The 115,343-nt window shown below is 56.4% G+C and carries 106 protein-coding genes (2 of these 106 cut by a window edge); 55 read left to right on the top strand and 51 right to left on the bottom strand.

The features are described from left to right. Positions 1 to 128 carry the 3' end of an OmpA family protein gene (locus FFI90_RS08690; RefSeq protein ID WP_144777643.1) on the top strand. 313 nt of this gene lie to the left of the window's left edge, so 128 of the gene's 441 nt are visible here — the last part of the coding sequence; its start codon lies beyond the left edge, outside the window; the stop codon is at positions 126 to 128. Between the two features lie 56 nt (positions 129 to 184). Here FFI90_RS08690 and FFI90_RS08685 read toward each other — a convergent pair whose 3' ends face one another. The 5 genes from FFI90_RS08685 to FFI90_RS08665 form a co-directional block, all read right to left on the bottom strand. Next, positions 185 to 586, bottom strand: coding sequence for an MAPEG family protein (locus FFI90_RS08685; protein WP_144777642.1), 402 nt, complete (start codon positions 584 to 586; stop codon positions 185 to 187). A gap of 2 nt (positions 587 to 588) precedes the next feature. After that, entirely contained in the window at positions 589 to 831 is a 243-nt protein-coding gene (locus FFI90_RS08680) for a GlsB/YeaQ/YmgE family stress response membrane protein (protein WP_144777641.1), read from the bottom strand. Positions 832 to 899: 68 nt separating this feature from the next. Further along, positions 900 to 1,598 carry a lysophospholipid acyltransferase family protein gene (locus FFI90_RS08675; RefSeq protein WP_144777640.1) on the bottom strand — a complete coding sequence of 233 codons (699 nt, stop codon included), beginning with the start codon at positions 1,596 to 1,598 and terminating at the stop codon, positions 900 to 902. Positions 1,599 to 1,645: 47 nt separating this feature from the next. Further along, entirely contained in the window at positions 1,646 to 2,263 is a 618-nt protein-coding gene (locus FFI90_RS08670; RefSeq protein WP_144777639.1) for a class GN sortase, read from the bottom strand. Further along, entirely contained in the window at positions 2,260 to 4,302 is a 2,043-nt protein-coding gene (locus tag FFI90_RS08665) for a marine proteobacterial sortase target protein (protein ID WP_246123449.1), read from the bottom strand. The genes FFI90_RS08670 and FFI90_RS08665 overlap by 4 nt, the downstream gene beginning before the upstream one ends. A gap of 423 nt (positions 4,303 to 4,725) precedes the next feature. Here FFI90_RS08665 and pdsR point away from each other — a divergent pair, with 423 nt between their 5' ends. Genes pdsR through FFI90_RS08650 form a run of 3 tightly spaced genes read left to right on the top strand, consistent with a single transcriptional unit; the run spans position 4,726 to position 8,818 of the window. Next, positions 4,726 to 5,427 (top strand): proteobacterial dedicated sortase system response regulator, encoded by a 702-nt coding sequence (pdsR, locus tag FFI90_RS08660; protein ID WP_144777638.1) that lies wholly within the window; start codon positions 4,726 to 4,728, stop codon positions 5,425 to 5,427. Positions 5,428 to 5,430: 3 nt separating this feature from the next. Beyond that, positions 5,431 to 7,491, top strand: a complete 2,061-nt coding sequence (locus FFI90_RS08655) for an ATP-binding protein (RefSeq protein WP_144777637.1) — start codon at positions 5,431 to 5,433, stop codon at positions 7,489 to 7,491. A 19-nt stretch (positions 7,492 to 7,510) separates the two neighbouring features. After that, the gene (locus FFI90_RS08650) at positions 7,511 to 8,818 is read left to right on the top strand and encodes a DUF3422 family protein (RefSeq protein ID WP_144777636.1); all 1,308 of its coding nucleotides are present in this window, start codon (positions 7,511 to 7,513) and stop codon (positions 8,816 to 8,818) included. Positions 8,819 to 8,826: 8 nt separating this feature from the next. Here the strand turns inward: FFI90_RS08650 and FFI90_RS08645 are convergent, their stop codons facing one another. From FFI90_RS08645 to FFI90_RS08630, 4 genes are all read right to left on the bottom strand, one after another. Then, positions 8,827 to 9,609: an ATP-binding protein gene (locus tag FFI90_RS08645; protein ID WP_144777635.1), complete on the bottom strand. Its 783-nt coding sequence runs from the start codon at positions 9,607 to 9,609 to the stop codon at positions 8,827 to 8,829. Positions 9,610 to 9,782: 173 nt separating this feature from the next. Beyond that, positions 9,783 to 10,361 carry a porin family protein gene (locus tag FFI90_RS08640; protein WP_144777634.1) on the bottom strand — a complete coding sequence of 193 codons (579 nt, stop codon included), beginning with the start codon at positions 10,359 to 10,361 and terminating at the stop codon, positions 9,783 to 9,785. Positions 10,362 to 10,661: 300 nt separating this feature from the next. After that, positions 10,662 to 11,174: a hypothetical protein gene (locus tag FFI90_RS08635; protein ID WP_144777633.1), complete on the bottom strand. Its 513-nt coding sequence runs from the start codon at positions 11,172 to 11,174 to the stop codon at positions 10,662 to 10,664. Continuing rightward, positions 11,174 to 11,497, bottom strand: a complete 324-nt coding sequence (locus FFI90_RS08630; RefSeq protein WP_144777632.1) for a hypothetical protein — start codon at positions 11,495 to 11,497, stop codon at positions 11,174 to 11,176. Before FFI90_RS08630 ends, FFI90_RS08635 begins: the two co-directional genes overlap by 1 nt. A gap of 269 nt (positions 11,498 to 11,766) precedes the next feature. On the opposite strand from FFI90_RS08630, the gene FFI90_RS08625 reads away from it, so the two are divergent. Further along, a complete protein-coding gene (locus tag FFI90_RS08625) occupies positions 11,767 to 12,552 on the top strand; it encodes a substrate-binding periplasmic protein (protein WP_144777631.1) in 786 nt (261 codons plus the stop codon). A gap of 19 nt (positions 12,553 to 12,571) precedes the next feature. On the opposite strand, the gene FFI90_RS08620 is transcribed toward FFI90_RS08625, so the two are convergent. The 15 genes from FFI90_RS08620 to tssB all read right to left on the bottom strand — a co-directional run bounded on the left by FFI90_RS08620 (position 12,572) and on the right by tssB (position 33,229). Next, on the bottom strand, positions 12,572 to 13,450 hold the full coding sequence (locus tag FFI90_RS08620; RefSeq protein WP_222120502.1) for a DNA ligase: 879 nt from the start codon (positions 13,448 to 13,450) through the stop codon (positions 12,572 to 12,574). A gap of 71 nt (positions 13,451 to 13,521) precedes the next feature. Beyond that, entirely contained in the window at positions 13,522 to 17,151 is a 3,630-nt protein-coding gene (tssM, locus tag FFI90_RS08615; RefSeq protein ID WP_144777630.1) for a type VI secretion system membrane subunit TssM, read from the bottom strand. Between the two features lie 47 nt (positions 17,152 to 17,198). Then, the gene (gene tssA / locus FFI90_RS08610) at positions 17,199 to 18,653 is read right to left on the bottom strand and encodes a type VI secretion system protein TssA (protein ID WP_144777629.1); all 1,455 of its coding nucleotides are present in this window, start codon (positions 18,651 to 18,653) and stop codon (positions 17,199 to 17,201) included. 45 nt (positions 18,654 to 18,698) lie between these two features. After that, the gene (vasI, locus tag FFI90_RS08605) at positions 18,699 to 19,388 is read right to left on the bottom strand and encodes a type VI secretion system-associated protein VasI (RefSeq protein WP_246123447.1); all 690 of its coding nucleotides are present in this window, start codon (positions 19,386 to 19,388) and stop codon (positions 18,699 to 18,701) included. Further along, entirely contained in the window at positions 19,385 to 20,956 is a 1,572-nt protein-coding gene (locus tag FFI90_RS08600; RefSeq protein ID WP_144778286.1) for a sigma-54-dependent Fis family transcriptional regulator, read from the bottom strand. Before FFI90_RS08600 ends, vasI begins: the two co-directional genes overlap by 4 nt. Before the next feature lie 176 nt (positions 20,957 to 21,132). Beyond that, positions 21,133 to 23,832 carry a type VI secretion system ATPase TssH gene (gene tssH / locus FFI90_RS08595; RefSeq protein WP_144777628.1) on the bottom strand — a complete coding sequence of 900 codons (2,700 nt, stop codon included), beginning with the start codon at positions 23,830 to 23,832 and terminating at the stop codon, positions 21,133 to 21,135. After that, entirely contained in the window at positions 23,798 to 24,622 is an 825-nt protein-coding gene (icmH, locus tag FFI90_RS08590; protein WP_144777627.1) for a type IVB secretion system protein IcmH/DotU, read from the bottom strand. The genes tssH and icmH overlap by 35 nt, the downstream gene beginning before the upstream one ends. Before the next feature lie 3 nt (positions 24,623 to 24,625). Further along, positions 24,626 to 25,960 (bottom strand): type VI secretion system baseplate subunit TssK, encoded by a 1,335-nt coding sequence (tssK, locus tag FFI90_RS08585; RefSeq protein ID WP_144777626.1) that lies wholly within the window; start codon positions 25,958 to 25,960, stop codon positions 24,626 to 24,628. Beyond that, complete coding sequence (gene tssJ / locus FFI90_RS08580) at positions 25,960 to 26,499, bottom strand: type VI secretion system lipoprotein TssJ (RefSeq protein WP_144777624.1); 540 nt, start codon at positions 26,497 to 26,499, stop codon at positions 25,960 to 25,962. The genes tssK and tssJ overlap by 1 nt, the downstream gene beginning before the upstream one ends. Beyond that, positions 26,496 to 27,848 (bottom strand): type VI secretion system-associated FHA domain protein TagH, encoded by a 1,353-nt coding sequence (gene tagH / locus FFI90_RS08575; protein ID WP_144777622.1) that lies wholly within the window; start codon positions 27,846 to 27,848, stop codon positions 26,496 to 26,498. Before tagH ends, tssJ begins: the two co-directional genes overlap by 4 nt. A gap of 19 nt (positions 27,849 to 27,867) precedes the next feature. After that, a complete protein-coding gene (tssG, locus tag FFI90_RS08570) occupies positions 27,868 to 28,884 on the bottom strand; it encodes a type VI secretion system baseplate subunit TssG (RefSeq protein WP_144777620.1) in 1,017 nt (338 codons plus the stop codon). After that, positions 28,848 to 30,620, bottom strand: a complete 1,773-nt coding sequence (tssF, locus tag FFI90_RS08565) for a type VI secretion system baseplate subunit TssF (RefSeq protein ID WP_144777618.1) — start codon at positions 30,618 to 30,620, stop codon at positions 28,848 to 28,850. Before tssF ends, tssG begins: the two co-directional genes overlap by 37 nt. Positions 30,621 to 30,755: 135 nt before the next feature. Beyond that, positions 30,756 to 31,160 (bottom strand): type VI secretion system baseplate subunit TssE, encoded by a 405-nt coding sequence (gene tssE, locus FFI90_RS08560; protein ID WP_144778285.1) that lies wholly within the window; start codon positions 31,158 to 31,160, stop codon positions 30,756 to 30,758. 27 nt (positions 31,161 to 31,187) lie between these two features. Next, the gene (tssC, locus tag FFI90_RS08555) at positions 31,188 to 32,669 is read right to left on the bottom strand and encodes a type VI secretion system contractile sheath large subunit (protein WP_144777616.1); all 1,482 of its coding nucleotides are present in this window, start codon (positions 32,667 to 32,669) and stop codon (positions 31,188 to 31,190) included. Positions 32,670 to 32,734: 65 nt separating this feature from the next. Further along, positions 32,735 to 33,229, bottom strand: coding sequence for a type VI secretion system contractile sheath small subunit (gene tssB, locus FFI90_RS08550; RefSeq protein WP_144777613.1), 495 nt, complete (start codon positions 33,227 to 33,229; stop codon positions 32,735 to 32,737). A gap of 291 nt (positions 33,230 to 33,520) precedes the next feature. On the opposite strand from tssB, the gene FFI90_RS08545 reads away from it, so the two are divergent. Beyond that, positions 33,521 to 33,781, top strand: a complete 261-nt coding sequence (locus FFI90_RS08545) for an acyl-CoA-binding protein (RefSeq protein WP_144777612.1) — start codon at positions 33,521 to 33,523, stop codon at positions 33,779 to 33,781. Positions 33,782 to 33,865: 84 nt separating this feature from the next. Here the strand turns inward: FFI90_RS08545 and FFI90_RS08540 are convergent, their stop codons facing one another. Then, on the bottom strand, positions 33,866 to 34,324 hold the full coding sequence (locus FFI90_RS08540; RefSeq protein ID WP_342779359.1) for a hypothetical protein: 459 nt from the start codon (positions 34,322 to 34,324) through the stop codon (positions 33,866 to 33,868). A gap of 168 nt (positions 34,325 to 34,492) precedes the next feature. Between FFI90_RS08540 and greB the strand changes: the two genes are divergently transcribed. Both greB and FFI90_RS08530 read left to right on the top strand, forming a co-directional pair. Next, positions 34,493 to 34,966 (top strand): transcription elongation factor GreB, encoded by a 474-nt coding sequence (greB, locus tag FFI90_RS08535; RefSeq protein WP_144777598.1) that lies wholly within the window; start codon positions 34,493 to 34,495, stop codon positions 34,964 to 34,966. Between the two features lie 249 nt (positions 34,967 to 35,215). Further along, positions 35,216 to 35,497, top strand: a complete 282-nt coding sequence (locus FFI90_RS08530; protein ID WP_144777596.1) for a hypothetical protein — start codon at positions 35,216 to 35,218, stop codon at positions 35,495 to 35,497. Positions 35,498 to 35,501: 4 nt separating this feature from the next. On the opposite strand, the gene FFI90_RS08525 is transcribed toward FFI90_RS08530, so the two are convergent. From FFI90_RS08525 to ftsY, 8 genes are all read right to left on the bottom strand, one after another. Continuing rightward, positions 35,502 to 36,983, bottom strand: coding sequence for a HAMP domain-containing sensor histidine kinase (locus tag FFI90_RS08525; protein ID WP_144777595.1), 1,482 nt, complete (start codon positions 36,981 to 36,983; stop codon positions 35,502 to 35,504). After that, a complete protein-coding gene (locus FFI90_RS08520; RefSeq protein ID WP_113816488.1) occupies positions 36,970 to 37,650 on the bottom strand; it encodes a winged helix-turn-helix domain-containing protein in 681 nt (226 codons plus the stop codon). Before FFI90_RS08520 ends, FFI90_RS08525 begins: the two co-directional genes overlap by 14 nt. A 108-nt stretch (positions 37,651 to 37,758) precedes the next feature. Further along, complete coding sequence (gene hyi / locus FFI90_RS08515; protein WP_144777593.1) at positions 37,759 to 38,532, bottom strand: hydroxypyruvate isomerase; 774 nt, start codon at positions 38,530 to 38,532, stop codon at positions 37,759 to 37,761. Positions 38,533 to 38,538: 6 nt separating this feature from the next. Further along, a complete protein-coding gene (locus FFI90_RS08510) occupies positions 38,539 to 39,450 on the bottom strand; it encodes an NAD(P)-dependent oxidoreductase (protein ID WP_144777591.1) in 912 nt (303 codons plus the stop codon). Positions 39,451 to 39,685: 235 nt separating this feature from the next. After that, positions 39,686 to 40,546, bottom strand: coding sequence for an RNA polymerase sigma factor RpoH (rpoH, locus tag FFI90_RS08505; protein WP_144777589.1), 861 nt, complete (start codon positions 40,544 to 40,546; stop codon positions 39,686 to 39,688). Between the two features lie 197 nt (positions 40,547 to 40,743). Further along, positions 40,744 to 41,757 carry a permease-like cell division protein FtsX gene (gene ftsX / locus FFI90_RS08500; protein ID WP_144777587.1) on the bottom strand — a complete coding sequence of 338 codons (1,014 nt, stop codon included), beginning with the start codon at positions 41,755 to 41,757 and terminating at the stop codon, positions 40,744 to 40,746. Next, a complete protein-coding gene (ftsE, locus tag FFI90_RS08495) occupies positions 41,747 to 42,436 on the bottom strand; it encodes a cell division ATP-binding protein FtsE (RefSeq protein WP_144777585.1) in 690 nt (229 codons plus the stop codon). Before ftsE ends, ftsX begins: the two co-directional genes overlap by 11 nt. Positions 42,437 to 42,463: 27 nt before the next feature. After that, positions 42,464 to 43,657 carry a signal recognition particle-docking protein FtsY gene (ftsY, locus tag FFI90_RS08490; protein WP_144777583.1) on the bottom strand — a complete coding sequence of 398 codons (1,194 nt, stop codon included), beginning with the start codon at positions 43,655 to 43,657 and terminating at the stop codon, positions 42,464 to 42,466. A gap of 160 nt (positions 43,658 to 43,817) precedes the next feature. Here ftsY and rsmD point away from each other — a divergent pair, with 160 nt between their 5' ends. Next, positions 43,818 to 44,477, top strand: coding sequence for a 16S rRNA (guanine(966)-N(2))-methyltransferase RsmD (gene rsmD, locus FFI90_RS08485; RefSeq protein ID WP_144777581.1), 660 nt, complete (start codon positions 43,818 to 43,820; stop codon positions 44,475 to 44,477). Here rsmD and FFI90_RS08480 read toward each other — a convergent pair. Continuing rightward, the gene (locus FFI90_RS08480; RefSeq protein WP_144777579.1) at positions 44,453 to 45,631 is read right to left on the bottom strand and encodes a DesA family fatty acid desaturase; all 1,179 of its coding nucleotides are present in this window, start codon (positions 45,629 to 45,631) and stop codon (positions 44,453 to 44,455) included. The two genes, rsmD and FFI90_RS08480, sit on opposite strands and share 25 nt — an antisense overlap. Positions 45,632 to 45,792: 161 nt before the next feature. On the opposite strand from FFI90_RS08480, the gene mutM reads away from it, so the two are divergent. From mutM to FFI90_RS08445, 7 genes are all read left to right on the top strand, one after another. Then, on the top strand, positions 45,793 to 46,605 hold the full coding sequence (mutM, locus tag FFI90_RS08475) for a bifunctional DNA-formamidopyrimidine glycosylase/DNA-(apurinic or apyrimidinic site) lyase (protein WP_144777577.1): 813 nt from the start codon (positions 45,793 to 45,795) through the stop codon (positions 46,603 to 46,605). A gap of 202 nt (positions 46,606 to 46,807) precedes the next feature. Then, a complete protein-coding gene (locus FFI90_RS08470; RefSeq protein ID WP_144777575.1) occupies positions 46,808 to 47,140 on the top strand; it encodes a hypothetical protein in 333 nt (110 codons plus the stop codon). 105 nt (positions 47,141 to 47,245) lie between these two features. Further along, positions 47,246 to 47,935, top strand: a complete 690-nt coding sequence (gene yrfG / locus FFI90_RS08465; RefSeq protein ID WP_144777573.1) for a GMP/IMP nucleotidase — start codon at positions 47,246 to 47,248, stop codon at positions 47,933 to 47,935. A 41-nt stretch (positions 47,936 to 47,976) separates the two neighbouring features. Next, positions 47,977 to 48,384, top strand: coding sequence for a ribosome-associated heat shock protein Hsp15 (hslR, locus tag FFI90_RS08460; RefSeq protein WP_144777571.1), 408 nt, complete (start codon positions 47,977 to 47,979; stop codon positions 48,382 to 48,384). A gap of 80 nt (positions 48,385 to 48,464) precedes the next feature. After that, positions 48,465 to 49,319 carry an Hsp33 family molecular chaperone HslO gene (gene hslO, locus FFI90_RS08455; protein WP_144777570.1) on the top strand — a complete coding sequence of 285 codons (855 nt, stop codon included), beginning with the start codon at positions 48,465 to 48,467 and terminating at the stop codon, positions 49,317 to 49,319. Between the two features lie 174 nt (positions 49,320 to 49,493). Further along, the gene (locus FFI90_RS08450; protein WP_144777568.1) at positions 49,494 to 51,026 is read left to right on the top strand and encodes a phosphoenolpyruvate carboxykinase; all 1,533 of its coding nucleotides are present in this window, start codon (positions 49,494 to 49,496) and stop codon (positions 51,024 to 51,026) included. Positions 51,027 to 51,239: 213 nt separating this feature from the next. Beyond that, positions 51,240 to 52,337 (top strand): histone deacetylase family protein, encoded by a 1,098-nt coding sequence (locus FFI90_RS08445; protein ID WP_144777566.1) that lies wholly within the window; start codon positions 51,240 to 51,242, stop codon positions 52,335 to 52,337. Between the two features lie 6 nt (positions 52,338 to 52,343). Here the strand turns inward: FFI90_RS08445 and FFI90_RS08440 are convergent, their stop codons facing one another. Both FFI90_RS08440 and FFI90_RS08435 read right to left on the bottom strand, forming a co-directional pair. Next, a complete protein-coding gene (locus FFI90_RS08440) occupies positions 52,344 to 54,407 on the bottom strand; it encodes a TRAP transporter large permease subunit (protein WP_144777564.1) in 2,064 nt (687 codons plus the stop codon). A 40-nt stretch (positions 54,408 to 54,447) separates the two neighbouring features. Beyond that, a complete protein-coding gene (locus FFI90_RS08435; protein WP_246123444.1) occupies positions 54,448 to 55,479 on the bottom strand; it encodes a hypothetical protein in 1,032 nt (343 codons plus the stop codon). Between the two features lie 350 nt (positions 55,480 to 55,829). On the opposite strand from FFI90_RS08435, the gene FFI90_RS08430 reads away from it, so the two are divergent. Then, positions 55,830 to 56,102: an HU family DNA-binding protein gene (locus FFI90_RS08430; protein WP_144777562.1), complete on the top strand. Its 273-nt coding sequence runs from the start codon at positions 55,830 to 55,832 to the stop codon at positions 56,100 to 56,102. Between the two features lie 53 nt (positions 56,103 to 56,155). On the opposite strand, the gene FFI90_RS08425 is transcribed toward FFI90_RS08430, so the two are convergent. From FFI90_RS08425 to gshB, 8 genes are all read right to left on the bottom strand, one after another. Continuing rightward, positions 56,156 to 57,205 (bottom strand): putative solute-binding protein, encoded by a 1,050-nt coding sequence (locus FFI90_RS08425; protein WP_144777560.1) that lies wholly within the window; start codon positions 57,203 to 57,205, stop codon positions 56,156 to 56,158. A 213-nt stretch (positions 57,206 to 57,418) separates the two neighbouring features. Then, the gene (locus FFI90_RS08420) at positions 57,419 to 58,720 is read right to left on the bottom strand and encodes a dihydroorotase (protein ID WP_144777558.1); all 1,302 of its coding nucleotides are present in this window, start codon (positions 58,718 to 58,720) and stop codon (positions 57,419 to 57,421) included. Continuing rightward, positions 58,717 to 59,739: an aspartate carbamoyltransferase catalytic subunit gene (locus tag FFI90_RS08415; RefSeq protein WP_144777556.1), complete on the bottom strand. Its 1,023-nt coding sequence runs from the start codon at positions 59,737 to 59,739 to the stop codon at positions 58,717 to 58,719. The genes FFI90_RS08420 and FFI90_RS08415 overlap by 4 nt, the downstream gene beginning before the upstream one ends. A gap of 27 nt (positions 59,740 to 59,766) precedes the next feature. Further along, a complete protein-coding gene (gene pyrR, locus FFI90_RS08410; protein ID WP_144777555.1) occupies positions 59,767 to 60,276 on the bottom strand; it encodes a bifunctional pyr operon transcriptional regulator/uracil phosphoribosyltransferase PyrR in 510 nt (169 codons plus the stop codon). Continuing rightward, positions 60,276 to 60,722 (bottom strand): Holliday junction resolvase RuvX, encoded by a 447-nt coding sequence (gene ruvX / locus FFI90_RS08405; RefSeq protein WP_144777553.1) that lies wholly within the window; start codon positions 60,720 to 60,722, stop codon positions 60,276 to 60,278. Before ruvX ends, pyrR begins: the two co-directional genes overlap by 1 nt. Next, entirely contained in the window at positions 60,715 to 61,281 is a 567-nt protein-coding gene (locus FFI90_RS08400) for a YqgE/AlgH family protein (RefSeq protein ID WP_186317946.1), read from the bottom strand. Before FFI90_RS08400 ends, ruvX begins: the two co-directional genes overlap by 8 nt. Next, complete coding sequence (locus tag FFI90_RS08395) at positions 61,278 to 62,144, bottom strand: energy transducer TonB (protein ID WP_144777551.1); 867 nt, start codon at positions 62,142 to 62,144, stop codon at positions 61,278 to 61,280. The genes FFI90_RS08400 and FFI90_RS08395 overlap by 4 nt, the downstream gene beginning before the upstream one ends. Positions 62,145 to 62,189: 45 nt before the next feature. Beyond that, positions 62,190 to 63,149, bottom strand: coding sequence for a glutathione synthase (gene gshB, locus FFI90_RS08390; RefSeq protein WP_144777549.1), 960 nt, complete (start codon positions 63,147 to 63,149; stop codon positions 62,190 to 62,192). Positions 63,150 to 63,448: 299 nt separating this feature from the next. On the opposite strand from gshB, the gene pilG reads away from it, so the two are divergent. From pilG to znuB, 11 genes are all read left to right on the top strand, one after another. Beyond that, positions 63,449 to 63,841, top strand: coding sequence for a twitching motility response regulator PilG (gene pilG, locus FFI90_RS08385; RefSeq protein WP_100689151.1), 393 nt, complete (start codon positions 63,449 to 63,451; stop codon positions 63,839 to 63,841). A 32-nt stretch (positions 63,842 to 63,873) separates the two neighbouring features. Then, entirely contained in the window at positions 63,874 to 64,236 is a 363-nt protein-coding gene (gene pilH, locus FFI90_RS08380) for a twitching motility response regulator PilH (protein ID WP_144777547.1), read from the top strand. Between the two features lie 20 nt (positions 64,237 to 64,256). Continuing rightward, positions 64,257 to 64,802, top strand: a complete 546-nt coding sequence (locus tag FFI90_RS08375) for a chemotaxis protein CheW (protein ID WP_144777546.1) — start codon at positions 64,257 to 64,259, stop codon at positions 64,800 to 64,802. 91 nt (positions 64,803 to 64,893) lie between these two features. After that, on the top strand, positions 64,894 to 66,969 hold the full coding sequence (locus FFI90_RS08370) for a methyl-accepting chemotaxis protein (RefSeq protein WP_186317945.1): 2,076 nt from the start codon (positions 64,894 to 64,896) through the stop codon (positions 66,967 to 66,969). Positions 66,970 to 66,996: 27 nt separating this feature from the next. Continuing rightward, a complete protein-coding gene (locus FFI90_RS08365) occupies positions 66,997 to 67,896 on the top strand; it encodes a CheR family methyltransferase (RefSeq protein ID WP_144777544.1) in 900 nt (299 codons plus the stop codon). An 11-nt stretch (positions 67,897 to 67,907) separates the two neighbouring features. Next, on the top strand, positions 67,908 to 75,302 hold the full coding sequence (locus FFI90_RS08360) for a hybrid sensor histidine kinase/response regulator (protein WP_144777542.1): 7,395 nt from the start codon (positions 67,908 to 67,910) through the stop codon (positions 75,300 to 75,302). Next, the gene (locus FFI90_RS08355) at positions 75,302 to 76,372 is read left to right on the top strand and encodes a chemotaxis protein CheB (protein ID WP_144777540.1); all 1,071 of its coding nucleotides are present in this window, start codon (positions 75,302 to 75,304) and stop codon (positions 76,370 to 76,372) included. The genes FFI90_RS08360 and FFI90_RS08355 overlap by 1 nt, the downstream gene beginning before the upstream one ends. 11 nt (positions 76,373 to 76,383) lie before the next feature. After that, entirely contained in the window at positions 76,384 to 76,845 is a 462-nt protein-coding gene (locus FFI90_RS08350; protein WP_144777538.1) for a chemotaxis protein CheW, read from the top strand. An 86-nt stretch (positions 76,846 to 76,931) separates the two neighbouring features. Further along, positions 76,932 to 77,423 carry a Fur family transcriptional regulator gene (locus FFI90_RS08345; protein WP_144777536.1) on the top strand — a complete coding sequence of 164 codons (492 nt, stop codon included), beginning with the start codon at positions 76,932 to 76,934 and terminating at the stop codon, positions 77,421 to 77,423. Next, positions 77,416 to 78,228 carry a zinc ABC transporter ATP-binding protein ZnuC gene (znuC, locus tag FFI90_RS08340; RefSeq protein ID WP_144777534.1) on the top strand — a complete coding sequence of 271 codons (813 nt, stop codon included), beginning with the start codon at positions 77,416 to 77,418 and terminating at the stop codon, positions 78,226 to 78,228. The genes FFI90_RS08345 and znuC overlap by 8 nt, the downstream gene beginning before the upstream one ends. Beyond that, positions 78,215 to 79,039 (top strand): zinc ABC transporter permease subunit ZnuB, encoded by an 825-nt coding sequence (znuB, locus tag FFI90_RS08335; protein ID WP_144777532.1) that lies wholly within the window; start codon positions 78,215 to 78,217, stop codon positions 79,037 to 79,039. The genes znuC and znuB overlap by 14 nt, the downstream gene beginning before the upstream one ends. Positions 79,040 to 79,058: 19 nt before the next feature. On the opposite strand, the gene FFI90_RS08330 is transcribed toward znuB, so the two are convergent. Next, positions 79,059 to 80,141, bottom strand: coding sequence for a patatin-like phospholipase family protein (locus FFI90_RS08330; protein WP_144777530.1), 1,083 nt, complete (start codon positions 80,139 to 80,141; stop codon positions 79,059 to 79,061). 201 nt (positions 80,142 to 80,342) lie between these two features. On the opposite strand from FFI90_RS08330, the gene FFI90_RS08325 reads away from it, so the two are divergent. Further along, complete coding sequence (locus FFI90_RS08325; RefSeq protein ID WP_425463099.1) at positions 80,343 to 81,410, top strand: GGDEF domain-containing protein; 1,068 nt, start codon at positions 80,343 to 80,345, stop codon at positions 81,408 to 81,410. Here FFI90_RS08325 and FFI90_RS08320 read toward each other — a convergent pair. Beyond that, positions 81,403 to 82,341, bottom strand: coding sequence for an alpha/beta fold hydrolase (locus FFI90_RS08320; protein ID WP_144777526.1), 939 nt, complete (start codon positions 82,339 to 82,341; stop codon positions 81,403 to 81,405). The genes FFI90_RS08325 and FFI90_RS08320 overlap by 8 nt on opposite strands. Positions 82,342 to 82,538: 197 nt before the next feature. Between FFI90_RS08320 and folE the strand changes: the two genes are divergently transcribed. From folE to FFI90_RS08265, 11 genes are all read left to right on the top strand, one after another. Further along, positions 82,539 to 83,108 (top strand): GTP cyclohydrolase I FolE, encoded by a 570-nt coding sequence (gene folE / locus FFI90_RS08315; RefSeq protein WP_144777524.1) that lies wholly within the window; start codon positions 82,539 to 82,541, stop codon positions 83,106 to 83,108. A 25-nt stretch (positions 83,109 to 83,133) separates the two neighbouring features. Beyond that, entirely contained in the window at positions 83,134 to 83,508 is a 375-nt protein-coding gene (gene folX / locus FFI90_RS08310) for a dihydroneopterin triphosphate 2'-epimerase (RefSeq protein ID WP_144777522.1), read from the top strand. A 51-nt stretch (positions 83,509 to 83,559) separates the two neighbouring features. Then, complete coding sequence (locus tag FFI90_RS08305; RefSeq protein ID WP_144777520.1) at positions 83,560 to 83,997, top strand: CoA-binding protein; 438 nt, start codon at positions 83,560 to 83,562, stop codon at positions 83,995 to 83,997. Between the two features lie 99 nt (positions 83,998 to 84,096). Then, complete coding sequence (locus FFI90_RS08300; protein WP_425463092.1) at positions 84,097 to 86,364, top strand: putative bifunctional diguanylate cyclase/phosphodiesterase; 2,268 nt, start codon at positions 84,097 to 84,099, stop codon at positions 86,362 to 86,364. A 59-nt stretch (positions 86,365 to 86,423) separates the two neighbouring features. After that, a complete protein-coding gene (locus FFI90_RS08295) occupies positions 86,424 to 86,744 on the top strand; it encodes a hypothetical protein (RefSeq protein WP_144777518.1) in 321 nt (106 codons plus the stop codon). Between the two features lie 221 nt (positions 86,745 to 86,965). Continuing rightward, positions 86,966 to 87,397: a MerR family transcriptional regulator gene (locus FFI90_RS08290; protein WP_144777516.1), complete on the top strand. Its 432-nt coding sequence runs from the start codon at positions 86,966 to 86,968 to the stop codon at positions 87,395 to 87,397. A 6-nt stretch (positions 87,398 to 87,403) separates the two neighbouring features. Beyond that, positions 87,404 to 90,061, top strand: a complete 2,658-nt coding sequence (locus FFI90_RS08285) for a heavy metal translocating P-type ATPase (RefSeq protein WP_144777515.1) — start codon at positions 87,404 to 87,406, stop codon at positions 90,059 to 90,061. Positions 90,062 to 90,202: 141 nt separating this feature from the next. After that, entirely contained in the window at positions 90,203 to 90,652 is a 450-nt protein-coding gene (locus tag FFI90_RS08280) for a DUF411 domain-containing protein (RefSeq protein ID WP_144777513.1), read from the top strand. Between the two features lie 181 nt (positions 90,653 to 90,833). Then, positions 90,834 to 92,552, top strand: a complete 1,719-nt coding sequence (locus FFI90_RS08275; protein ID WP_144777511.1) for a diguanylate cyclase domain-containing protein — start codon at positions 90,834 to 90,836, stop codon at positions 92,550 to 92,552. 70 nt (positions 92,553 to 92,622) lie between these two features. Then, positions 92,623 to 94,599 carry a ribonuclease R family protein gene (locus FFI90_RS08270; protein WP_144777509.1) on the top strand — a complete coding sequence of 659 codons (1,977 nt, stop codon included), beginning with the start codon at positions 92,623 to 92,625 and terminating at the stop codon, positions 94,597 to 94,599. Between the two features lie 72 nt (positions 94,600 to 94,671). Then, positions 94,672 to 94,893 carry a hypothetical protein gene (locus FFI90_RS08265; RefSeq protein ID WP_144777507.1) on the top strand — a complete coding sequence of 74 codons (222 nt, stop codon included), beginning with the start codon at positions 94,672 to 94,674 and terminating at the stop codon, positions 94,891 to 94,893. Between the two features lie 33 nt (positions 94,894 to 94,926). On the opposite strand, the gene FFI90_RS08260 is transcribed toward FFI90_RS08265, so the two are convergent. Continuing rightward, positions 94,927 to 95,820 (bottom strand): acyltransferase, encoded by an 894-nt coding sequence (locus FFI90_RS08260; protein ID WP_144777506.1) that lies wholly within the window; start codon positions 95,818 to 95,820, stop codon positions 94,927 to 94,929. A 12-nt stretch (positions 95,821 to 95,832) separates the two neighbouring features. Between FFI90_RS08260 and FFI90_RS20105 the strand changes: the two genes are divergently transcribed. From FFI90_RS20105 to FFI90_RS08240, 5 genes are all read left to right on the top strand, one after another. Next, complete coding sequence (locus tag FFI90_RS20105) at positions 95,833 to 95,979, top strand: hypothetical protein (RefSeq protein WP_186317944.1); 147 nt, start codon at positions 95,833 to 95,835, stop codon at positions 95,977 to 95,979. 81 nt (positions 95,980 to 96,060) lie between these two features. Next, the gene (locus FFI90_RS08255) at positions 96,061 to 96,972 is read left to right on the top strand and encodes a LysR family transcriptional regulator (protein WP_144777504.1); all 912 of its coding nucleotides are present in this window, start codon (positions 96,061 to 96,063) and stop codon (positions 96,970 to 96,972) included. Between the two features lie 224 nt (positions 96,973 to 97,196). Continuing rightward, on the top strand, positions 97,197 to 98,408 hold the full coding sequence (locus FFI90_RS08250) for a Bcr/CflA family multidrug efflux MFS transporter (protein ID WP_144777502.1): 1,212 nt from the start codon (positions 97,197 to 97,199) through the stop codon (positions 98,406 to 98,408). Positions 98,409 to 98,477: 69 nt separating this feature from the next. After that, positions 98,478 to 98,975, top strand: a complete 498-nt coding sequence (gene tpx, locus FFI90_RS08245) for a thiol peroxidase (protein ID WP_144777500.1) — start codon at positions 98,478 to 98,480, stop codon at positions 98,973 to 98,975. Positions 98,976 to 99,253: 278 nt separating this feature from the next. After that, complete coding sequence (locus FFI90_RS08240) at positions 99,254 to 100,546, top strand: MATE family efflux transporter (protein ID WP_144778279.1); 1,293 nt, start codon at positions 99,254 to 99,256, stop codon at positions 100,544 to 100,546. On the opposite strand, the gene FFI90_RS08235 is transcribed toward FFI90_RS08240, so the two are convergent. After that, positions 100,532 to 100,957 carry a thioesterase family protein gene (locus tag FFI90_RS08235; protein ID WP_144777498.1) on the bottom strand — a complete coding sequence of 142 codons (426 nt, stop codon included), beginning with the start codon at positions 100,955 to 100,957 and terminating at the stop codon, positions 100,532 to 100,534. The two genes, FFI90_RS08240 and FFI90_RS08235, sit on opposite strands and share 15 nt — an antisense overlap. Positions 100,958 to 101,131: 174 nt before the next feature. On the opposite strand from FFI90_RS08235, the gene FFI90_RS08230 reads away from it, so the two are divergent. Continuing rightward, positions 101,132 to 102,769 (top strand): MBL fold metallo-hydrolase, encoded by a 1,638-nt coding sequence (locus FFI90_RS08230; protein WP_144777496.1) that lies wholly within the window; start codon positions 101,132 to 101,134, stop codon positions 102,767 to 102,769. Between the two features lie 39 nt (positions 102,770 to 102,808). Here the strand turns inward: FFI90_RS08230 and FFI90_RS08225 are convergent, their stop codons facing one another. Beyond that, positions 102,809 to 102,967, bottom strand: a complete 159-nt coding sequence (locus FFI90_RS08225; RefSeq protein ID WP_144777495.1) for a YqaE/Pmp3 family membrane protein — start codon at positions 102,965 to 102,967, stop codon at positions 102,809 to 102,811. 203 nt (positions 102,968 to 103,170) lie between these two features. Between FFI90_RS08225 and FFI90_RS08220 the strand changes: the two genes are divergently transcribed. Genes FFI90_RS08220 through FFI90_RS08210 form a run of 3 tightly spaced genes read left to right on the top strand, consistent with a single transcriptional unit; the run spans position 103,171 to position 105,966 of the window. Further along, positions 103,171 to 104,607, top strand: coding sequence for a succinylglutamate desuccinylase/aspartoacylase family protein (locus FFI90_RS08220; RefSeq protein WP_144777493.1), 1,437 nt, complete (start codon positions 103,171 to 103,173; stop codon positions 104,605 to 104,607). 46 nt (positions 104,608 to 104,653) lie between these two features. Then, positions 104,654 to 105,592: a DMT family transporter gene (locus tag FFI90_RS08215; RefSeq protein WP_144777491.1), complete on the top strand. Its 939-nt coding sequence runs from the start codon at positions 104,654 to 104,656 to the stop codon at positions 105,590 to 105,592. A gap of 20 nt (positions 105,593 to 105,612) precedes the next feature. Next, positions 105,613 to 105,966: a hypothetical protein gene (locus FFI90_RS08210; protein ID WP_144777489.1), complete on the top strand. Its 354-nt coding sequence runs from the start codon at positions 105,613 to 105,615 to the stop codon at positions 105,964 to 105,966. Here the strand turns inward: FFI90_RS08210 and FFI90_RS08205 are convergent. After that, on the bottom strand, positions 105,950 to 107,152 hold the full coding sequence (locus FFI90_RS08205) for a MalY/PatB family protein (protein ID WP_246123440.1): 1,203 nt from the start codon (positions 107,150 to 107,152) through the stop codon (positions 105,950 to 105,952). The two genes, FFI90_RS08210 and FFI90_RS08205, sit on opposite strands and share 17 nt — an antisense overlap. 202 nt (positions 107,153 to 107,354) lie before the next feature. On the opposite strand from FFI90_RS08205, the gene FFI90_RS08200 reads away from it, so the two are divergent. From FFI90_RS08200 to FFI90_RS08175, 6 genes are all read left to right on the top strand, one after another. After that, on the top strand, positions 107,355 to 108,242 hold the full coding sequence (locus tag FFI90_RS08200; protein WP_144777486.1) for an AEC family transporter: 888 nt from the start codon (positions 107,355 to 107,357) through the stop codon (positions 108,240 to 108,242). Between the two features lie 11 nt (positions 108,243 to 108,253). Then, positions 108,254 to 109,144 carry a prenyltransferase gene (locus FFI90_RS08195; protein ID WP_144777484.1) on the top strand — a complete coding sequence of 297 codons (891 nt, stop codon included), beginning with the start codon at positions 108,254 to 108,256 and terminating at the stop codon, positions 109,142 to 109,144. Positions 109,145 to 109,288: 144 nt separating this feature from the next. Continuing rightward, a complete protein-coding gene (locus tag FFI90_RS08190; RefSeq protein ID WP_144777482.1) occupies positions 109,289 to 111,790 on the top strand; it encodes an acyl-CoA dehydrogenase in 2,502 nt (833 codons plus the stop codon). Positions 111,791 to 112,053: 263 nt separating this feature from the next. Then, entirely contained in the window at positions 112,054 to 112,827 is a 774-nt protein-coding gene (locus FFI90_RS08185) for an ABC transporter ATP-binding protein (protein ID WP_144777481.1), read from the top strand. After that, entirely contained in the window at positions 112,824 to 113,804 is a 981-nt protein-coding gene (locus tag FFI90_RS08180; RefSeq protein ID WP_144777479.1) for an ABC transporter substrate-binding protein, read from the top strand. Before FFI90_RS08185 ends, FFI90_RS08180 begins: the two co-directional genes overlap by 4 nt. A gap of 2 nt (positions 113,805 to 113,806) precedes the next feature. Next, entirely contained in the window at positions 113,807 to 114,577 is a 771-nt protein-coding gene (locus tag FFI90_RS08175; RefSeq protein ID WP_144777478.1) for an ABC transporter permease, read from the top strand. A gap of 30 nt (positions 114,578 to 114,607) precedes the next feature. Here FFI90_RS08175 and FFI90_RS08170 read toward each other — a convergent pair whose 3' ends face one another. Then, positions 114,608 to 115,343: the 3' portion of a LysR family transcriptional regulator gene (locus FFI90_RS08170; RefSeq protein WP_144777476.1), read on the bottom strand. 212 nt of this gene lie beyond the right edge of the window; the window shows 736 of its 948 coding nt (coding positions 213–948); the start codon falls outside the window, past its right edge; the stop codon is at positions 114,608 to 114,610.

The following is a 115,343-nucleotide window of genomic DNA, read 5'->3' as shown; positions in this document are numbered from 1 at the left end:
TCGCCGAATCGCGAATTCTGGTTGCCAGCTGGGGCTCTGCCCGCCCTTTCACAAATCCAGACGATCGAGCCGCCAACCGCAGGGTCGAGATAGAGTATCTGACCAGCGATATGGCAAAAGCACTTTAAAAAGGAAAAAAGCCCGGGGCCAGAGCAAATGGCCCCAGACGCTATGACTGGCGCAATCAGCCGTAGACTTGCCAGACATTCCACAACAGCAGAATCGCAGCGGCCAAAATCGCCAGCCAGGTCAGAACAATGCCAATCGCCCGGGCTTTATGCTCGCCACCGTGACCATTGATCATGCCCCAGGCATGCAGGAGACGACCGACCACCAGGGTCATGCCCGTCCAGTAAACCAGGCCGCTTGCTACACCGTTGAGTTCTGCAATGCCCAACATGATCAGGCATAGGGGTGCGTACTCGACAAGGTTGCCGTGAGCGCGGACGGCGGCTTCAAAGTCAGGATTGTCAGTAACCCCCATGCCTTTACTGTACTTGATGCGAAATCTCACTACGTGGGCTGAAAGTACCAACAGCAAAATACCGAGGACGGCCGCAAACACTCCGGTAACAGGTACAATCATGATCAGCGCTTCCTGATCTGGCTGACAATAGCCAACAGCAGCACTGCACCCACAGTTGCGGTTACCAGCTCACCAATGGCGCCTTGGGCGGCCAGGCCCAGCAAGCGAAAAACAAAACCGCCGATAAATGACCCGACGATACCAATACCAATATTCGCCAGCACGCCAAAACCACGGCCTTTCATGATCAGGCCAGCGAGCCAGCCCGCAACACCACCAATAATCAGAAACAGAATCAGGTTCATCGTTTTCCTCTCTCCGCGGGACGTCTTTCAGGAGGTTCTTTATACAGAGTAATCAGGCCGGGCGCACCTCAGAGACCCGAGATGGTCTCTGCCATCTCTTTATGACAGCGGGCGATCAGGGCAGGGACATCTTCAGTAGTAAGCCCGGTTGTTTCCACCAGGGGCAAAATCCGGATGGGCACCGGTTCACGCCGGCCAGACCAGCCAAGCGTTTTGTTCCGGTACTCGGCAGTACACACCATCACAATCGGTGCTCCAGCAGACACAGCCGCGTAGAAAGCGCCTTTTTTGAACTTCTGCAGCCCACGCCCCTTGCTCCTCGTGCCCTCCACAAACACCCACAGGCTCTTGTTATCACGGGTGATCGCGTCGCTGGTAGCCTGCATGGCGGCAATGGCTTTGCGCGAATGCGCACGGTTTAACATCACATTGCCACCCAACCAGAATACCCAGCCAAAGAACGGGAGCCAGATCAATGATGACTTCCCCACGGTTACGGTACGAGGCGCAACGAGATCACCCACCACAAAAAGATCATCGTTGTACTGATGGTTGGCGATCGCAACCACAGGCCGATCCTGGGGCATATGTTCCGCACCTTCCAAAGGCCGCTTCATGCCCAGTATCAAACGGCCAGTCCGCGCCAATGCTATGGCCAACAACCGGTTGTTATCAGGGTTGAATGGCCTGAGAATGTAGAGTGGCAAGGCGAGCATACAAAGCACGGGAACGCTCATCCAAGCCAGAAAATTTCTGATAAAGCCCATACGGCAAACTCTGCAACAGGATTTTGGCGCACAAGTGTACGCCAAGTTTATAGCCCTGCGACAGTATCAATTTGCCCTGAGGAACCCTGACTGAGCAGGCGCGTGTTGGCATCACCCTCTGCGCGGGCTTCCACCACATACCGGAGCGGACCGCCTGCGTCCATGCTCTCGAACGGATAGCAGGTAACCAGCAAAAGGGTACCTACAGGCAAATTTTGAGTGTCGATGAACTCCGAACGGCTGTCCACAATTCTCGTTTCTTGTACCCGATAACCTTGCCAGCGCCCGTCACGGTTTTGCAACCGCAGTTCATTGCCGGGTTCCAAATACTGCAGAGGCCGAAAATGAGTGTCTCTGTGGCCGGCAATGATGACCGTACCCCGTTGACTTTCCGCGCCCATCATCTGACCCGGCCCAAAGGCCAGACTCTCGCCATGGACACCCGCCAGCACAATCATTGAGTCTCCCAACTCTGGCATGGACAGCTTCGCAACAGGCCATGTGTCGGCCCAAGGCCAGGGCCGGGATTCAGTCTGCCGAGCCTGGCTCTCGGCCCAGGCCATTTCCAGCAGCTCCTGAGCCACGACCGCCTTCAGAGGGATCCACAATCCGAATACCAGCAGGGTGGCAGAACTTGTGATCAGCAACAGCAGCAAGCGGCTCATGGGTACGCCCGCCTTTGCAGGAGCACGATGGCGGCAGAAAACATCAAACCAAGCAGCCCCAGAGCAACAAGCAGAGGCGCAACGGTGGCCGTTTGCGGGTAACGCGTCATGCCAGGCTGGCTTCCAGCGGGCAGCAGCGTTGGCAGCTTGTCTTTTACCAAAATGCTTTCGGGCCCCCTGGCCGGCGTTGCATCCACCGCCACAAAGCTGGTGTAGGGGGACATCAACCTATGCTCAACCGCCAGACGGGTAATTCTCGTTTTATCCGGTTCCTGGCCCTCTACCCGTGCTTCATCGAGAAGACTATCGATTTTCTCCCGCGCCCAGTAACGGTTCAGGCCCGATCCAGAGGCGGACTGCTGCAAATCCAGACTGCGCTGCCATGTCGCACCACCCGGCAACCGGCCAGACACATTCAATTCACCGTTTGCTGGCACACCACGCACCACCTGCAATAGGGGTTCACCCTGAAAAAGATCACCTGGGCGACGCGGAAAGCTGTCTTCCTGCGCCGAAGCGGACTGGCCCGGCCAGCGCACTTCGATATCCGTCAGTACCGGCGCCTCCATAGCCGCGAACAACCGGGCCAAAGGGCCGCGGATATCCGCCGGATCCTGCACAGCGGTGTAACTGCCACGTCCCCAACGCGCAGCCTCACGCATAAAGTGCCTGTTAGGCGCAGAACCTATAGCAACCGTGAACAGCCTTTGATCACCCAACTGACGGCGGATCTGGCTGAACAGTGCTGACTCATTGCCAACCGCCCCATCGGTCATGAACACCACCTGGCGCACTCGTGATGAATCCTCCGGTGATGCATCTTCCGACAACTCACCCTGGCTCTGCAGAGCCATGGTCAATGCCGGCGCCATCTCCGTGCCCCCATCGGCCTTCAACCGACCAACATACTTGCGCGCACGAGCCAGATTGTTCGCTGTTGCCACCTCCGGCTGCATAAACAAAGCGTGTGGTTGAGAATTGAACTGAATCACATTGAACCGGTCACCGGGTGCCAGTGTCTCCAGCCCCAGTTGCAAAGCGTCCCTTGCCTGCTGAATAGACTCTCCCGCCATGGAACCGGAGGTATCAATCACAAATGTCAGCTCACGCGGCAAGCGGGTTTTACCGGCCCGCCCGGGCACCACCATCGCCAGCAGATAGTCTTCCCCTTCCCACTGTTGATGAAAAACAGCGGCGCCCGGTTCCTGGCCCGCAAGAGGCTGCCAGCGCAACACGAAATCCCGGTTCATCACAATCTCTCCGGCTTGAGGCTGAACCATCATCACCTGCCCGTCCTGCCGGGACGCCAGCTCATGGCTGGGACTGGACACTCGCGCCAGCGGAAGACCCGCATCAATACTGAACCGAACCGACGCCCGATGATTGTCCGCAGCTACATCTGCCACATCCACCGTAAACGGACTGATGGCATCAGCATCCGGCACTTCCGTGGTAGGCACAGCCCAGCCACCCTGCCACTTTTGCGGAGTCGCCGCCAAAGGTTCACCCGGCATGTATCTCGGTGTCAGAGTCGTCGGCACACTCAACTCAAAAACCCCATCCCGATAACTCACCAACTGCTGATAATTCAGCTCCACACTCACCGTCGCCCCTGGGGGAATATTCGCCACCCGGGTGGTGAACAGATTCGGCCGCTGCTGCTCAACCGTAGCCGCATGACGCCCGGAGTCACGAGCTTTCTCATAGGTCTTCTTTGCCTCCTCTCGCGGCTGAACCTCCCCCACAATCGTGCGCTCCCCCACCTTCATCGTCAGCCCGTAAACACTGGCCTTCTCTGGCAGCGGAAACACGAATACCCCTTCACGCCACTGATCACTGGTGTTCCGAAACGTTCGCACCAGCGTGCTGTCTGCTATCAGCCCACTGACCCGAACATCAAAATCACTCCCCAGCACCAACGCCGGTTCCTGCCATTGGCCTTTACCGCCCACAAAATGCAGCACACCTGCAGTGTCTTCGCTGCCGGTGCTGGCTTCTGCATAAAGAGGCTGAACAAACAGAACCAGTAACATGGCCATCCACAAACTGACCCCTTCCATAAAGCGCCGAACACGTATCGAGCGTCCTGCACTTAGCCCTCCCGGGCGGCTGGGGTCTCTCACGAAACCGTGCGGAGCCATGGATGGCGGAGCCGAGCGTACATGGACGTATTCACAGCGTGTTTCGGGAGAGACCCCAGCCGCTTGGGAGGGCGGGCTCAGACAAAGCAGGAAAGCACTGTGTTTAGACGATAAGGCAGAAAACATCATGGCAAGATCCTTTAGCTACACGATTCAATAAGACCTCGCCATTTCAGCAATCCGAAAAGGAACTCCCGTGGCAGAATCAAACATTCCGCGAACAAAAAATGATGAATTATGACAACACCGCAAGCTAACCTTGTTCTCAAGGCAGGCCGTGTTTAAATAGAGCCTCATAACCCACGGATAACAGCCAGAACCATGAAAAAACACCTTGTCCTGATAGAGGACGAACCCGCCATCCGCGACAACTACCGCGCCGCCTTCGAGCGCCGCGGCTATCGCGTGTCCACCTACGGCGATCGCGCATCTGCGTGGCAGGTGCTACGCCAGGCGCTGCCAGACCTCGCCATAATTGACGTTGGCCTGGGCGACGAACCCGAAGGTGGCTTCACCCTTTGTCAGGACCTGCGCTCGCTGTCCGGAACGCTGCCCATCATTTTCCTCACCGCCCGCGACAGCGATATTGATTCCGTACATGGCCTGCGCCTCGGTGCGGACGACTACGTCACCAAAGACATGAGTATGGAACACCTGCTGGCACGGGTAACCGCCCTGCTACGCCGGGCCGATGCCTGGGCAGAGGCTCTGCAAAAACCCGATGAAGTCGTAAGACGTGGCCGCCTCGACATCAACGTTGATCGAATGACCGTCGCTTGGGATCAGGCGGCAATAGACCTTACAGTCACCGAGTTCTGGATGCTGCACGCACTGGCACAGCACCCCGGCCACGTGCGCAGCCGCGACCAATTGATGGAAGCTGCCAGCACGTATCTGGATGACAACACTGTGACCTCCCACATCAAACGCATCCGAAGCAAATTCCTGCAGCTCGACAGCACCTTCGACGGCATCCAGACCGCCTACGGCATGGGCTATCGCTGGAATGCCCGTGAGTGCTGATTCGTGACGCTCAAGCGTCAGCTTTTTATTGCCAGCCTGTTGATGCTGCTGATCCCCTGGGCCGGCCTGCAGTTTGTGCTGGAGCTGGACCAGGCTCTGCGGCAACAGGCATTCCAGCAGCTGAAAGATCAGGCTGAGCGGCTGGCAAAAACCGCCGGAGATCTGAGCCTCGGCCTGCCCGCGATTTCACCTCAAACACCCGCCATCTATGTCGAACATCTGAGTAGCCCTCTCAATCTGGATGGCTACGGTGACGACTGGCCCGGTTACGATGAAGAGGATCAGTTCCAGCCCTGGCAATCTGATGAACATTCACATCAGTCAGAAGCAACGACAGGCCAACCCACTTTGCAATGGCAAGCAGCGACCGACCTGCGCCACCTGTACCTGTTGATACGCATCAGTAACCGCCACCCCGTGTTCTTCAACCCTGGCGCGCCTGATCAGACCCATGATCGGCTTCAGATCTGGCTGGAGCCCCCGAACAAAAATCTGGACGCGGATATCCAGCCTGCCTCCTGGCTCATCCGCACCCCCGCACCCGGCAAGGTCTACGCGACGATTGACACCACTAACGGAAACGAACAAAAACCCGATTACCGGGTCAGTGGCTATTGGCACAGTGTGGGGAGCGGCTGGCAGCTGGAACTGAAACTGCCCAAGCCGCCACAAGGCAGCCGCCTGGGTTTTGCCGCCCGGTGGCAGGACAGCCCGGATTCAGCGCAAACATCCACCTCTACAGACCCATTACCCATTCTGGTCGAACGCAAACCCGAGCTTGAGCGACAACTGGTCCAGGGAATGAGCAAAGGGCAAATTGCCCGGCTGATTGAGTCGGCCGGGTGGGTGGTCGCTCAACAGTCAACACCTTCCCGGCAAGAACAACCAGAGTTCGAAGCGCTTAGCCCTTTGCAGATAGTTGAGCACATCAGCCTCAATGCGCTGAGGTCGCTGGTACAGTTCTACCAACCCAGGCCTGCAATCCTGGCCGCCAGTAGCACCCGGCTCGATATGAGCATCCTGCCTCGCGAAGGTCTTGTCCGTCATGAAGATGACAGTGTCTGGCTCATGACCACCCAGCCGGTGTTCGGCAGCCGAACTCTGGTGCTGGAACAATCATTGGATCAGCTGCTGACGCTGTCAGGCTCAACTCTCGGCTCGGTTATTACCCGTAGCATTCTTATCATCGTAGGCCTGACCTTGGTACTGCTGGGCTACGCAAGCTGGCTGTCCTGGCGTATCGCCCGTTTACAGCGGGCCGTCAGCGTCAGCATCGATCAGGACGGTCGGATTATTGGCACGCTGCCTGTCTCAAAGGCCCGGGACGAACTGGGGCAACTACAAAACCACTTTGCCCAGATGGCCGACCGGCTGCACGGCTATAACCGGTATCTCGAGAGCTTTTCACAGCGTCTGTCCCACGAGCTCAAAACCCCGGTTGCAGTAGTGCGTTCATCCCTGGAAAATCTGTCACACAGCGACACCGAAGAAGAGCGCTCGCAATACATCGGGCGCGCGACTGCGGCTACCGGCCGTTTGCGGAAAATTCTCAATGGCATGAGCGAGGCGACCCGGCTGGAGCAAAGCTTTGATCATGCCGACAAGGAAGCATTCGATCTGGCGGACGTTATCAGCCAGGCGACCGCGGCCTACCGGACCCTCGATGCACATCACCAATTTGACTATACCGGGCCGGAGTCGGGCATCAACCTGACTGGCTCCCCGGAGTTGATCGTGCAACTGCTTGATAAACTCGTGGATAACGCACGGGATTTTACACCACAAGACGGTCAGATCCATATCGGTGTGGAACAGATCGGGAATCATGTCTGCCTGTCCGTTTTCAACCAGGGCTCGGCTCTGCCGGATAACCCGGACACCAGTATTTTCAGTCCCTTCGTATCGGTTCGAAAAGGCCACGAAGAAGGCCACCTCGGGCAAGGGTTGTTGATTGTCCAACTGATCGCCGATTTTCACGGCGGGCGCGTTGAAGCCTCAAATGAGACTCGCAACGATGTTGTCGGTGTCTGTTTCCGGGTTATTATTCCGACCGTCCATTTTTAACCACAGGATCCGTCCCATCGTGAACGCGTTAACAGACTCCCTGAAGATTCACCCTCTCAGGGACGATCTCTACAACGAGCTGCATTCCCGGCCTTTCCAGGTTCTCCCCTCTTCTGCCCGGGTCACCCACATTGCAGTGCTCACCACGCCAGAGCAGCGCCAACAACAGTTCGAGCACCTGCAGGCCCTTTCCTGCCAGTTGGGCTACCCGGTTCCGGAGCAGGAAGCAGGTTGTTTTGAGCAGACCTTCGGCACTCTGCGAGTACGCAGGGAAATGCATCTGGAGTTCGCCTCTTACACGTTCATCAATCTCGGCGCCAGTGACTCCGAACCCTTTGCCGAAACCGGTATCACCCCTCTGCCAAAAGGCTGGTTGGAACAGCTGCCCGGCACAGTAGTTGCCGCCTTCCACCTCGACATACTACCCGCGCAATCCGGCGGGGATGGCGATCCCGACGATGTGCGCAAACACTTCGAGGGGTTGCGACTGGTTGGCAGCAGCCCTAAGGAGGGCGCGGCAAAGGTATGGGGGACGTTCCGGCTGCACTCTGATGGTTTCGGGCGCTTTATGGTGGTGAACCACGAGATGTCAGACAGCCAGCTCGGCCGTCTTACCCAGCGCCTGATGGAGATTGAAACATACCGACTGATGTCACTTCTGGCACTGCCTGTTGCCCGGGAGATCACTCCATCGCTCAACGATATGGATCAGAAGCTGGCCATCATTACCCGGACACTGGCAGACCATCATGATGTGGACGAAAAAAATCTGCTGGCGCAGTTAACCAACATAGCCGCTCGTATTGAGGCTTTCCGGGCCAGCACCACCTTCCGGTTTTCAGCGACCCGTGCTTACCACCGCCTGGTGCTGACACGCCTGGAAGAACTCAGGGAAGATGAACTTTCGGGGCACCTGACTCTTACCGAATTCATGACCCGGCGCCTGACTCCGGCAGTAAAGACCTGCGAAGCGGTCAGCGAGCGAATGGAAGATCTTTCAAAACGGGTGGATCGTGCCTCGGACATGATGCGCACCCGGGTCGAGCTGGCGATTCAGAGCCAGAACCAGCAGTTGCTGAGCTCCATGGACCAGCGTTCGAAAATCCAGCTGATGATGCAGCACACCGTTGAAGGCTTCTCGGTTGTTGCCATCACCTATTACCTGATCGGCCTGCTTAAATTGATCATGGACTCGATTTATGAAGCCGGAATTATCTTCAATAAATCCCTGGCCCTGGGTGTTGCCATTCCAGCCACCCTGGCTCTGGTGTATCTGGGCATACGATTTGTCCATCACCACTTTATGCGCCTGGCAAAGCAGCAGTAAAAACGGCTTCAACAGATATTTTCATCTCCGGCAAACTGTCGATAAAACTGCTGCGCCGTGCGGCCATTACGCACGCCTTTTTGGGTTGCAAACCGGATGGCTTCACGGTGCAGGTTTTCCCGGTCAGTAACCTGCGGGAACAACGCATCCACCGCCTGCAAATAGACCTCCTGAGGAAACGCGTAGAAGGACAACTGCAAGCCAAAACGATCGGCCAGAGAAACCTGCTCTTCTATTGCCTCGGCAGGGTGAATTTCACCATCCTGAGTGTGGCCTTTCAGGTTGTCGGACATGAATTCAGGCATCAGATGGCGTCGGTTCGACGTAGCGTATACGCGAACATTCTCAGGCGGCAGCTCCAGCGAACCTTCAAGCACGCTTTTCAGCGCCTTGTAACCGGACTCTCCCGCATCAAAAGACAGGTCGTCACAGAAAATGATGAAGCGATAGGGCAGATCGCAGATATCATCCACAATTTCTGGCAGATTCACCAAGTCGTCTTTATCCACTTCGATAACTCTCAGGCCCTGCTCTTTATAACGATTCAGAAGTGCTTTTATCAGAGAAGACTTGCCGGTGCCCCTGGCCCCCCAGAGCAAAGCATTGTTTGACGGCTCCCCGACAAGAAAGCGCTCGGTGTTGCGTGCCAGCGCACTCTGCTGACGGTCAATTCCTGTAAGGGAGCTCCACTGAACCGGATCCAGCCTGCGCACAGCACGCAGGCCTGCGCGATGGCGGCGCCACACCGCAGCGGGTGTCGATGACCAATCAAACACTTCATTTCCAGACATGTGCTCTATTCCTGTACAGCTGTTTACAGACTCGTGCTAAGGCTCATTGCCGACCGACCGGACAGCAGTATATCTGTTAGGGCTACAGGTGGGCTATCGTGAAGGGTATAAGCAAAAAAAGTGCAGAGGCTTGGCCTCTGCACTTTTTTTGGGGGGGGTCACATCACAACTGATCAGAACTGGAACTTCAGACCAACTTGAGCAGTATCGAAGTCCGGACCGTCGTTATTCAGCTGACCATTGAAATCGTCCTCATCAACGTCAACGTTGTAACGGTTGTATTCCAGAAACGTGGTCAGATGCTCTGTGATACGGAAGTCCACACCGGCACCCACGACGGGGCTTACATCGTCATAGGTCTCGTCCTCGTCGAACGCATCTACATCCAGTGCAGCCGCGAACGCACCCGCTTTGGCGTAGACACCAAAGCTATCCGTGACCGGCAAGCGACCAATCGCCACGAGGGAACCACCTTTAAGTTTGCCGTCAACGTCGTCATCGCCAAAGTTGCCAAAATCTATATAGGCCGCTTCAAGCGCAAAGAACTGGTTAAACTGATAACCGAGGCCCGCACCATAGAGATCGTTTGAATCGTCGAAATCTCCACCGTGGGATTTATAGCCACCGTAACTACCTTTGATGTAAGGGCCGGAGGCATCACGATCAGAAGAGCCTTGGGCGAACACTACCGGAGCAGCAAATACACTGGCAGACAAAACTGTGGCAACGGCAATACGAGCTTTAGAGTTCATAATGCTTCATCCTCGCTAATAAAGAATTCCATTCGTCAAAGCGTTCTTCGGGTGACTGCGTCAAGTCATTCACCGCCCCCGAAACACGTGCTTCTACCTTAGTACCTCTAAATACAGATTTGGGTTACATCCAGACTAAAATCTCTTCATGTTATCTTAATTTTCCCAAAGGATAAATTCAATAAAACCCTTTAAAATCAGAAATTTATAAATTAATAATTTGAACGCCCGTCGGTACGGAAGCGCAGATTCACGCTCCCAGATGAGAAAATTCGCTTGTTGCCGGAGGGAACGAAATTGTTATTCGGAGGAAGTGTTGTCTGCGGAAGGCGCGGGCGCACCCTCTGAATCGCCGGTTACCGTGGAGCCTGAACCAGCAGACTGACGCATCAGAACCATGCCGCCCTGAAGCAGCAGGTTTTTCAACCTCGGATCGCCCTGCTCTGCAACGCCAACTGCGAAGGCCAGCGCTGCTGCCTCTAACGGATGGCTGGCAATCAGAGAACGTAATACATCGATAGGTGAGGAAGTACCCGAGCCGGACGAGTTGCCCTCAGTTTCCCGGAGTGCCCTGGCTGGGCGGGTCAAGCGGTAAAAGAACAGAGCCAGCAAGCACAGGCACGCAAGTCCGGTGATCGCCATGGCCCCTGGCTCGCCCACGAGGGGAGCCAGGGCCAGTGCCGCAGCGTTAACCAGCAGATAAAAACCGGTGATCAATAACGCCGTAAGCAGCACCAAAGCCAACACGATCCCGGTAATAGCCGCGACCGCTTTGCGAAGGCTGCTCTGGATAGTTGCAGAATCAGGTAGCATCAGCGATCAAGCATTTTGCCCACAATGATACCCGCCAGGAACATGAGAATAATACTGAGAAAGGGCCGCTCCTCGATTTTGTGCTCCACACTCTCTACAGTTTGCGAGCCAGCTTCTGTCGCACGGGCAATCGCTGCGTCGCCCCGTTTGCGAAGCTGATCAAGAACCGCCCGGGTCTCCCGGCTGATTTCATCTTTCAGATTATTGGCGCTGGATTTCTGACCTTCCGCAACCGCCTTTGTCAGTGATGCAAGATCGTCACGCAGCACCTGCAGATCATCTTTAACGCGATCATAATCATCTTTCGCTGTTTGCTTTTCCATGAGCTGTCTCCTGATTCGGTTCTGATGTTCAATCGACAACGGCCTGGAACAGACCTGTTTGACTCAAACCCAATGGGCTGTCCCGAAATACTCTAGCACACGTCCGGGAATCCGTAACTGTACACAGATCCCGCAGAAGACAAAGTCGGTATATGTGGAAGGCTGCTACGATTTGTCACTGACTTTCAGAAACGAACCGGCGATGATTAAACCTCTAACAACCTATAGCCCTCTTTCTGCGCGTCAGACTCACCTATAAGGACATTCGAATGCCCAAGACTTCGGCTGCAATTACTCTGAAGATTGTGAACGATGTAAGGACCTGTTTACTGTCGTTAATGCTGGCCGGGTTTGCGGCCTCAGCAACCGCTGCAGACCAGCTGTACATTTTTACCGAGAAGTACCCACCCTATAACGATTCGGTTTCCGGCGCGGGCTTCGCACACGACGAAGATGACATTGCAGGCATTTGCACTGACATGGTCAAAGCCGCCCTCGCGCGAGTTGACTACGATTACGTTATGAAAATGCGGGCATGGAGTTACGCCTACAACTGGGTTCAGGATCGCGAAAATCACGGCCTGTTCTGTACCGCCAGAACGGATGAACGTGAGGGTCAATTCCAGTGGGTGGGGCCTTTAGCATCCATTAAATGGACGCTTTTCGCCGCTCCGGACTCAAATATCCGCCTGGACTCCCTTGAAGAGGCAAAAAGTCTGAAAATTGCCGGCTATAAGGGCGATGTCATGTCTGACTACCTCATCGCCAACGGATTCAACGTCATCACAGCGGTCTCTGGTGACGTAAATACGCGGCGCCTGATGCTTGGACAGGCAGACTTGTGGGTTACGGACGGCCTGGTTGGCCCGCTGGTTGCCAAAGATGAGCATGGTATAACCGGCCTCAAGCCAGTGCTGGTATTCCGTGAAACGCCCATGTATCTGGCGTTCAGCACAAACACCGATCCCGCTATTATTGCCGACCTTCAAAAAGCCCTGGATGAGGCTCGTAAAGCCGGCGAGCTGGATAAAATCGAAGACAGTTACAAACAATAGCGAACGCATTTAAAAGCCATCAGGGCGAAGGCTCTGGTGGTTCGTCGTCGCGCACTCGCAGAAAGCTTGCAAAGCGCGGCAGGCCCGTTGCCGTGAGGCCATAGTACTTGAAGGTTATGCGAGTTCCACGAGCGGGTGGCCGGGCACGCAGCTGGTCACTGAAACCGGTTCCGATACGGAAGCGGCGACCGTTTGGAAGCTCTACTTTCAAGGCCCCCATCATGCCTTTCAATCGACCCTTGCCGCCTAGGTGTGCGACCACCACGGCCTCCGCGTCTTCATAGGTTTTTACCTTCAGAAGATCCTCAGAGCGCCCCGCCGTATACCGACTGTCGCGTCGTTTCAGCATCAAGCCTTCACCACCTTTAGCGACGACCCTGTCCAGATCAGCCATCAGCGCAGGATGAGTAGAGGCTGGTTTTTGCCCCACCAGTTTCAGGTACCGGGAATCCGCTTTTTCTACCAGTGCCTGGAGCTGCTTGTATCGCTCATAAAACGGCCCCGGGCCTGGCATATCAAAAACATGAAACCGGATGTCCCGCCATTCGCCGTGTACCGGAACGCGTTTACGTACAGCCCCGGAAAGTTCTGCAAAACGTTGTCGCCCCATCCACAGCTCGCCATCCAGAGGCACATCGGGAAAACCTGCAGTAAACCAGTTTGGCGCCTGGTAGAGGTTGCCATTGCGAGACAGAAACACCTGTCCATTCCAGTATGCTCTTACTCCATCCAGCTTCTCACTGATCCAGTATGGCTCCAGCGCAACCCCTTGCTGATAGGTGCTGGCGAGGGGCACAGGTGGCGGGCTGGCTTCGCCGGCCCGCGCAGAAAACGCCATAATCAGCAACAAGGCAGGCAGTAACCCGGTGAAAGCAACTCGCATTTGGCAGCTCAGCATGCTCTGCGCCCCGTCTTTTTCTGCAACTTCATCAGAGCTTTCTCCGTGTCTCTTTATAAAGCGTGAGTTGCTTAGTACAGGCTGCGCGGAATCCGGTACCCAGATAGCAGCTGCTGAGTGAACGGGTTGATATTGCTCGCCGCGTGCAGACGGTAACGCATCTCGCCGTCGTCAACCTGAAAACGGACATCCACTGCGCTGCTGCTAACGCCCGTTATATCGGCTTTGTCGAGAAGCCGGAACAGCGCCCAGGGGCCGCTCTCCGAGATGCTGCGCGGAGACCGATTAACACGCACTGGCACCAACGTAACCCGGCTCTCCACAGAGTCTCTGAGGGTGTTGGGCCAAACCAGAGGAATACTCTGCCGCGGGCCATGGCTGAACTCCACTAACTGGCCATCAAGGTTCACAACACTGCGTCGCTTGTTGGAAGACAGGTTCAGGGGTTCCAGGGAAAATTCCACATCCAGCGTGCCGCCGCGAGTGAAGTAGGCGCTGCGAATCTTATCCGCGTTGCCCAAAGACGCCAGCACGTCTCGTCGCACCAGCCCGGCACGGCGGGCATCTCCTACTTGCTCCGGATGATCCTCCAGAAACAGCTTCAGGTTGTCCTTGTAGAAGGTATCCAGCACGCCGCCCGGGGCAAAAAACCGTTCAAAATCCTGCAAGGCAACGTCGCGACCGGCGCCGGCATTAAACGGGTAATGCCTGGCGAGATTTTGCTGAAAAGGCTGGTAGACCTCCCGATACCATTCCCGCTCCAGCTGCGCCACAGCCTGGTCCAGCAGCACACGCCAGCTTTCCGTCGCCAACCGGTTCAATATCCTGTTCAGCGGTTCAGGCTGATGCCCCGCCATTCGCTGCAACGTGAAAATCGGATCCGCACCCTGCAGTCCCATTCTGGCCCGGGCTGCATTGAGGGCGGCTTTGCCCTTGTCTGGAGCCTCCTGGACATTGCGCATGTATTCGTGCAGATCGCTGACCACCAGCATGATCTGCTCAAGCCCACTGGGCTGATCCCCGTTCTTGTGGGTGAGCTGGTTCAGGTCGCTAAACTGGCGCTCGATGTTCTGTAACATCCGGAAGTGGGTCGACTGCTCCAGCAGCTCCCGCGCCATGGCAGCATCCCCCTCGGAGGAAGGGATAAGCTGGGTATTCCGGCGCACCTGTCCGAGGAACTGTGCCAGGGGTTGATGGCCACTGGTAAGACTTTCCAGTACCCGAACGCCGTGGTTCAAGTCGTCGAACTGCTGAACATCCACCCGGCTCAGGGCGGTTCGCCATGCGTTGGCATAGTGTTCGGCGTAGAGGTTTTGCAAACTGGCCTGCAGCTCAGCTTCATCGGCTTTGCTGAAGTCTACGTTGTCCCGGCGGCCCAGCACCCAGGCGTCGATCAGAGCCAACTCAGTGACTGTGGCGGATTTGCGCAAGAACCACTTTTCGAGGCCGTCACGGGTCAACAAGGCAGGAATACTCAAGGGATCCTGAGCCGATTCCAGCGGTTGTCCTGAGTGTTCACCCACAGGCTCGTCTGACCAGTCTCCGACCGGCTCACCATACTGATCGACACGCACAAACACGTTGCTGAACGCAGGGCCAGAGGTACGGGCCAGATCGTTTGGCTGACTGAACTCGCGCCCCGCCTCAATTTCCAGATCCCTATACACACGATCCGGCGTCGACATGCGCCCCAGTTCGTGTTGCGACCACTGCACACTGCTTTTGAAAGGCGCCAGCGCCATATCGGCAGTTACATCGCCGTTTTGGGCCTGCTGTGCCAGGTCGGTATAGGCCATGGCGTAGTCAAGATGTGCCACAAGCTTTTGCTGGACATCGCGTCGGCCCGGGAAAGCACGCTGCCAGTATTCGCTCATGTAGTTGGCGACAATATCGCTCCGGCGGCCACTGGCATCGTAGAGCATTCGCAACACTCGCAGATGTTCAAGACGCTCCGGGCTGCCGTCCGGCGCCCGGCTCATCTCACCCATCACCCCGAACATCAGTGCGGGCAGGTACTGGTAGGCCAGCATGTCGAGGTAGGAGGCTTCTACCTCCGGCCCTACCTTGTGGCCTTGGTAGAGCCCCATATCACTGATCAGCAGCCATTGTTTGCGATGGTCTCCGAACGCCAGAGTTGCCTGACGCAACTGGTCCAGTGGATCGAGTAGATTGCGGCCCGTGGTGTCCGGCTCGTAACCCACCGGTTGCCAGTTATCGATGAAACTCTGCACCCGCGTCTCAACCGAGGCCGCCGCCTCGGCGTTCTTGATGAAATAGTGCTGCCAGCCCCCTGTTATCCCCGCTCCAGTACACAAAGCGATAACAGCTGCAATGGCCACCCTGCGCTGCCGACTGCGCACAACCCGGCGGTTATCCCCGGCAAGCCCTGCTTCGGGATAGATAACGCCCGGAAAAAGCGACTGAGTAAACAGGCTTGCAGACTGGCCCGTGCGTTGGGCCGGCTGAATCGGCCCGGCTACCTGATAATGGCTGGCGGCTGCCGAGACAAAAGCATCTTCCGGCACACCTTCCTGCACAACAGAAGTGAAGTAGGTGCCGCGCACCAGTGCGGGTGTCGAGAAGGCGTCCGCAGACAGAAGGCTGGTAAGGAAGGTTTCAAGCGCGGGCTTCATGCCGGCCAGCTGGCGGGTGAATGAGTAGGCTGCTGCCCGATCTTCAGAGTCCCGCGTGCTGGCCAATACGTCCGGCAGGCGCGCATTCAAACGCGCGACCATTTCGCTGTAGCGCTCGGAAAACTCATTCAGCCAGTCATCGTTATCCAGCTGACCTTCCAGCAGGAAGGTAAACCCGAGAGCCTGCTCTTTCTCCTGTTTGCTGAACGTGCGAACAATGGGCCCAAAGCCATAAAGCAGATCCATTTTGGTAAAGGAAACATACACCGGCAGGCGCGAGCCTATCTGCTCCATCAACTCTCTCAGGCGCGTGCGCAGCAAAATTGCGTGGGCCTCTCGCTGTTCCTCGTTGGCCGCGCTCAGCTGCGCCAGATCAATCGCCAGTATCACTCCGTTCAGCGGGCGTTGCGGGCGATTACTCTCAAGCCACTGGATAAAGTGTCCCCAAAGTCGTTGCAGCATCTCCCCGGCCGCGTTCTGGCTTTGGTTCTGGCTTAGCAGTTCGCCATCCGGATCGATCAGAACGCCGTTATCGCCAACCCACCAATCGAACCCGAACGTATTGCGATCCGCGCGATTATTGCGGGTTACGTTGGTCAGGGTATAAGTCTGTCCGGAACGTTGGATAAGGCTGGATTTACCCGCGCCTTCCAGGCCCATAAGCAAATACCACGGCAAGCGATAGACTCCCCGGCGACCAGGCAGGTTTTTCTTCAGGGATGCGAGCTGACGGTCCAGCAAGCGCTGCTGCCGGCGCTCCATGGGCAGGATCGGGTCTTCCTGCTCCTGCTGCTCCTCGGCCTTCGCTGCATTAACCTTACCCAAACGGCGGGCCAGCACCGTGCCCCATATCATGACGACCAGTAACACCACACCCAGAGTGACCAATGCCCGCATCTGCCATGCCGCCAGCGGGAACTCTCCGCGCACCTCCCATTTTGGCCCGAGCCACCAGGTGGCGATCAACAACGCAATCAGGCCGAGCGCCAGAGTAAACGGTGCTGCGTTTCGAATGTATGGCAGAAGCCAGCGACCTATGAGTAAAGCTTTTCTCCACATGGTGTCCATTCCTGCTGTTCGTCCATAAAAAGGTAGCTATTTTCCCGACTCAACCCTTAGGCAAATCGTTCAAGTTGTTTCAGGAGCGCTGGTTCCCAGTCTTCAATCGCCAGGCCACCTAACTGCTGCTGCAGATCATGAATATGCCGGGCGGCCAGGCTGACCAGACCGCTGTCTTTCATCAGTCGTGCCGATGCCAGGCGCCAGTAAAACTGCTCCCGCGGTTCCCGGGCTCCTGCCAGGCCGTCTTCGAGAATTTGCATCGCTGGCGCCAGGCCTTTCTGGTCCATAAGCTCCCGCGCCGTATCGTAAGCCTGTTCCCAGGGGCTGGCACTGGTGCAGAACTGCCCCGAGGTATGTACAGGCGCCGACCAAAGCCACTCCTGAGCTTCCGCCGGCAAGAACGGGGTGCCATCGTTAAACGTCAGCTCCGCAAGCTGCGGCAGCCTTTCGACAAATTCGTCAACGTCAGAGCGAATGGCATCAGCACAGGCGTTACACCCCAAAGCGGCGGCCACACTGGCACTGAGCCGATGCCCCTCAAGCCAGAACGGGCTAACCGAAAGGCTCTGTTCTATACGCTGCCAAAGCGCCTGGTCTGGCGACTTTTCCAGGGCTTCACGGTATTGCGCAACGCGATCCGGACTCACAGCCGCCAGGTCAGAACGCTTACCATCCCGAGTGGGCGGGACAGACGTAATACTCTGCCAGATGGCGTACCGGCGAATCTGGTAGCCCAACGGCCGCTCCGGCTCGGTTCCGGTTAACATATCCGCCACTTTCAACAAGCTCTGGCGTGTGGCCCGCTCGTTACTCGGGTCCAGTGTCAGGTTACCAAGCGCCGGGCTTATAGACGTCGCCGAAGGCGCTGGACCCGCCTTGGCGCTATCGCCTGCGGCAGCGGAGCTTGCAGAGGGCGTCTCTGTGTTTTTTTCAACGTGGGTGCCGATATCCCGGGTTTGGGGCAACTGTTCAATGGCGCGCCTGAGATCAACCAAGGCATCGTCGGGCAGCTCTCGTTGTTGCGCTTGCGCCTGCAGTTTAGTGAGCACCTCAAGGCAAAAGCTGCGACCATCCCCCACACTGGCATCAAAGGAATTTCCGGCCACGCCTTTGCAGGCGCGTTGCAGCATCTGGGTAAACATCATTTTCCGGGCTCGCTTTCCCCTATCGCCAGGATAAGGCCAGCCTTCATCCCACCAGCTTTCAAGCACGCGCTGGAGCAAATACAGCGAAAGCGCAAAACGCTCTCCGTCGCCGCCCCGCTGCAGCGCAATCAGGAGAAAGCCGAGAACTTTCAGATCCTTGCTGCGGGCTGACAGTATTTTCAGGGATTCGCTCTCAACCTTGCCCCAGTCAATGTCAGTATGGGCAAGAGAACCGATTTTCATGATCTCGTCTTCAAGGAAACTGAGGGCGGAGTCCTCTCCCAGCCCGTGACCGGCGGTCGACTCGCCTTCCAAAGGTGTGACCACCAGTTCAATGTAGGGATGCTGCTCTATGACCTGCATATCTTTCTATCCTCGCGTCCTTGCGTTTGCGCTTTCACGACTCGGCTACCAGCTACAGCTCTCGCGAAGCGGGCGGATGGCGCTCTCAAAACCCGTCAGATCGAACAACAGGCCATCGATACGACTGTTTTCCGAGTAAACGCGAATATCGGTTTCCGACCCTATCGTCTTGACGGCCCGGATAGCCGGCAAGCCGCGCCCGACACTGAGCACGTAGCCGTTATCCCGCACTCTCCAGGCGCTTTGACTTGCCGTTTCCGGGACTCCAAGGCCCAGGCTTACCCGCTCTGCGTCAAGCTGCTCCGGCAGCATCAAAGTCAGTTCTGTGATGTTGTTGTGGCACTGCAGGACAAGCAAAGGCCGCGGAGGCTGCGCACCCAGCGCCGGCACTGTGACCAGAAGTCCAGCGGCCTGCCCGGTGTTGCGGTAACCGATACCACCGGCTGCAGGGTCTGTTTCCACCTGTGCATAAGCCTCACGCCAGCGCCTGGAGCGTTTTATATTGTGAAGGCCGTCATCCGGCTCTTTACCCATTTCGGGCTCTGCCAGAGGAGTACCAAATACCTCGTCAAAACACGCCAGCCTTTCCAGACGCTGGGTTTCGCCGGTGCACTTGCTGGCCTCTTCCAACTTTCCAGCCTGCGCCTGCGCGCTTATGGCTCCAAGGATCAGAGCACCCAAACAAAAAATACCGAGACTGGGCGCCCTCACGTAGGTAAGCATTAGGATTTTCATACTTCGACTACCTGATACTTCAAACACTTGTGGGCGAGCGTGCGCTTCGGCAGACCAAGGCTTTGCGCCGCCTGAGCGCGGTTGCCGCCGTATTGACGCAGGCGGTCGCGAATAATTTCAGCTTCAAACGCCTGGGCGGCGGCTTTGAGGTCGCGAATACCCTCTACGCCAAGTGCTGCGGCAACCTCTGACCTGTGTGGCTCACCGCCACAACGTTCCGTACCGTAGGGCTCTGCGAACAGATCTGTGAGGTTGAGCACTTCCGGCTGAATGTCGTCCCCGGCTGGGGTTTGCAAACACGCCAGCTCGATGATGTTGCGCAGCTCCCGGGCGTTGCCCGGAAAATCGTACGTTTCGAGGGCGCGCAGTGCATGGCTGCTGATGCCCAGAGGGCCGGTGCCTTCACGCTCGGTGTACAGGCGAATAAAGTGACGGCTGAGGGATTCAAGATCGTCCAGGCGTTCGCGCAGGGGTGTTATCTGCAGCGGAAACTGGCTCAGGCGATAGAACAGATCCCGTCGGAAGCTGCCGCCTTCAATGCTCTGGCGCAGTGGCTGGTGGGTAGCCGCTACCAGCCGGAAGTCGGAGTGCTGTTCCTTTTGTGCGCCAAGAGGCCTGAACTGACGGCTTTCCAGGACACGCAGGAGTTTGGATTGCAGCGCCATGGGCATGTCGCCGATTTCGTCCAGAAAGAGCGTGCCGCCATTGGCCTGGGCCAAAAGCCCCTCTTTGGCCTGGTCAGCGCCTGAAAACGCACCTTTGGTATGACCGAAGAGTTCGCTTTCCAGCAGGCTGTCGGGTATGGCGGCACAGTTGACCACGACCATGTTGCCGTCAGCGCGATCTGATAATTCATGAATACCTCGGGCCACCAAGTCTTTGCCGCAGCCGGTTTCGCCCTGAACCAGCACCGACAATTGGCTGCCAGCGGCGCGGACAACCTGAGCCCGCAGGCTGGTCATGGCTTTTGAGGTACCCACGAGTGTTTGGGCCAGGCTTTCACAGCGCTTACGGAGGGTTTCTGCGTCGTGCAAGTTGTCCAGTGAGCGTTTGAGCAGGCGGCGCTGCCACACCTGATCCCGGCTTTGCAGTTGCGCTATCCATTGGTGGGTGAGCAACTGCAGGAGGCCGCGATACAGAGGTTGGGCGGTTATGCTGCTCCAGTCGGGTTCGTCGCGGCAGAGTACGAGTATGCCGAGAGTTCTGCCGTCATCGCCTTTAAGAGGCTCGAGCCTTAGGGATTTCGGGCGATGACTGGCTTCGAGGAGGCACTGGAAGCCTGGGTGATCGAGGCGGTGGCTGGCAGCCCGGGCAAGTTCGCGAGCCTTGCCGGTTTGCAGCAGGTGGGCGAAGGGGTGGCTGAAGTCGCCACAGTCGAATTCGCAGGTTTCAGCCAGGTCGCTGCAGTGCAGTGTGCGGCCGCTGAGGTCGAGTTCGAGTGCCCAGCAGCGGGTTAAGCCGAAGGCGTTTTCCAGCTGTGTTGTGGCGGTTTTCAGCAAATCCGGCAGTGTGGTCTGGTGTGTCAGTGCGACTGCCAGTTCAATGCCGGTGTGCAGTTCCATCTGCATCCGTCCCATTTTTTTGTTCCCAGTATTGTTAAAACGGAGATTGCCGTCCGCGTAGCCTGCGAGACGGCTTTCCAAAACACGCTGTGAATACATCCTTGTACGCTCCGCTCCGCCATCCATGGCTCCGCAGGGTTTTGGAAAGCCGCCTCGCAGGCTACGCTAGGTTTCAGTTACTCTCAGACAACAATGCCTGTGAATCTATTTTCTTCAACGCTCAACGTAACTTTTGTTACCGGTTCTTTCGCAGCCAGCTTCTCCAACAACGCCAGCGATACCGGCGGCAGCAACTCACCCTCGATAATAGACTCCAGCATCCTCGCACCGTTTTCACTTCTTGTCGCACGGCTGCGGATGGCGTCTACCAGGGCGCCTTCCATCACCACTTCGGTGTGATAACGGTCGCGGATTTGCTGGGCCAGGCGTTCCAGTTTGTCGCCGACGATGCGGTTGAGGGTGTCTTCACCGAGCGGCAGGTAAGGTACGACTTCCATTCTTGCCAGCAACGCGGGTTTGAAGAAGTCGGCCAGCTCCGGGTACAGGGCTTCTTCGATCTTTTCCGGGTGTTCGGCGTGGTTGACGATGGTCTGATAGCCGAGGTTGGAGGTCAGGAAGAAGACGATGTTTTTGCAGTCGATCAACCGGCCTTCGCCGTCTGCCAGTTCGCCTTTGTCGAAGGCCTGGTAGAAGAGGTTGAGGACTTCCGGATGGGCTTTTTCGACTTCGTCGAGCAGCACCACGGAATAGGGTTTCTGGCGGATGGCTTCAGTGAGGATGCCGCCTTCGCCGTATCCTACGTAGCCTGGTGGCGAGCCAATCAGGCGGGAGACTGCGTGCTTCTCCTGGTACTCGGACATGTTGATGGTGGTGAGAAACTGGCGACCGCCGTAGAGGAGTTCGGCTAGTTGAACCACTGTCTCGGTTTTACCCACGCCGCTGGGGCCCACCAGCAGGAAGGCGCCCATGGGGCGGCCGGGGCGACGGAGGTCGGCGCGGGCGGTTAGCAGGTGCTGGTGCAGGCAGTCGATGGCGGTGTCCTGGCCTTTGATGTGGGCTTGCAGGTACGCCGGCAAGTGGGTGATTTTTTCCAGCTCGTCGGTGGTCATGCTGTTGACGGGGATGCCGGTCCAATCAGCGATGACTTCGGCAATCTGGCGGGCGTCTACCCGGGCGTGCACAAGAGGCTCATCAGCTTGCAGTTCAGCAAGTTCCTGTTCGAGGGCAGCAGCTTCGTTTTGCAGGCTGGGGTGTTCTTGCAGGCCAGTCTGTTCGGGCACTGCTTCAATATCGGCTTCGTCTTTTGCAATGGTTTCCTGAACGCCCGCCGGGTTGAGCAGTTGTTCGCGGATGTCCACCAGGCGGGCGACCATGTCGCGCTGGGTGTTCCAGCTTTCTTCCAGTTCGGCGGCCTGTTCATTAAGTTCGGCAATGCGTTGCTCCAGTTCCGCTTCCCGGTCTGTGTCGACGCTCTGTCCGAGAGTGTGTTCACGGTTCAGCAGTTCCTGTTCCATGGAGAGCTGGTGCAGTTCGCTGCGCACGTGGCTGAGTTTGCGCGGTGGCGTGCTCAGGTTGAGACTGACGCGGGCGCAGGCAGTGTCCAGCACATCAATGGCTTTGTCCGGGAGCTGTCGGCCTGCCAGATAGCGGGCGGACATTTCGGAGGCGGCTTGCAGGGCGCTGTCAGCGATGAGCACCTGATGGGCTTTTTCGTACACGGTGCGCAGGCCACGGAGAATGTGTACGGCTTGTGCCGGGCTGGGCTCATCCAGTGCCACTGGCTGGAAGCGACGGCTGAGGGCCGGGTCTTTTTCAAAGTACTTTTTATATTCACGCCAAGTGGTCGCTGCAATGGTCCGCAGCTCGCCACGGGCCAACGCTGGCTTGAGCAGGTTGGCGGCGTCAGAGCCGCCTTCGCTGTTGCCGGCGCCAATCAGGGTGTGGGCTTCGTCAATGAACAGAATGATGGGGATGGTTGAGGCTTTCACCGCTTCGATCACGCCTTTCAGGCGCTTTTCGAACTCGCCTTTTACCGAGGCGCCGGCCTGCAGTGCGCCCATGTCGAGAGTCCAGAGCTCTACCTTTTGCAAGCGCTCAGGCACTTCGGCGTTCACGATGCGCAGAGCCAGGCCTTCTACGATTGCGCTTTTGCCTACACCCGCGTCCCCTATCACGATGGGATTGTTCTTGCGTCGACGGCAGAGGATATCAATCATCTGGTCGATTTCGGCATCGCGGCACACCACCGGGTCGAGCTTTCCTGAGCGGGCCAACGCGGTAAAATCGGTTGCGTAACGCGTGAGCGGGTCCATATCAGCCTCGACCCCGGGGGCACCTGCTTCGCCCTGTACCATGCCTGGCCGCTCGGCGGAACCTGCGGTCATGGTGTCGAACTGGCGGCGCAGCTGTTCGCGGTTTATGTCCTGGAGTTGCTGACTTACCTGGGGTGCAAGGTAGCGGTCGGCGTTCATCAGCAATGCCAGGAAGATCGCGCCGGAGCGCAAATCCCGGTGGTCCAGCTCCGTTGACGCCAGCAGCCAGGCATCCTGCAGAAGATCAATGAGCAGCGGCGAAAAAGATGGATAAGGCTCCGCGGTCTGCAGTTCACCGCTCAGACTTTCACCAACAACAGGCTGAAACTCCTGATAGTTAATGCCCGCCTGTTCCAGAATCTGGCGCACGTCGGAAAACGGCGTTTCCAGCAACTTGAACAACAGGTGTGCCGGGGTAATTTCTGCTCCCTGGCGGCTGATGCAAAGCGCAGCAGAGGCTTCCAGCCCGTTGCGGCATATGTCGTTGAGGCGCCCGATAAGCGCCGGCAGTTCTACCCGAATCACAGTGATATCCTTATTTCGGTAGTTGTTCCAGTACGCTGAGCACATCCTTTATGCGTTCTTCCAGCGCTATGTTGTAAAGGCTGTATATCCCCACCATGGCCGCCGCAAACAACCCTGCAATGCCCCAGAGCGGCAGCCCGCTGCGTAGCCGGTTGCGCGCCGGTGTTACGTTGATCTGTGCGTCTGCCAGAGGCTCAGGGGCAGAGTCTTCCTTGAGCGACTGAAGCTGCTCATGAAGCCCACGCAAAATCTGCTCGTACTCATCATGGCCGTTTTCCATTACCTTGTAACGGCCCTCAAAACCCAGGCACAGACACAGGTAGATAAACGCCAGCATGTCTTTGTAGCGTGCCGGCTCCTGTTCCATGCGCGCAAGGATGGCGAATACTTTCTCGCCGCCCCAGGTTTCATTGTGGAAACGAGACAGCAACGAATGCTGCGACCACACACTGTGGGCGCCCCAGCCCGTGCCCAGCACCGCCTCATCAATGAAGGCGCAAAGCACGTAACGATAAGCCACCACAGTGGGGCGTTCGTAGCCCTGCTCAATCAGCTCACGATCTATAGCGGTCACCTCATCCACCACCTGCTGGTAGAGACTCTCTACCGCGCCAAAATCCGCCAGCCGACGAATCCGGATGACCAGCCCGAGCAAAGACGTGGCTGCATCAGTCAGACGATTATCTTCCAGCCCCCTGAGCTGGAACTGGTCATTGCCAAAATCGCCGCCGGAGACGCCGTTTTGCTGCTCTTCGGCAAACAACAGGTCACTGAATGCACTGCCGCCGGAATGCCTGCTGCCATTGGGTAAATCCATTACCTGTGCATTTGTCATGATCTAACTCCTGATTGCCCAGAACTGCATTTCCAGACCCGGGAAGCTGCCCGCCACGTGGAAGGCAAAACCGCTGGCGTTGTCGAGCATTTGCCAGGCCTGGCTTTGATCGTCCAGCCGAAAGTACACAAACCCGGCGTGATACGGCAATTGACGCGGCGCCACCGGCAAAGCAGATAGCGGAATACCCGGAAGTTGCAAGCTGATGAGATCGCGAATTTTCTCCACCGAGGCCACCTTGCACTGCTGGGTAAACTGCTTGCGCAGATCGTCCAGTGGCATGTCGGCTTTCACCGCCAGAATGAACTCGGCACCGCTTATCAGCTGGCCGTCCTGAACCGGAGCGACCGTCAGTCCGTACTGGCGCTGCTGCAACTGAATAGCCAGTGCACGCGGCTCCAATACCGTGCTGAGAGATTGCCGCAGGACCTGCATCAGTGGGGTAAAACAGTCTTCCGGCAGGTCGTGATCGTAGGCCGCGTATTCCCGCGGAAGGCGGCCCTCGTCGGTAAAGGTCACCAGCTCGCCGCAAAGCTCCAACAAGGCTTCGAACAAACGCTCCGGGTGCAGCTGGCGTAAACGGGCCAGGTGCATGAACCTCGGGTGTGCGCGGTTGAGCAGCTGCAGCAACATGAAATCCGCCACGTCAGCAACACCACCCTGCCCTGGCGCACCAACACGTTCTGCAATATTGCGTGCACGTTCGCGCATTAAACCGGCCATTTCGCCGACAAACCGCTGCAATCTCGGCGCCGACCGAACGCTGAGCATGGTCGGAATAAAGCTCGGGTCCATCACCAGGCTGCCGTCCGGACGTTTCTCCAGGATCCGGCCGATGGCCAGCGCGGCGTAGGCGCTTCGGTCATCTCGCTCCAACATGAGGCGCGGGGCTACACCGGCAACGTCGATAGTGTGGGCATCACCATCAATGGAGTGCAGATCCCGGATTTCTGTACTCTGGGCCCGGAATCGTCCTGCCACCGGCGCATCCGGCCATTCCACCTCCGCCAGACTGTCGCTACCCAGCGGTAAAACCAGATACACAACCTGATTGGCCACTGAGGCATCGGCGATTTCCAAGGGCTCTGGCATCACATCGTCCTGGGGCAGGTTGAAGCGGGTGCCATCGGGGAACAAACCAGTGGCCCGCACCAGGCCGACGCGCCCGAAGCTCAGATATTCCGCGTTCAGCTCCAGATCGCTGAATCCATACAGGTAGTCCGAAACTGCCAGAGATCGTTCATTGATCTGATGTTCCAGATACCGCTGCTGTTGCTGGAAGTGCTGGGGTTTGATAAATAGACCATCACTCCAGATCACTCGATTTGTCACGGCCATCAGGTTTCTTCCGACCGCTTGAGTTGCACTTCCCTCTCCCGCAGATTCACCAGAAGATGATAACGACCACCGACAGGGTCCACCCTGACCACCTTTTTCCACTGGGACAGATTCGGGTAGGCGTAGAAAGCAATCACACCGATAAACCGGGTGTCCTTACTGATCTCAAACGGTTCCACAAACTTGAACTGACCGGGTACCAGTGTGTAATCGCTGTGATCGATGTAGTTCCGACCAAGGGAGTCCTTCAGGTTATTCAGCAGCTGGTCAAAATCACCCGCCATCAACAACGAGCTGTCACGCATTTCAATAATCTGAAAGGCGACCGGTGTCGGTGCCAGGGACTCGTTCGGGTTCACACCCGGCTCGGCCACCATGGTCAAATCTACGCGACTGGGGAGATCTTCCGGGTAGCCCACTGGGATGTCGGGATCCCAAAGTACTTTCGCGGTTTTAGTGACGGCGTTATAGGGCGTGCTGCATCCCGCAAGCACAAATACCATCGTCATTATCAGCAAGTTCCATTTGCGGGTTTTCACAGCAAGTTCTCCCTTTGTAGTTGACGCAAGTGCTTGTCGTAAGCCTGATCGAACACTTCCTGAAACAGGCGTTCAAAACCCTGCTGACGACTCGATTTCAGTTCCCGGTAATAGTGCTGGTACATATCCCAGGCCCAACGACCTTCGTCTTCATTCTGTTGCAAGCCCCGGCGATAACCATGGAAACGGCGCAACAGAGCTTCCGGTGAAAACGCATGGAGAATGGCGTCCAGCGCTTCACCGATCGCCTCGCGGGTAGCTCGCTGATGGTGGTTCAGGCTTTGCAGGCTTTCCTGAACGGCAGCAGGCGCCGACAAATGCACTGGACTGCGTTCGCTGGCAAACAGGGTTTGTACGGTTTCCTCATAATCCCCGCCAAGACGCAATGGGTTATCTTCGATGGGCTGCAAGCGTGTACGCAGCGCCTGATGCCGGCTGTCTTCACCCAGGTGCAGGGCCAGCAAGCCTTCTATGGTTGCTTTCAGGGTCTGCCCAACCTCTTCCAGGAAAAGCTGCATGCCGTCGCTGTCGGCAAAGTTGAGCCCTGTTCCCATCCCCTGCATCAGCGGAGTAGCACTGATATGTTTGCGGCTTTGATCGCTCTGGTGAAGGTTCGTTTCACCACGCCTCTGCTCCCGTGCGTCGGTATTGGTTTGTGACATCCTGTCCCTCTCTCCTTTTCTTGCCGGAAGCCCCATCGCCACATCGCGATTTTCCCGGTACTCATCCGTTACGTCGGTTTCAGCCGCAAACCAGGCGCGCTCGCTTGCCATCAGCGTGCACTCCTCCTGATCAGCGCGGGTTGGCTCATCCTGCCAGTGCAGCATGGGGTCCGAACTTGCGGTTTGTGCAGCCACCGGCACCAGCCCTTCCAGAGGTTCTGCTACCTGCATGTCGCTTTCACGCCCGCCCCCGCGGGCCAGCTCGCCTTCGGCTATATCCACAAGCTTTCTGTCTTCTACGGCCTCCCGGGGCTCGAGCTCCTGACCGGCCGGCGCATCTGTCAGCCCTCCTGCCAATAATTCTGCCCGTAGGCGATAACGACCAATACTAACCGTGTCGCCCTGGTTCAACCGCGCCCGGCGGCCACGCCCCACGGGCTGAGTGGCGCTGTTGATGTAGGTTCGGCCGCTGCGATCAATCAGGCAGTAACCGCCATCAAGAAGCCGGATTTCCGCATGGCCCGGAACGGCGCCGGTGCGGTGTGCCGAAAGCTGCCAGGTATCACTCTCGGCAGTGCCTATAGAGCCACCCTGGGGGCCAAAACTGTGTTCAATGCCTGCCCCACTGCGCGTGCTGCCGGGGTTGGTGACCGTCAGCTTCAGTCCGGTTAACTGCCGCTCTTCCATGATCGGGTTCCTTTTCATATTAACGGCGTATCTGAATCCGCACGGCGGGCCGGCGCCGAGACTTTTCCGGGGTTACGAAAGAGCTCCAGCCCAGGCGCACGTCCTCACCCAGCTGCATCGGGCGGATATCCTGTGCCCGCATTTGCAGTTCCAGGTCGTAGGCCAGTTGCTCTCGAGTGGCGAATTCCACCAACTTCACCAGGCGCTGGTGATCCCGTCCATTGGGCAGAAAATCCGCAAAACGTTGGCGGCTGAGATTGCGGACCCGCAAAATAAATTTACCGCTGCGGTCACGAACCCGGGAGCCCACCAGCGTGTCATTCCCGAGTGAGGCGTTACTTTGACCAAGGCGGGTTTGCTGATCCTCATCGATGGTCACCTTGCGCAAAACCCATTGTTCAATGCTGACGTCGTCCAGATCGAAACAGTGGCCCACAATGCCACTGACAACCTCTGGAGAGCGGCTCCGGCCTGCCATCAATCCGGAATAGGCCAGCATCTTTGACCAGTTAACCGGGGTAGCCTCCCGCAAGCGGCTATCGCCAAGACCTATGAGGGCATAGATCAGATTGGAAAATCCATCCGACGCGCCGGGGCGAAAACGCACGTAGTAACGGTATTTGCGCCATGATCGGTGAAATAGAGTGACCAGCCGGTGATTGAAAAAGTCCAGAAAATGCCGGCGCACCCCCAGATCCTGACCGGCTTCCCAGGCCAGATCCTCTAGGTAGTAACCGGGCAGCGGCGACTGGGAACCGTGCAGGCCCAGAAAGCTCACTTCCATCTGATAGGGGCCGTGCTCATGCTCCGGCGACAAGGCCGAAATCACATCGCTGCCAGGAAACCCCAGCCCCGCAGATGACGAAAAGCGGATGCGCTCCTGTCGCGGCTGATCGTCCCGGAGGCCCTCCAGATCATCACCATGGTGCCGATGTATCAGATCCACCAGCTGAAAAAAGCTGTACCGTCGCGCATTGCCCAGAACGGGTTGCAGGCCGGCTACATCAGCGGCTGCTGACCTTGCTGTAACGTCCATGTATACCGTTCCTGGTTGTCTGTGTTCACCACTTCCAGTTGGTGAAACGCGTTGATGCTGGCATAAAGTGCAAAGAACTGACTAAGTACGGTGCCAAACAGGTACAAATCGCCTTCCGAGGCAAAGGCCTGCTGGTCCAACTTCATTACCGAACGAATCCCCCGCACCGGCAACCCCCGGATCATCTTGTCCACCGGGTTGGTTTCGATGGCGCTGATGCCTGCAAGTCGCTTCTGGGATACCCGCTCCGCCTGGCGATCCACCAGCGCGCGGAAGTCATACACTCGCAATACGGTGCGCAGAGCATCCACGTCCAGCATCGAGAGATAGTTCAGCGACAGATTCGAAATCAGCGTCCACAGCAGGCTGCCATCAAGCGTTGGCCTCAACGTCGCAGTGGGACGAGTGATGTTGCTGAATGACGCGAACGCTGGCGTGGTTTCCGTTGCCATGCACACCTCCCCGACCGCCAACTGCTGAGGCAGTTGCCGGTTGGTGCAGGTCAGAGTCAGGGAAATCGCTTCCTGGCGATCCATGCATTCAGACTCATCGCCCCGAACGAACGAGATATAGTGATCAAACCCATCACCGCGCACACTGTCCCTGGCCCGAACCCGGTAGTACAACGCTGTGCGGCCACGATCCCTCTCAACCTCATGCTGAAAACTCTCGAAAGCCGTGTAAAGCCGACGCTCGCCACGCCCCGAACGACCTTCCAGCCAGCCTTCAACCTGTTCAATGCTGAACACTTCAAAATGATCCGGCGACCGGCTGGAGGCCAGAATCCGGTACTCGGTCTGGAGCCCGTTAAGATCAACCGGCTCACCCTCATGGGTAAACAGATTCACCGCCGGCGTGCAGTAAAGCTGCATATCCTCAGCCCGAACCCGCGCGTCCGGCGGTAGAATCCGGCTGAAATGAAAACGCAAACTGATCTCATCTGCCTGAACCGCCGGCAAACGATTCCCAAGGCCGGTGATATCCACAAACCGGAACGCCTCCGGAAAACTCAGGTATTCCTGCAGAATCCGGTAACCTGGATAAGCATTCTTGGGATAAGGCAACAAAGCCTCATCACTGGCAAAACCAACCGGCTTCAATAAAGAGGTCGGCAGGCTGTAAACCGAATCGCCAACGACCAGCTCCATGCGACTCAGATAGTGGTTCAACCACAGATAGAGCGTTTCAGCCGTGTGATTATCCCCACCCAAATAAAATCGCAGGCTATCAAGGTCCAAGGCGCTTAAGGGTTGGTCCGTGTGAAGTGCCAAATCCACTGTCATCGACGACACTTCCCGCGAATGTTCTGCGTGAGCATCGGCGACACTTATAGGAAACACATCTACCGCTCGACAGGTGCGAAACCGGCATTGTGTCTGCCGCGTGGCATCACCTAAAGGGCGACTTTTGATCTCGGTATGCCGCTCAACCCGTTGCCGCTCACTGATCGCGTGCAATTGAGGATCAAACCGCATGATGGTGCAGCTGGGAACCGGGCGTAGGTAGTTCGGCCACAACATATTCAGCAGAGAATGCGTCAGCTCCGGAAACTCATCCTCCACTTTTTCACGAAGTTTCCCGGTCAGAAACGCAAAGCCTTCCAACAAGCGCTCAACGTCCGGGTCGGTACTTTGCTCCGACAAAAACCGAGTCAACTGCGGATGCGCCTCAGCAAACTCACGCCCCTGCAAGCGCAAAAAGCTCAACTCATCCCTGTAAAACCGATTCAACTTCATCTCAACTACACCAATGTTCGACAAGAGGGGGTGGGGATGCTTTTCTGGCGGGAAAAAGATGTCTGAGCGAAGCGAGTTGTTTTTTCCCAGAAGAAAAGCATCCCCACCCCCTCGCCCCACCATGGTCCCAGTCAGTCACATCACTCGGTAGTAACGTTTGTCATCCAGTAATAAATCTATCGTTGTTTTGTCGTCTTTTGCGCCGACGTTCAGGTAGACCGTTACCTGAAAACGCAGTTGCAAGGGATCCTGCCCTTGGGGCAAGGCAACCACATCCACCCGTTTTACTCTGGGTTCATACTTCTCGATGCATTGCCGGATCGCACTTCGAATCTGGATACTCAGATCGTGGGTGCCCAGAGTCGCATCGTTGAAGTCCAACAACCCAAGTTCTGGCGCGCAAGCGCTATTGCCGGGGTGGGCATTGAGCAGTCTTACCAGATGGCGCTTGATGGAGCTCACCACATGGGTAACTTCGCCCATGCCTTGCCCTTCCGGAGCGGCGGCCTGCTCCAATCGTTCGAACAGGCTCCCACCCATGGTTTGCGCGTCACTGCTGAACACGGATTAATCCTTGTCCAGACGGCCTACCAGCGACAGCTCAAAGTTAGCCCCCATGTATTTGAAGTGCGGACGCACAGCCAGGGACACCTGATACCAGCCCGGATCGCCTTCCACATCGGAGACCGTTATCTGAGCCGCGCGCAACGGCCGGCGGCTACGTACTTCAGCTGGCGGGTTTTCCTGATCGGCCACGTACTGGCGAATCCAGGTGTTCAGTTCGCGTTCCAGATCCTGACGCTCTTTCCAGGAGCCAATCTGCTCGCGCTGCAGCACCTTGATGTAGTGGGCCAGGCGGTTAACGATCATCATGTATGGCAGCTGGGTGCCCAACTTGTAGTTGGTTTCCGCTTCTTTGCCTTCTTTGGTGTTCGGAAACTGCTTGGGCTTCTGCACGGAGTTGGCGGAGAAGAAAGCCGCGTTATCGCTGCCCTTGCGCATGGTGAGGGAGATAAAGCCTTCATCGGCCATTTCGTATTCACGACGATCAGTGATCAGCACTTCGGTCGGAATCTTGGCTTCAAGCTGGCCGAAAGATTCGAACAGATGAACCGGGAGGTCTTCTACTGCACCACCGCTTTGTGGGCCGATAATATTCGGGCACCAGCGGTATTTGGCAAAGCTTTCAGTCAATCGGGTCGCAAGCAGGTAGGCGGTATTGCCCCACAGGTAATGCTCATGATCGCCGGACACGTCTTCCTTGTAGTTGAAGCTGCGCACCGGATTCTCGCTGGGGTCGTATGGCACCCGCAGCAGAAAACGCGGAGACGTCAGGCCCAGGTAACGGGCATCTTCGGATTCACGCAGTGAACGCCATTTGGCGTATTTCGGGCCTTCAAAAACAGCTTTCAGCTCCTTGATGGCAGGCAGTTCCTGGTAGCTATCCACGCCAAAGAACGATGGAGCAACCGAAGACAGGAAAGGCGCGTGGGCCATGGCACCAACAGACGATACATACTGCAACAGCTTCATGTCCGGGGTGGAGGGTGTGAACGAGTAATTACCCACCACGGCACCCACGGGCTCGCCGCCAAACTGGCCATATTCCGTGGAGTAGATGTGCTGGTAAAAACCGGTCTGGGTAACGTCGGGGGCAAACTCGAAGTCTTCAAGCAGTTCGGTTTTAGTGGCGTGCAGGATATCCACTTTGATATTTTCGCGGAAATCGGTGCGATCAACCATCAGCTTGAGGCCGCGCCAGGAGGATTCCAGTTCCTGCAGTTTTGGTGCATGCAGGATTGCATCCATCTGGGCGCTGATCTTGCGATCCAGTTCGACCACCATCTGGTCAACCAGCGCCTTGTTGACGGGCTGACCTTTCTCTTCACTTTTCAGCAGGTTGGCAATAAATGTTGCGACGCCTTTGCGAGCGACATCATAGCCCTCGTCGGCCGGGGCCATACGGCTGTTGGCCATGACCTGGTCGAGTAACGAGCCTTCCATTACGGATTCGGAGGCAGCAGATTGCTGCACAGTAGTATCAGACATACCACATCCCTTTAGTACGTGATTGATATTCAGTGGTGTGCACCGCGCTCGGGCGGCAGCTCTGTTTACTCGCTGTCGGTAGCCAGTTCCAGCTCAGACAACAGGGTTTCCCTGGCTTCGTCGTTATCCAGTAATTCCTGAAGCTTGGCCCGGAACGACGGAACATTACCCAACGGGCCTTTCAAGGCGACAAGTGCTTCCCGCAGTTCAATGAGTTTCTTCATCTCGGGAACCTGACGGGCGATGCTGTCGGGGGAGAAATCATCCAGGGTCTGGAATTCGAGATTGACCGGCAGTTCGTCAGCTTGCTCTTCCAGCTGGTTGGATACGATGGTGGATAGCGTGAGGCCCGCCTCTTTCATGACAGAACGAAAGTTGTTCTTGTCGACAGAAATGGCCTTACGTTCTTCGATGGGGGTTTCTTCAGCGTGTCCCTTGAAATCACCAACAACGAACATTTTCAGCGGCAGTTCAGTTTCAGCCTGCTGATCTCCGGTGGCGGGGACATACTTGATATTGATGCGCTCTTTCGGCGCGACAGAACCGTCTTTGGACGACATGGCTTGCTCCCTGTGCAAATCATTTGCAGTTGTTCAATCCCTTGTGCGAACCATCCTGGTACGCGACGTCAAAACTGTACACATGTGGCCAGGGTTTCTCAAGCAAAAACTGGCCAGCAATCCGTCAACTTGTGAGCACGGGCAAACTTTTGCCACATCGCCACGGCTGTGCCCTGTGAGCCACGGCAACCGGAGAATGGGTCAATGACTGCAGGCAGCGCCGTGGCTATACTCTTGCAAACAATTGCGGAATATCACTGCAAGATCCCAAAAACCAAGGAGGAAATTGATATGAGCGACCTGAGAGCCAGGTTCGATGAGGCGGTAAACTACATCCAGAATGCAGAAGGTGATTTCAAACCTTCCAACGAGATGAAGCTGGAGTTTTACGCTCTGTACAAGCAGGCAACTGCAGGCGATGTGTCGGGCAAGCGCCCGGGCATGATGGATTTTGTGGGCCGCGCCAAATACGACGCCTGGGAACAGTGCAAAGGCATGTCCAAAGACGACGCCATGCAGAAGTACATCGACAAGCTCGAGGCCCTCAAGTAATAAGCTACCCTGCATTCCGATCCCGGCAAAAACCTCGCCGGGATCGCACTCCTGATTCGGAGCCCTGTTGATACAGAGCCACTGTCAGCGGTCGGTCATATTCACATTGAGTGCGTCGTAAGTGCGGTTTTCCGGCGGGCGGATCACATAATTGTTACTGTGCGTCTGTCCGGGAATGGACTTGGGTGTGCTGAAGCGAAACTCTACCGGTATTTCCGAACGCCCGAGATCTGTCCGGCCGTCGCCCGGCTGCAGCGCCAGGGGGTCCAGATAGAAGTCATCGTTGCCCGCCGGCTGCACTGGAACACCCTCAGCTGGAGCCGCCAAGCCACCTTCAATTACCGTATCAGACAAGACGTCTTCGGCAATGGAGCGGAAGCGGATGGTTTCCAGCGTTGAACGTTGCTCCACCTCAAATACCAGACTGTCGCCAGGGCTGGTCTGCGCGCTTGCCGATCCTGCTACCATGATCAGGAAAGCCGCCGGGGTAATCCGGAGGCGTATCAATTCAGATGATCTGGCAATACGATGCAAGATATTCATGGACTCAATCCTGATCTGCGACACGCCTTCTCCGAAAGCTGTCAATTTTTGATCAGTTTATCCCCAAGCCAGTCGTATTTCTCAGCTGATTGACCGTTTTGTGACAACTTTCACCAGTGCGAGCCATCGAACACTGGAATTCGCATACCATGCAACACAGGAGCAGCCTTGAAAACACCGCTTATCACCCGACAGGGCTACGACGACCTGCAGAAAGAACTCGATGAACTCTGGCGATTCGAGCGCCCGGAGATCACGAAGAAGGTCACCTGGGCTGCCAGCCTGGGTGACCGCAGTGAGAACGCAGACTACCAGTACAACAAAAAGCGGCTCCGGGAAATCGACCGACGGGTTCGGTATCTGAGGCGTTGTCTGGAAAACCTGAAGGTGGTTGATCAACGCCCGGAGCAAGAGGGGAAGATTTTTTTCGGTGCCTGGGTAGAAATCGAAAACGATGACGGCAAAATCCTGAAGTTCAGAATCGTTGGCTACGACGAGATTTTCAACCGAACCGATTATATTTCCATCGATTCTCCGATGGCCCGCGCCCTGCTGAAAAAGGAAGTGGGCGACGAAGCCGAGGTGAGAACCGAAGCGGGGACAACCACTTGGTATATCAATGCTATTGAATACCAGGCATAAAAAAACCCCGTAAGAACGGGGTAAGGCTAGCGCTGTGCTGGAGGAAGAAACAAGCGGCTATTGGTGCTTGCCTCTATCTACAATATCCATTCTCCACACCCGGTATTACCGCGCCCTTACCGATGAATTACCTTTTGGTCAGGGTAAGTCGGGCGGCCCTGGCTGGAAATTAGGTTGTACACTCTAGGGAACGCCGATAGTTTTCATGAATCGAATCTTATATACGCTTCCAGCTACGGAGATAGCAGCATGAACACACAGAAGCTCTTGAATATGGCACTTGAAGGCGTCGATGCCTTGGGCTTTCGCCTCGATCAGATGGGTATTACCGGAAAGGTTAACCGCCACAATATTGCGGCTTTCCTGATGTCAGAGCAGAAGCATCTCGAAGGGGAGTGGGACAGCATTCAGGTTCGTCTCAACCTTCGCCGTTCACAGTTTGAGCGCATGACTCAGCAGCTTGAAACCCGCACAGATGCATTGATCGCTCCGGTGATGTCACAAGTCAACCGGTTCCGCCCGAGTCACTAAAGCTTCAGGCTCGACCGGTTTGGGCTGAGGCAGAAATGTCGCTATCGGCAGAACCTGCAGCCTGCTCAGCCTGAGTCGCTCTGATGCGCTTGCGTATGCCGGTAAATGCGGGCATGCGCACGGCTACCGTCAGGCCGGGTGGCACCTCTTCGGGATAAGTATCACTAAGCACAATACGGCTCTGGTGAATCTCGGCAACGGCACTCACCAGGCTGAGGCCCAAGCCGTTACCCGGCAATGAGCGGCTCTTGCCAACGCGGTAGAAACGCTGGAACACCTGATCTTTTTCATCGTCAGGTATGCCAATACCGCTGTCCCTGACTTCAAAAACGGCCTCCTCACCCTCTTTCCGCACCGCCACACCAATCGTGCCGTGCTCGGGCGTGTATTTGATAGCGTTATCAATCAGGTTGCTGATCATCTGGAAGAGCAAATCCCGGTCACCTTCAATGATGACTCCCGCTTCCAGCGACTGCTCAAACATCTGATCTTTGTCTTCAGACAATGCCTCATAGAGCTCACAGGCATCGGATACCAGCTCATCGAGGGCGACCTGCTTCATATCGGAAGAATTGCCTTTGGTTTCCAGGCGCGCGATACGCAACAGAGCATTAAACGTCGCCAGCAGCTGATCCGCCTCTGCAACAGCACGCCCGGCCTGCTCTCGAGCCTCATCGTTATCGACGGACATCAGGGTGTTTTCAAGCTGGTTGCGCAACCGCGTGAGAGGTGTTCGAAGGTCATGGGCGATACTGTCAGACACGTGCCGGATACCTTCCATCAGGTAAACAATCCGGTCCAGCATCTGGTTCAGGTTTTCCGCGAGCTGGTCAAAATCATCCTCTGTCCCACGAGTCGGAATGCGCAAGGAGAGGTGTCCGTTCATGATTCGCCGGGAGGTATTGTTGATGATTTCGATCCGGCGCGTTGTGCTCCGGCTCATCAGAAAGCCGCCAAGCAGCGCCAGTGCAAGGGTGATTCCCATGCCCCAATTAATAGCGGTTTCAATAACCCTTTTAAGGTTGGTCAGCTCGTCAACATCCCGGCCAACCAATAATCTCAGGCCGCCCTGAACCTCAAAAATACGGGCACGCGCCAAACGTTCCGATCCTGTCCACCCAACAGCCGAGCTAAGTGTAAAATTGATCCAGCCGCTTTCCGAACGGGAACCTTCCGGCCAAGTCTCTATGTTGCCAGCGAGCTTGAGGAAATCTTCGGTAGTCAGCAGGTAGATGGTTTTTGCATTGGGATCGCGGGCGACCCGCTCACGGATGATCGTGATCAGGCCGTTAACACCCCGCCCCCGGTATTGTTCCGCCAACCCGGCAATTTCCGCTTCAATGGTCTCGTCGGTCTGAGCGGTCATAAAGCCCGCTGTACGCCAGTAGATAAAGGCCAGCAACAGAAACACCGAGGTGGCAAACACCACCATGTACAGCAGGGCAAGCTGGAAGGACGACGTCCTGAGCTGGCTAAGCAGTTTCACGTAGCATGTACCCTGCACCACGAATGGTTTGCAGTAGGGGCGTCTCGAATTCCTTATCGATCTTTGCCCGGAGACGGCTGATGTGCACGTCGATCACGTTGGTCTGGGGATCAAAATGATAGTCCCAGACCTTCTCCAGCAGCATGGTCCGGGTGACCACTTGGCCGGCATTGCGCATCAGATATTCCAGCAACCGGAACTCCCGGGGCTGAACATCAATATTCTGACCCGAGCGCTTTACCGTCCGGGCAAGCAGATCCATTTCCAGATCGGCCACCCGCAGCACGGTTTCGGTTTCCGCAGACTGGCGGTTCCGACGTACCAGCGACTCAATCCTCGCAAGAAGCTCGGTGAAAGAGAAGGGCTTGGTCAGATAATCGTCGCCGCCGCCCCGCAGGCCTTCAACGCGATCGTCGACATCACCCAGGGCGCTCAGGATCAGCACCGGTACCTGGTTTCCCGTGGCACGAACCGTCTTGATGATCGAGAGACCATCCATGCCTGGAAGCATGCGGTCAACAATCATGATGTCGTATTCTTCACTGGCGGCCATCATCATGCCGTCTTTGCCGTCGGCAGCGTGATCTACCACGAAGTCTGATTCCTTCAGCCCTTTAACAAGATAATTTGCTACGTCCTGATCGTCTTCGATTACCAGCGCTTTCACCGGATCCCCTCCTGATAGCGGATTACATTAACAACAGAGTACGAATAACTCGGGACACCGGCCAGTTACGATCTTGTAAGAGGGTGTCGCCAATGGCGACGGTCAGTTTTATGCAGGCAGCCAATGAAGGCTTTCTGCAGTGGTACCCGAGGGCCGGTATTCCGCGCTTACCCAGCCGTCATAATCCATTTTATCTATCGCTGAGAAAATATTCGAAAAGTTAATCTCCCCTGTTCCCGGCTCATGCCGCCCCGGGTTATCCGCAAACTGAATGTGACCAATCCACGGCAACAGACACTCCATGGAACGTACGAGATCACCATGCATGATCTGCATGTGATAGATGTCGTACTGCAAGCGAAGATTATCGGCATCAATTTCCTCGATCAGCGCAATGACCTTACCGGATGTGTCGAGGAAGAATCTGGGCATATCGACTCGCGAATTGATGGCTTCCAGGCACAAGGTAATCCCCTCATCCGCCAGCTTTTCAGCCGCCCACCCAATATTGGCCACCAGCGTCTTCCAGGCCGTGTCTTCATCCAGCTCCGTCGGCTTCAGCCCGGCCAGGCAATTCAGCTGCGTGCAACCCAGCTCCCGGGCGTACTCGATGGCCTGGTCCACTCCGGCGCGGAACTCATCAACCCGGTCCGGCAGGCAGGCAATACCACGCTCACCGGCATCCCAGTCACCCGGGGGCAGATTGAACAGAACCTGAATAAGGCCATTGTCTTTCAGCGCACTACTGAGCACTTCCTTGGGCCAATCGTAGGGAAAAAGATACTCCACCCCGGTAAACCCTGCTTCAGCAGCTTTGCCAAAACGCTCGGTAAACGGCACTTCGGTAAACAGCATCGACAGATTGGCAGCGAAACGCGGCATGGCCAATTACTCCTTGGGGCCCGGGCCAGTGGCACCGAGGCGGGTTCCGTTAATATGCTCCAACTCCAGCAACAAACCGCTGTGATCAGCATCACTGTGGCCATTAGCGACCAAAGACAGATATTCATTATGCACCTGTTGCGACAGTGGCAACGTTAGCCCCTCTGCCCGAGCCTCATCCAGAATCATACGCAGATCCTTCAACTGGATTCGGGCAGGCGCCCCGGGTGCAAAATCCCGGTCAATCATGCGCTGACCGTGCAACTCCAGAATCCGGCTGCCGGCAAAGCCACCCATCAGCGCCTCGCGCACCGCTGCCGGATCAGCGCCGCCCTTGGCGGCCAGCAACAGGGCTTCAGACACCGCCCCAATGGTAATTCCCACAATCGCCTGGTTCGCCAGCTTGGCAAGCTGCCCGGCCCCCACAGGGCCGATCCTCGTGCATTTGCCCAACACCTCAAACACCGGCCGAGCCCGGGACACATCGTCCTCCGAACCACCAGCCATGATGCTCAAGCGTGCTTCCTGGGCACCCAGGGTGCCACCGGAAACCGGCGCATCCACATAACCTACGCCTTTTTCGGCCGCAAGAGCAGCGTGACAGCGGGCGACCGACGGCTGAACGGAGCTCATATCAATCACCAGAGCTCCCGGCTTCAGGGCTTCCATAGCTCCGCTTGCAACCAGCACTTGTTCCACCACATCGCTGTTTTCCAGCATGGTAATCACAACATCTGCGCTTCGCACGGCATCTGCAGGGGCGTCGGCAACTGTTGCTTCACTGGCAAACGGCTCGCACTTGCTGGTCGTGCGGTTCCACAAGGTCATCGGAAAGCCTGCATCGAGCAGGTTACGGGTCATGGGGGTGCCCATCAGGCCAATGCCGAGAAATGCGATCTGAGGGAGTTTTCTTGTCATGTTAGCGGTCTCGACTTCAAGTATCGGGAAGAAACGATTGGGCAGGCCTTTCCAAAACCGTGCGGAGCCAGGGATGGCGGAGCCGAGCGTACACGGACGTATTCACAGCGTGTTTTGGAAAGGCCTGCCCAATCGTTTCGTGCACCAAACTATAAGCCACAGACGAGACAAACAAAAACGCCACCAACCTGAACGGTGGTGGCGTTTTCAGAACACTTACGCGTGAACGACCAGATCAGGCAGCTTCAACCATCTGCAACCGGATCTTCTTCATCGCATTCTTCTCAAGCTGGCGAATGCGCTCAGCAGAGATGCCGTACTTGTCGGCCAACTGATGAAGCGTTGCCTTGCTTTCAGATAACCAGCGCTCACGCAGGATATCCTGACTGCGCTCATCAAGCATTTCCAACGCTTCCATCAGGCGCCCGTTGGAATCCTCCGTCCAGTCCGAATTTTCAAGCTGGACAGCCGGATCGCTGCGACGATCTTCGAGATAATACGCCGGTGCTTTATAAGCGCTGTCTTCGTCATCATCCATGGGACCATCAAATGCGGTGTCATGGGAAGACAACCGACCTTCCATTTCACGCACGACTCTTGGTTCAACACCCAGATCTTCAGCTACTGCGTGCAGCTCATCGTGGCTCAACCAGGCCAGCTTTTTCTTCTGGCTGCGCAGATTGAAAAACAGTTTGCGCTGGGACTTGGTGGTGGCCACTTTCACGATGCGCCAGTTGCGCAGAATAAACTCGTGAATTTCCGCCTTGATCCAGTGCACGGCAAAGGAAACCAGTCGGACACCGTATTCGGGATTGAAACGTTTAACGGCCTTCATCAGGCCCACGTTGCCTTCCTGGATCAGGTCTGCCTGCGCCAAGCCGTAGCCTGAATAGCTGCGAGCAATGTGAATAACAAAACGCAGGTGCGACAGTACCATCTGACGGGCCGCGTCTACGTCTTCATCGTAGTGAAGACGCTCAGCCAGTTCCCGCTCTTCATCCACGGTAAGTACCGGGATGCGGCTCGCGGCCTGGATGTAAGCCTCGAGATTGGCGCCCGGAACCAGTCTTTCAATGAGCTGTAAGCTCGTACCCATGCTTTATCCTCCGAACCTGACGACCGCATAATATATACGAATAAAACTTAGACCGCCACGAACCTTAAAAGTTCCAGAATTATCCAATATTACGTTTTAAATCAACAAAATGGATAATTCTCCCTGACTTTTTCTGCCAATAAAGCTAACTCGCAATGCACCCCGGTGACAATACGGTTTTACCGCAATCCGGACCACTAGCCACCGGCAATTTCGCCCGGCTCAATATCACTCAGATGGCGCTTTACCGCAACCCAGGCGCCGAGCCAGCCTAGCAGCATCGCCGCAATAATCAATGCGAGCGCACCGTCAATACTCAGGCCGCTGAGTGAAAAATCACTGCGATACAGCCCGGCAAGACGCTCAACAGGCCCACTCAGCCACCACAGCGAAAGTTGCAGCAATATCCAGGCAACAACGCCACCGCCCAGCCCAAACCAGGCGCCGGTGTACAAAAACGGCCGACGCACAAAGCCATCGGTGCCACCAACCAGCTTGGCCACCAGAATCTCATCCCGACGACTCTCGATAGACAACCTTACGGTATTGCCGATTACCAGCACCACGGCCACAGCCAGCAAGATGGCAAGTGCCCATACGGCTCGTGCAAGCAACTCTGTCATGGCATTGAGGCGCTGCAGCCAGCCAAGATCCACTTGAACCCGCTCGACCGAATCCATACCTTCAATAAAGGTGACCAGCGCTGCGACACCATCTGCAGACCGGGCATTCTCCTCAGGCGTGATCAACAGCGTGTGGGGCAAAGGATTTTCTTCCAGATAATCCAGCGCGTCATCAAGCCCCGACGATGCCCGGAACTCTGCCAGCGCCCGGTCCCGGTCTACCAGCTCCAGCTCTGCCACGCGGCCGTCTGACTCGATTTCGCTGGCCAGCTTTCGGGTCGTCTCAAGACTGGCATCCAGATCCATATAAGCGGTCACACGGGCACTGCTTTCCCACCCGGCGCTCACGCCTTGAAGACTGGTTAATAACAGCAGGAGCGCGACCGGCAAAGCCAGTGCAACGCCCATAACAGCCCAGGTCATCAGGCTTGCCACCGGCGTTCGCCACAGTCGGCCTGCGCTGTCGCGGGCTACTTTCCGGTGGTGCATGAAATAAGATTCTGCCTGTTCTCGCCACGGCGAGCGGGATACTTTAGCACCCCGAGCAGGATCAGGCTTGCGGGATCTGGATGAAGGGTCAGCGGCCACTTGAACCTCCCTGTAACGGCGAACCGCCGGCAATCAGATTGCCATGATCCAGAGTCAGCGTGCGCCTGCCCATTTCGTTGATCAGCGCGAGGTCGTGACTGGCAATCAGCACGGTCACACCTACTTGGCTGAACTGGGCAAACAGATTCATGATATCGGCAGACAGTTTCGGGTCGAGGTTACCCGTAGGCTCATCCGCCAGCAGCAGGGGCGGTTTGTTTACCACCGCACGGGCGATACCCACGCGCTGCTGCTCACCACCGGAAAGCTGCAAAGGATTCATTTTTTCCTTGCTGAGCAAGCCGACTTTGTCCAACGCCGCTCGCACCCGCCGGCCCATGTCACGTGGAGAGGCGCCCATCACTTCCAGCGGCATGGCAACGTTATCAAACACGGTGCGATCGAAAAGCAGCTGGTGATTCTGGAACACCACACCAATATGCCTGCGAATATAAGGGATTTGTCGCCTCGGCAGACGATTGAGCACCTGGCCACCCACGACAACTTCGCCAGCACTGGGTCGCTCCATAACCATAAGGAGCTTCAGCAAGGTACTTTTGCCGGCCCCAGAGTGCCCTGTCAGAAACGCCAGTTCTCCGCGATCCAGGTGAAAATTCACCTGGCGCAGTGCGGTATGGTCACTGTCATACCGCTTGGTAACCTGACGAAATTCGATCATGGCGGGCTACTGCTCCAAAAAACCGGATTATTCAGCAAACAGGGCGTCTACAAACGTTTCCGCATCGAAGCTGCGCAGGTCGTCCACCTGCTCGCCAACACCGATAAAACGAATGGGAAGCTGCAACTGGCGGGCGATGGCGAACACGATACCGCCTTTCGCAGTGCCGTCCAGTTTCGTTAAGGTAATACCGCTCACGCCAACAGCTTTCTGGAATACCTGAGCCTGGCTCAGGGCGTTTTGCCCGGTGCCGGCGTCCAGCACCAACATCACTTCATGGGGCGCAGAGTCGTCCAACTTTTTCATAACCCGGACGACCTTTTCCAGCTCACCCATCAGGTTATCCTTGTTTTGCAGTCGGCCTGCCGTATCGGCAATCACCACGTCCACGCCACGGGACTTACCCGACTGGATCGCATCAAAGATCACCGATGCGCTGTCTGCACCTGTGTGCTGAGCAACCACTGGAACGTTGTTGCGCTCCCCCCATACCTGCAACTGTTCGACGGCAGCCGCACGGAACGTGTCACCGGCCGCCAACATGACGGACTTGCCTTCGCCCTGAAACTTCTTGGTGAGTTTACCGATGGTGGTGGTCTTGCCAACACCATTTACGCCGACCATGAGGATTACATAGGGCATTTTCGTTGAATCAATCGTTAGCGGTTTGGTGACGTCCCTGAGCAGGCCATGCAGTTCGTCACGCAAGGCTTTGCGCAACGCCTCGCCATCCTTGAGCTGATTGCGCTGGAGCTTGTCTGTAAGAGACTCAATGATTTCCGAGGTTGCGGTTACGCCCACATCTGCCATCAACAACGTGGTTTCAATTTCTTCCAGCAGCTCTTCGTCAATTTTTTTACCGGCGGAGAACATGTCCGTCAAACCGCCGGTCAGGCTTGCACGGGTTTTACCCAAGCCTTGTTTGATACGCTCAAACACACTGACCGAAGGCGCAGATTCCGGAACCTTTTCAGGCTCTGGCACAGCATCCAGCTCAGCGACTGCCGGTACTTCCGCGGCTGCCTCAGGTACGGACTCGGGAACCGCTTCTGTGGCTTTCTTCTCAACCGGTGCCTCAGGCGCAGGGCCTTTTACAGCTTCCGGCTTGCGCTGAGGAACAGGTTTGGGGCGCGGCACGCGGCGGCGGTTGCTGGCAATATCCAGCACGAACACGAGCACAAGAAGGGCCAGAAGGCCGACGGAAATCCACTCTGCCATCATAAAGTCATACCATCAGTCTGAATGGGCGGGACGAATAAAGCGCACATTCTAGCAGACTGTCCCAGGGAAGTGAGGATCGCGTGGATTATCACGGGGGGCCGGGTTTCCGCTAACATATACCCCACACAAGTGACCGCGACCCACATCCAGAGCCAACGACATGACGCGCAGAAAGTCCACAGGCCCTCGCCTGTCAAACAAGCCTTCCAAGGGAGCGACCAAAGGTCAAAGCCAAAATCAGGGTTCTGCAGGGGAGTTGCGCATTATCGGTGGTGACTGGCGTAGTCGAAAACTTCGCTTTCCTGACGCTGGGGGTGTGCGCCCAACGCCTGCCCGCACACGGGAAACGCTTTTTAACTGGCTTTCATTTCATATCGCGGGGAGTAACTGTCTGGACCTGTTTGCCGGCTCCGGCGCGCTGGGTCTGGAGGCACTTTCCAGGGGTGCTGCCCGGGCAACTCTGGTTGATAGCAGTGCGCCGCTGGCAACAGCACTGCGGGATAATCTGCGGATGCTGGGCTCAGAGTCGGGCACCGTGTCATGCACCAGTGTCGACACCTATCTCAGCCAACCAGCGCAGCAACCGTTCGATATTGTCTTCATGGACCCACCGTTCAGGAAGGGTTGGCTGACCACCCTGCTCCCACTGATTGATGTTCATGGCTGGATAAAACCCGGTGGCTGGGTCTATGTGGAGCACGAAAGTGACCTCCCGGCACCGACGGCACCCGCCAGTTGGCAACTGCACCGTCAGAAAACCGCCGGCCAGGTCACTTACTGTTTATTCCGGGTAGCTCAAGCAGCCGGGCGCAGCGAGTAAGCTCGCAAATGGCCTGCAAAGTCTTCCAGATACCGTATGCCACTGGCCTCAGCTTCTTTGCACCACTCCATCAATGCCTGCAATTTATCCTGGGGCTTGAGCCCACGCTGGCGCCAGAGAGCCTGTAACTCGTTGCTCTTCTCGTAAATCTGGCGCAAAACAGCGTTGCTCTCCAGAACGGACTCCAACGTCTCTTTTTCCCGGGGCTTTATCAGCGTTACTTCCCGTGACAAAAGCTGCTTGAGTTTTCGATACCGGGGGCGAATCTCCTCATCCATAAGACTCTTTTGCTGACGCAAAACCGGCTCCGTCACCCGCTTGCGGTACTGGCGCATAATATCGAAGCGGTTATTGGCAATGGCCTGCACGGTCTCCACATCCATGTCCTGCTTGCCAGGCACATAGTGGGCGATCGGGCGATACCCTTTGGGTTTGGCGAGACCGAACAACTGAAACAGGCGGATGTACCCCCAGCCGATGTCCACTTCGTACCAGCGACGCGAGAGCTTGGATGAATTCGGATAGGTATGGTGGTTGTTGTGGAGCTCTTCACCGCCAATAAGAAGCCCCAGCGGAGAAATATTGCGGGCGTTATCTGCGCACTCAAAATTGCGGTAGCCCACCCAGTGACCAACCCCGTTCACAACGCCGGCAGCCCAGAAGGGAATCCACGCCATCTGAACAGCCCATATCCAGATACCATGAACACCAAAGAGCGCCAGATTGATCACTGCCATCATCATAATGCCCAGCATTCTGTAGCGGCTGTACAGATTGCGCTCAACCCAGTCTTCCGGAGTGCGCTGACCGTAACGCTCAAGATTCTCCGGCGTTGCTGCGGAAGCATAGAGTTCGGCGCCTTCAAACAGCACTTTCTTTATTCCCAGTACCACCGGGCTGTGGGGATCCTCTGCGGTTTCGCACTTGGCGTGATGCTTGCGGTGGATCGCTGTCCATTCTTTGGTATTCTGCGCTGTGGTCAGCCACAACCAAAAGCGGAAGAAGTGCTTCAGTACAGGATGCAGATCCAGTGAGTTGTGAGCCGAATGACGATGCAGATAAAGCGTTACACTGATAATAGTGATGTGGGTCATACCCAGTACAACCAGAATGAGCTGCATCACCGACAGGTCAAGAAGACCGTTTAACCACATAGTTATTCCTCAAATCAAAATCCAAGGCGACCGAAAAAGCGCCACTCGTTGTACTTTAGCGTACAGGTGTTAGCCAGAACAACAGCCTTTCAAGGCAAATTTGTTACGCTTGAGACTTGTTGAACACAAAGCCTCTATTTAACTGACCGGAGACCGGCTGCGTGCCCGAATTACCCGAAGTTGAAACAACCCGGCGCGGCATTGCGCCCCACTGCGAAGGACAAACCATCGCCCGGATTGAAGTTCGCAACGGCAGCCTGCGCTGGCCGGTGCCCAGCGATCTTGCTGCACAAATGGAAGGCCAGATTATCCGCACGGTGGACCGGCGAGCAAAATACCTGTTTCTGAATCTGGACCATGGAACAGCCATCATTCATCTGGGCATGTCCGGTAGCCTTCGCATAATCACCGACAATAAGCCTGCGCTGACACACGATCACATCGATCTTGTGCTGCACTCCGGTGTTATTTTGCGCTTTAACGATCCGCGGCGGTTTGGCTGCTGGTTATGGTCTGATTCTGCAGCGGCACACCCGCTGATTGCCAACCTCGGGCCGGAGCCATTGTCACCAGAGTTCAGCGGGCGGATGCTGTTCCACTTGTCCCGAAGCAAAAACACGCCGGTAAAAGCCTTCATTATGGACAGCCATGTGGTTGTCGGCGTAGGGAACATCTATGCCAACGAAGCGCTGTTCAAAGCCGGCATTCACCCGCGGCGCAAGGCCGGCCGCATAAGCCTGGACCGTTACCAGCGCCTGGCAGAGGCTATCCGGGAAACCCTGAGCGCTGCGATTCTGATGGGCGGCACTACCCTGAGAGACTTCGTCAACAGCGACGGCAAGCCAGGCTATTTTGCCCAGTCCCTTCTGGTGTATGGGCAGGCCGGAAATCCGTGTTCCGAGTGCAAAACGCCACTGAAAGAAATCCGTATGAGTGGCCGATCCACAGTTTACTGCACCCGCTGTCAACGTTAGGCCGCAGTAACCCTCTGTCTGAACCGGTCATGACTGCACAATTTGCAACGAAAATTCGTTTGAAAATGCGCAAATATGATTCATAGTTAACAGAGGATTAATGCCCAATTGTTACAATAAGGGCCGATATGCCCGATACAAATCCGGTACTGGAACATACCGCCCAGTACCAACGGGGCCCAAAAGTTCAGGAGACAGACTAATGACCCGCAAGATTTCACGCACCCTTATGGCCACTGTGGCAGCCTGCCTGCTGGCTTTTTCATCCTTAGGCCACGCCCGCGCCGTTGACGAAAGCCCGTCTGCACTGGCTATGACAGGTGACGCCGTATTCGTACGCCCGGTGCTGCTGGCCACCACCATTGTGGGGAGCGTTGTCTACCTGGTGTCTCTGCCGTTCTCGCTGCTCGGTGGCAACGCTGAAGAGGCAGGAGAAGTTCTGGTCGTAGGCCCTGCGAAAGCAACCTTTGTGCGCTGCCTGGGCTGCACCAACTCCGGCCGGAAAACAGCGACGGTCGAGCAGACTGGCAACTGATCCCGGCCTGCAAGCTGGTCTTTGCATGACATCAGTATCATCCCGGCTTGTCTCACGCCGGGATCTGCGGCAGCCTGAGGAAAATTCTTCAGGCTGTTTTTGTTTATGATTAACTGGGCTTCCCTGGAAACCGTGTTCCTTGATATGGATGGAACACTGCTCGACCTGCACTTCGATAACCACTTCTGGCTGGAACACCTGCCCCGGCGCTATGCCGAGCAATACGACCTGCACCCGGTGGAAGCCAGAGACCAGTTGATCACCATGATCATGGCCGAAAAAGGCACGCTCAACTGGTATTGCACCGATTACTGGAGTGATCGCCTCGCCATGGACATCACAAGCCTTAAGTCCGAGGTCGGCGACCGGATTGGCTATCGCCCTCATGTTGCAAATTTCCTTCAGGCGCTCAAGAGTACCGGGCTGCAATCCGTCATCGTAACCAACTGCCACCCCGATCCTCTGGAACTTAAACTCCAGCGCACGGGCCTGGATAGCTTCGTAGATGGCATTGTCTCCAGCCACCAACTGGGCAGACCCAAAGAAGACATCACCTTCTGGAAGGATCTACAGCAACTGGCACCCTACCGAGCCGACGCCACCTTGATGGTGGATGACAGTTTCCCGGTACTGGAAAGCGCCCGCTCTGCCGGTATCGCCCAGTGTCTGGGCATTCTGGCGCCTGATAGCAAGCAAACCGCCCGGGAAACTCACCCGGAAATACCTTGCGTACATCACTTCGATGAAATTCTGGCGGAGATTCACCAGCAACGGCCCCTGCCATCTATAGGCTGAGAGCGCTATAATCCGGGCATACGCCCATCAGGTGAGGAGACATGGCGGCATCCACTTCGGACGATCAACGGGTAAGGCTCGACAAATGGCTCTGGGCTGCGCGCTTTTACAAGACACGTGCCCTGGCCAAAGAAGCGGTTGAAGGCGGCAAGGTTCATTATAATAGCCAGCGCTGCAAACCCGGTCGCCTGGTAGAGCCCGGCGCTACGCTCACCTTACGCCTCGGCATGCTGGAAAAGATCGTAGTCGTAGACGATGTAAGCGAGCGCCGACGCGGTGCGCCCGAGGCTCAAAAGCTTTACCACGAAACCGAAGACAGCGTGAAAAAACGGGAGGATCTCTCGTGGCAGCGGAAGACCATGCAAGCCGCTCAACTGCCACCAGCCCGGCGACCTTCCAAGAAAGACCGCCGCAACATTCAACGATTCCGTGATCAGAATGGCATCTGAGCCAAACCGCTCTGCCACTTGTTTCTGTCACCCATCGTTTCACGTACCGATTCAGACACCCAGTTTTCAGGAGAATCACCATGGCATCCCGCGACCAGTTTCAGCGTTTTATATTTGAGCACAGCCAGGTGCGCGGAGCCTGGGTAAAGCTTGACGAGAGCTACCGGGAAATTACCAGCCAGGCGCCCTACCCCGAATCCATTCGCGGCCTGCTAGGCGAAGCGCTTGTAGCCAGCATTGTGATGAGCAGCAGCCTTAAGTTTGAAGGCACCCTGTCCATTCAGGCCCAGGGTGAGGGGCCATTGCGAACGCTGATGGCGGAGTGCAGCCATGACCGGAAAATCCGAGGGCTGGCGCGATTTGACGAGCACGCAGTCAGCGAAGAAAGCTTCCACGACTTGTTGGGCGACGGGCGCATGGCTATTACCATTACGCCACAGCAAGGCAGCCGCTATCAGGGCGTTGTTCCCCGTGAGCGTGACAGCCTCGCAGGGTGTATTGAGGAGTACTTTGAACGCTCAGAGCAGATTCCGACCAGTCTGTTCCTGTTTTCCAGTGAGCACGGGGCCGCCGGACTCATGCTTCAGCGCCTGCCCGGAGCCACAGAAAAAGACGACGAGCTTTGGGAGCGGGTCAACCATCTTGCCCGAACCGTGAAAGCGGATGAGCTCTTGGAACTGGACAGCGAAACCCTGCTGCATCGGCTGTTCCATGAGGAAACCGTACGGCTTTTTGATGCCGAAGCCGTCGCTTTTCATTGTAGTTGTTCCGAAGAGAGAACGCTCAGTGCGCTTGAGGCCATTGGCAAAGAAGAGTGCTACAGCATATTGGAGGAACAGGGCGCCATCGACATGGACTGCCAGTTCTGCCACGCGCACTATCGCTTCGACAGGAATGATATTGATCATCTTTTCACTGGCCATACGTTACACTAGAAATGGTTTCGAATTCGCCCGGACGCCAGCAATCACGCGGCTTCTGGAGCAGTCGTTTTTTACCGGCGCCTCTGGCATAATAGCGCGCCTGAACTGATTCGATTGTTCAGTTTTCCGCCAATTTCCGGGGGGCGGCCTGAGCAATCACCAAGACATCCCGAGGGCGAGGTCGAAGTGAGCAACACTTATAATGATCTGAGTACAGCACAGCTGGTTGAGCAGGCACTGGCACGTAGCGAAGGCGAGCTGGCTTCCAATGGCTCACTGGTCGTGAAAACCGGTCATCGTACCGGCCGATCCCCTATGGATCGCTACATTGTGGAAGAGCCGAGCACGTCTGACGACATCCACTGGGGGCCGATTAACCGCCCGTTTGAGGCCGATAAATTCGATGCCTTGTGGGATCGTGTAGAAGCCTACATTGCTGAAAAAGACAGCTTTGTTTCCCTGGTTCACGTCGGTTCCGACCCCGAACACTACCTGCCGGTCAAAATGACTACCGAGACCGCCTGGCAAAACCTGTTTGGCCGCAACCTGTTCATTCGCCCGGAAAACTACAATCAGGCTGACAAACAGGAATGGCAGATTCTGAACGCTGCCAATTTTGAATGTGTGCCAGAGCGCGACGGCACCAACAGCAACGGATGTGTGATCATTAACTTTGCCCGTCGCAAAGTACTTCTGGCCGGCATGCATTACGCAGGTGAGATGAAAAAAGCCATGTTCTCCGTGCAGAACTTCCTGCTGCCGGAAAAAGACGTACTTCCGATGCACTGCTCAGCTAACGTGGGCGAAGATGGCGAGACCTGCCTGTTCTTTGGCCTCTCCGGCACAGGCAAAACCACACTCTCCGCTGATCCGCACCGCTTCCTGATTGGTGATGACGAGCACGGTTGGGGCCCAGGCACTGTCTTCAACATCGAAGGTGGCTGTTACGCCAAGTGCATCGACCTGAGCAAGAAGAACGAACCGATTATCTGGGACGCTATACGTTTCGGCGCTATCGTTGAAAACGTAACCATTGATCCGCAGACCCGCGAGCCGGATTACAACGACGTATCCCTGACCGAAAACTCCCGCTGCGCCTATCCGCTTGAGCACGTGGAAAAACGTGTGCTTGAAAACCGTGCCGGCGAGCCATCCCACATCGTTTTCCTGACATGCGATATGACCGGCGTACTGCCGCCCGTGTCGATCCTGAGCCGTGAAGGCGCGGCCTACCACTTCCTTAGCGGCTACACCGCGTTGGTTGGCTCCACTGAGATGGGCTCATCTTCCAAACTGAAGTCCACGTTCTCTACCTGCTTTGGCGCCCCCTTCTTCCCGCGTCCAGCGGGCGTTTACGCTGAACTGCTTATGAAGCGTATCGACGAGTACGGCAGCAAGGTCTTCCTGGTCAACACCGGCTGGACCGGTGGTCCACACGGCGAAGGTACTCGTTTCAGTATCCCGACGACTCGCGCGATTATCAGCGCGATTCAGAACGGCGATCTGGACGATGTGGAAACCGAGCACCTGGCAGCTCTGAACGTAGATGTTCCCAAGCACATTCCTGGTGTAGACGCCGGGCTGCTGAACCCGCGTAAAACATGGGCCAGCGCTGACCACTACGATGAGAAAGCCAAAGAGCTGATCAGTCAGTTCGTCGAGAACTTCAAGAAATTTGATGTCTCCGACGCAATAGTAGAGGCCGGCCCGAAACTCTGAGCCTGCCTTCTACAAAAAAGCGCCCTGCGAAAGCACGGCGCTTTTTTTGTACCCGAATCAACACTTTCCTCATTCCACCGGGAGCACAGCCCACCGAGCCTTGTCATCTGATTGATCGCCCGTTGTTGGTTTTGCGGCTATGCTTGTTCACAAACCGCCCGCACATTGCACCCGGCGGCGTATTTCAGTGAGCAAGCTTGGTGGAGGTAGAACTTGGCTGACAATAAAACTGTGACCGTCCTGTACGACGAGAGGGTGCTTGCCCATTTTCCCGATACCAACTCAGAGTTCCTGCCAGGCAGGCTGGATAAACGAGTTCGTGCAATTCTGTCGGGATTGAAGGTGCAATGGAAATATCCCGAGCACCCCGGTCGCCTGACCGCCATCATGGACCTGCTGGCAAGGGAGCCGATTCCCGGCGTACAGGTTGTCGGCGGGCAGAAAGCAACCCGGGACCAGCTGGCACGGGTTCATACCACCGGTTTTCTGGATCAGATTTTTGAACTGCGCAATCAAAGCGCTTGGTTGGACGTAGACACCACGGCTGTCTCACCGGGCAGCGTTGAAGCGGCGGAAGTAGCCGCTGGCACCGCCATTGCCGCTGTTGAAACGGTCATGAAAGGTGAAAGCCACAGCGCGTTTGCGCTTGTACGCCCGCCGGGGCATCACGCCGAGCCCACCCGTGCGCGGGGCTTTTGCCTTTTTAACAATGTTGCTGTGGCCGCGGCCCACGCCCAGGCCGAGCTCGGATGCCAGCGAGTCCTGATTATTGATTGGGATGCCCATCACGGCAATGGTACTCAGGATATTTTCTGGGCCGACCCGGATGTCCTGTTTTTCGATCTGCACCGGGCCTCACCCTTCTACCCCGGTAGTGGCGCGCTCACAGATACCGGGGCGGGCCTGGGTGAAGGTACCATCGTCAACGTTCCCATGGCTGGTGGTGCGGGCGATGCAGCGTACCTGAAAGCGCTGAGGGAAATCCTGGTGCCTGCTGCAGACCATTTCAAACCCGACTTGATCTTGGTCTCCGCAGGCTTCGACGCACACTCTTTTGATCTCGCCCTCAACGTCACCTATGAAGGTTTTGCCTCAATGACCGGCGTTGTGCAGCAGATTGCGGATAAACACTGTAATGGCCGCTTGGCCATGATTCTTGAAGGTGGCTACAACACCGAATCCTTGTCCAAAAGCGTGCATTCAGTCCTGCGCGTACTGGCCGGCGCTGAGCCGCCGGAACCCAGAGTCTCCGGTATGGAGGAAGTCGATATCGCCATCGACTTTCACAAAGGCGCTTTCGAGCCGGACTGAACCCTCTCAGGCGTAAAACAGCAAAGGCACAAACGCGACCAGAATCAGTGAAATTCCCATAGCAATCAGTGGCATGATGATACGCTCATGGCGCTGGTAAAAGGTACCGGTTTCCTGCTGTGCGGCCAGCACCTCGGCCTCCCCCACCACCTGGCGCGCCAGCAGGTGGTTCAGAGCAACCGGCGGACTCAGGTAGCCGAGCTCGAAAGCCACGAGCGTTACCATCCAAAAATGGATGGGATGAATACCGCTGGAATAAGCAATTGTTGCCACCGTTGCAGTAACCAGAATTACGGCACCGAAGGCGTCCATGATCATCCCCAGAATAACCAGAATAACCACCATCAGCACCATCGCAGACCAGGCGCTGTCAAAGGCCTGCGGAAAGCTCTGCATGATCTGGGACCGCTCAATTACGCCACCGATGCTCACCGACAGGCCCAGTAGCAATAACAATGCACCAATTTCTGCCGTGGTGTCGTTGGTGGCTCCGCGCAGGCTGTGTTCCAGGCCCTGGTGGTTCAGCTCGCCGGAGGCTCTGCCCTTTCGGTTTTTCAGGCTAATGTGCTCATAAAGCAGAATGGCCAACATGATGACTGGCAATAGCCTGGGTGCCGAAAACTCGTCCATGTGCACATCCAGCGCATAGCGATAAAACAATACAACAGCAGCCATCACCAGTACGTAAGGAATCAGCGGGCGGAATGCCTGAAGCATAGCCGGCAAAGCCTGGGATGCCGGCGCCATATTAAACTTGCTCTGGCGGTTTACGGTGAGCGTGACCAGAGTAAACATGGCAGCGGTCAGCACAAACACCCAGATACCCCACCCGAAGAGATCGTCGGTGGTGACTTCCCGGTTGAGGTACGCGATAACGACAACCAAAAGGCACGGTCGCAACACCACACCGAGCGAGCCGGACATGGCAGTGGCCGCAAGTGCCAGTTGCCTGCGGGCGCCAGCAGCCCGCAGCTCACTGTAGATAACCGCACCGGCAGCAATCACGAAAATCCCCGAGGCACCGGTATAAGCAGTCGGAATAGCAGCTACCAGCACGGCAACCACAGCCAGCAGTTCCGGCGGCATGCGCCAAGGCCGGAACAGATTGAACACCAGCGTCGCCAGCCGCGTCTGCTTAAGCATCATGCCAACCCAAACGTACAAACCCACGTTCAGGAACATGTCCGCCAGCTCCATCATTTTGCCCAGATAGATTCCGATACCCGAGGCATGCCCAATCAGAGCGAAATAACTTCCCGAAATCAGACACATAACGGTGTACAGGGGCACTGACAAAAATGCCTTGTTCGGATTTCCGCCGGGAACCAGGTCCGGCGGTACACGCAGCAGCCGGTAGATGCTGGCCAGGGTCAGGCAGGCAAACCCGGTAATCCAGAAGTTGTGGAGCAGGAGCTCATCGGAGGAAATCGTTGTTTCAGCGCCCATACTGGATTGCCGGAAGATCAGGCTCGAACCCAGCAACATCGCGTTAGCAACGGTTTGCAAGGTGTGGGAGACGGTGTAATCCAGACGCGTCTCCATGGGTCGCATGGCGATATGGTGACGGGTAAGGGTTGCGGTGCCTGCGCACAGCATGACCAACAGCACCAGAATGTAACGCTGGGACTCAAGGCCAAACGCGATCAGGTCAGCCACGAACAGCTCCACCACACGGTAGACTTTTACACCCGGCGTAAGTTGCCCCTGAAGGGCATCATAACTTTGGTGTGCGGTTTTGCAGTCGGATACCGAGCGCTCAATGGCCAGCCGTACATCAGCGGGATCTTTTTCCTGAGCTCCCAGCAAGGCCGCCATAGGGTCGTCTTCAGCGGGCGCCTGGGCGAGCTCCCGAGCAACAGCTGCTTCAATATCCCGCTCGGGATTACATGTTGGAGCAACAGGATCCATGCGAAGCTTGTAATAGCCGCTCCAGAGCTGCTCGCCGCCCCGCAGCATCTGGTTGTGGATATCGCTGCTTGTCGAGAAAAGAACCACAGACAGCAACAGCAGACACGCGGGCAGCGATGAAAACCACTCCAGACCGCTACGACGAAAACCACCCTTGAACATAACCGGATACTCTATTTAGATGCTCTGAAACGTTGGCGGATTAAAGCAGATCATCCAGGTCCATGGTCTCGACTTCTTTGCGCTGGTCGTCCCAGAAGGTGCCCAGTTGTCCTAGCGGTGTGCGATGGCCGGTATTCTCTACCCACAAACGATCGGATATTGCGACGATCATATTGGTAGCCATGGCGTCCACAAAAGCCCAGTCTTCATTGGCAAGGCGCGCTTCAAGCGAGTCTGCGTGCTGACGAACCACCGCCTTCACCATTGCCTCATCACCTTTGTTGGTGGCGGCAATTGCGTGGAAAACATGGCTCAGACGCACACCTGCCTCTTCGCCCTGACGGTCGGTCATAGACAGTCGTTCAAAGGCATCCTCACCTTCCGGCAGCGCGCCGGGCATCATGGCCCATACCGTCGCTTTCAGTGCCATGGGCGCACCCCACCACTTGTCATTTTCAAGGCAACTTGAGGCTCGCGCGACCACCGAACCCACGTTCTTGGGAACACCTGCGGATGAAGTAGACTGGATCTCCGCGTTAAGCGCCTGCAAACCTGAAAGCAGGCCGGCAAGGTAGATAAACTCGTCCAAATCGTCGTCAAAATCCGGGCATACACCTGTGCCAGGTTCTCCGTAATAGGTGTTGTGATACTCCCAGGATTTCAGATAACGCCTGGACGCCAGGGCGTAAGCCCTCTTTTGGCGGATCATGGCGTCTTCAGCAGCATTACCTTTTCGTTCGTACATGGCTGCCAACGCTGCCAGCTCATGCTCACGACCCTTCTCTTCGGCACATCCTCCGGCAGAGAGGTAAAGCACTACGGCCAGCTGATCCGGCTCGCTGGTCACACGACCAAAAGACATGAGCAGCGGCGCGGTGGCCTCACTCATGGCGCAACCCATGGCCAGATCACCGCTGGCCATCAGGTAAGGTATGGTGTGCTCACGGGAAAACCCCTGCATTACATCACCCGTGGTTTTGTACATCATGTTGTTGACTGCGCTACAACCTGACAGAACCGCTCCAAAAGCCAGAGCAACAGCAAAGCCCCTGAACCGGGCTGCCGAACACATAGTTGCTTTCCCGAGAGACTGGAGGCGGGCGCTACCCCGGACGGAAGACTTTGCGAATCGCATTCCGGAATACATCATGGTTTCTGCACCTTCTAAACGTTTTGCATTATTGTTCTGAACGCGCGCTCATCGCGCTTGGTTGTGCTGGAAATTGTTACAAACTGTAACCAGTGCGGCATTATGGCTTAGAGCGACCGTAGTTTTTGAGACAGGCACCGCAAATGACGCCTGTGTACACAGTTTTAACCGCACCGGGATTTGCACAAAGCGCAGCAAAGCACTATAGATTGAGGCAGCCGCACGCCAGCCTGGCTGCGACTCCCCTGGACAAAAACAAAAAGGAATACTCAATGCGCAAACCTGAACTCGCTGCCACTATCGCCGAACGTACTGGCCTAACCCGCGAAAAAGCCAGCGAGGTGATCACCGCCTTTACAGATCAGATTTCAGCGGCCGCTGCGCGGGGTGAGGACACGACCCTGATTGGCTTCGGCACCTTTAACATCCGTGCCCGCGAAGCACGGGATGGCAGAAACCCTCAAACCGGAGCGTCTATCCGCATTCCCGCCAGCAAAACCGTGGGCTTTAAAGCCGGCAAGGCATTCAAAGACGCGTTCCGCTGAGCAAAATCCCGCCCGATCTCACGGGTGGGTTTTTTGAACTGCATCGCTGAGGATCAGTTGCCAGCCACTGAAGCGCACTCGGAACGAGTTGCGTCCACACGACAGCGAATAGCTTTCATAAGCTTGATTGCTCGCTCGTCGTAAATCCCGTCTTCGAGCAATGACAAGCGCACCTTACGTAGCATCTTGTCGTACTCGGCCGTGTCTTCCTGTGGCAAATTCATCCAAACGGCTTCCGGTATCCCGGCTTCTGCCTGGGCGATAATTTCGTAGGCTTCGTCGAGGCGTTTGATGGATTCATCACGCACCATCTGGCCCGCAGATTCCGGGAAACGGTCGCGGTGAATAATGACCTGGAAATTCATATACCCAAGCGCATACTTCACAACGGCACCATCAGGCTCAACGCCCTTGTAAAGCTCCAGAGGGGTATAGGCAACGGCCGGTGCGTAAGCGAGATCGACACTGCCGTTGTTGAACTTACCGGCAAAGTTGGCGGAATTGGAACCCACTACCGATGCGCCCACATGTCGCACCATTCGCACAGAGGCCTGGTCGTAATCGAGCGTTGCGATGCGCTTGCCCTGAAGTTTCTCGACGGAATCGATGCTGCGATCACGGGTATGTAGGTATATTGCGCCTCCCGGGAATACACCGGCCACTTCGTATTGGCCATCAATCAGCAGTGGGCGGGCCTTAGGCTGGCTAAGGGTGTTATAAAGCAAACGCATTTCTTCTTCGCCGGGTACAGCGCCCATGGCCTCCAGACTACCGGTAAACTTGTTGAATTCGCGGGCGCGAGTGCCGGTGAGCAGCACGGCGTCGCACTGGCCGGCCTTGAAGTCTTCGGCGGCAACCTTTTCATCGGTGTAGGCGCTAAGATTGAGCTTGATACCACTTTTAAGCGCAACTGGCTGAAACGTTTTCGTGATCGCAAACAGTGGCCCGCTGGCTCCTACCGGATCAAACACACAAAAGCTTCTCTCCAGAATGTCGGCGCCGGCTTCAGCATTTGTCTGTGCGTGCCCGAGCGAGGGCAAAGAAAGGCTGACGCAAAAAGTAGCCGCCAAGGCCACCCGATGCGGGAAGGTTATTGGTTTCACGGGATGACTCCTGAATTATTATTGTCTGGCCGCAGCACTTGTCATTTCGTCGGCCGTGTCACATTTCGTTGTGCCAACGGTATGCCGGCAGGCATAAGAATACGTTGGCACAGGCACCCTGTTTCAAGAGTTTTTAGGCAACATGCGGGATTATGTGATGGCGTCGACAGAGGCTGAACCACCTCTGCCGCATTTTCGAGAGGATTTACGGCGTCAGGCGCTGACCCAGGCTTCTTGCCCCTCCACCAGCGTTAATCGAACAACGCCTGCCAAGGCTTGGCCAATCACCGGCGCATGCCTACCGGCGGAGATCAGAGACTGGTCATCAGGCGTCCAGTGCGCTTTGGGGTCGAACACGCAGAGGTCAGCGATGTCGTCATGACCAATCGAGGCCACCCGGCCAATCACCGATGCCGGGCCCGAGGTAAGCCCACGAACCAGATCTGAAAGTGCTAATTCACCGCGCTTTACCAGACTGAGACCCAGTGAAAGCACGCTCTCTATACTCGAAAGGCCGGGCTCGGTCGCAGGCAATGGCGCCTGTTTCGCAGCGCTGTCATGGGGCAGGTGTTGACTCACGATCGCATCGATTACCCCCTCGCGAACGCCGGCAACCAGAGCCTTGCGATCCGCTTCCGAGCGCAGTGGCGGACGCAAATGAAAGCGGCTGTCGAAGCCCGCCAGTGCGTCTTCTGTGAAGACAAGCTGGTGCATGGCTACGTCGGCCGTCACAGCAATTCCACGGCGGCGCGCATCGGCGATCATTTCGACACTGCGGCCGCACGAAAGTTGGCTAAGGTGCAGGCGCACGCCGGTTTCTTCCGCCAGCAGCAGCATTTCCATGACCGACGCCGTTTCTGCCACTTCCGGAATACCCAGCAGACCGAGCCGGGACGTCACCAAGCCATCATGTGCATAACCGTCTGCAGCCAGAGACTGGTTTTCCGGGCGGAACATGATGGTAAGACCAAAGGTTTGTGCGTACGCCATGCAGCGGCGCAATATTCGCGCATTGCGCACTCCACGGGATCCGTTGCCTACGGCAATACAACCGGCGGCGGTAAGGCCCGCCATATCGCTGAGCATTTCCCCTTCCAGGCCCCGGGTCAGCGCTCCTACCGGCAATACCCGGATGGGAGAATCGGTAACTGCTGCGTCGCGGATAAGATGGGTGACCGCCCTCGAATCATTAACTGGTGAGGTTTCGGGCGAGGCACATACCGTCGTGAAGCCGCCCTTGGCCGCAGCGCGGGTTTCCGAGGCAATGTTCCCCTTCTGGCCATTGCCTGGCTCCCGCAGATTGCAGTAAAGATCCACAAACCCAGGAGTGATGAAACAGCCGTCTGCATTAAACGTCTGGTCCGCTTCAGCATGCCTGGCCGCCTCACCGGTAGCAGCAATGCGCCCACCACGTATCAGCAGGGCAATGTTTGATGTTTCAACGCCGTGGCCATCCAGTAGTTGCCCTCCGGTAATTTTCAGGCTGACACCGGAGGATCGCTCGTTACCACTCATGCCTGGCCCCGCTCAGTCAATTCAGTCAGTTTTTGCTGGCGCTCAGCCACCTGCCCACCCATCGCCATGGACATCACCGCCATACGAATGGCAATACCATTGGTCACCTGATTCAGAATGACCGATTGTGGGCCATCCGCGACAGAGGACTCGATTTCGACACCGCGATTGATCGGCCCCGGATGCATCACTATGCATTCCGGATGCGCCAGGGCGAGCTTGTCCTGACTCAACCCGTAAAGCCGGTAAAACTCACGTTCGCTCGGCAATAGCGCACCCTCCATTCGCTCCTTTTGCAGACGTAGCATAATCACTACATCCAGATCCTTCATGCCTCTGGCCATGTCATATTCCACAGTGCAACCGAGGCTCTCAACATCGCGCGGTAACAGCGTTCCGGGCGCAATAATCCGGATCTGTTCAGCGCCCAGTTCATTCAACGCACGGATCTGGGAGCGAGCAACCCGCGAGTGCAGGACATCCCCCACTATGGCAACTTTGAGGCCTTCGAAAGCGCCCTTGTGCTGGCGGATGGTAAGCATATCGAGCATGGCTTGGGTGGGGTGGGCATGGCGGCCGTCACCGGCGTTGATAATAGCGACCCCGGGGGTAACACTCTCAGCGATAAAATGTGGCGCCCCGCTTTGGGCATGGCGCACCACAAACATATCGCTGGCCATAGCTTCGAGGTTCAAAAGGGTATCTGAGAGCGATTCGCCCTTGGACGTAGCAGAGGTATTGATATCGAGATTGAGCACATCCGCAGAAAGCCGTTTGGCGGCAAGCTCAAACGTGCTGCGAGTGCGGGTACTGGACTCAAAGAAAAGGTTAACCACCGTTCGCCCCCTCAGCAGAGGCACTTTCTTTATGCGTCGCTCACCCACTTCAATAAACGAGTCGGCGGTATCAAGAATGTCAGTCAGTAGATCCCGGCCCAAGCCATCAAGCGTCAGAAAATGCCGCAACTGGCCGTCCCGGGTGAGCTGCAAATGATTGGGGGAAGCTGCGTTTGCGATCATGGCGTGCCTGCTGTCGGGTTCGGGAGTTTACTGTCCAGCTGCCTGGATTTCGATCCGGAGCGGGTCCGGGCCGCGAAGTTTAACGCGCTGCTGTGCGCCAAGCGTCAGAGCCTGTCCGGCCACATCGGGCTGAATGGGTAATTCACGGGCGCCAAGATCGATCAGTGTGGCGAGTATGATACTGGCGGGTCGGCCATAATCGAACAGTTCATTCATCGCCGCACGTATGGTGCGGCCACTCATGATGACATCATCAACCAGTATGATGTCCCGATCTTCGGTATCAAACGGCAGGCTTGAAGGCGTTACTTTGGGGTTCAGGCCAATACGGCTGAAATCATCACGGTAGAAGGAGATATCCAGCTCTCCGAACGGCTCATCAATACCGAGGCGCTTACCCAGAATATCCGCCACCCAGACGCCACCTGTGCGTATACCGATCAACACCGGCGATTTAATACCACGTTCTGTAAGCAGATGGCGTAGCCCAGCTTCCAGCTTGTCCATCAACTGGTCTACATCAAGCAGTGCGCTCATTAAATCCTCGCTTTTTGTTCTGTTTGCAGCCGACACCAGGTTTCCAGAATCAGCACCGCTGCACGATCATCCACTCCGTGGCGGCCAAAATCCCGACTGCCTCCGGCGGCTATAATGTCACCCTTGGCTTCGTAGCTGGTCAGGCGCTCATCTACCATTTCCACAAGAACATGAAAGCGACCATGCAGGCGCTTGCCAAATTTGCGGGCACGGCCACACATGTCGTTTTCACTGTCGTCCATATTGAGAGGCAAACCTACCAACACGATATCCGGCTGCCATTCCTCCAACAGCTTTTCGATGTGAGCCCAGTCCGGCGCTCCGTTGTCGGCGGGAATCATGGCCAGAGGCTGCCCTGTACCAAGCATTTCCTGGCCGGTCGCTACGCCAATGCGGCGCAGCCCGAAATCAAAAGCCATAACACTGCGACGACCCGCTTCAGGCATGCCCAACCGTCTCACTGAGCTGGTTCAGATCAATCCCGATTAGCTTGAGGGCGGCGTTATAGCGGTCAGACCAGGGTGTTCGGAACAGAATGTCTGTGTTCGCCGGACAGGTCAGCCACGCATTGCCCCCCAGCTCTTCTTCCAATTGCCCCTCACCCCAGCCGGAATAGCCCAGCGCCATCAGAAACTCTTGCGGGCCGTCATTGCGGCCAATACCCGCGAGTATATCGCGGGATGTGGTCAGCATGACATCGTCAGTGACTCTCGCCGTGTTCTGCCAGCTCGCGCCCGGCGAATGCAGAACAAAGCCCCGTTCGGTCTCAACCGGGCCACCGCTGAACACAGGCAAGTCGAGCTCGCCACCCTGGAGGTCAAGCTGCTCCAGAATTTCCCCGAGATGAATATCCAGAGGCTGGTTGATCATCAACCCGAGGGCGCCATCTTCAGAATGTTCGCAAAGATAGATAACAGCACCGTGGAAACGTGGGTCCGCCAGATACGGCGAAGCCACCAGAAAGTGGTGCCTCAGGCTATGAGGAGAATGTTTCGATGCCGTCATCCGGATGTCAGCCCCCTTTGCTGGAAGGACCAGGTGCGTATGATTTCCAGTTCATCCACGTCTTTCCGCATTTCATCCGGAAAGGGCGCGAAAGGTGCGGCCATCCTGACAATACGAATCGCCGCGTCATCCAGCAGGGTACTTCCGGACGATTGCAGAATAGCCACTTCCTTGATTGTGCCATCTTTCTGCATGGATACCAGCATGCGCAGGGTGCCATAAACTCCGGCACGGCGGGCTTCTGTGGGGTAGTTGATATTGCCAACCCGCGTCACCTTGCTGACCCAGTTCTGAACATACCAGGCGTTGGTAGACTTCAGGGTGGAAGCAGCCGTTACCCGCATCACTCTGGGTTTACGGGCATAGGCTTGCTGCTGGGCATCAAAGCGCGCTTCGAGACTGGCGATTTCCAGACTACGCTCCATCAGGCTCTTCTTTTTTTTCACCGGTAGCGGCTCGTCTTCCGGCCTGGTGCGTTGCTCCGGCTGCCGAACCTGTCGGGTCGACTGGCTCTGAGTCTGCACCACCGCCTGTTCCTGACGGCGAACCGGCGCAGTTTGTGCCTGCGGTTCAGGCTGTACCTGAGCAACCTCTGACTGGCTGATTTCAGAGGGTTGCGGCGTGGTCATCTCCCGGGGCTCGTCCTCGGTGCCGCTGCCCTGTTGACTGGTCTGGGCCAAAAAGTCTGCCTTCTCAGGCGCCTGCTCGTCATCAAACTGCGACAGGGTGATCTCCATGGTCTGGGCAGAAGAACGTGGCAACTCCGGAGCAAAAGTGATCCCCAGCACCACAACCGCATGCACCACCAACGCCATGAACAGCGTGAAGGAAAACCTGTCGAAATCGCTGACCTGCACTGCCATTACTGCGCCCGTTTCTGTCGTTGACCCTGATCCATGTTTTCCCCGTCAGCTCCGGTTCTGGTTGAGACGTTTCTCGACGGCATCCATCAACATACCCCCGATGTCGGTTCCAAAAGTGTCGTCCAGCTCACGGATACAGGTCGGGCTGGTCACGTTGATTTCCGTGAGGTAATCACCGATCACATCCAGCCCAACAAACATCAACCCCTTTTCCTTTATAACCGGGGCCACCCGTGCACAGATCTCGCGGTCGCGGGCGGTTAGCTCGCGACCCTCGCCTCTGCCACCGGCCGCCAGATTGCCGCGATTCTCGCCCTGCGAAGGAATTCGTGCAAGAGAGTAAGGCACGGCCTCACCCTCGATCATCAGAATGCGTTTGTCGCCGTCGCTTATTTCAGGAATGAACTTCTGGGCCATGGCCTGGTGCGTGCCATAGTTGGTCAGGGTTTCAATAATCACACCCAGATTGAAGTCGTTTTCCTTGACGCGAAAAATGGAGTGGCCGCCCATTCCGTCTACCGGCTTCATGATGATGTCGCCATGCTGAGCGTAGAACTCCCGGAAGCGCTTTGTTGACCGGCTCACCAGTACAGGCGGCGTCAGATCCTCAAACTGGGTTGCAAACAGTTTCTCGTTGCAGTCCCGCAAAGTGGCTGCCGGGTTAACCACCAAGGCGCCCTGCAGCTCTGCAGATTCAAGAATATAGGTAGCAATCAGGAACTCACGATCCACCGGCGGATCCTTGCGCATCAGGATCACATCAAGATCGCCCAAGGCGCGGTCTCTGGCAGGCCCGAAGCTATACCAGTTCTCTGGATCCCTGTGCACTGTCAGGCTGCGCGTGTGGGCCATGGCCTTGCCGCCATCCAGATACAGGTCTGGCAGCTCCATGTACTCGATTTCCCAGCCACGGTTTTGAGCCGCCAGCAACATCGCCAATGAGCTGTCTTTTTTGAAATGGATGTCCTCAATTGGATCCATCACTATCCCGAGTCGAACTGTCATAGAGCCTCTTGCGTTCCTGTGGAGTTAAAAACACGAACCGGTCTGCAGAGTGAGCCGGACAATAAGTGCTATGCTGAGACGTCAGATGGTATTGTACCCGAGCCTTGAATGCATCCGCAGAAATCCTTGGTCAATTACGTGATGTTTCGGGCAGAAGTACATTTAGTCACAAAGTAATACTTTTTATCAGGCCATCGATAATCTATAAATGAGCGGGGTTTATAGAAGAACCTTAAGGTTTATGCTAAAAACCACCGTTTGAAAACAATGACAGTCGCTGAGCGCAAGGCACCTGGACAATGGATGACAACTTCGAGAACTTGAAGATCATGGTGATCGACGATAGTAAAACCATCCGTCGCACCGCAGAAACCCTCCTGAAAAAGGTTGGCTGTGAGGTTATCACGGCGACAGATGGTTTTGATGCTCTGGCTAAAATCGCCGACTCACAACCGGACATCATTTTTGTGGATATCATGATGCCCCGCCTGGACGGCTATCAGACCTGCGCGCTCATCAAGAACAACTCCTCATTCAAAAAGACGCCGGTCATCATGCTGTCGAGCAAGGACGGGCTTTTCGATAAAGCCAAGGGCCGTATCGTCGGCTCTGACCAGTACCTGACGAAACCGTTCAGCAAGGATGAACTGCTCAATACGATCCGTCACTACATACCCGTGACGTCACAGTAAACCTGCTGACGCAAAGAACCATCGAGGAACCCATGGCCCGCATTCTGATTGTTGACGACTCTCCTACCGAGGTTAAGAAAATCTCCACCATTCTGGAAAAGCACAAGCACGACGTGCTTACCGCCGACAACGGCGCTGATGGTGTTGCCAAGGCTCGCGCCGAAACCCCGGATCTGGTGCTCATGGATGTGGTCATGCCTGGCCTCAACGGCTTTCAGGCAACACGTCAACTGACCCGTGCTCCGGAGACTGCGTCCATTCCTGTGATTATTGTCACCACAAAAGATCAGGAAACCGACCGCGTGTGGGGCACCCGCCAAGGCGCCAAAGGGTACCTGGTAAAACCGGTTAAAGAAGACGACCTGATCAAGACAATCAACAGTCTGATTTCCTGATCCCCAACCGTGGAGTAAGCATGTCCGCCCAGGCCGCCCCTTTTGCCGTTCTGACGGATATCGCCCAGCGCAGCCGATCCATGGCCGCTGGTCTGCCGGAACAACAGGAAGCCGTAGAACTCTGGAACGGCATCGGTTTTGTTCTCGCAGGTGAGCGCTATGTGGCTCCCATGGGTGAGGTCACTGAAATTTTGCACGTGCCCCGGTTTACGCACATTCCGGGCGTTCGGCCGTTTCTGATGGGTGCCGCCAATGTTCGAGGACGCCTCCTTCCCCTTATAGATCTCGCCGGATTCTTTGACATTCCCCGCTCATCCCGCAGCCAGCGGGAACGGCGGGTTCTTGTTATTGAGCAGGGTGATATTTTCAGTGGCCTGGTTGTCGATACCGTGCTGGGCATGCAGTACTTCGCAACCGACAGTTTCAAGGCGTCGCCAGCTGGCGTGCCTGAAAGCGTTCATCCGTTTGTCGCAGGCGGATACGAACGAAACGAAGAAATCTGGAAAGTGTTTTCCGCCGTCGACCTGCTCGAAGACGAACGCTTTCTTGATGTCGCACAGTGGTAAGGGTGATGACCGTGGCAGGACAAACGCCCTGACTGCCTGAAGCCTGATTAAAACAACTTGCCAAATTATTGAAGAGGCCGGGAGCCAGAAAATGAAAAACAGAGCCGGAAGAATCGGTATGGGCCAGGGAGGCAACAAACTCGTTGCTGGCCTGATCGCCTCGCTGATCGCACTCACCGTCCTGCTCGTTGTGGTCCTGTTTATCGTTAACAGGGACAGCCAGAACGACCAGGAATACATCGCAAACGCAGCTGAACTCAGGGTGCTTTCTCAGGAAATCGCAAAGAACGCGACTGAGGCCGCCGGTGGTACCGCCGAGGCATTCAACCAGTTACGCCGCTCCCGCGATGAATTTCAGCAGCTCTGGGCCAACGTCACTGAAGGCAACCCCGAAACCGGCCTGCCTCCCAGTGAACTGGCCAGCGAAAGCGGCGTTCAGCAGCAGTGGAATTCAGTGCGAGAGAACGCAGACAGCATTCTGACCACACAGGACGCCGTGCTCGGCCTGCACGATGTAGCGCGCACCCTGAACGAAACCATCCCCCAGCTTCAGGTCGAGTACGACGACATCGTACAGATCCTTCTGGATAACGATGCACCGGCGGAACAGATTGCCCTGGCACAGCGTCAGTCGCTGCTGGCAGAGCGGATTGTTCGATCGGTAAACAACGTACTTTCCGGTGACGAAGACGCGGTTATCGCCGCTGACCGTTTCGGCCGTGACGCCAGCCTGTTTGGCCGGGTACTCGAAGGCCAGCTCAACGGCAACCAGGCGATGGGTATTTCCAAGGTAAATGACGAAGACGCCATTTACGGCCTTGAGGCCGTTGATGAGCTGTTCGAGTTCGTTTCCCAGAACGTAGACGCGATCCTTGAAGCCTCTCCCGACCTCTTCAAGGTGCGCACCGCCGCCAGCGACATCTTCCAGAATTCCGAAATCCTGCTTTCTGAACTCTCCGTTCTGGCCGAAAGCTTCCGCGCCCAGAGTGGCTCACGGCTTGTAAGCCCGACGCTGGCCTTTATCATCCTGGCTGCAATGGCTGCCATGGTTGTGTTTATCGGTCTGGCTCTTTACCGGGAAGCTCAGGCGCGTCTGGCAACAACCCAGGAGCAGAATGAGCAGAACCAGAATGCGATCCTGCGCCTGCTGGACGAACTGGCCGATCTGGCCGACGGTGACCTTACCGCAGAAGCCACGGTAACCGAAGACTTTACCGGTGCCATCGCCGACTCCATCAACTACGCGATTGACCAGATGCGCGGTCTGGTACAGGCAATTCGTGGCACAGCGGTACGTGTAGCCTCCGCAGCCCAGGAAACCCAGTCTACCGCCATGCATCTGGCAGATGCGTCCGAGCACCAGGCTCAGGAAATTGCCGGCGCCTCTGCAGCGGTTAACGAAATGGCCGTATCCATCGACCAGGTATCGTCCAACGCTGCAGAATCCTCTGCGGTAGCGGAGCGCTCGGTTGCGATCGCCAAGAAAGGCGCTGAAGTGGTACAGAATACCATTCGCGGCATGGACAACATCCGTGAGCAAATCCAGGAAACCTCCAAACGGATCAAGCGTCTGGGTGAGTCCTCCCAGGAAATTGGTGACATCGTATCCCTGATCAACGACATTGCCGACCAAACCAACATCCTGTCCCTGAACGCGGCAATCCAGGCCTCCATGGCTGGTGACGCGGGTCGAGGCTTTGCGGTGGTTGCGGACGAGGTTCAGCGCCTTGCGGAACGTTCCTCAGCGGCAACCAAGCAGATTGAAGCGCTGGTTAAGACGATCCAGTCTGACACCAACGAAGCCGTTATCTCCATGGAACACACCACCGCCGAGGTGGTACGTGGTGCTCGCCTGGCACAGGACGCGGGTATTGCGCTCGAGGAAATCGAGAACGTATCCATGAGTCTTGCGGAGCTGATTCAGAACATCTCCAACGCCGCGCGCCAACAGTCATCTTCTGCAGCACACATTTCCAACACGATGAACGTTATCCAGGAAATCACTTCCCAGACATCGTCCGGTACCAACGCAACCGCGAAATCTATCGGGAATCTGGCAGAAATGGCCTCCGAGCTGCGGTCCTCCGTTGCCGGCTTCACACTGCCTGAAGAAGACATGGCGGATCACGAGGAAGAGGAAGACAGCAACGTTCCGGTGGTGGGCTGATACACAGCCCGGGGTTAATGGCGGTTTATGTCTGAGCTTCATAACCATCCGTCACCTGCTGAGAGCACTTGGTTTCTGCGCCGTCTTCCTCACATGGACGAGGCGCAGCTAAGCCAGTGGCAGGAACTTCTGGAGCACCGCACGGGCATGACGCTGCCTGCAGAGCGCCGCTCGTTTCTGGAAACCAATCTGGCCATCCGGATGCGTGAAATAGGCTGCGGCAGTTATCAGGCCTACTACGAGACGATTATCTCGGGGCCAGACGCCATACGGGAATGGTCGACGCTGGTGGACCGGCTTACGGTGCAGGAAACCCGTTTTTTCCGGGACCCTGACGCCTTTCGTCTGGTCGCCGACTACGTTCTCACACGGCCCAGAGAGCAGTTCCGGAAGCATGCGCTTGAAGCCTGGAGCGTCGGGTGCTCCACCGGCGAAGAGCCCTACACTCTTGCCATGATATTGAATGAGTGTATGAACCAACTGGATCTGCACTCGCTCTATGGCGTGACCGGCTCGGATATCAGCCTGCCGGTGATCGAGAAAGCCCGGACAGGTCAGTTTAATGCCCGCAAATTGCTGGGTATGGAAGAACACATGAAGACCCGGTATTTCCGCCCGGCCGAGCGAAATACCGTTGAAATTGTCGATAGCATCCGGGAACGGGTCTGCTTCACCAGACTGAATGTATTGGATCTGGATAAAGCACCCATGCACGGGATGAACATTATTTTCTGCCAGAATCTGCTGATCTACTTCCGTCGCTGGCGCCGGCGGGACATTGTCAGGCGACTTGCAGAGCGGCTGGCGCCCGGGGGACTACTGGTTCTGGGCCAGGGAGAGCTGACCGAATGGCAGCCCCCCGGCCTGCAAAGAGTTCCCTCGGAACATGTACTGGCGTGGATAAAGCGCCAGGCTGACGAAGAATAACCGGAGAGGTTATGGGCAACCACCATGACAGCATCGCCCTCGACTGGGTTCGGGGCGAGATACAGGACACGCTGACGCAGGGTCAGCATGCATTGGAAGCGTATGTCGAGAATCGTGACGACACCGCTCGCCTGCGCTTCTGCCTGAATTATCTCCATCAGGTGCATGGCACTCTCAAGATGGTTGAGCTTTACGGTGCAGCCTTGCTGACCGAGGAAATGGAAAAGCTCACCCAGGCGGTGCTGAACAACAGCGTCACCAGCGTAGATGAAGCCGTTAACGTGCTGATGCAGGCAATTCTGCAACTTCCGCAGTATCTGGAACATCTGGCCAGCAGCCAGGATGACTTCCCCATGGTACTGCTGCCCTTGCTGAACGATCTCCGCGCTGCCCGGGGCGAATCCCTGCTCTCGGATACCTCCCTGTTCAAACCCGATCTGAGCCCCTCGCGCATGCAGGTTGCAGGCAACATTTCGCAACGCCTGCAGGATCCAACGGTACTCGGCCATATCCGCAAGCTCCGCCAGATGTACCAGTACGCTCTTGCCGGCGTCATTCGTGAAGAAGACCTCAACGCCCAATTTGTTTACCTGCAGAAAGTCATTAACCGGCTGATTCGCCTGTGTCAGAAAACGCCACGTGGAGAGCTCTGGAAAGCCGCAGCGGCCTTCGTAGAAACACTCCAGGCGCGGGCCAATCCGGTCAACGCAGCGGTTAAATCCCTGCTCCGGAATCTGGACAGCGAGATCCGTCGGCTCATAGACGAACATACCGATATCCTCGCTCAGCCAGCACCCGACGCGCTGTTAAAGCACCTGCTCTACTACGTTGCCCGCGCACGGGACCTGGATTCCGAGAAGGTCCAGGAACTGCGCAGCCGCTATCAACTCGAGCAGGCCCTGCCCTCCGAGGATGACGTCGATGCGGCCAGGAATCGGGTTTCCGGCCCTGGACGTGAAGCCATCCACTCGGTTGTCAGCGCGCTGAATGAAGAGCTTGCCAAGCTGAAAGATCAGCTCGATCTGTTTGTCCGCTCAGAAGTGCGGCAGAACAGCGAACTCGAAGACCTTCTGCCCGGCCTGACGCAGGTGGGTAATACACTCGCAGTATTGGGCCTGGGAATTCCGCGAAAAGTCATTACAGAGCAGACCGAACTGGCTGAGCAGCTCAGCGCACAATCAGAACCGGTCGATGACGGCACCTTGATGGACATCGCCGGAGCTTTGCTTTACGTAGAAGCCAGCCTCGCGGGTCTGGACAGTGATCGTCAGCCCGAGCGCTCGGGAGACGGCAGCGATAACCTGCCGGTCAACCACGGCTCACGGGAACTTGGCGAGGCCAGCAGCGCGCTCCTCCGGGAGTCGCGTAACACCCTGGAGCAGGTGAAATCTGCTGTCATCAACTTTATTGCCTCCCAGTGGGACACCCGGGAAATCGAACATGTCCCGGGCCTGTTGCACAGCATCCGCGGTGGGCTAAGCCTGGTCCCACTGGAGCGTGTGGCCAGCATGCTAGCCTCCGCCGAGCGCTACATTTCGGACGTTTTGCTCAGTGACCGACACGTGCCCGACTGGAAACAACTGGACACCCTGGCTGACGCAGTCACCAGTATTGAGTACTACCTGGAGCGGCTGGCTGAGGGTATCAGCGATAACGAAGACATCCTGAAAATTGCTGAAGAAAGCCTGGCCAAGCTCGGCTTCCCGGTCGGTGAGGCGCCCACCTGGGGCTACGAGCCTGCCCAGGAAGACGTACCGGTTGTGGAGCAAACCGAAACCAAAACGTCGGATGAAGACCTTCTGGACGATGAGATTCTCGGTATTTTTGTGGAGGAAGCCGAGGAGGTTCTGCAAACCATCCACGAGTATTACCCACGCCTGCGCCAGAACCACGATGATCGTCCTGCACTGACCGAAGTCCGTCGGGCCTTCCATACGCTTAAAGGCAGCGGTCGCCTGGTAGGCGCAAACAGCCTTGGAGAACTTGCCTGGTCTGTGGAAGACCTGCTGAACCGGGTCATCGACCAGAGCATCAAACCGAACGATGACCTGTTCACTTTGCTGGACGAGGTCAACGCCCGCATTCCTTCACTGATTCAGGAATTCCGTGATGGTCAGGTAGCAGGTGACATTGCCGAGCTAACCGAGCGTGCAGAATCCATGACGACAACTCGCCGCAGTGACAGCGAGCCAACGGATACGCCTGTGGCGGGCCTGGATGAGCCGGCCCACGAACAAACCCCAGAGCTGGAAGCGACCGCCAGCAATGACACGCAAGACGATCTGATTGACGATGAAATCCTGGAAATCTTCATCGAGGAAGCCGGCGAAGTTCTGGATACTGTACGCGAATACCTGCCCATGCTCCTGCGCCAGCATGATGATCGCAGTGCCCTTTCGGAAGTGCGTCGAGCATTTCATACCCTGAAAGGCAGCGGTCGCATGGTTGGTGCGATGGTGGTAGGTGAACTGGCCTGGTCTGTAGAAAACATGCTGAACCGCGTGATCGACGGCAGCATTTTCATGAACGACGACATAGCCAGCCTGTTGGATGAAGCCACCGCCATTCTCCCGGCACTGGTAAGCGATTTTGAAAACCATCAGCCGCCGTCAATTGATTCGGCTGGCCTTGAAGCGCGAGCCACCTCCCTGGCCAACGGCGAAATCCCTGACACCATGCCAGCGGCGGAAACCGAGAGTGCTACCGGGGCAATTGAGCTAACCGAAACTGACCACGACGAAGATGAAGGTGTTGATCCGGTACTGCTGGACATCTTTGAGAGCGAAACAGAAACCCACCTGAAGACTCTCAACGAGTTCCTGGCGTCTGCAGGCGACAAGGTCAATGTCTCCTATACCGACAACCTTTCCCGTGCTCTGCATACTCTCAAGGGCAGCGCCCATACAGCAGGAATTGCCCCGATTGCAGCGGTCATTACGCCGCTTGAGCGCTTTATCAAGGAATCCCGCGCCCAGAACTTGCGCGCCGACCGGGATGTGCTAGCACTGATCGAAACAGCCTGCGGCTTCCTGACCCAGGGGCTGGCACAAATTCGTAGAGAGCCCCAGGCCACCCTGCCCGGCACAGAAGCCTTCCTTGAAAAACTGGAGCTCATTTCCAACGACACGCTCCGCACCTACACCGAAGACGCAAACTACGACCAACAGCAGCTCGCACCCTCACAGCTTTTGCAGCTGTTCCTTAGTGAAGGCCTGGACGTTGTTCTGGATGCCGATCTGATACTTGATCAGTGGGCAGATAAGCCACAGGATACCGATCTGCTCCAACGTCTCAATGCCGAACTGGTAAAGCTTACCAATGCGGCGACAGATGCAGGCGTGCCAGATATTGCTGTCTTATCGGAAGCGTTGCAGGAGGTCTACGGGGCGGCCATCACCTGGAATGCAGAACCGGATGAGCGGTTTTTCCCGACTGTTCGCAACGCCCACGAACACCTGATCAACATGATGGATCAGGTTGCAGCGGGGCTGGCAATCGAGTCTGGCGACGAGCTGGTTTCCGGGCTCGAAACTCTCACCCTGTCCCTAGCCGGGCAGGAAGCCCATGCCGCCAGCGCTTTCGACCAGGAGTTCACCGAGAACCTGGAAGAAATTGATCTCAGCTTTGACATGGATGAGTTTGAAACGTCTGCGGTCGAGGAGGCCGGCACGGATCAACTGCCAGCTTCCGATCTGCCCCTGCCCGAAACTGACTGGACTGAAGATGCAGGCGCCACGGCCTCCGACAGCGAGTTGGATGAAGAGCTTGCGGAAATATTTCTCGATGAAGCCCGTGACCTGATCGACAGCACAGCCGATGCCCTGCAGAGCTGGAGCGACTCAACAGACAACCTGGATATCCTGCGCTTGCTTCAACGGGATTTGCATACCCTCAAGGGTGGCGCGCGCCTTGCCGATATTCCGGCAGTGGGCGACCTTTCTCACGAGCTTGAAAACCTGTTTGAAGGGCTGACAGAACAACGGTTGTCGGTTAATGACGAACTGTCAGACCTGTTGTTCCGCTGTCATGACAGGCTGGCCGGCATGGTAGAAAACATGGAAGCGAAGGCGCTTCCGCGCCCGGCGCCGGACCTGATCAGCGAAATCCGCGCCTACGTCGACACCACGAGCGGCTCGCGGCCGGTCACAGATGTAGCGGTATCCGACGAGTCTATCGAAGCAGCATCTGATGAGATTGGGCTCCCGGTACCAGAACTTGAGGAAGCTGACGAAGCCGAAAATAGCGAGCACGGGACCTACCTCGCGCATCTGGACCCGGAACTGATCGGTATCTTCCTCGAAGAAGCCTACGATCTGATTAACTCCACAGGCAGTGCGCTGCACACCTGGAGCGAGGATCCGTCCAACCGCCTGGTAGCAGCAGAACTGCAACGGGACGTGCACACCCTCAAGGGTGGCGCCCGGATGGCCGGCGTGGAATCTATTGGCGACCTGACCCACGTACTTGAAGATCTGTTCGAGAAAGTGGCAGAGGGCCGACTGGAAGCCAGCGATGCCATGAATGACCTGCTGTTTGCCTGCCACGACCGGCTGGCACAGATGGTTGAACAGGTCGCAACCCGGAAGCCCTGCCCCCCCGCTGCTGACCTGGTGGATCGGGTTGAAGCCATCCTCCGCGGCGAACCAATACCTGCGAGCAACGCCGTTACTGCACCGATTCCGGAAGCCGATACCTTCGAGACGAAGTCCGGTGACCAGGAGCTCACCGGCATATTCCTGGATGAAGGCCACGAGATCCACGATGCCATTAGTGAGTGCCTCGATCAGTGGCGCGAAGATCCCCAAGCAATGGACGGCGTTGCGCAGCTGCAGCAAGAATTGCATACGCTCAAGGGTGGCGCACGGCTATCCGATGTCGACCCCATCGCGGAACTGGCAGACGCCTGGTCGGGCGCACTTGATGCGCTGATTTCCAGCCCCGGCAACCAGAAGCTTCTTTTGACGCTCAGTGACCGCGGTCTCGCCGACCTGACATCCATGCTCAACGCTTTGGCGCAGGGTAACGAACTCGCTGCGGAGCCCGAACTTCTTGCAGCATTCAACAGCGCACAAAACCCTGATGCTGGCAGCCAGGAACTATCAAAGGAACAGGCTGCAGCAGCAGATCAGGAAGCGGCTGACCCGGAGATTCTGGAAATCTTCCTGGAAGAGGCCAGCGAAATCATGGATCAGCTGGAGCAGCTCCTTGATGACTGGCGTAAAGATCCGTCCAGTAACCATTTCAATCAGGAAGCGCAACGCGCTCTGCACACGCTCAAAGGCGGTGCCCGTTTGTCCCAGCTCCCTATGCTGGGCGACAAGGCCCATGGTTTAGAAACCCGCCTGACTGAACTTGGCGGCAAAGCACCAGACGACAACCAGTGGCAGGCCATCACCGAGGACCACGACGGCATCATTGCCCTGGTGGCTGAGGTACGTAAGCGCTTCGCATCAGGCACGGTTGCACAAGAACCCCAGGGCGAAGTTGCGTTAGAGCCCACGCCCAAACCTGCACCCGCAAAAGCGCCGGCAAAGCTCCGAAACAAAGGCGCAGACGCACAACGCACTGCCGCACAGGAGACCATTCGGGTATCCGCTCCTCTGCTGGACGAACTGGTCAATCTGGCGGGCGAAACCAGTATCACCCGTGGCCGACTCGAACAGCAAAGCAGTGATTTTGGCAACACCCTGGATGAAATGGCAGCAACCATCGAGCGCTTGCGCGAACAGCTGCGCAGGATGGAAATCGAAACCGAGACACAAATCCTTTTCAGTGCCGAGAAAGAGCACGGCCCGGACTACGGCGACGACTTCGATCCACTGGAAATGGATCGCTACTCATCCATCCAGCAGTTGTCCCGAGCCCTGACCGAGTCATCTTCGGACTTGGCAGATCTGCGCGAAACATTGTCTGACCGGGTTCGCGATACGGAAACCTTGCTGGTTCAGCAATCCCGCATCAACACGGAACTCCAGGAAGGTCTGATGAAGACCCGAATGATTCCGTTTTCCTCCATGGTGCCGCGCTTGCGCCGGATTGTTCGCCAGATCAGCGGCGAGCTGGGCAAGAAAGTAGACTTTGATGTGCGCAATGCCGAAGGCGAAATGGATCGCAACATTCTGGAGCGTATGATCGCGCCGCTGGAACACATGCTGCGTAACGCCATCGACCACGGCATCGAAAAACCGGCCGACCGCCTGAAAAATGGCAAGGAAGAAGCGGGCCAGATTACCCTGTCGCTTGTCCGGGAAGGCGGTGATGTGGTGCTTCGCATGATAGATGACGGCGCGGGCATCCCTTCTGCAGTCGTCCGGGACAAGGCTATACGCCAGGGCCTCTTGCGGGAGGATGAAGATCTCTCGGAACGGGAGATTCTGCAGTTTATTCTGCAACCCGGGTTCTCGACCGCACAGCAGGTTACCCAGATTTCCGGTCGAGGCGTTGGTATGGACGTGGTCGCCAGCGAAATCAAACAGCTTGGCGGTAGCCTGGACATCGAGTCACAGCTGGGCCGGGGCGCTGTATTCACCGTTCGACTGCCGTTTACCGTTTCGGTAAACCGCGCCCTGATGGTGTCCACGGGTGAAGATTTTTACGCTATCCCGCTGAACACTATCGAAGGTATTGTCCGGGTCAGCACCTATGAGCTTGAGGAATACTACAAGCCGGATGCGCCCATGTACGAATATGCCGGCCAGGAGTATCGCCTGCAGTATCTCGGCAGCCTGCTGAACAGTGACCATCATCCCAAGCTCCAGGGGCAGGCACTGCCGCTACCGGTTATTCTGGTTCGCGGCGCAGAGCAGCCAATGGCCCTGCAGGTAGACAACCTGATGGGTAGCCGGGAAATCGTTGTTAAGTCTCTGGGCCCGCAGTTCGGCACCGTTCGCGGTGTATCCGGTGCAACCATTCTTGGTGATGGCAACGTGGTGGTCATTCTCGACTTGCCGGCCATGATCCGCTCCGACATCCTGTCTGAACGCCAGCGCCTGGCCGATTTGGAAAAGGCACGGGAGTCAGCCCGCTACGAAGAGCGCGCTACGGTCGTTATGGTGGTGGACGATTCGGTTACGGTGCGGAAGGTTACTTCTCGCCTGCTTGAGCGCAATGGTATGGAAGTTATCACCGCGAAAGATGGCCTCGATGCGGTAGCGCAGCTGCAGGATCACAAACCGGACATCATGTTGCTGGATATCGAAATGCCACGTATGGATGGTTTTGAGGTAGCGAGCTTCGTGCGGCACGATGACAACCTCCGCGATATGCCGATCTGCATGATCACGTCGCGAACCGGCGAGAAGCACCGTGAGCGGGCATTGGCCATCGGCGTGAACGAATACCTCGGCAAACCGTTCCAGGAGACTGATTTGCTGAAGACCATTGAACGGCTGACCGGTAAGCAGTGATGACCGGCCAGAACGGTCGGGGTTCGGTCGGAATTGTGTCGGATGTTGTCTTGCAACGGCACCGTCTGCAGGCTGCAGCCGCCAAATTTGGCCTTGAAGTTTGCTTCTCCGGTGACCCTGAAAGGCTTCTGGCACAGCCCGGTTTTCCAGAGGCCGGTTTGTGGCTGATCACCCTGGCAGATGAGGCGGACCACCCGGCTCTGTTCGACTGTTTGTTGGAGAATACCGAAGCCCCCGTTCTGTTCGGGCTGGACCAGGCACCTGCGTCAGGAAGCCCGGAGTATTTTCGCTGGGAGCGCAGGCTACTGGGCAAACTGGAACAACAGTTGGGAGAGTTGGGAGTGCCTGTTGTGCCGGCACAGCTGGATTCCAAAGCCAGCCTGGAAGAGCTTGCAGAGCAGGGTCCGGAGACCGATGTAACGTCGGAACTCCCGCAATGGTTAAGGCCTGCTACGCCGGGCTCTGTCGCTGAAGAAGTCTGGGTACTATGCGCCTCTCTCGGTGGTCCGGCCGCCGTGAAGGCATTTCTGGATAGCCTGCCCCCAGGCTTGCCGGTAGGTTTTATATACGCCCAACATATTGATGGGAATTTTGCCGAGGTACTCACCCGGGTGCTCGGTCGTCATGCGCACTACAAGCTGAAGCCTGCAGAGGAAAACTACCGGGTAAAAAATGGCGATGTCGTGCTAATGCCGGTTGAGCACGAATGGACATTTGAAAGCACTGGTGTACTGACCGAGCTGGATACCGCCTGGCCCGGGCCTTACGGCCCTTCAATTGACCAGGTGCTGCTGAATACCGCAGACCATTACGGCGCGCATTGTCATGCAATTCTGTTTTCCGGCATGGGCAGCGACGGCGTAATTGCAGCGCCATTGCTCAAGGCCTATGGTAGTCGGATCTGGGTTCAGGAAAGCGCCAGCTGTGGCAACAGCTCGATGCCGGATTCCGTAGCCGCGACCGGCTGCTCCGGCTTTACCGGCACGCCCGAACAACTGGCCCGTGAACTGGTTAAAACCATCGAAAAATCCTGCTTGCTTAAAGGCCGGCAGAAACGGGACACCGCCTGAGGACACAAGCAATGAAAGACAGCAGCCAGACCCTCTCCTGCGTTATGATCCCCGTAAGCAGGCGGCAGCTTATACTGCCCAACGTATCCATTGCCGAAGTGGTGGACTACGCCAGCAGCGACGCCGGCACAGGCGCGCCTGACTGGCTGGCCGGCCGACTGGAGTGGCGCGGGTTGAATCTGCCCGTTATATCCTACGATGCAGCGAACGGCGGTACGCTTGCAGTGCCCGGTGAAAATCGTGGCAGGATCGTTGTACTCAACAGCGTCAGCAACAACAACAAGAAACTCCGCTTCATGGCCCTGATAACTCAGGGTATTCCCAGTCAGGTTCGTATTGCCGAAGATCAGGTCAAGCAGTTAGAGGGCGAAAACGGCCCTGCCGACCTTATGCTGGTCGAAGTCGATGGCGAAGCCGCGTGGATTCCCAACCTGGACTACCTGGAATCTCTTGCCAGCGAATCGCTGGTCTAAACCCGGGTTATTCGCACGTCCCGTGGCAGGAAGATCCGTGCAACTGTTATAATGTTGCACTTTTTTGCAAATGCAGGATCCCGACCATGTCCGCCCGCGCGCTTCCGTACCGCCCTCACAACCACGATGCCTGTGTCAGCCAGGCTCTGGCCGACGCCAGGATCATCTGTCAGCAGCAGAGTGCCCGCCTGACGCCCACTCGAGAGCGGGTGCTGGAACTGGTATGGCAATCGCACAAGCCTCTTGGGGCCTACGATGTACTCGCAAAACTTACCGCTGAAGGCCATAACGCAGCCCCCCCAACGGTGTACAGAGCGCTGGATTTTCTGCAACAACACGGGCTGGTCCATCGAATAGCCTCGCTCAACGCATTTATCGGTTGCGCCCATGTGGGCGAACATCACACGGGTATGTTTCTTATCTGCCGTGCTTGCGGCAATGTTCTCGAGCTGACCGATACGTCGGTATCCGCAGCCATACGCAACGCGGCCGGTGCCGAAGCATTCCGGGCGGAAGCGGTTACGCTGGAAGTAGCGGGCCTCTGCCCCGCCTGCCAAACGGAACCAAGCCATGAGTGACACGCTGGTTGCCATCGAAAACCTTACCGTCCGGTTTGGTGACCGGCCGGTCGTCGACCGGGTAAACCTGTCACTGTATCGCGGCGATATCATCACCATTATCGGGCCCAACGGCGCCGGTAAAACCACGTTGATCAAAGCCATTCTGGGCATTCAAACCGTAACCAGTGGCCGCATCATCCGTACAAAAGGTCTGGTTGTCGGGTACGTGCCCCAACATTTGAGCCTGGAATCAACGCTGCCCCTGAGCGTCAGGCGTTTCATGCTGCTCAGTGGCCAGCCGCTGGCAGAGTGTGAATCTGCATTGGCGAGAACCGGTGTCAGCCATCTGCTCGACGCCTCAGTGCATCACCTTTCAGGGGGCGAGCAGCAACGACTGCTGCTGGCCAGGGCCCTGGCCCGAAAACCTGATCTTCTGGTACTCGATGAGCCGGCCCAAGGCGTTGATATTAATGGCCAGGCCGCGCTTTACGATTTGATTCGCCAGTTACGGGACGAGCTGAATTGTGGCGTCATCATGATTTCCCATGATCTGCATCTGGTCATGGCCGCAACTGACAAGGTTATCTGCCTGAACCAGCACGTATGCTGCAGCGGGTATCCCGCAGATATTTCCCATGACCCGGCTTTTGTCGAAACCTTCGGCCGGCCGGTGGCGGAGGCTCTCGCGGTATACCACCATCATCACAACCACAGCCATGACCTGCATGGCAACGTGGTCGACAGCGACCACTCCAGCCCGGCCATAAGCTTTGGCGACAGTCAAGAAGGTAGCCACAAAGGGTGTCAACATGACCATCATTGATGCCCTGCTGAACGATTTTTTCTGGCGCGCGCTTATTGGTGGCCTTGGAGTGGCGCTGATCGCCGGCCCTCTGGGCTGTTTCGTGGTGTGGCGGAGAATGGCCTATTTTGGCGATACCCTGGCTCACTCGGCGCTGTTGGGCATTGCTCTGAGCTTTTTGATCAGTGTTCCGCTGAATCTCGGGGTTATTATTACCAGTGTTATTCTGGCCATCGCCTTGATGCTGTTTTCCCGCAACAAAACGCTCGCCAGCGATACCCTGTTGGGCATTCTCGCGCACAGCGCTCTGGCCATCGGCCTGGTAACACTCAGCTTCATGCCGGGTGTTCGAATCGACCTGACTGGTTTGCTGTTCGGCGACTTGCTGGCCATGAATCGCAATGACCTGCTGTGGATCTACGGCGGTGCCGCTTTGATTCTGACGCTGTTAACCGCGCTTTGGCGCGGTTTGTTGATGAGCACCATTCACGAAGAACTGGCGCGAGTGGAAGGCGTACCGGTTGAGCGCTTGCGCCTGTTGCTTATGTTGATGTTCGCATTGGTGATCGCGGTCGCCATGAAGATGGTCGGCGTTCTGCTGATTACCGCACTGTTGATCATCCCGGCCGCCACGGCGCGCAGGCTCGCCAGCACTCCGGAACAGATGGCTGTCATGGCGGTCGTATTCGGGTTTATTGCCGTGGCAGGCGGCCTGAGCATGTCGTGGCACCTCGATACACCCGCCGGTCCCTCCGTCGTGGTAACGGCCTTTGTCACGTTTCTCGTTGTCTATGGCGGCGCTGGCCGGCTCTCAACAAGGCGCTCTGCTTAAGCGGACGTCTCCCCAGCCGTCATAAAGGCTGGAGAACGTCCAGCAGGCGGCCGGTTTCCAGCAGTTCAAGAAACTCGTCGCCCAGACGCTCACTCTCGGCAATGGCTTTTCGCCATGAGCGCTCCCGACCGCTATCGTTTCCTGCGTAAGTTTCAAAATCCTTGCGATCCGGCAGCTTGCCATCTGGCAGGCGCTCCAGATAGTCCGGGGAAGGCGCCACCAGCAACACATCCTGCAGGCGAGTTGCATCGCCGCGACGCCAGGGCAGAGTCTTGTCAAACCAGCCCGGCACGATGCGATCCGCGAAATGCGGGTAAAGAACGACGCCCGGTTGCTCATAAGGCAGGTCAAGATGGTAATCCAGAAGCCCGCCATCGCGGTATATACCCTCTGGAGCGCCGGGAATATTCCGGACACCGGACATCACCATGGGAATAGAGGCTGATGCCAGTAACGCAGGTAGCAGGTTATCGCGGCTCAGCGGCACCTCATGGCTGTGGAAATCAGCCAGTGGCGACAAGGGCGCTTTCAGCCTGGCATCGTGGAGAATGCCCCGCTCCATAAAACGCCCCAAGTGCCGCCGGCCTACCATATTGGCGCTGATGGCAGTCATCAGTCCGAAACTCAGGCGGGCTCTGGTATCCGGCTCCAGCATGCCAAGGCTGCGGACAACAACCACGTTCAGGCGGTACCACGGATGCTCAAGAATGTGACCCTCCCGGCCACCGATCAGTTCTTCAAGGAACAGAATACTTTGACGAGTAACCTCTGCAGCGCTGACACCTTTGGAGAAACGCTGGGAGGTGTAGAGTTCGGCCAATTTGGCAAGTTGAGCCCGGGGGTTATCCGAGGACGCAATAGCGGCAAATCGCCAGCTGCCAATGGACGAGCCAATAAGGGAGCGCTCCTGTTCAACACGGGGTAACCAGTCACCAAAAATGGCCTTGTCCAGGCCGCTAAGGCCAAGAGCCTTGGGGCCACCGGCTGCTCCGGGTATAACGTGCACATCATCCGGGGTCAGCGGTTTTTCCTGTAGCCGCTGCAGGGTTCTGCGGCCTGCACGGATGGTGAGCGCCGGGGCGCGAGTATGAATGGCGGTCATATCAGTTTTCCCGTCAGCATGTCTGCAAGAATGGAAATCAGCAAAGCGAAGGTCCGAATTTTAACCAACCAGGTACCAGGGGCCAACTGAACAAAACTAATGGCGCCAATAAACAAATACTCGTGCATCGCCGGGCAAATACCCGTGCTAAACTTAAACTCAGGATCGGCAGTGGCTCTAACCAGACAGCGGGAGTATGCAGTGAATACGTTCCCCTTAACCGATTCCAGGTCTACCAATCCGACGATTGCCGTGCTTGGCTTCAAGCGTCAGCTGGTCTATCACCTGCATTTCTGGGCCTTCATCGCTGTGGCGCCGCTGGTAGTCGTGCAATGGCAAAACCATCATTTCCTACTCTCCAGCCTGCTGATTCTTTTCTGCGTGAATGCCATTCTGGTGATTGGTCTGTTGCGGTTCCGCAGCACCTACTTCCTCAAGGGCCGCCTGTTCCCTCTGCTGGCTGTGGTTTGTGCCGCCTACTCAACGGCCATCAACGGACACGCGGGTTTATATTGGGCTTACCCTGCCGCCTCAGCCCTGTTTTTCCTGTTACCTCTGCGTGAGGCTATTGCCAGTAATGTCGTGTTTGTCAGCGTTATGGCTGTGGTTTCTTTCATAAAGTTTCCCGAGGCTGATTTCTGGCGCATTACCTTTTCGCTCGGCCTTACTTGCCTGTTCTCGATGATTTTTTCCTGGCTGGTCGGCAAACTCCAGACTGAACTTACCCGGCTTGCAACTACCGATCCGCTCACCGGCTGCCTGAACCGGTCACAGCTGGCCGATGTTCTGAACAGCCAGATTCAGATGCGGGAACGCTATGATCGGGTATCCAGTCTGATCCTGCTGGACCTGGATTACTTCAAAATGATCAATGATCAGTGGGGGCATCTCGCGGGCGACAAGGTTCTTAAAGAGATGGCTCTGCGGCTGCGCAATCGGCTCAGAGAAAACGACCAGCTTTTCCGTATCGGCGGAGAGGAGTTCATGATCGTGCTGCCCGAGACCACTCAGCAAGAAGGCAACCTTCTGGCTCACCAGCTCCTGACCAGCATTAGTGCCCGGCCGTTTCTCGAAGATATCAGGATAACTGCCAGCGCCAGTATTGCCGAGGTAAGCAAAGGCGAAACCTGGTCCGTTTGGCTGAACCGCGCTGATCAGGCGTTGTACGACGCAAAATCCCGGGGGCGTAATCAGGTGGTCGGTGCGGCGCGCCAACTTGCGACAGACAGCAGCAATCCGGACGAATTTCCCACGCCCATTGTCAGCTAGATTTCGGGTTGGTGTCGCACCGGCGTTTGCGAAAATCCCTGTAAGCGCAGAACACCTCCCAGGGACTTTCAAAATGCGGGTAGTGCCCGACATTCCGCAACTGCACCACATCGGCCTCAGGAATCATTTCCTGATAACGCAGGGCCATCGCAGCTCCCGATACCGGATCTGCCGAGCCTGAAATCAGTCGCATTGGCTGCCTGGCATTTTGCAACGCGGACACCCAACGATGACGATGACACCGGCGATCTTCCATAAACTGGATCAGGTGGTGCAGAATTCCGCGGCCGTTGTTGTAGGTGAGCAAGTGCCAGAAATCGTCCATATCCCGCTGGCCCGGGAGATTTTTGCTGCCAAACAATTTCAGAAAGCTGCGCTCGAAGCTGCGCCGCGTCAGAGCCCGACCGAGCAAACCGCCAAATGGGCTGCGTAACAATCTCTGGATCAGCAGCGGGTTGTGCACTTCCGGAAACAACGCGCCGTTCAGGAAACAGACGCTGGCAATCTGAAAGGGCAACACCCCTTCCTGTTCCCGGGCCAGAAGCTCCTGGGTGACACTGCATCCATAGTCGTGAGCAAATAAATGCACCGACGCCAAGCCGAGGCCTTCCAGTAGTCCCTGCACCAGATCTGCCTGGTCTTCAATGCTGTACGCATGCTCCCGGGGCTTGTCAGAAAAGCCGAAGCCCAGAAAATCCAGAGCCAGCACGTTGTTGTTCTGAATCAGCATGGGCCAGATCCGGTTCCAGTCCCAGCTTGCAGTTGGGAATCCGTGCATCAATACCAGCGGTTCTCCTCCGCCCGCCATGCGGCTGAATATCGCGTGACCCTCGTAGGTGAACCATTTGCCGCCCTGTTGCCACTCTTCCAGCCCAAGCGCTCCAGCGCCCGCTGCCGTTCCCTCCCTGATACCCGGTATCTGCTGTTCCACACACTGTCCCCGATAGATCCTTCATAGCCTGCGACTTTAGAATAAACCCGACCCTCCCGCCAGAGGCAGGCAATTGTGTTTGATAAACTGCGAACGAGTGCTGGTCTTTTCTGAGCGCGTCATCGTAAACCGTAGAGATGCCAAACAAATTCGCTTAAGCTTTGGCGCTCGTACCATAAAGAGAATCGGAAACCACTATGACCAAACTCCTTGACGACCTCGCGGGCAACTACCGCGCCATCATCAACGGGCTGGGTGAAGACACCAACCGCGAAGGTCTGCAAGACACTCCGATGCGTGCCGCCAAAGCCATGCAGTTCCTGACCCGAGGCTACCAGCAGGATCTTGGCGATCTCGTGAACAATGCCGTATTCGAATCGGCGATGGACGAGATGGTTGTGGTTCAGGATATCGAGCTCTACAGCATGTGCGAGCATCACATGCTGCCGTTTATTGGCAAGTGCCACATTGCCTACCTGCCTCAGGGTCGCGTTCTCGGCCTGTCGAAGTTTGCACGCATTGTGGACATGTATGCCCGCCGCCTGCAGATCCAGGAAAACCTGACACGTCAGATTGCCGAAGCCGTAGAGAGTGTTACCGATGCCAAAGGCGTTGCGGTGGTTATCGAAGCACAGCATATGTGCATGATGATGCGCGGAGTGGAGAAGCAGAACTCGAAAATGAAAACCTCCATGATGCTCGGGCAGTTCCGTAAATCCCAGGCAACGCGGTCAGAATTTCTTAATCTGATCAGCAATCATCGTTGATCACAGCGGTTCGGATGGAGGCGATATGACAGAGGTTTCCTGCAACCACAAGGCAAAAGTCCAGATCAAGAATTTGCTGTTGCGAGCGTACATAGGCATCAAGGAAGAAGAGATTAACAATCTGCAGGACGTTATCATCAACGTTCGCCTGACCTACGATGCCACAGAAGCGATCGACCGGAACGAGATTACGGCAGCGCTCAACTATCGCACCATTACCAAGCAGATAATAGGCCACGTGGATAGCAATCGCTTTGCGCTTCTTGAGCGCCTGACCCACGAGGTGCTGAATATCGTTATGGAGCACGGAGCCGTGCAGTGGGCGCAAGTGGAAATCGACAAGCCACACGCGCTACGCTATGCGGAGTCGGTGTCTGTCTGCCTTGAGGCGCACCGGTAGTTCAATACCGATCGTTCAATAGCGTAAATTCAATACAGGTGGTTCGTTACGATGCCAAGCAATCAACCCGACCAGATGCGCGCTATTCTTGAAAGCGTCCGCACCATTGCTCTTGTAGGCGCTAGCGAGAAAACGCACCGCCCCTCTCATGAAGTCATGGAGTTCATGCAGGGGCATGGGTACCGGGTTATTCCGGTCAACCCTCGCCTTGCCGGCCAGAAGATTCTGGGCGAGACCGTTTACGCCGATATTGCTTCTCTGCCGGAACCTGTCGATATGGTTGAGCTGTTCCTGGCTCCGGAACGCACGGACGCGGTGATTGATCAGGCTATCGAGCAGAAGGTTCCCGTGATCTGGATGCAGATCGGCGTTATCAATGAGGCGGGCGCGGCCCGGGCCGAGGCCGAAGGGTTGACAGTTGTGATGGATAAGTGCCCCAAGCAGGAGATTCCGCGCCAGGGTATTCCGGCAGTCGGCTCCAGAGCCTGATCCATCGGGCATCAAGATAGGCGTTCCGGAAAGAATGATTTATGATCGGTCTGCAGCCGCTAAACTGATGAATTGATCTTCTGGTAAACGGAGCGCTTCTTGGAACACCCCCCCTATAAATTTGGGCTCTTGGTCAAGCGACTGCTGCATCCCGCCGTTCCTGTCGTAATCTTCCTTGTTTTTCTTGCCATGGCAGCGGGGCTCCGGTACGGCCTGATCCACCAGTACACAGGCCAAATACAGGCCAACCTTGAAAACGAAGCCCGAAGTATGGCCAGCACCCTGGAATGGGAGTTTATGGTTCATACCAATGCTATTGAGCGGATAGCTAGCCGTCTGGCAATAGATCCGAAAACGCCGGAGAGCGAATGGCGCGAGGATGCGCTCAATCACCTGGAAGACTTCCGCATCTATCAGGCCATCGAGTGGATAGACCGTGATTTTATCATTCGCTGGCTGGTACCGGCTGCCGGCAATGAGAACGTGCTTGGCTTCAACGCTGCGTTTGATCAAAAGCGTCTCATGGCTCTGGAGGCGGCCAGGCAATCCGGAAATTATGACGTTTCAGGAGTGATAGAGCTGCGCCAGGGCGGCAAAGGCGTTGTCATTTATGCGCCGGTCGACACCGGGCCAGATAATAATGGCTTCGTGGCGGGAGTGGTAAGGGTGGAAACTCTGGTACGCCAACTGTTGGCAAGCCGCGAGTCGGCCATGTTCCGGATAAAGATTCACAGCCAAGGGGCCCCGGTTTATACGCTGGGTGATTTTGAAAGCACCGGAGACCCCATCTCTTACACCGTGCCGGTGAAGCTTCCTACCCAGGAGTGGCAACTGACTCTTGAGCCATCACCGGCATGGGTAGACAAACAGCGTAGCCCCTGGCCTCGCTGGACCTTCGTTACCCTACTCGTTATGGGCCTGCTAACCAGCCTCACGACCCTATTGCTCCAGCTCATGCTGAAGCGCAATCAGGATCTACTGACAACCCGGCGTGAACTGGACGAGGAAATTGCACAGCGCAAAACCATTCAGAAAGACCTGGTGCGACTGGAGTCCACCGATGTGCTCACCGGGCTGGCTAACCGGCGTTTCTTCATGGAGGATCTGGCCCATACGCTGAATATTGCGGATCGCCAAATGCGGCAGGTGGCGCTGGTGATGCTGGACCTCGACCGTTTCCAAATGCTGAATGACTCGCTTGGACACCAGTTTGGTGATGAACTTCTGGTTAAGGTGGCCGATCGACTGAATCAGTTAAGTAATGAATGTATCACGGTGGCCTACTCTGGTGGCGATGAATTCATGATCTGCCAACAGCATGTTGAAGATATTGATGATGTCATTCACCTGCTAGGGCTGATCAAGCAGTGTTTCGAGTCGCCTTTTGTTGTCCAGGATGAAGCCCATAGCATTACCTCGACTCTCGGCGTTGCCGTATACCCGCATAGCGGCCTCGACGCCGATATCCTCTTGCGCAACGCTGACATCGCACTGTATCGCGCCAAAGAACAGGGTCGTAATACCTACCAGTTCTATACCGAAGGGATGCAGGAGCGGGAAGTGATGCGCCTGGAGCTGGAAAAAGACCTCAGCCAGGCCCTTGCCAATAACGAATTTGTGCTCTATTACCAGCCACAGTTGAACCTGAAGAGTGGCGAAATCAACAGTGTCGAAGCGCTTATCCGGTGGCAGCATCCTCGCCGGGGCCTTCTGCCACCGGCTGCGTTTATTCCGCTGGCAGAAGAAAGCGGGCGGATTGCGGATATCGGGCGCTGGGTAGTGATGGCTGCCTGCCGGCAGTTAGCGGCCTGGAAGGGAACCCGCTTCGAGAGCTTCACCGTAGCGGTAAACCTATGTGGACGCGAGCTGGACGACGAAAATCTGGTCGAACGTATACGCGATGCTCTGGAAGCCAAGGATATTCCGGCGAATCGGCTTGAAGTTGAGCTGACTGAGGAAATCTTTATTCAAAACATTGAGCACAACCTGGATCAGCTAACGCGACTGCACGAGCTTGGCGTGCACCTGGCGATTGACGATTTCGGCGTCGGTTATTCTTCCCTGGCCTACCTGAGAGATTTCCCGGTAGACATCCTGAAGATCGACCGCTCATTCATCACCGAAATCACGGAACGCCATGATGATGCCGTGATCACCCGGGCAGTGATTAATCTCGCTCACAACCTTGGTTTGCGAGTGGTTGCCGAGGGCGTAGAAACTCAACCCCAACTGGATTTGCTCAAGAGCCAAGGTTGTGATGTGGTTCAAGGCTATCTGATCAGCCGCCCTGTTCCTGTAGCAAAGCTGGAAAAAGCGTTGGACAGCGGCGCTCTCGAAAAGCTTGCAACGGCCGGTACAGATTTGTAATCGCCGTCCGCCACCCCCAACATAACGATGGTAGCAATTAAATTTTCAGGTGAGATTTTATGGCCACGGGTTATCTGACGCCGGAACAGGACAGCAAGCTTCGCCGCTGGGAGCGCTGGAACCGGAACTATTTTATATTTGCGTTTGTGGCTCTCGTTGTTGTTCTGGTGTTCAGCAGCCAGCTCGGGCTTTCCAGCGGTGACGGCTGGGGCCCTCTCGGCTTTTTGATTATTGCGCTGATTACGCCAATCATTATTCTGCAGCTGCGTCTGGCCTGCCCGGCTTGCGGTCAAAAGATTGGCTGGCAGGCCAAGTTGATGGCACCTGACCAGTGCAAAAGTTGCGGCACCTTCCTCCGGGCGAAAAGCCCTTCTTCCTGAAAACCTTTGACCTGTGAGCAGGTCATAGGTTTTATTGTAATGTCAGCTTAAAACCCTGGGCGATCCAACTTGGGCTGTACCCGCTTTGGTATGGGTGGCCCTTCCGAAAACCGCTGCGAATACGTCCATGTACGCTTGCTCTCCGCCTTCCCTGGCTCCGAGCATTTTCGGAAGGGCCACCCATACCAAAGCTCGTTTAAATTTGGCGGGCACTGCTGATTATGAAAGTTAAAGAACTTGCTACCTCTGCGGGTGTGAACCCGGACACTGTGCGTTTTTACACACGTGAGGGATTGCTTAAACCGTCTCGGAACCCCGATAACAACTACCAGCATTACGACGCTGAGGATCTTCGGCGGCTGCGTTTTGCCCGCAAGGCCCGTCAGTTGGGGTTTTCATTGATCGAGGTTCGTCAAATTCTGGATCAGGCAGATGACCATCACTCGCCCTGTCCTTTGGTTCGGGATGTATTCCAGCAACGGCTGGCAGAGGTGGAGCGAGAGATTAACGAGTTACAGCAGTTGCATAAGCGGATGAAGACGGCACTGGCTGCCTGGCAGGATATGCCCGACGGTACGCCGGATGGTCATACTATTTGCCGTTTGATTGAACATTGGGATGACAACACTCCCGTAAAGCAGGTTGAGGAGTAGATCTTTATGAGTGAAGCCCCTGTGCTACACGCCACTCTCAGTATTTCCGGCGCCACCTGTCAGGGATGCGCGAAAAAAATCCGTAACGCTCTGGAACCATTGACCGGTGATGCTGACCTGATAGAGGTTAATCTGGAAGATCAGACAGTAGCCTTGCCGGAGGATGTTGATGCCACGGAAGCAGCCCGGATCGTGACGGAAACGGGTTACCCGGCGGAACCGATGGCTGAAACTGGGAAGTCCGGCAGTTGCTGCTCTTCCAAATCCGCAAAGGCAGACGCCAACGCTGCCGTAAAGCGTGATAAAGAGACGGATGAGAGGGTTGCTGAAGATACGAGTGAGCAGCGTCATTCTTCAGAAAATACACCTGGAGAATCAGCAACCCCATCTCACGAAGACGATCAGGTTCATCTTGCGGTAACCGGCGCTACCTGCGCTTCCTGCGTGAATACCATTGAGAAGGCACTGCAGTCGGTGCCGGGCGTGACTCACGCCCATATGAATCTTGCGGACAATACGGCTACGGCCACCGGAGTGTCCGACCCGCAAGCTCTGATCAAGGCGATAGAAAGCTCCGGTTACGGCGCCAGTGTAATTGAAGATGCAGACGCCGCAGACGATCAGAAGCAGGAAGAGGACAAAAAGCGGTACAAGACCCTGCTGGTAAAGATGGCTATCAGTCTCGGCTTGGGCGTTGGCCTGATGGTTTGGGGCATGGGTTTTGGCTCCATGACAATAACCGAGTCGAACCAGAGTATCTGGTTTGGTTTGGGCCTGCTGACACTGGCGGTTATGGCCGGCACGGGTGGCCATTTTTTCACCGGCGCCTGGAAGGCGCTCCGGCACCATAACGCCAATATGGATACCCTGATTGCCCTGGGTACAGGTACTGCCTGGCTGTATTCCATCACGGTAGTAAGCATTCCCGAAGCTTTGCCGGAGATGGCGCGGCATGTGTATTTTGAAGCTTCGGCCATGATCATCGGCTTGATAAATCTGGGGCAGGCGCTGGAACTCAGGGCCAAGGGCAAGACCTCCGAAGCGGTTCGCCGATTGCTGGATTTACGGGCAAAAACCGCACGGGTTATCCGTGACGGGCAGGAGCAGGATATTCCGGTAGAAGATGTGCGCAAGGGCGATCACATTCGGGTTCGCCCCGGTGAGAATCTGCCCGTGGACGGGCGAGTTGTTGAAGGCAGCACCCGTATCGACGAAAGCATGCTCACCGGCGAACCCATGCCTGTGAGTAAGGGTGTGGATGACGAAGTTTCCGCCGGTACGCTAAACACCCACGGTGCCATTGTGTACGAAGCAACCCGGGTGGGCAGTGAAACCGCCTTGGCCCAGATTATCCATCTGGTGAAGAAGGCCCAGGGCTCAAAACCCGCCATCGGGCGGCTGGCAGACAAAATATCGTCGGTGTTTGTGCCCAGCGTGATGCTAATTGCCGTGGCCGCAGCACTGGTCTGGTACAACGTGGGTCCTGAGCCAGCCGTTGTGCATATGATCATCGCAGCCACCACGGTTCTTATCATCGCCTGCCCTTGCGCCCTGGGCCTGGCCACACCCATGTCAGTTATGGTGGGTGTCGGCAAGGCGGCGGAATACGGCGCACTGATTCGCCAAGGGGATGCCCTGCAAACCGCGGGCAAACTGGACTTGGTGATTCTCGACAAAACCGGCACCATCACCGAAGGGCACCCGGCGGTGACCAGCGTGCATGCGATAAATGGCGATGAGCAACAGTTGCTCGCACTGGCCGCAGGTTTGGAGCAGCATTCCGAGCATCCGCTTGCGGAAGCTATCGTTAATAAAGCCAAAGAACAAAGCGCACAGCCCCTGAGCGTTACGAACTTCGAAGCGTTGAATGGCAAAGGCGTGACAGGTCAGTTTGAGGGCGAACCGGTTCGCCTCGGCAACCGCCGTTGGCTGGAAGCCGAGGGCATTTCGCTTGGAGGCATGATCGATGCTGAAAAAACCATCACCGAGCAGGCTGGCACGCCACTGTTTCTTGCCCGCGGCACCGAGTTGCTGGGGGTTATGGGCGTTGCCGATGCCATCAAAGCGGATTCGGAGGCCGCCATCCGGCGCATGCACGATGCCGGCATCCGGGTAATGATGGTCACCGGAGATATCGACGCCACCGCCAAAGCCATTGCCGCGAAGACCGGCATCGACGATTACCGCGCGGAAGTATTGCCGGAAGACAAAGCCGACGTGGTGAACGAGATGCGCGGTAAAGGCTACACCGTCGCCATGGTGGGTGATGGCATTAACGACGCACCCGCACTGGCGGCAGCCGACGTTGGCTTCGCCATAGGCACAGGTACAGACGTGGCCATTGAAAGCGCCGCCATTACCCTGATGCGAGGTTCCCTGCACGGAGTACCGGATGCCATCGAAATTTCCCGGGCTACCGTGAAAAACATTCACCAGAACCTCTTCGGTGCCTTCGCGTACAACAGCCTGGGCATCCCCATAGCGGCAGGGCTTCTGTATCCAATTTGGGGCATATTGATGAGCCCGATTCTTGCTGGTGCTGCCATGTCGCTGTCCTCGGTTACCGTTGTTACCAACGCCAACCGGTTGCGGCTGTTTAAAACCAGTCACAAGCCGGTGCAAGCGCAAAACCAAAGCCAACAATCGAAGGAGGAGCGGAACTGATGGAAACAATACTGGTCAATGCCGGTGGAATTGCGCTGATGGCCGCCATCGTCTGGTGGTTCTGGCTTTCGTCAGCGGATAGCGACGCCCCTGCACAAGATCACAGCCATCACTGAACACGACATTAAAGAGAGAAAAACCATGAAAAAACAGATTCTCGGAATGGCCCTGGTCGGCGCCCTCGGTTTCAGCACTCCACTTTTGGCAGCGGGCGCCGCTCAAAGCATTCACGTTTATAAATCACCCACGTGCGGGTGCTGCACAGACTGGGTCGACCACCTGGAAAGCAACGGCTTTGAAGTGGAAGTCACCGAGACCCACGACATGAACCGCGTCAAAATGGAGGCCGGGCTCAGTCCCAACCTGGCGAGCTGCCATACCGCCTTTGTGGGTGACTACGTGATCGAAGGCCACGTACCTGCTGACGACATTCACCGGCTGATCGCCAACGCCCCCAAAGCCAGAGGCCTTGCCGTGCCTGGCATGCCCGCCGGCTCACCCGGTATGGAAATGGGCGACCGCAAAGACCACTACCAGGTACTGATGTTTAACGACAACGGCCAGACCAAAGTGTTTGCCGAGCACAACTAGCCAACGAGAATGGCCAGGCCAAAGTGATCCCAGCCTGAAGCGCAGATCCGTACCGGAGCGATAGAAGCACCGGTACGGATCTGTAACAGATTCTCATGCTTTTCTGACATTCTTCTCTACACACCCGCCAGCCTGTGTTCTATGATTGCCTCCGACCCCCGGAAAACGGAGACGGAAATTTTTGAGCCTTAAAACCCGGTTTCTCAGCATTGCCGCCGCCCTGATCGTCATCGCTGCAAGTGCTTCATGGTTAGCTTACCAAAAGCTGTCTGAAGACCTCATCGAACGCTGGGGACGCCAGGTTGCCGAGATACAGGTGCGTTATGACAGCGCCCGCCTCCTGCAATCTCTGGAGCGCGAGATCGGCCTTGCTCGCCAGATGGCGGACTCCAGCGCTTTGCTCAGCTGGGCTGCCGATCCTAGCGATCAGGTCCTCGAAAACACTGCCATTCGCGAGATGGAAAGCTTTCGCGCCAACTTTCGCGACAATAGCTATTTTGTAGCCCTGAAAGAAAATGGTCGCTACTACTTCAATAACGAAAAAGATGAGTTTGGCGGTCAGCAATTCCGTTACGTTCTGAACCCGGAAGAACCCAATGATGCCTGGTTCTACCAACTGATAGACGAAGGCCGTGATTTTCATCTGAACGTGAATCCCGATGCGGAACTGGGCGTTACCAAGCTCTGGATCGATGTGCTTATGCGCGACTCTGAAGAACAGATCGTGGGCATGGTCGGCACGGGTATGAATCTCGATGCTTTTCTGCAGGATATCGTTGATATTAACCAGGAAGGCATCACCACACTGTTTGTCGATTACAACGGTGCGATTCAGCTATATCGGGACCGTAACTACATTGATTTTGCAAGCGTTATCAAACCCGAAGGCCAGAAGAATACCGTCGACCTGCTGTTTGACGACACTGAAGACAAACAGAAAATTCTCGGCATGCTGCAATTGCTGAAAAAAAACGCGGGCAATACAGGCTATGTTGAAAGCAGCTTTGTCACCGTAGAAGGCCGAAAGCAGCTGGCCGGAGTCGCTTTTTTGCCGGCAATCGGCTGGTTTGAAATTACCCTTCTTGATCTGAACACGTTGCTACCCCAAAGCTATCTCTGGCCTCTGGTGGCTGTTTTTATCACCAGCCTTCTGGTCACGCTGATCGTCTTTCATCTCATTATCCAGTCGCGCATTGTTAAACCCATTGTTGGTCTGGAGGAAGCTGTCGAAAAGGTTCGCAACGGCAACTTTACCCTGCCCCGACTGGACAAACCGGATAACGAGATTGGCAGGCTCGTCGACCACTTTGAGAAAATGACGGCCAGCTTGCGTGACACTACCCGGGACCTCGAAAACAAGGTTATTCAACGTACCGACGACCTGCACCGACTGGCACGCATTGATCCGCTCACGAATCTGAAAAACCGCAGGGGGCTGGACGAGGCTCTGGATGAGGAAATTCAGCGGGCAGAACGATCGGGCAACGGTTTTGGCGTGATCTGGCTGGACATTGATCACTTCAAATCAATCAATGATCAACTTGGCCATCAGGCCGGCGACGAAATCCTCTGCCGTGTCGCTCTTTGGCTGAAAGCCGGCGTTCGCCCCTATGATCAACCAGGGCGCTGGGGCGGTGATGAATTTGTAATTCTGCTTGCCCCCTGCGACCCGATAACGCTGGAGCATGTCGCCCGGCGTATTCGCGAGACCGTTGAGCAGGAAAGCCGAAAAACCGGCACGCCTGTCACCGTAAGCGTTGGTGGCTATTTCTCGAAGCCTGGTGACAACATCGATACGGTGCTGCGAAATGCAGACAACGCGCTTTACCGTGCCAAGAACGAAGGCCGCAACCGTATTTGCATCAATCCCCCGGAAAATACGGAAATTAACCCCGCGTAACGGGTCTGACTCGTCTCGTCATAAACGTTATACTCCGCCCCATCATTCATTTTTTCAGCCAGGTTAACCCATGCTCAACGCCGACGCTCTCAACCAGTTGCGCCAGCTAAAGTCTGATATTGAGGAAAGCAAAATCGTTTCTCCGGGGACGGTTAAAGCCACCAATGGCCGCTTCGGATTCGTCGCTCTGGATGAAGGGCGGGATGTGTTCCTGCCTCCCGAGGAAATGCAAAAAGTGCTTCCCGGTGATCGGGTTAATGTCACCGAGCAGGAGGTGGACAAGGGCAAAACCCAAGGTGTGGTGGACGAGCTCATTGAGAGCCGGCTGACCACCTTTGTCGGGCGCTATCTGGTGAAGGGCAAAGGGCATTTTGTGGTGCCGGAGACGCCCGGCATCAACCGCTGGATATTTATTCCCCCGAAAGAGCGCATGAACGCGCAGCCAGATGACTACCTTTATTGCTGCATACACAAGCACCCGATCCACGACGGCAAAGGCCAGGCGAAAGTACTCCGGGTCATTGGCAAGGCCGGCGAGGCGGGTATTGAGCGCGCTCTTACCCTGGCCACCTTCGATCTGGCAGACGCCTGGCCCGATACCGTCGTACAGCAGTCGGAAAGCCTCGACGAGGCTGCCATAGAAGCCCTTGCAGCCGATCGGGAAGATCGTACCGACCGCGCCTATGTCACTATCGATAGCCCTGCCACTCAGGACATGGACGATGCTTTGCTGGCTGAGCCCAATGCCACGGGCTGGGCACTGTCCATTGCCATTGCTGACCCCTCCGCGGTCATTGGCCCGGAAAGTGCGGCCGAGCTGGAAGCTTTCAACCGGGCAACCGCCATCTATTTCCCTGGCGACCCTCTACCCATGTTACCGGACACCATCAGCACCCGGCTGTGCTCACTGATGCCCGATGTGAAGCGTCTGGCTCTGGTCTGTGACTTGCAGGTCAACAACGATGGGACTCTGGGCGATTACAGCTTCCATCAGGCGGTTATCAGCTCCCGCGCCAAGCTCAGCTATGACCTGGTATCAAATCTGATTGAAGGGCGGGAAGACGAAGACATCAAAGCCCTGCCTGACGCCGTTGCCAACAGCCTGGATCAGCTTCATCAGGCTGCAACCGCGCTGCGTAAATGGCGCAATGAACACGCTCTGCTGAGCGGCGATCGGCCCGAATTCCGGCTTCGGCTCGACGAAAACCGGCGTATTCGCAGCATTGAACCTTCGGTACAGAACGAAGCGCATCGCCTGGTGGAAGAATGCATGGTAGCTGCCAACCGTTGTGCTGCGGACTTCCTGGCCAAACAGCCATCAGGTCTGTTTATCCAGCACACAGGGCTTCGGGACGACCGCGCAGACAACATACGCGCCCTGATCGAAGGCTATGCGCCGCATCTTGCGGACATTGATGCCACCAAGCCGGAAGGCTTCAAGGCGCTGATGAAGCAAACGACAGACCTGGACGCGGAATTACCGGTGAAAGCTATACTCTCACGCCAGCTGGCCCGGGCTGAACTGGCGTTTACCGCAGCCCCGCACCAGGGCATGGGGCTGAACGGCTACACGACATTTACATCACCCTTGCGCAAATATTCTGACCTGTATGTTCATCGCGTGATCAAAGCTGCGCTCTGGGACACTCCGATGAAGGCGTTAAGCAGCGACCAGCTGTCGGCACTTCAGAGCACTCAGTTCAAAGCGCGCCAAGCGGCCAATAGTCTGGAAACCTGGCTCAAGAGCGACTTTGCAAAAACTCTGGGCGAGGAGCCGATGGACGGCGTGATCAGCCGGACGATTCCTGCCGGCTTTTTTGTACGCCTGGAGGCGAACGGGCTGGAAGGGTTTGTCAGTTGTAAGGATCTGAACGGCAAATACAGCTTTGATCCGGTCACTCTTCGCCTGATTCACAACAAGAATGGGCGCATCTTCCAGGTGGAACAGGCGGTGAAAGTCCGTTTCTCCGGGGTTGAAGAAGAGCGCCGGCAGATTAACTTCAAGCTGGTGGATGCCGAGGAAATTCCTGTAGCTACCAGGTCCTGAGCCGGTTGAAAAACCATAGGAGCAGGCGCATCGTACCAGTAGAAGTAATCTGATCCTTCAAGGAGGTGCGCCATGCCCATCAGCCCGGACGAGTTTTTGAAAAAACACGGTTTTGACAAGGAAGAAGAAAGCCCTGATCACAGCCTTCGCCACAACGCGAGAGAGCACGCAAAACACCTGCGCCGGCCACATGCCGGCACACCTCACGATTGGGAAGACTGGGAAAGATACAAACAAGAACACCCCGATGAAGTCGAGCCAGACGAAAAGGAGAACGACGACAGGGAAGGCTGACGTCGCTCCAGACTGGCAGGGTGTTAGCGAGATCTAAGAGCGGAGCATTTCTTCCAGGCGGGCATCCTTGGCCTGCCACTGCTCTGCCAGCCAGTTCTTCACGTTGCGCCGGTGTTCGCCATCGGTTGAGTAGTCCCGCCCTTTCAGGTGCTCCGGGATAGTAACCGTCTGAATCTCCATTTTCACTTCCGGCACCCGCCCACAAATAAAGTCCCAGAACGAAGGCGCGCCGCCGGGATAGGCAATGGTTACGTCAACAAGCGTCTGTATCGAATCACCCATGGTGTCCAGAACAAAGGCCGCGCCACCGGCTTTTGGTGTCAGCAGATGGGTATAGCGTGATTTCTGCTTGTCGTGTTTGGCCTGGGTAAAACGCGTGCCTTCCACAAAGTTCATCACGCTCACCGGGGTGTAGCGAAACTTTTCGCAGGCGCGGCGGGTGGCTTTCAGGTCTTCTCCGCGTTTTTCCGGATGCTTGATCAGATACTCCCGGGTGTAGCGCTTCATAAACGGGAAATCCAGCCCCCACCAGGCAAGCCCGATGACCGGCACCCAGATAAGCTGTTGCTTCAAAAAGAACTTCAGGAAAGGCGCACGGCGGTTGAACACTCGCTGCATTGCAAAAATGTCCACCCAGCTCTGGTGATTGCTGAGTACCAGATACCAGCTTTCACGACGCAGGTTTTCTGCGCCGGTAACCTGCCATTGCGTACCGTGGGTCAGTTTCATCCAGCCGGTATTGCAGGCTACCCAGGATTCCGAAATCCAGATAATGACGCGTGTGCAGAGAACCCGGAAACCTTTGTGGGGGATAATAAGTTTTAGCAGCGCTGGTATATAGAGCAACAGGCACCAGAACAGCGTGTTGATCGCCAGCAAAATGGAGTTGAGTACGCCGATAACGGAAGCAGGTAGAAAGCTGAGCATGCAATTCCTGTTGTGATTGTTTGGCCAGTGATGGGCAATCATACCAATCACCAAGGGCTATTGGCAGTGGTCGATTGTGACCGCATCGCCAACCCGGGCGCAACGCCATCGTTCTGGGATCACCTGTCGATAGCGATGGGGCTGGCCGTTCCGGGGTAATTGAATCAGCGGCTGGCTGAGCGTTCGGATTGATGTAACGCCCGGTTCCGGGAACGGCGGTTCTGGATTACACTGCCATCCATGAACCTTATTGATACATTCAATCTTGATATCCGCGCGCTCCTCACCTTCGTCGCCGTGCTCGACGAAGGCAGCGTCTCCCGTGCGGCAGTCAAGCTTGGAGTCAGCCAGTCGGCCGTGAGCCATACGCTGGATCGCCTGCGCAGCGCTCTGGGTGACCCGCTGTTCGTCAAATCCGGACGTGGCATTACGCCCACGCGATATGCAGTGCAGGCGGGCCCCCACGTTCGGCAGATTCTCGACGACCTGCACTCGCTGGCATCCGGCCCGCCCTTCACGCCGGAAACCACAGAATTCACCTTCACCGTTGCGGCAAATGACTACGAGCGGGACCTGCTCCTGCCTCCGCTGATGCAGCGCCTGCGACAACAGGCTCCAGGCATCGTGCTGCAGGTGATTGCCTCCGGGATTCCCAGCGCGGACATGCTGCGCAAGGATATTTGTGACCTGATCATTTCACCCCACGCGCCGGAAGCCACCGACATCATGCAGAGAGGCCTGATGGCCGATCGCATGGTAGTTTTCTACGACCCAAGCCAGCGCGAAGCGCCAGAGACCGTGACCGATTACCTGCAGGCCGATCATATCGCCCTGGTCTTCGGCAGCGGCGAAAAGCCAGCCATCGAAGCCGGGCTGACTGCCCGTGGACTGACCCGTCGCAACGTGATTACCGTTTCCAACTTCTCCGGCCTGCCAGAGTTTCTTCGGGACAGCGACATGCTGGCTACCGCCCCTGAGCTCATGAGCAAACACTTACTCCGGGACTTCGCCTGGGTGCCTTTACCCTTCAGCTACAAACCCTTTACCTTGCTGATGGTCTGGCACCGTCGCAACCAGAACGACCCAGCTCACCGCTGGTTACGAAACCAGGTGAACGCCGTCGCCGCTACCATGAATGGCCTTAACGACTAACCTATCAATTTTGTTCATATATCCTATGAGCAGCGCCCCTGTTATTTTTTATTGAGGTACCCCCTAGAATCCAAGCCAAAGTTGACCGCGAGCGACGGGGTGAGGTTTCCAAAACTGTGCGGAGCCATGGATGGCGGAGCCCAAGCGTCACATGAACGTGCCGCAAGGAGCGTGTTTTGGAAACCTCACCCCGTCGTTCGCCTCCCCCAAGGTATGGATGATAGATGCTAGCACTAACCAGTATATGGACAACGATACTGCTCGCCGCCGCCGTCGCCCTGGGGCCGCTGGCCACCGACATGTATTTGCCGGCACTGCCGCAAATCGGCAGTGATTTCGGCACAGGCACCAGCCAGGTTCAGCTAACCCTGAGCCTGTACATGGTCGGTTTTGCCATAGCACAGCTGGTGTGCGGCCCTCTGGCTGACCGGTTTGGCCGCAAACCGATCATGATCGGCGGTTTTGTGCTGTTTGCCATCGCCAGCATTGGCTGTGCACTTGCCAGCAATATTGAAACCCTCATCCTGTGCCGCTTTTTGCAGGCGCTGGGCGGGTCAGCCGGGCCAGTTCTGGGGCGTGCCGCCATCCGGGACATCTACACACCTCGCGAAGCTGCAAAAATCATGGCGCTTCTTGCCAGTATCATGGCGCTTGCGCCTGCAGTTGCACCCACACTCGGCGGCTTGATGGTAGCCGGGCTGGGCTGGCACTCTATTTTTCTCGCACTGGGCGGCTACGCTCTGATCATGGCCGTAGTGGTCGCCTTCGGCATCCCGGAACCCATGCGCCCGGAATACCGTCAGCCGTTGAAGCCCTGCAGCCTGCTGCGAAACTATCGCGCCATAGGCACCGACATCAGCTTTCTCGGCTATACCCTGACCAACGCTCTGATTTTTTCCGGGCTGTTTGCGTTTCTTTCCGGTTCCTCGTTCGTACTGATTGATTTCCTTGAAATACCACCGCAACAGTTCGGCCTTTATTTCGCCGGCATCGTGGTGGGCTATGTAACCGGAAACCTTTTAGCGATCCGCCTTGGCAGCCGCATGGTACCGGATCAGATCCTCGTTCGCGGACTGGTCATTGCCGTTGCCGCTGGCGGCCTGATGGTTGCACTCGCGCTCGCTGAAGTCTTCAGTGTGTGGGCCGTTATCCTGCCCCAGGCCCTGTTTATGGCGGGTACCGGAATGGTTATGCCTCAAACCATGGCTGGCGCCATGGCCAACTTCCCGCGCATGGCTGGCTCCGCTTCGGCGCTGTTCGGCTTCGCACAAATGTCCGTCGCAGCCCTCGCCGGCATGCTTGTGGGTTATATGCACGACGGCACTTCGCTGGTGATGGCGGCCATCATTGCCATCTGCGCCGTTGCGTCTCTGGGCAGCTACCTCCTGCTGGTTCAGCGCCACCCTGCTCCAGGATTCGAGCCACAGACAGGATGAAAACTCATCCAAAATGGTCTAAACAGAGTAAGCTGGTTCTGAACATTTATGGAAAACAAGGAGCAACCCATGAGCACAGTAACTCTCGACGGCAACCCCATTGAACTGAGCGGCAAGTTTCCACAGATCGGCGACAACGTGCCGCCCTTCACGCTGACCAACAGCGGCCTGGAAGACGTAAAACTGGATAACTGGGCGGGAAAGCGCAAAATCCTGAACATCATCCCCAGCATCGACACGGGCGTGTGCGCCGCCTCCACTCGCAAATTCAACGAGAAAGCCGGCGCTCTGGATAACACCGTTGTGCTGGTTGTCTCCGCCGACCTACCGTTTGCAGCAGCCCGCTTTTGTGGCGCTGAAGGCCTGGAAAACGTCATAACGCTTTCATCCTTCCGGAACTACAGCTTCCAGCAGGACTACGGCGTCAGCATTCAGACCGGCCCACTGGCTGGCCTTTGCGCCCGCGCAGTGGTAGTTCTAGATGAGGATAACAAGGTTATCCACAGCCAGCTCGTCAACGAAATCAAAGACGAGCCCGACTACGATGCAGCGCTGAAAGTTCTCTGATCAGGCTTTCAAAGCCGCATTAGGAAATCCGGAGGAGAACTACCCGGGCCCGGGGCCTTTTGGGCGGATCGGCCTTCGCAGACTGTGCATTGCCAGGGATGGCAATGCCAAGCCCCCACGGATGGGTTTACGGCGTGTCTGCGGAGGCCGATCCGCCCGAAAGGCCAACTGCAAAGTAAACCTGTTAGACTTCAGCACCCCATTCCAGACCAAGGCACCACCTCCAACCCGTGAGCAATACCACCCACAACGCCAGCCTCCCCCGCCAGCTCTACACCATGACCTGGCCCATGCTGTTTGGCGTGCTCTCGCTGATGACGTTCCAGCTGGCTGACAGCGCCTTTATCGGCCAGCTCGGCCGCGACCCTCTGGCCGCTCTCGGCTTCACGCTCCCAATGCATCAGCTCATCATCGGACTACAGGTGGGCTTGGGCATTGCCACCACAGCGATCATTTCGCGAACCCTCGGCACCGGCGACGAACTCCGGGCGTTTCGCCTGGGCGGTTTGGTTGTTACCGTCGGCAGTGCACTGGTGTTTATACTTTGTATCGGCCTGTGGCTCCTGCAAAGCCCGATCATGACCGCCCTCGGGGCCGAAGACGCCCTGCTTCCTCTCGTGCGCAGCTACTGGATACCCTGGCTGTTCTCTGCCTGGATCGGAGCATTTCTCTACTTCGGCTACAGCATTTGCCGCTCCCACGGCAACACCAAATTGCCAGGCTACATGATGGTGGCCACCAGCCTTTCCAACATCGCCCTGGATCCGCTGTATATCTTTGTTTTCGACTGGGGGTTGCCCGGCGCCGCCTGGGCCACGGCTACCTCTTTTGGGGTCGGCTGCCTGTTTATATACCCCAAGCTACTGAAACGCGGCTGGGCCCGCTTCGACCTTCGCGAACTCGCTCTTGGCCGCGCCCTGAAACAGCTCAACAACATTATGGCCCCCGCCATGGTCAGCCAGCTCATGCCGCCAGCGTCAGCCATGCTGGCAACTGCCATGGTCGCGGGCTTCGGTTCTGCCGCTGTTGCCGCCTGGGGGCTGGGCACACGCCTCGAGTTTTTCTCCATTGTGGTGGTACTCGCGCTCACCATGTCCATGCCACCTATGATCGGCCGCATGCTGGGTGCCGGAGACATAGAACAGATTCGCACGCTGGTAAGGCTGGCGGTGCGTTTTGTGGTGATCTGGCAACTGGCCATTGGCCTGCTCTGGCTGATCGCCTCCGGCCTTGTCTCCGAACTGTTCAGCAGCGACCAACAAGTTCAGGACTTGCTCGGAGCCTACCTTGTGCGAGTGCCGCTCAGCTACAGCGGCCTTGGGGTGTGTATGCTGATGGTGTCGGTGTGCAACGCGCTTGGCCTGGCCATGAGGGCGCTACTGGTTTCGACATTGCGGTTGTTTCTGTGCTTCCTGCCACTGCTGTGGCTAGGCAGTCAGCTCGACGGCATCTATGGCCTGATGAGCGGTGCTCTGGTGGGTAACCTGCTCGCCGGAATCATGGCGTACAGCTTTTATCGCACCGGCATGAAGCAACTTCGAAAAAACGGAGGAAACTCAGGCAAAGCGTGACCGGAAACTTTCCGGCATGGGCACCACTTTCTTTTGAAGATAATCAAAAAACACGAATCCGTACTTCGCCAGAGCAACGGCCTGACCGCTCCCGACTTTGGTCACCCGAAACACAAAATCGCCACCGTATTTGTTGAAGTCCATTACACCGACCTCAAAGCGCAGCATTTCCGGAAAGAATGATTCCGACTGATACATGGTGGCCAGATCGGTCACGATAATACCCTCACCGCCGCTGTCGCTCTCTGGAATGTCGTAACTTATCAGGAACTGGGCTCGCGCTTCAGACAGCATGGATACCAATGCATCGTTGCCCAGGTGGTTAGCGCCGTTGATGTCGGTTGTTCGAACTTGCATGAGCGTTTCAAAACAGAATGCATCGTCAGGGAAAGAAAGTTCGATTCGGGCCACTGGAAAGATACCTGCCTGGCAAAGTGTCGAGGAATATCGGAAAGTGTCGAGGTGCGGAGCTGGATGATACTCTGTTTAGTGGCGGTGTTCACCTCAAGATCTGGTTGCGAAATCGCTTATCTTCATTTTCGATCTTTTAGCGCTGGGGTTACAGTTTTGAATAACGGAAACTCTATGGATATTCGACCTGCTGCCACGCTGGCACTGGTGAGAGATACCCGGAATGGTATTGAGATACTGCTGCTACAGCGCACTTGGGACGCGGTGTTTTTACCCGGCTATTACGTTTTTCCTGGCGGCGCGGTAGATCAGAAGGAATCCCACGGGCGTATGCATGCAGCTGGCCTGGAAGACACTGAAATCAGCCACACCATGAGTCTGAGCGACGGCGGCACGGATTACATGCTTGCCGCCGTCCGCGAATGCTTCGAAGAGGCCGGCGTGCTGCTGGCCGTCGATACCGAGCGGCGCACAATCAGCGGAGATCATGCCGCTCATGATGATCGCAAGGCCGTGTTCAGGGGCGAGCTGTCTCTGGCTGAACTTTGCCAAAAACACAACCTGACGATTCCGCTGGACAGGATGGCCTACCTCAGCCACTGGATCACCCCGCCCGGCCCTCCCCGGCGCTTCGATACCCGTTTTTTTGTGACTACAGCACCAGAGAACCAGCCTGTAAGCCATGATGGCGAAGAAACCATCAGCCACGTTTGGCTCAGCCCCGCACAAGCACTGGAAGAGCATCGTGCCGGCCATCGATTAATGACACTGCCGACCATAAGAACCCTGCGGGTTCTGCGGGACTTTGAGACCGTCGAAACTCTGATGCGCTACGCCTGGGCGAATCCGCCGGAATCCTACCCCAGCCAGCCATGGCCGGCCATCCGGCGCGGTAAACCGGTGATTCTGGAGCCTGGTGCGCCTGCTTACGATGAAGCTGCAAAGCTGGATCCGGAAGCTGAAGGCACTACAAAATCGGAGATTGTCCCCGGTGAAGCGGTTGAGGTTGCCGCAGGCGTGATTCGCCTTACAGCACCCAACCCCGGCGTGATGACTGGCCCGGGCACAAACACTTACATTCTGGGCCACGAGCGCTTTACCGTTCTGGACCCCGGCCCGAACCATGCGAGTCATATTGAGCGGATTCTCGAGGTTACCGGCGGGCAGATTGACGCTGTCATCGTCACCCATACCCATCTTGACCATTCCCCTGGCACCCGTGCACTGAAGGAAAAAACCGGCTGCAAGGTTTATGGCCAATCAGCCCCGGAAGGTGCCTCACAGGATCAGAAGTTTGCGCCCGACCATCAGCCTGAGCACGGCGATCTGATCAAAACCGATGCCGGCACCTTGAAAGTGCTGCACACGCCGGGGCACGCCTCTAACCACCTTTGTTTTCTGCTGAGAGACCAGGAGCTGCTGTTTTCGGGAGATCACATCATGCAAGGCTCAACGGTGGTCATAAACCCGCCAGACGGAGACATGAAAGCCTATCTGGAGTCACTCTACGATCTGCTGGCTGAGCCCGTTCGTTATATAGCACCAGCGCACGGCTTTTTGATGGGCAACCCGGAGGCCATCATCGATTACCTGATCACCCACCGCCTGTCGCGGGAGCACAAGGTTGCCAAGGCTCTCGACACGCTGTCCCCCGTAAGCCTTAAAGACCTGACCAGCAAGGCCTATGGTGATGTGCCAACGGCCATTCACGGTGTCGCTGCCCGCTCCGCACTGGCCCACCTGTTGAAACTGGAGACCGATGGCCGGGCCTTGCAGGAAGACGGGCTCTGGCGTGCAACACCCACCACCTGAGCCACGCCCCCGGCAGATACAAACTGAATCTGCCGACTTCTATTTTTTGGCGATAATGTACACAGCGTGCACTATGCCGGGGATATAGCCCAAAAGGGTCAGTAGTATGTTGATCCAGAAGTGCTTCCCGATACCTACCTGCAGGAACACGCCCAGCGGCGGTAACAAAATAGCAATAAGAATTCGCAAAAGGTCCATATTGTTTACTCTCTCCGTCGGTTATAACTGACCTTGCCTGTAAAGATTATCCCAGCAGGCTGGCCAGACCCATAATGTTACGCAAGTTCGTCTGAAGTTCATGGCAACACTATGAAAATGGCATTAAATCTTTGTTATTGCCATATTCATGAACACCACTCGACCTTTATCCTTGGGCCCTTGAAAATGACCCGCGAGGAATCATGCTGTTTTCCAGGCTGCAAAAGCTGACCGAGTTCAAATCCTTTCTATGTCTGCTGATGCTGGCTGTACCTGCCGTAACATTGGCAGACCCGCCCGCCGACAAAAAACAGGTGAAGGCCGCCCGTGAGATTCTGCTGGCAGAGCTGGCAGAAGACGAAAGCGTTGAAGATGTGGAGCAGTCGGAGCCACTGCGGAAAGCCCGCAAGGCGCCTGCGCCCGCCGTAGATGCTGCGCCGGAAAGCCCGAAACCAAAGCCTGCGCCCACGCCGAAGCCAAAAAAAGTAGCGCCCAATATAGACCTTAAAGACGTAGCACCGGCACCAACTCCGGAGCCACCGGCGGATCCGGGCAGTCAAAAAAGCCCAGACAACGAAGACCAGGAAACTCGAGACGCCGCGGAAGAAGCCACCCCCAACGCTGCAACGGAACCCCAAGAGCAACCGATCCCCGAACCGGAGGCAAAAGAGCCACCGCGCGCCAAAAATCTTGCGTTGCTTGGCAGTGAAGTCCTGCCTGGTACATCCACACGCCTTGGCTGGTCATCCGGTATTCAGATTGCAGGCCTCTCGCAGCCCACGCCGGTACTGGTAGTTAATGGCGCCAATGCAGGCCCGACCCTGTGCCTGACAAGTACAATTCATGGCGACGAACTCAATGGCATCGAGATTATCCGCCAGACCATGTACGACCTTGATCCGGAAAAGCTGAGTGGCAGCGTCGTGGGCATCCCCATTGTAAACCTGCCCGGCTTCGAACAGGGCAGCCGTTACCTGCCTGATCGCCGTGATTTGAACCGGCACTTTCCCGGCAGTAGAGATGGCAGCCTGGCTGATCGGATTGCCTACTCGCTTTTCGAAAACATTATCCGACACTGCGACATGCTGGTGGATATTCACACGGGCTCTTTGAAGCGTACCAACCTGCCGCAACTGCGTGCAGACATGAACAACCCGACGGTTGCAGAGTTCACCAGAGGCTTTGATCGCATGGCGGTGGTACACAGCAGTGGATCACCCGGGATGCTTCGCACCGCAGCCGTCAATGCAGGTATTCGTGCAGTCACGCTGGAAGCCGGCGAATCCCACCGCATTCAGGAGCACCAGATTGATGCCGGCGTAAACAGCCTGACCAGCCTGATGGAAAAACAGGGGATGATCTCCCGTATGTTTGTATGGGGGGATCCGGAGCCGGTGTATTACGATTCAGCCTGGGTACGTGCAAACTATGGCGGCATTCTGTTCAGCAAGGTTGAGCTGGGCGCAAAGGTTTCCAAGGGTCAGGTTCTTGGGCATATTGCGGATCCGATCACCAACGCCCAATACCCTATTAACGCCAGTAGCGATGGCCGCATAATCGGCATGGCGGTGGATCAGGTGGTTATGGCGGGTTTTGCCGCCTACCACATTGGTACCAAGGCAAAAGTTCCAGGAGAATAGTACCCTATCGTTTTTGCGCTTTCGCAAATGACCGACAGGAGCTGATGTGTCTTCAGGAAACAGTCCGGCCAGATCTGCCACTCTCACTTACGCAGGCCTGGTTCTGACTCCACTGTTCTGGGCCGGCAATGCCGTTGTTGCACGGGGCACGGTTGACAGCATACCGCCCTTTTCCATGGCGTTCTGGCGCTGGGTGATTGCGCTCGCGATTTTACTGCCTTTCGCCCTACCCGGTATCTGGCGACACCGTAGTGTGATCCGTCAGCATCTGGGCTCGATGTTGGTACTCGCCACGTTCAGCGTTGGCGCCTTTAACTCACTGCTGTATGTTGCTGCGGTTACCACTACCGCCACCAACATCGCCCTGATCAATGCCACCATTCCGATTTTCGTATCACTGCTGGCGTGGATTGTTCTGGGCGATCGCACACGGCCAATTCAGGCTCTGGGAATCGCGCTGGCAATCTTTGGCATTCTCACCGTGGTGGCACGGGGGGATCTATCAGTACTCACGGGCCTGCAAGCCCAACCGGGGGACCTGATTATGGTGGCCGCCGTGTTCAGCTGGGGCCTGTTTTCCGTACTGCTCAGACGCCAGGCCGTGCCTCTGCCGGGGTTTACCTTCCTCAGCACGCAGATTCTACTTGGCACTCTGGTTATCCTGCCGTTTTACCTGGGCGACCTGCTGTTCTTCTCAGGGGGCTTTGAGCTGACCCGGCAAACGGCCATGCCGCTTGCCTACTTCGCGATCTTCCCGGGGATTCTCGCCTACGGTTTCTGGAATTACGCGGTGCACAGCATAGGACCGTCACGGGCGGCCATATTCATTTACCTGACACCGGTGTTTGCCTCAATTCTCGCCAGCATTTTCCTGGGGGAATCGCTGGGGCTGTTCCATGTTATTGGCGGGGCGTTTATCCTCGCCGGGTTACTACTGGCAACCCGAGCCGGCCGACATACACCGGATTACAGCAAATTGCGTTGATACACGTAAAGGAGCCCATCATGCTTATGAAATCCACGTTCAGATCCTTTCATCACACGCTGGCGTCGTTACTGCTGGTGTTATGTATTACAGCACTCGGTTCTGCCGCCAACGCCCAGAGCAGTGAGACCTCCCAGGTTAAAACACCGGACCCAGCCACAAACTCAACCAGCACATCTGGCGAAAGCGCGTCTGGCCTATGCGAGCGCCCGGAACAGTGGCTTTGGGCCGAGACCTACCAAGAGGGTGAAATGGCCTTCCACGGCAGCAAAGTGTGGAAAGCCGTCGAAGAAACCAGCGGAGATATGCCGGGGATGAGTGAGCCATCGCGCTGGGAACTTGTCGACGACCACTGTTCTATAGTTGACCAGTAGTCCGCCGAATGGCTGGCAGTGCCGCTTCAATACGCTGTAGCACATCGGCCAGTACCGCCGTGGGGCAGCCAATGTTGAGCCGCATGAAACCACTGCCTTGCTCGCCAAATGAGACGCCGGGATTCATACCCACGCCGGCGTCTTCCACAAAAAACCGTTTCAAAGCGGCATCATTCATGCCCAGGTTTCGGCAATCGAGCCACATGAGGTAGGTGCCTTCGGGCGCGCTGGTACGAATGCCAGGCAGGCGGGCGTTAACCGTTTCCACCACAAAATCCCGGTTCTTTCGTAAATACACCATCAGGTCATCCAGCCAGGGCGCACCATAGCGATAACCCGCTTCAAATCCTGCAATGCTGAACGGATTACACTGCGGCACATGCATGGAATCAAACACCGCTTTCATGGCATTGCGCTGTTCGCGATCCGGTATGACCAGAGCAGACAGACCTAGCCCCGGCAAGTTAAAGCTTTTGCTCGGCGCCACCGCTGTTATCAGGGCATCGTCCCGCCCGGCAAGCGTTGCCAGCATTTTGTGTCGGGGTTTGTCGGTAAAGGTGAGATCGCAGTGGATTTCATCGGAAATCACCGTCAGCTCATGGCGACGGGCAATATCCAGCACGGCCTTGAGCTCCGGTTCCGACCAGATACGTCCGACCGGGTTGTGAGGCGAACACAGCATCAGAAGCCTGGCATCCGGGCGCGCAGCGCAGGTTTCCAGATGCTCCAGATCCATCCGGTATTCCCCGGTTTCATCGTCACAGACCAGCGGGTTCTCAATCACTACCCGGCCACTGAGCTGCACGGAGCTGAAGAACGGTGGATATACCGGTGGTTGCACAATCACCCCCTCACCCGGGGCCGCATAGGCCATACAGGCCGCATGCAAGGACGGCACCACACCCGGCGCCATCAATATCCACTCGCGCTGGATTTTCCAGCCGTGTCGCTCACGAAACCAGTCCATTATTGACTCGAACAGGCTGTCTGGAAACAGGGTATAGCCATAAACCGGGTGCGCGGCACGCTTCGAAAGCGCCCGGGTGACGGCCTCTGGGGCGGCAAAATCCATGTCCGCTACCCAGACCGGAATCACATCCTCACGGCCAAACACCGCCCGGCGGGCATCAAACTTGACCGAGCAGGTATTTTCTCGGGAAAGAGGCTGATCAAAAGAGTCTGTCACTGGCGCACTCCACAATCGGTAAACAGTTGGATAACTCTTGTTTTTATTGTGGGGGGGTATTGTCCTCCCGGCAACCGCGCCCTCGAACACAAGCATTCTTCTTTGGTCGAACAGGATGCAATAATACTTGCCGAATTACCCACATACTTGCGAACCTAACGGTTTATCTGCGCAAACCCTCCCCGCGCCTTTGGAGTTGTTAATGATTGGTCAGATCCTGTCGACCCTGCTGCCTGTCTTCCTCATTGCCGGCTGCGGAGCCCTGTACGGACGATTTCGCACGCCGGATATTCGCGGGCTGAACGTTCTGAACATGGAACTGTTTGTTCCCATGCTGATCTTCGCCGTATTGGCAGACCAGAAGGCGCCATTGCAGGACTATGCCGGGCTTGCGCTGGCGGCAACGGTTGTGGTTCTGGGCTCGGGAGTCATTCTGTATCCGCTGACCCGGCTTCTTAACCTGAATCCGAAAACCTTTCTGCCGCCCATGATGTTCAACAACTCAGGCAACATGGGGCTCCCACTGCTGGTTCTCGCCTTTGGCGAGGCGGCGCTGCCCGCAGCCGTTGTGCTGTTTATCGTGGAAATGCTACTGCACTTTTCCGTGGGCCTGCACATGCTTGATCCACACACCTCCATTATTCAGCGCCTCAGACTACCAGTTGTGTTTGCCAGCATCGCCGGACTGACCGTGAACCTTGGGGGCGTAATGCTGCCAGACTGGCTACTGCAAACCCTGAACATGCTTGGTGAAGTCTGCATACCGCTTATGCTGTTTACCTTGGGCGTACGCATGCTGGATGTCGACTTCAGCGACTGGAAGCTGGGCATGCTCGGCGCCATCGCCTGCCCGCTAAGTGGTTTGCTGCTCGCCTGGCCCATGATTTATCTGCTGGACTTGCCTGGCCTCCAGGTTGCGGCACTCTGGGTATTCGCCGCTCTGCCACCGGCAGTGCTTAACTATATGGTCGCGGAGCAATACCAGCAGGAACCCCATAAAGTCGCATCATTGGTACTATTGAGTAATTTGGGAAGCCTCATTGTCATGCCGATCGTGCTAGGGCTGGTTTTTGCCGCAGATTATTTTTGAGGAAACCATGCATGTCTGAAGCCATCGCGGTTGTACGCGCTTCCCGACCCAACTTTCTGGTTCTTGCACCTCTGTGTGTCGGGCAGGGGGTTGCAGTGGCGTGGCAACAGGGCGAACCACCAGCGTTGCTGGACACGCTGTTAGTCTTCGTGGGTGCCTTGCTGGCACATGCGGCGGTGAATCTGCTCAATGAATACGAGGATTTCGAGTCCGGGCTGGATCTGATCACCACCCGAACACCGTTTTCCGGCGGCAGCGGCGCACTTCCGGAGGTTCCCCGGGCCGCAAAACGTGTGTTGGCGGCAGCCATTTGCACTCTGGTCCTGGTGATCCTTATTGGCCTGTATTTTCTCTGGCAACGCGGTCTGCCGATGCTGGTTCTGGGCACCGCCGGAGTGGCGCTTGTGCTTACTTATACCCGCTGGATTACCCGTTCCCCCTTGCTGTGCCTGCTTGCACCAGGCATCGGGTTTGGGCCGGTGATGATTCTGGGCACGCTGGTAGCACTTGGAGCAAAACTTGATGCCACCGCCATTACCGTATCCCTGATCAGCCTGCTGCTGGTGAGCGAGCTGCTACTGATCAACCAGATACCGGATGCAGAGGCAGATCGCAAAATAGGTCGCCGTCATCTTGTCATCACCTTCGGCACGCTTTTCGCCGCGCGGCTGGTGTCCGCCCTGTTTGTTGCGGGCTACGCCGTTCTGATAACGGGCATATTCGCCGGCTGGTTGCCATGGCCGTCGATACTGTCACTGGTAACCGCTCCCTTCGCACTCTGGCTTGCCTGCAAGCTACCCGGAGCTATTGATCAGCCAGACGCCCTCAACGTGTTGCTAGGCACCAACGTCGCGATTCTTTTGGCCACACTGGCGCTGCTGATTGTTGGCTTGAGCCTGTAAACCTGGGGTCAGGCAATAATCAGGTTCGAGTAATAAATACAGCGACAAGTCTGTACTCACGCGCTGCTCTTGCATGTGCGAGTACTTTGGCCGAAGGTTAAAACTGGTATTCTCTGATTTAATCCACGATACGGAGGTCTGCCCATGAGTGTACTTTTACTGCTCATCAGTGCCCTGATTTTGATCTATCTGGGAGTTGGCGGCACCACCGCTGCTCTGGTGATGTCCATCGCCACTCTGGTGGGCGTGTTCCAGGATGAGTGGCATCTTGCCAGTGTCCTGTTTGGTGGCCTTTTTCTCGCCTTAGCTCTGATTCTGGTTATTCCCAGCGAGCTGCGTCTCGACAAGTTCAGCCGACCGCTACTGGGCTGGGTTCGCAGCCGCCTTCCCAAACTATCGTCCACCGAAGAAGAAGCCCTGAAATCCGGCTCTGTGGACTGGGATGGCGAGCTGTTCTCCGGCAAGCCGCAATGGTCAAAGCTGCTCGACGCCAAGCCTGCGCACCTGACCAGCGAAGAGCAGGCGTTCCTCGATGGCCCGGTGGAGAAACTCTGTGGCATGCTGGATGACTGGAAGATTACCCACGAACACTACGATCTGCCGGACAAAGCCTGGAAGTTTATCCGTGAAAACGGATTTTTCGGCTTGGTGATTCCGAAAGAAGACGGCGGCATGGGCTTCTCCAACACCGCCCATTCAGAAATCGTGATGAAGATTTCTACCCGCAGCGTGTCTGCGGCGGTCACCGTGATGGTACCCAACTCCCTCGGCCCGGGTGAGTTGCTGATGCATTACGGTACTGACGAACAGAAAAAACACTACCTGCCGCGGCTGGCCGGTGGCGAGGAAATTCCCTGCTTTGCCCTTACCTCCCCGATCGCGGGCTCCGATGCAGGCGCCATTCCGGACAAAGGCATTGTGTGCAAGGGCGAGTGGAACGGCAAAGAAGTGCTGGGCCTGAAAGTCACCTGGAACAAGCGTTACATCACCCTGGCTCCGGTCGCCACACTGATTGGCCTGGCCATCAAGGTTTACGATCCGGAAAAACTGCTGGGCGATAATGCCGACATCGGCGTGACCTGCGTGATGGTTCCCCGCGAAACCGAAGGTGTACACGCAGGCGCTCGACACCTGCCCATGAACACCGTATTCATGAACGGCCCGACCTGGGGCACCGAAGTGTTCATCCCCATGGATCAGGTTATCGGTGGTCAGGATATGCTCGGCAAGGGCTGGACCATGTTGCTGGAGTGTCTCTCCATTGGCCGCTCCATTTCCCTGCCCGCGCTGGGTACCGGTGCTGGCAAGGTTGCCAGCCTCGCGACCGGTTCCTACGCCTACACCCGCGAGCAGTTTGGCCGCTCCATCAGTCAGTTTGAAGGTGTACAGGAAGCCCTAGAGCCCATCGCCGGCTATACCTACATGATGGATGCAGCCCGCCTGTTGACCTCCGGCATGCTGGATAGAGGCGTGCGACCGGCGGTACCTTCAGCGTTGCTGAAATACCGCAACACCGATCTTATGCGAATCGTGATCAACCACGCCATGGACGTGGTAGCAGGCCGTGGCGTGATTACCGGCCCCCGCAACTTCATGGCCCGCGCCTACAACGCAGTGCCCATTGGCATTACGGTAGAAGGTGCAAACATCCTGACCCGCAGCCTGATGGTGTTTGGCCAGGGCGCCATTCGCTGCCATCCGTTTATTGTTGAAGAAATCGCAGCCGCCGGTATGGAAGATGAGGACAACGCCGCGAAAAAGTTCGACGGCATCTTCTATCGGCATCTGGCCCATACCACTCGAAATGCTCTGCGGGCGCTGGTTCTGGGCCTTACCGGAGGGCTGCTGGAATCGGTACCCAGGCAGGGCGGCATCAAATCATCGTATCGTCAGCTTGCCCGCTTCTCGGCGGGGTTTGCACTGATGACCGATGTAACTCTGCTGTCCGTAGGCGGTGGTCTCAAAGCCCGGCAGAGGCTGTCCGGGCGTATGGCGGACTGCCTGGTGCAGCTGTATTACGCGTCGGCGGTGATCAAGCAATGGCATGAAGAGGGCTACCCGGACGATCAGCGGCCGCTGGTAGAGTGGTGTCTGCAAACCTGCCTGCGGGATCTGCAGCACTCCATGCGTGAGGCAATTATCAACTTCCCGGTACCTGCCTTGCGCTGGCCTTTGCGTCTGCTGGTGTTCCCACTGGGTGCCACCGGTCTTAACGGGCCCGATGACAAGCTGGGCACCCGCGTGGCCGCCAGCATTGTTGAAGACACCCCGCTACGCCAGCGCATCAGCCGCGGCGCCTACACCACCATGGATCCCGACGATTCTCTTGGCCGTGTTCTGAATGCCTATAAACTGGCAAACGAAACCGCCGACATGCGCGGCCGTTTACATGATGCGGTTCGCAATCGCGACGAGGACGACCTGGACGGTATCGCACTGCTGATGGGCCATCAGCGCAAAGAGCTTGTAGATTGGGCCTGCGCTGAAGGCGTCGTAAAGGCAGATGAATGCGATAAACTTGAGGAAGCACTGACTGCTCTGTACGACGTTATACGCGTGGACGCCTTTGATGAGGAGGGTCTGAAGGCGCTGTCCCGGTGCGCCAAGGGCAAACGCAAAGTGGTTGAAAGGCCTGCCAGGGATTAGACCACTTGATTAAAAGGCGACGTAAGCGAGCCCTTAACTGATAACTGCCGGGCCTTGCCCGGCGGTTATTCAATGCACTTTTATTCAATACGCTTTCAATACACTCTCCTCGCAAAACCCAGTGCTGCCTTTTCAGCCCACAGCTCACCGCCTGAAATTTATCCCGTGAAAAGTAGGGAAAACACTTTTCCGTATTTCAATTTGGTAATAAAATAGATAATTGTTATTCGATTAAAGAATATATCAATATACCGGCGGGCTATATGGAACTGACATTCAGCGAGGTGACAAAGTCGTTTGGCCACCTCAACGTCATTGATCACTTCAATACAACCATCAAAACCGGAGAAATTGTGGCTCTTCTCGGGCCCTCTGGCTGCGGGAAATCGACGTTACTGCATATGCTCGCAGGCCTTCAAACACCCTCTACCGGCACCTTGACCGCTGGTGGCAAGCGTATCGAAAAACCCTCACCACGGCGCACTCTGGTATTCCAGGAACATGCCCTGTACCCCTGGCTGACACTGGCCGGAAACGTAGCCCTCGCACTGGAATTTCAGAACACCCCAAAGCAAACAGCGTTCGCAGAGGCGCAAAAATGGCTTGCAAAGGTAGAGCTGTCCGGCTTTGAACACTACTACCCGCATCAGGTATCAGGTGGCATGCGGCAGCGTTGTGCTCTGGCCCGGGCCTTCATAGCGCGGCCAGAAGTCCTGTTGCTGGATGAACCTTTTGGCGCACTGGATGCACTGACAAGAATGACCCTGCAAAGCGTTCTGAAAGATCTGATTGAAGAAGAGCGCCCTACCGTGGTGCTGGTTACCCACGATGTAGACGAAGCGCTGTACCTTGCCGACCGTGTGCTGGTATTCAGCAACCGACCTGCCACCGTGTTGCGGGAAATCGAGCTTGGCCACATGCCTAAAACCCACGATTTATCAGCCTTCGCCGATATCCGGCGTGATGTGCTGAACAAGTTGGGGATCGACACTGACACAACACAGGCTCACGCCGAAGACACAGGAGAAGCTGTATGATTCGCTGGTTTATGACAACGGTTCTGGCACTGGCACTTGCCGCGCCGGTGTCCGCAAAAGAAGAGTTTCGCGTGGGATATGTTCGCGTAATGGACGATGCCCAGGCCATGCTCGCGCACGAAGCAGGCCTTTATGAGAAGTATGGCCTGGATGCCAAGCTGATTGAATTCAGCTCCGGTACCGATCTCATCAAGGGCATCGTTGGCGGCCAACTTGATATTGGCGTGCTGGGCTTTTCAAATGCCTTCACCTGGTCATCTCGCGGAGCCGATCTGAAGATTGTTGGTGGCGCCCAGCGTGGTTACCACTCACTGGTCGTGCGCAACGACTCGGGCATTGAAACGGTTGAAGACCTCAAGGGCAGCAACCTCGCCTCCCAGAAACAAGGCAGCACAGCCGACATCGTCCTTAAAGGCGTAATGTTGGCCAATGCAGGCCTGCAGCCAGACGACCTGAATATTATGGGTGTGGCACCGGCAGTGGCGGTTCAGTCTCTGGTGGGTGGTCGGGTGGATGCCGCCTTCCTGTTTGAACCTTATGATCGAATTGCCCAGCTGGTTGCACCGGTAAAGCAGATTTATGAAATCGGTGAAGTATGGCCTTTCCCATGCATGGTAGTGATCACCTCCGGCGATACCCTGAAAAACCGCAAAGACGTGATCTGGGCTGCGCTCGACGCCCAGCGTGACGCCATCGAAATGCTGGAAAATCAGCCTGAGAAAGCCGCTACCTACATCACCGAATACTTCATTAAGGAAGATGTTGTTAAATCCCTCAACGACGGCGACATTCCTTCAGAGAAGGTAATCGCCCAGGCCATTCAGACCAACGATTTCAGCTCCAAACTGACCGAAGCCGATATTAACCGCATGAAAGAGCTGGCAGGCATTATGCAAAAACAAGGCATTCTTCCTGAAGAAGCTTTCGATGTTGACGCATTGCTGGACCTGACCTGGCAAGAGACTCGTGAGCTTTAATCATGAGCAATAGCCAGGCAATGGGCGTCGCGACCAAGCGGGCTTATGTTGTCGCCATCGCCGTTATCCTGTTTTTCTGGCAGGTAGCGGCGTGGTTTCTGCCCGACTTTTTGATGCCGGATGTACACACAGCCGTTCTCAGGTTGTGGGAGGAACTGAACAGCGCCGAGTTCTATGAAGGGCTTGGCAACAGCATGACACGGCTCGGAGCCGGCTACGGAGCGGCACTGTTCTTCGGAATCCTGTTGGGACTGGTAGGCGGCACGATCAATGTGGTGCGAAGCCCTCTGAAGGCGGCCATCATTATTCTGCAATCCATTCCGTCGATTGCCTGGGTGCCACTGTTCCTCATTCTGATGGGCTTCGGCAACCTGCCTATCATTGTTGTTGTGGCTATTGGTGCGTTCTTCCCCACGGCGTTGAGCGTGATGAACGCCACGGAAAGTGTTGAGAAAGTGCATATCTCTGCGGCACGGGTAATGGGCGCATCAAAAGCACAGATGCTGAAGCGTGTGTACTTCCCCGCCGTTACGCCAGAGCTCATTACCGGGGCCCAGCTGGCGTTTGGTAATGCCTGGCGCGCACTGATATCCGCGGAAATGATTGTTGGATTCAGCGCCGGACTTGGCAAATCCCTGGCCTATTCCGGCGAAATTGCGGACATGACCGGTGTGATGACAAACATTCTGGTGATTGCAATTCTGGCAGCGGTGATCGACCAGGTTATTCTGGAGCGCATCAAGCACCGGTTGCTTCGCTATCAATACCTTTGATACTGAAACTCACGGGCTTGCGCAATCAGATTACTCGGATCTCAACCCACCTCTGATCGCCTCATCCACCAGCCATCGTCTTAACAGTTGTATGCTTCGCTCCCTGCGCCTGCTGGTTTTCCAGGCGAAATAGAATCGGTCGCCGGTCATCACCGGGTGGCAGGGCAAGCGTACAAAGTCTTCAGAATCCTTGCGAGTGCTAAGCATGTAATCGTTCGTCAGGGCGATGCCCTGATGAAAGCGCGCAGCTTCCAGTGCCAGTAGCATATGGCTGAAGTGTTGTACGCGAGCTCCGGAAGGAATCGTTTCGCTCACCGTTTGATACCAGGCTTCCCAATCACCCGCTGCCTTGTCATAAATACTGTGGGTAGACAACAAAGGGAATCGCGCTATCTCAGCTGTGGTCATGGCGAGTTCGTCGAGCCCGGTTTCCCCAGTCTCTCGTCCCAGCTCCCGACGGATGCGCTGCCAGTAATCCTGACTGCACACGGGGAAAAGCCGTTCCACGTACAAGAGCTCGTAACTGTAGGCCGGTGAGTCTCTGTGAATGGTGATAAAACAATCCGCAACCCGGTCTGACAACACCGGGTTTTCACTGCTCATTTCCAAGGCCAGCTCTACCTGGGGGTGCAGCCGCTGCAAATCGGGTAATCGGGGCACCAGCCAGCGCACGGCGAAAGAACTGAACAGCGACAACCGTAGCCGGGACTCTTCATGCCCCAGCACTTGCTCACTGGCCCGCTCGATCTGAAGCAAGGCGGTACTG

It is taken from the genome of Marinobacter maritimus, assembly GCF_007671675.1.
Classification (GTDB): domain Bacteria; phylum Pseudomonadota; class Gammaproteobacteria; order Pseudomonadales; family Oleiphilaceae; genus Marinobacter; species Marinobacter maritimus.
This window is presented reverse-complemented; position numbering and strand designations above follow the sequence as displayed.

Coding starts and splice junctions, on each gene's coding strand:
- FFI90_RS08685 (WP_144777642.1), bottom strand. CDS start 586: ATGATTGTACCTGTTACCGGAGTGTTTGCGGCCGTCCTCGGTATTTTG.
- FFI90_RS08680 (WP_144777641.1), bottom strand. CDS start 831: ATGAACCTGATTCTGTTTCTGATTATTGGTGGTGTTGCGGGCTGGCTC.
- FFI90_RS08675 (WP_144777640.1), bottom strand. CDS start 1,598: ATGGGCTTTATCAGAAATTTTCTGGCTTGGATGAGCGTTCCCGTGCTT.
- FFI90_RS08670 (WP_144777639.1), bottom strand. CDS start 2,263: ATGAGCCGCTTGCTGCTGTTGCTGATCACAAGTTCTGCCACCCTGCTG.
- FFI90_RS08665 (WP_246123449.1), bottom strand. CDS start 4,302: ATGGCCATGTTACTGGTTCTGTTTGTTCAGCCTCTTTATGCAGAAGCC.
- pdsR (WP_144777638.1), top strand. CDS start 4,726: ATGAAAAAACACCTTGTCCTGATAGAGGACGAACCCGCCATCCGCGAC.
- FFI90_RS08645 (WP_144777635.1), bottom strand. CDS start 9,609: ATGTCTGGAAATGAAGTGTTTGATTGGTCATCGACACCCGCTGCGGTG.
- FFI90_RS08640 (WP_144777634.1), bottom strand. CDS start 10,361: ATGAACTCTAAAGCTCGTATTGCCGTTGCCACAGTTTTGTCTGCCAGT.
- FFI90_RS08635 (WP_144777633.1), bottom strand. CDS start 11,174: ATGCTACCTGATTCTGCAACTATCCAGAGCAGCCTTCGCAAAGCGGTC.
- FFI90_RS08630 (WP_144777632.1), bottom strand. CDS start 11,497: ATGGAAAAGCAAACAGCGAAAGATGATTATGATCGCGTTAAAGATGAT.
- FFI90_RS08625 (WP_144777631.1), top strand. CDS start 11,767: ATGCCCAAGACTTCGGCTGCAATTACTCTGAAGATTGTGAACGATGTA.
- FFI90_RS08620 (WP_222120502.1), bottom strand. CDS start 13,450: ATGCTGAGCTGCCAAATGCGAGTTGCTTTCACCGGGTTACTGCCTGCC.
- tssM (WP_144777630.1), bottom strand. CDS start 17,151: ATGGACACCATGTGGAGAAAAGCTTTACTCATAGGTCGCTGGCTTCTG.
- tssA (WP_144777629.1), bottom strand. CDS start 18,653: ATGCAGGTCATAGAGCAGCATCCCTACATTGAACTGGTGGTCACACCT.
- vasI (WP_246123447.1), bottom strand. CDS start 19,388: ATGAAAATCCTAATGCTTACCTACGTGAGGGCGCCCAGTCTCGGTATT.
- FFI90_RS08600 (WP_144778286.1), bottom strand. CDS start 20,956: ATGCAGATGGAACTGCACACCGGCATTGAACTGGCAGTCGCACTGACA.
- tssH (WP_144777628.1), bottom strand. CDS start 23,832: ATGTGCTCAGCGTACTGGAACAACTACCGAAATAAGGATATCACTGTG.
- icmH (WP_144777627.1), bottom strand. CDS start 24,622: ATGACAAATGCACAGGTAATGGATTTACCCAATGGCAGCAGGCATTCC.
- tssK (WP_144777626.1), bottom strand. CDS start 25,960: ATGGCCGTGACAAATCGAGTGATCTGGAGTGATGGTCTATTTATCAAA.
- tagH (WP_144777622.1), bottom strand. CDS start 27,848: ATGGAAGAGCGGCAGTTAACCGGACTGAAGCTGACGGTCACCAACCCC.
- tssG (WP_144777620.1), bottom strand. CDS start 28,884: ATGGACGTTACAGCAAGGTCAGCAGCCGCTGATGTAGCCGGCCTGCAA.
- tssF (WP_144777618.1), bottom strand. CDS start 30,620: ATGAAGTTGAATCGGTTTTACAGGGATGAGTTGAGCTTTTTGCGCTTG.
- tssE (WP_144778285.1), bottom strand. CDS start 31,160: ATGGGTGGGAGCCTGTTCGAACGATTGGAGCAGGCCGCCGCTCCGGAA.
- tssC (WP_144777616.1), bottom strand. CDS start 32,669: ATGTCTGATACTACTGTGCAGCAATCTGCTGCCTCCGAATCCGTAATG.
- tssB (WP_144777613.1), bottom strand. CDS start 33,229: ATGTCGTCCAAAGACGGTTCTGTCGCGCCGAAAGAGCGCATCAATATC.
- FFI90_RS08545 (WP_144777612.1), top strand. CDS start 33,521: ATGAGCGACCTGAGAGCCAGGTTCGATGAGGCGGTAAACTACATCCAG.
- FFI90_RS08540 (WP_342779359.1), bottom strand. CDS start 34,324: ATGAATATCTTGCATCGTATTGCCAGATCATCTGAATTGATACGCCTC.
- FFI90_RS08530 (WP_144777596.1), top strand. CDS start 35,216: ATGAACACACAGAAGCTCTTGAATATGGCACTTGAAGGCGTCGATGCC.
- hyi (WP_144777593.1), bottom strand. CDS start 38,532: ATGCCGCGTTTCGCTGCCAATCTGTCGATGCTGTTTACCGAAGTGCCG.
- FFI90_RS08510 (WP_144777591.1), bottom strand. CDS start 39,450: ATGACAAGAAAACTCCCTCAGATCGCATTTCTCGGCATTGGCCTGATG.
- rpoH (WP_144777589.1), bottom strand. CDS start 40,546: ATGGGTACGAGCTTACAGCTCATTGAAAGACTGGTTCCGGGCGCCAAT.
- ftsE (WP_144777585.1), bottom strand. CDS start 42,436: ATGATCGAATTTCGTCAGGTTACCAAGCGGTATGACAGTGACCATACC.
- ftsY (WP_144777583.1), bottom strand. CDS start 43,657: ATGATGGCAGAGTGGATTTCCGTCGGCCTTCTGGCCCTTCTTGTGCTC.
- rsmD (WP_144777581.1), top strand. CDS start 43,818: ATGACGCGCAGAAAGTCCACAGGCCCTCGCCTGTCAAACAAGCCTTCC.
- FFI90_RS08480 (WP_144777579.1), bottom strand. CDS start 45,631: ATGTGGTTAAACGGTCTTCTTGACCTGTCGGTGATGCAGCTCATTCTG.
- FFI90_RS08470 (WP_144777575.1), top strand. CDS start 46,808: ATGACCCGCAAGATTTCACGCACCCTTATGGCCACTGTGGCAGCCTGC.
- yrfG (WP_144777573.1), top strand. CDS start 47,246: ATGATTAACTGGGCTTCCCTGGAAACCGTGTTCCTTGATATGGATGGA.
- hslR (WP_144777571.1), top strand. CDS start 47,977: ATGGCGGCATCCACTTCGGACGATCAACGGGTAAGGCTCGACAAATGG.
- hslO (WP_144777570.1), top strand. CDS start 48,465: ATGGCATCCCGCGACCAGTTTCAGCGTTTTATATTTGAGCACAGCCAG.
- FFI90_RS08440 (WP_144777564.1), bottom strand. CDS start 54,407: ATGTTCAAGGGTGGTTTTCGTCGTAGCGGTCTGGAGTGGTTTTCATCG.
- FFI90_RS08435 (WP_246123444.1), bottom strand. CDS start 55,479: ATGTGTTCGGCAGCCCGGTTCAGGGGCTTTGCTGTTGCTCTGGCTTTT.
- FFI90_RS08430 (WP_144777562.1), top strand. CDS start 55,830: ATGCGCAAACCTGAACTCGCTGCCACTATCGCCGAACGTACTGGCCTA.
- FFI90_RS08420 (WP_144777558.1), bottom strand. CDS start 58,720: ATGAGTGGTAACGAGCGATCCTCCGGTGTCAGCCTGAAAATTACCGGA.
- FFI90_RS08415 (WP_144777556.1), bottom strand. CDS start 59,739: ATGATCGCAAACGCAGCTTCCCCCAATCATTTGCAGCTCACCCGGGAC.
- pyrR (WP_144777555.1), bottom strand. CDS start 60,276: ATGAGCGCACTGCTTGATGTAGACCAGTTGATGGACAAGCTGGAAGCT.
- ruvX (WP_144777553.1), bottom strand. CDS start 60,722: ATGCCTGAAGCGGGTCGTCGCAGTGTTATGGCTTTTGATTTCGGGCTG.
- FFI90_RS08400 (WP_186317946.1), bottom strand. CDS start 61,281: ATGACGGCATCGAAACATTCTCCTCATAGCCTGAGGCACCACTTTCTG.
- FFI90_RS08395 (WP_144777551.1), bottom strand. CDS start 62,144: ATGGCAGTGCAGGTCAGCGATTTCGACAGGTTTTCCTTCACGCTGTTC.
- gshB (WP_144777549.1), bottom strand. CDS start 63,149: ATGACAGTTCGACTCGGGATAGTGATGGATCCAATTGAGGACATCCAT.
- pilG (WP_100689151.1), top strand. CDS start 63,449: ATGGATGACAACTTCGAGAACTTGAAGATCATGGTGATCGACGATAGT.
- pilH (WP_144777547.1), top strand. CDS start 63,874: ATGGCCCGCATTCTGATTGTTGACGACTCTCCTACCGAGGTTAAGAAA.
- FFI90_RS08375 (WP_144777546.1), top strand. CDS start 64,257: ATGTCCGCCCAGGCCGCCCCTTTTGCCGTTCTGACGGATATCGCCCAG.
- FFI90_RS08370 (WP_186317945.1), top strand. CDS start 64,894: ATGAAAAACAGAGCCGGAAGAATCGGTATGGGCCAGGGAGGCAACAAA.
- FFI90_RS08365 (WP_144777544.1), top strand. CDS start 66,997: ATGTCTGAGCTTCATAACCATCCGTCACCTGCTGAGAGCACTTGGTTT.
- FFI90_RS08360 (WP_144777542.1), top strand. CDS start 67,908: ATGGGCAACCACCATGACAGCATCGCCCTCGACTGGGTTCGGGGCGAG.
- FFI90_RS08355 (WP_144777540.1), top strand. CDS start 75,302: ATGACCGGCCAGAACGGTCGGGGTTCGGTCGGAATTGTGTCGGATGTT.
- FFI90_RS08350 (WP_144777538.1), top strand. CDS start 76,384: ATGAAAGACAGCAGCCAGACCCTCTCCTGCGTTATGATCCCCGTAAGC.
- FFI90_RS08345 (WP_144777536.1), top strand. CDS start 76,932: ATGTCCGCCCGCGCGCTTCCGTACCGCCCTCACAACCACGATGCCTGT.
- znuC (WP_144777534.1), top strand. CDS start 77,416: ATGAGTGACACGCTGGTTGCCATCGAAAACCTTACCGTCCGGTTTGGT.
- znuB (WP_144777532.1), top strand. CDS start 78,215: ATGACCATCATTGATGCCCTGCTGAACGATTTTTTCTGGCGCGCGCTT.
- FFI90_RS08330 (WP_144777530.1), bottom strand. CDS start 80,141: ATGACCGCCATTCATACTCGCGCCCCGGCGCTCACCATCCGTGCAGGC.
- folE (WP_144777524.1), top strand. CDS start 82,539: ATGACCAAACTCCTTGACGACCTCGCGGGCAACTACCGCGCCATCATC.
- folX (WP_144777522.1), top strand. CDS start 83,134: ATGACAGAGGTTTCCTGCAACCACAAGGCAAAAGTCCAGATCAAGAAT.
- FFI90_RS08305 (WP_144777520.1), top strand. CDS start 83,560: ATGCCAAGCAATCAACCCGACCAGATGCGCGCTATTCTTGAAAGCGTC.
- FFI90_RS08295 (WP_144777518.1), top strand. CDS start 86,424: ATGGCCACGGGTTATCTGACGCCGGAACAGGACAGCAAGCTTCGCCGC.
- FFI90_RS08290 (WP_144777516.1), top strand. CDS start 86,966: ATGAAAGTTAAAGAACTTGCTACCTCTGCGGGTGTGAACCCGGACACT.
- FFI90_RS08285 (WP_144777515.1), top strand. CDS start 87,404: ATGAGTGAAGCCCCTGTGCTACACGCCACTCTCAGTATTTCCGGCGCC.
- FFI90_RS08280 (WP_144777513.1), top strand. CDS start 90,203: ATGAAAAAACAGATTCTCGGAATGGCCCTGGTCGGCGCCCTCGGTTTC.
- FFI90_RS08270 (WP_144777509.1), top strand. CDS start 92,623: ATGCTCAACGCCGACGCTCTCAACCAGTTGCGCCAGCTAAAGTCTGAT.
- FFI90_RS08265 (WP_144777507.1), top strand. CDS start 94,672: ATGCCCATCAGCCCGGACGAGTTTTTGAAAAAACACGGTTTTGACAAG.
- FFI90_RS08260 (WP_144777506.1), bottom strand. CDS start 95,820: ATGCTCAGCTTTCTACCTGCTTCCGTTATCGGCGTACTCAACTCCATT.
- FFI90_RS08255 (WP_144777504.1), top strand. CDS start 96,061: ATGAACCTTATTGATACATTCAATCTTGATATCCGCGCGCTCCTCACC.
- FFI90_RS08250 (WP_144777502.1), top strand. CDS start 97,197: ATGCTAGCACTAACCAGTATATGGACAACGATACTGCTCGCCGCCGCC.
- tpx (WP_144777500.1), top strand. CDS start 98,478: ATGAGCACAGTAACTCTCGACGGCAACCCCATTGAACTGAGCGGCAAG.
- FFI90_RS08240 (WP_144778279.1), top strand. CDS start 99,254: ATGACCTGGCCCATGCTGTTTGGCGTGCTCTCGCTGATGACGTTCCAG.
- FFI90_RS08230 (WP_144777496.1), top strand. CDS start 101,132: ATGGATATTCGACCTGCTGCCACGCTGGCACTGGTGAGAGATACCCGG.
- FFI90_RS08225 (WP_144777495.1), bottom strand. CDS start 102,967: ATGGACCTTTTGCGAATTCTTATTGCTATTTTGTTACCGCCGCTGGGC.
- FFI90_RS08220 (WP_144777493.1), top strand. CDS start 103,171: ATGCTGTTTTCCAGGCTGCAAAAGCTGACCGAGTTCAAATCCTTTCTA.
- FFI90_RS08210 (WP_144777489.1), top strand. CDS start 105,613: ATGCTTATGAAATCCACGTTCAGATCCTTTCATCACACGCTGGCGTCG.
- FFI90_RS08200 (WP_144777486.1), top strand. CDS start 107,355: ATGATTGGTCAGATCCTGTCGACCCTGCTGCCTGTCTTCCTCATTGCC.
- FFI90_RS08195 (WP_144777484.1), top strand. CDS start 108,254: ATGTCTGAAGCCATCGCGGTTGTACGCGCTTCCCGACCCAACTTTCTG.
- FFI90_RS08190 (WP_144777482.1), top strand. CDS start 109,289: ATGAGTGTACTTTTACTGCTCATCAGTGCCCTGATTTTGATCTATCTG.
- FFI90_RS08185 (WP_144777481.1), top strand. CDS start 112,054: ATGGAACTGACATTCAGCGAGGTGACAAAGTCGTTTGGCCACCTCAAC.
- FFI90_RS08180 (WP_144777479.1), top strand. CDS start 112,824: ATGATTCGCTGGTTTATGACAACGGTTCTGGCACTGGCACTTGCCGCG.
- FFI90_RS08175 (WP_144777478.1), top strand. CDS start 113,807: ATGAGCAATAGCCAGGCAATGGGCGTCGCGACCAAGCGGGCTTATGTT.